The organism is Mycobacterium ahvazicum (genome assembly GCF_900176255.2).
Classification (GTDB): Bacteria; Actinomycetota; Actinomycetes; order Mycobacteriales; family Mycobacteriaceae; genus Mycobacterium; species Mycobacterium ahvazicum.
In genome coordinates, this window is sequence record NZ_FXEG02000002.1 from 561,164 (window position 1) to 676,506 (window position 115,343).

Here is a 115,343-nt window from a genome sequence, read left to right on the forward strand (position 1 = left end):
TCTGATCGATCCGGCCGACGGCTGTTGCACGGTGTTGGACCGACGCTCTGGTGGCCGCCTGGTCGACGCCTGGGCCGGAGCGGCACTGATCCGGGTCGGACCGCGCGGCTACCACGAACTGATCATGCTGCACGGACCGACCGAGATCGCCTTATTGCCATCCGATCCCGGCTCCACGACGGCCGACGGCGTCATCCTCGACGACCACCATCCGCGCCGCATCCGCTACGGTCCGGATCGCGATCTGACCAAGCTTTACTACCCGGGCACGGGCGCGAACGGATATGTGCGGGCACTGATCCGCAGCGACAATGGCTGTGAATACGCCCGGCTGCTGGAAGTGACGGCCACCCACGACGGCGTCAGTTATTGCGTGGTGGCCGAGCGCCCCAACTGTGAACTGGACGCATTCGCCGTCAGCGACGACCTGTCCACCGTGGTTCTGCTGTGGAACATGCAGGGCCGCAGCGAATTACAAATCCTCCAATATGCCGACAACACCCTGACTGATCCGATCCCACTGCCCGGGCTGGTCGCCGGCGAGCTGTCCATCAGTGCCGGCGGCTCGATGATCGCGATGACCGTCGAAGGTCCGGCGGCGCCGCGCACCGTCGAGCTGGTCGATCCCCGGTCGCGCCGATGGGAACTCATCGATCGCGAACCGAGCCAGGGCCCGGTCGTACCGGGATTTTCCGCCGCGACGAGGCCGGAGACGATCACCGCGCGCGACGGGCTGAGCCTGAATGCCTGGCTCTACCGGCCGCCGGCCGCAGAAGCCGTCAAAGGAGCGGTGGTATACCTGCACGGCGGACCGGAAGGTCAGGCTCGTCCCGGTTACAGCGAGATCTTTGCGCGGCTGGTCAACGACGGGATTCTGGTGCTGGCGCCGAACGTGCGTGGCTCCGGAGGCCTCGGCCGGACCTTCATGCATGCCGACGACAAGGAGAAGCGGTTCGCCGCCATCGACGATGTCGCCGACTGCGTGCGATTCCTGGTGGACAACGGCCTAGCCGACCCGCGGCGAATTGCCTGCGCGGGCTGGTCGTACGGCGGTTATCTGACCATGGCGGCGCTGACGTTTCATCCCGCGTTGTTCGCGGCGGGCATCAGCATCTGCGGCATGAGCGACCTCGGCACGTTCTACCGCCATACCGAGCCGTGGATTGCCGCCGCGGCCTATCCGAAGTACGGCCATCCCGTCAGCGATCGTGAGTTGCTCGAGCACCTGTCGCCCCTGCACCGGGTGGACGCGTTGACGGCGCCGTTGTTGGTGGTCCATGGAGCCAAGGACACCAATGTGCCGATGAGCCAATCGGAACAGATCGTCGACGCGCTACGAAAGGCCGGTCGTCGGGTTGGCTATCTGGTGTTCAGCGACGACGGACATGGCATCGCCAAGCGTGAGAATCGGGTGACGTTGGCCGCCTCGATGAGTCAGTGGTTGACTGCGGCATTCGATGCCGATGACCTCTCGCCGGTGCTCGGTGACGTCGGCAACGGCTAGTTTCGCGTCGCGGTGACGTACTGCATCGAGGAGAGCGTGTCCTCGTTGTCACCCGCCGGCCGGGACGGCAGCGAAAGACCGTAATCCGCAGCCAGATCCAGCACCGCCCTGGCGGTCGTTTGCCAGCCATGGGACCGCAGGTACTCGACCACGTCGTTGCGTTCACCCGCGTACCAGAGGTCGGTCATCTCGATGTCGAAGCCGTGTTCGCGCCATTGGTCGGTGACCTCACGGATGCGGCCGGCCATCGTCGCTACGACATCGCTGGTGCCCTGCAGGTTTTCGGTGGCCAACTGACTTCCCGGCGCGCTGAGCGCAGTGATGTTGTCCAGCAGCCGATCCTGGGCCTCGGGCGGCAAGAACGGCATCAGACCCTCGGCGCTCCACGCGGTCGGCTTGCTGGGGTCCAGTCCCGCGGCGCGCAGCGCGGCCGGCCAGTCGTGGCGTAAGTCGACGGGCACTGCGCGCAGGTCGGCCGTCGGGTCGGCACCCAGATCGGCCAGGGTTGCGCTCTTGAACTCGATGACCCGCGACTGGTCGATCTCGAACACCGTCGTCCCGTCGGGCCAGGGCAGCCGGTAGGCGCGGGCGTCCAGCCCCGAGGCCAGAATCACCGCCTGCCGGACACCCGCGGCGGCCGCGGTCACGAAGAAGTCGTCGAAGAACCGGGTGCGGATGCCCATCATCAGGCCCATGCCCACCATGCCGAAGTCGCCGTTGTCGTCAACCTCGGCGGGATCCAGTTCGCCGCCGGCGAGCCGGGTGAAAAACTCCACGCCGACGGCGCGCACCAGCGGCTCGGCGAACGGGGCGTTGATCAGTCGCTGAGGCGCCCGGGTGGCCAGTGCGCGGCCCACGGCTACGCCGGTTGCGGTGGCTCCCACGCCATTTGCCAGGTCCCAGGTGTCGTCATCCGTGCGCGCCATCGCCCCTCCAATCGTCGCTACCGCCGAATGTACGGACGGCTCCTGAACGACTGCTGTGCGAAAACACCGACGAGCATGGAATGCTGAATTCGATGCGGCATTACTACTCCGTGGATGCGATCCGCGACGCCGAAGCACCGCTGCTGGCCAGCCTGCCCGACGGCGTCCTGATGAAACGTGCGGCTTTCGGGTTGGCCACCGAGATTGTCAAACAGTTGACCGCCCGCACCGGCGGCGTCGCCGGTCGGCGGGTGTGCGCGGTCGTCGGCTCGGGCGACAACGGCGGTGACGCGCTGTGGGCGTCGACCTTTCTGCTGCGTCGCGGCGCGGCCGCGGACGCGGTGTTGCTCAGCCCGGACCACACCCACCGCAAGGGCCTGGCCGCCTTCCGCAAAGCCGGCGGCCACGTCGTCGAGAGCGTCTCGGCGACAACCGATCTCGTCATCGACGGCGTGGTCGGCATCTCCGGCTCGGGTCCGCTGCGGCCGGCAGCGGCCGAAGTGTTCGCCGCGGTCGATGCTCACGAGATCCCAGTGGTCGCCGTCGACATCCCCAGCGGCGTCGACGTGGCGACCGGCGCGATCACCGGCCCCGCGGTGCACGCCGCGCTGACGGTGACGTTCGGTGGCCTCAAGCCCGTGCACGCGCTGGCCGACTGCGGCGACGTCAAGCTGGTCGACATCGGGCTCGACCTGCCGGACACCTCAACAGCATCAGTGCTCGGTTTCGAGGCCGAAGACGTCGTCGCCCGCTGGCCGGTTCCGGGGCCGCACGACGACAAATACACCCAAGGTGTCACGGGCATTCTGGCCGGCTCGTCGACGTATCCGGGTGCGGCCGTGCTGTGCACCGGCGCCGCGGTCGCGGCCACCTCGGGCATGGTGCGCTATGCGGGCAGCGGGCACCGCCAGGTTCTCGCGGTGTGGCCGGAGGTCATCGCGACGCCCTCTCCCGCGGCGGCCGGGCGGGTGCAGGCGTGGGTGGTCGGACCCGGTTTGGGCACCGACGACGCCGGTGCCGCCGCGTTGTGGTTCGCGCTGGAAACCGACCTGCCGGTGCTGGTCGACGCCGACGGGCTGACGATTCTGGCCGCCCACCCCGAGCTGGTGGCCAGTCGTCGCGCACCGACGGTGCTCACCCCGCACGCGGGGGAGTTCGCCCGATTGGCCGGGGCGCCGCCCGGCGACGACCGGATCTCGGCCACCCGCAAGCTGGCCGACACGTTCGGCGCGACCGTCCTGCTCAAGGGCAACGTCACCGTCATCGCCGACCCCGGCGGCCCGGTCTACCTCAATCCCGCCGGGCAGTCCTGGGCGGCCACCGCCGGCTCCGGCGACGTGCTGTCCGGGATGATCGGCGCACTGCTGGCCGCGGGACTGCCGCCGGCCGAGGCGGCCGCCGCCGGCGCCTACGTCCACGCCCGCGCCGCCGCGCTCTCGGCCGCGGACCCGGGTCCCGGTGCGGCGCCCACCTCGGCGTCGCGCATCGTGCCGCACATCCGCGCCGCGCTGGCCGCTCTGTAATCGTCAACGAGAGGATCCGCCATGACCGGCAGCCATCCGTCCGTCCCCGGGCACTCGATCGCCCCCGCCTACACCGGCCGCCTGTTCACCGCGCCGATACCCGCGCTGAGGCTGCCCGAGGAGTCGATGGACCCCGATGCCGCCTATCGCTTCATCCACGACGAGCTGATGCTCGACGGCAGCTCGCGGCTGAACCTGGCCACCTTCGTGACGACCTGGATGGATCCCCAGGCCGGACGGCTGATGGCCGAAACCTTCGACAAGAACATGATCGACAAGGACGAATACCCCGCGACCGCGGCCATCGAGCAGCGCTGTGTGTCCATGGTGGCCGACCTCTTTCACGCTGACGGGCTGCGCGACGACGATCCGTCCAGCGCGACCGGGGTCTCCACCATCGGTTCCAGCGAAGCGGTGATGCTGGGCGGTCTGGCGATGAAGTGGCGATGGCGCGAAAAGGTCGGCTCCGGGAAAAAGGAAGGCTGGAAGGGGCGCACGCCCAACCTGGTGATGGGCTCCAACGTCCAGGTGGTCTGGGAGAAATTCTGCCGCTACTTCGACGTCGAGCCGCGTTACTTGCCGATGGAGGAGGGGCGGTACGTCATCACCCCCGAGCAGGTCGTCGATGCCGTCGACGAGGACACCATCGGGGTGGTCGCGATCCTGGGCACCACCTACACGGGAGAGCTGGAACCGATCGCCGAGATCTGCGCGGCGCTGGACAAGCTGGCGGCAGGCGGGGGTGTGGATGTCCCGGTGCACGTCGACGCCGCCAGCGGCGGATTCGTGGTGCCGTTTCTGCATCCCGAGCTCAAGTGGGACTTCCGGCTCCCGCGAGTGGTGTCGATCAACGTCAGCGGCCACAAGTACGGGCTGACCTACCCGGGTGTCGGATTCGTGGTGTGGCGCGACAAGGAGTACCTGCCCGAGGATCTGGTGTTCCACGTGAACTATCTGGGCGGCGACATGCCGACCTTCACGTTGAACTTCTCCCGCCCGGGCAACCAGGTCGTCGGCCAGTACTACAACTTCCTGCGGTTGGGCCGCGAGGGTTACACCCAGGTCATGCAGACGCTGTCGTCGACGGCGCGCTGGCTGGGCGAGCAGCTGCGGGACGGCGAACATTGCGAGCTGATCTCCGACGGCTCGGCAATCCCGGTGGTCAGCTTCCGGCTGGCGCGCGGCCTGGGTTACACCGAGTTCGACGTCTCCCACGAGCTGCGCGGCTACGGCTGGCAGGTGCCCGCCTACACGATGCCCGACAACGCCTCCGACGTGTCGGTGCTGCGGGTCGTGGTGCGCGAGGGACTGTCCGCCGACCTGGCCCGGGCCCTGCACGACGATGCCCGCAGCGCGCTGGCCTCCCTGGACAAGCTGAAGCCGGGTGGGCACTACACCAGCGAGCACTTCGCCCACTAGCGGTCGTGCGTCGCGAGAGTGCATCTAGGGACGCAAATCGCGAGTAGCGGTGTCCCTGGTTGCACTTTCGCGGGGCTTTTTGGGTTTCTGGGACAATAGCGGCCGTGGCAGTAACGCCGATATCCCTGACGCCGGGCGTGCTCGCCGAGGCCGTGGTGGACCTGGGTGCGATCGCGCACAACGTGCGGGTACTGCGCGAGCACGCCGGCTCCGCGCAGGTGATGGCCGTCGTCAAGGCCGACGGCTACGGCCACGGCGCCATCCGGGTGGCACACTCCGCCCTGGCCGCCGGGGCCGCCGAGTTGGGCGTCGCGACGGTCGACGAAGCCTTGGCGCTGCGTGCCGACGGAATCACCGCGCCGGTGCTGGCCTGGCTGCACCCGCCCGGCATCGACTTCGGGCCGGCGCTGCAGGGCAATGTGGAGATCGCGGTGTCCTCGGTGCGTCAGCTCGACGAGGTGCTCGACGCGGTGCATCGGACCGACAAGGCGGCGACGGTGAGCCTCAAGGTCGACACCGGGCTGAACCGCAACGGCGTGCCCCCAGGCCACTACGAAGCGATGTTGACCGCGGTGCGCCGGGCCGTCTCGGACGAGACGATTCGGTTACGCGGGCTGATGTCGCACCTGGTGTTCGCCGACCAGCCCAACAACTCGATCAATGATGTTCAGGCGCAACGGTTTCGCGAGATGCTGGCGTACGCAAACGACCAGGGAGTGCGATTCGAGATTGCCCACCTGTCGAATTCGTCGGCCACGATGTCTCGTCCCGACCTGGCCTTCGACATGGTGCGGCCCGGAATCGCGGTCTACGGCCTGAGTCCGGTTCCCGAGCTCGGCGACATGGGATTGTTGCCCGCAATGACAGTGAAATGCGCTGTCGCACTGGTGAAATCGGTCGGCGCAGGCGAGGGCGTGTCGTACGCCCACACCTGGGTCGCGCCGCACGACACGACCGTGGCGCTGATTCCGATCGGCTACGCCGACGGTGTGTTCCGGTCGCTGGGCGGGCGGCTCGACGTGCTGATCAACGGCAGGCGACGCCCGGGCGTCGGGCGGATCTGCATGGACCAATTCCTCGTCGACCTCGGTCCCGGAGCCGTCGACGTGGCAGAAGGTGACGAGGCGATTCTGTTCGGCCCCGGCGCCACTGGTGAACCAACCGCCCAGGATTGGGCCGATCTGCTCGGCACCATCCACTACGAAGTGGTCACCAGTCCGCGGGGGCGCATCGCCAGGACCTATCGCGAGGCCGAAACCGTTGGACGATGAGGAAACTCGCGGGCGCCTGCGGGGAAGGGCTTGGCTTGCGGGAGGGGCAGGGCTGACTGCGGTCGCCACCATCGTCGGCGCTTCGGTGCGCCGGTCGATGACGCAGCGTGTCACGCTCGCCGAGGACCCGTATGCCGACGAGGATTTCGAGCGCCTCCACAGCGACCGCAGCTATGTGGTGACCACGCCCGACGGCGTGTCGTTGGCGGTGCGTGAAGTCGGCCCGCTGGACGCTGGGCTGACGATGGTCTTCGTGCACGGCTTCTGCCTGCGCATGGGTGCGTTCTACTTTCAGCGCAAGCGACTCGCCGAGAAGTGGGGACCGCGGGTGCGGATGGTCTTCTACGACCAGCGCGGGCATGGGCGCTCCGGCTCGGCCTCACCCGAGACCTACACGCTGACCCAGCTTGGGCAGGACCTGCACAGCGTCCTGACCGAGGTCGCGCCGCGTGGGGTGATCGTGTTGGTCGGCCATTCGATGGGCGGCATGACGGTGTTGTCGCATGCCCGTCAGTACCCGGACCAGTACGGTAGCCGCATCGTCGGGGCGGCGCTGATTTCCACTGCCGCCGAAGGGGTTACCCGCTCGCCGCTGGGTGAGATCCTGAAAAACCCCGCGGTGGAGGCACTGCGGTTCACCGCTCGGTCGGCGCCCAAGCTGATGCACCGCGGCCGCAATGTGTCGCGCTCGCTGATCGGCCCGATTCTGCGGGCCGCGTCCTACAGCGATCTGCATGTCAGCCGCAGCCTGGACGCATTCTCCCAGCGGATGATGAACGGCACCCCGATCCCCACGCTGGTGGGATTCCTGAACGCGCTGGAAACCCACGACGAAACCGCCGGCCTGTGGACATTGCTGCGGATCCCGACGCTGATCGCTTGCGGCGACCACGATCTGATCACTCCGGACGAGTACTCGCGGAAGATGGCGGCCTCGCTGCCGCGCTCGGAGCTGGTCATCGTCAGCGGGGCCAGTCACCTGGCCTTGCTGGACAAGCCCGAGGCCATCAACGACGGGCTGGTCCGGCTGGTCAATCGCGCCATTCCGGGCAGAATGACCCTGTGGTATCGGCGAACTCGACAACGGCTGCGGCGCCGTGGCTGAACTGAGACCCGGCACGGCGACCTGCGAGCGCGTCGAGGACACGATCGCGCTCGGGTCGCGGTTGGGACAGCAACTGCGCGCCGGTGACGTCGTGGTGCTGTCCGGCCCGCTCGGAGCGGGAAAGACTGTGCTGGCCAAGGGAATTGCCGCGGCGATGGACGTCGACGGCCCGATCACCTCACCGACGTACGTGCTGGCCCGCGTGCACCCGCCGCGGCGGGCGGGCGCGCCGACGATGATTCACGTCGACGTCTACCGGCTACTGGACCACCCGGGCACGGACCTGATCGCCGAACTCGATTCCCTGGACCTCGACTCCGATCTCGAGGACGCGGTCGTCGTGGTGGAGTGGGGCGAGGGCCTGGCCGAACGCCTCTCCGAACGACATCTCGACATCCGGCTGGAGCGGGTCAGCGGATCCGACGTGCGGATCGTGACGTGGGAGTGGGGCCGGTCGTGAGCCTGATCTTGACTCTGGACACCGCCACCCCCGCGGTGACGGCCGGCATCGTGCGCCGCGACGGCGCCGAGTGCACGGTGCTGGCCCAGCAGGTCACCGTCGACGCCCGCGCCCACGCCGAACGGCTGACCCCGAATGTGCTTGCCGCGCTGGCCGAAGCCGGACTGAGGATGGCCGACCTCGACGGCGTCGTGGTCGGCTGTGGCCCGGGCCCGTTCACCGGGCTGCGCGCCGGGATGGCTTCGGCCGCCGCCTATGGCCATGCGCTGGACATCCCCGTGTGGGGGGTTTGCAGTTTGGACGCCATCGGCGCACTGACCACTGGCGACACCCTGGTGGTCACCGATGCCCGGCGGCGTGAGGTCTACTGGGCCCGATACAGCGACGGGTTGCGCACGGCCGGCCCGTCGGTCAATGCGCCCGGTGACGTCGACCCCGGACCCGCGAAAGCGGTCGCGGGCTCGCCCGCACACGCGGCGCTGTTCGGTCTTGCGGTCCGCGAGCCCGTCCATCCCACGGCGGCCGGGCTGGTCGCCGCGGTGCCCGACTGGTCCAGCGACCCGGCGCCGCTGGTGGCGCTGTACCTGCGCCGGCCCGACGCCAAGCCCCTGGCGGCCCGCGGATGACGGCGTGCAGCGAACCCGTGACGATCGGCGCGCTGACCCGCGCCGATGCGCCACGGTGTGCGCAACTGGAAGCCCAGCTGTTCGACGGCGACGACCCCTGGCCCGCGGCGGCGTTCCATCGCGAATTGGCCAGTGCCCACAACCATTACGTGGGTGCGCGTACCGCCGATCTTCTCGTCGGCTACGCCGGCATCTCCAGGTTGGGCCGCACCCCGCCGTTCGAATACGAAGTGCACACGATCGGCGTCGACCCGCAGTACCAGGGCCACGGCATCGGCCGCCGGCTGCTCGGGGAGTTGCTGGAGTTCGCCGACGGCGGCGTGGTCTACCTGGAGGTCCGCACCGACAACGAGGCCGCCATCGCGCTTTACCGTAGCGTGGGTTTCGAGCAGATCGGCCTGCGCAAGCGCTACTACCGAGTCAGCGGCGCGGACGCCTACACGATGCGGCGGGAAGCACAATGACAACCACCATCCTTGCCATCGAAACCTCTTGTGACGAAACAGGAGTCGGCATCGCGCGGCTTGAGTCCGACGGCACCGTCACACTGCTGGCCGACGAGGTCGCCTCCAGCGTCGACGAGCACGTCCGGTTCGGCGGTGTGGTCCCCGAAATCGCCTCCCGCGCCCACCTGGAGGCGCTCGGACCGGCCATGCGCCGCGCGCTGGACGCCGCCGAACTGGACAAGCCGGACGTCGTCGCCGCGACCATCGGCCCCGGGCTGGCCGGCGCCTTGCTGGTGGGAGTGGCTGCGGCCAAAGCGTATTCGGCCGCCTGGGACGTGCCGTTCTACGCGGTGAACCATCTGGGCGGGCACCTGGCCGCCGACGTCTACCAGCACGGGCCGTTGCCCGAGTGCGTGGCGCTGCTGGTGTCCGGCGGGCACACGCATCTGCTGCATGTGCGCTCGCTCGGCGAGCCGATCCTCGAGCTCGGCAGCACCGTCGACGACGCCGCGGGCGAGGCCTACGACAAGGTGGCCCGGCTGCTGGGCCTGGGCTATCCGGGCGGCCGGGTCCTCGACGAGCTGGCTCGCACCGGTGACCGCGACGCCATCCCGTTCCCGCGCGGCATGACCGGCCCGCGAGACGACCCGCACACGTTCAGCTTCTCCGGCCTCAAGACCGCGGTCGCGCGCTACGTGGAGGGCAACCCGGACGCCGTGACGGCCGACATCGCCGCCGGATTCCAGGAAGCCGTCGCCGACGTGCTGACCATGAAGGCAGTCCGGGCCGCCACCGGCCTCGGCGTGCGGACGCTGCTGATCGCCGGCGGAGTCGCCGCCAACTCGCGGCTGCGCGAGCTGGCCACCGAGCGTTGCGCGCAGGCCGGTCTGACGCTGCGTATCCCCAGGCCACGGCTCTGCACCGACAACGGCGCGATGATCGCGGCGTTCGCCGCGCATCTGGTTGGCGCGGGTGCGGCCCCGTCGCCGCTGGACGTGCCGAGCGACCCGGGGCTGCCGGTGGTAAAAGGCCAGGTCGGCTGAGCTCACAGCGTAATTCCGCGGGAAGCAGCAGGGCGCCCTTGAGTGCTAGCACTCTCGTGTATAGAGTGCTAGGTGGCAATCGGACGATCCCCTGTGTCGGCACCCGCGACGACGGCCCGGGGGCGCGGCCGAATGCCGAATCATCTGATAAACGGACGGTTCGGGCGAAGCCCCGGGCCGGCCGCCAACTCCAGTCCGGGCGAATCCCGGACCCGATCCAAATAGTGGAGGGCTCCAATCGTGGCGAAGGTGAAGATCAAGCCACTCGAGGACAAGATCCTCGTGCAGGCCAACGAGGCCGAGACCACGACCGCGTCCGGTCTGGTCATTCCTGACACCGCCAAGGAGAAGCCGCAAGAAGGCACCGTCGTCGCAGTCGGCCCCGGCCGGTGGGACGAGGACGGCGACAAGCGGATCCCGCTTGACGTTTCCGAGGGTGACACCGTCATCTACAGCAAGTACGGCGGCACCGAGATCAAGTACGGCGGCGAGGAGTACCTGATCCTGTCGGCACGCGACGTGCTGGCTGTCGTATCCAAGTAAGAACCGTGTTCCGCCCCGGCGATCCCTGTGCGCAAGCACGGGTGATTTCCGGGGCGGCATGCGTTGGCGAAGGAGCCTGATGAGCAAGCTTATTGAGTACGACGAGACCGCGCGTCGCGCGATGGAGGCGGGCGTGAACAAGCTCGCCGACGCGGTGCGGGTCACGCTGGGTCCCCGCGGTCGGCATGTGGTGCTGGCCAAGGCGTTCGGCGGGCCGGTGATCACCAACGACGGCGTGACCGTCGCGCGTGAGATCGACCTGGAAGACCCGTTCGAGAACTTGGGTGCCCAGCTGGTGAAGTCGGTGGCCACCAAGACCAACGACGTCGCCGGCGACGGCACCACCACCGCCACCGTGCTGGCACAGGCGCTGGTGAAGGGCGGCCTGCGCTTGGTCGCCGCCGGTGCCAACCCGATCGCGCTGGGCGCGGGCATCAGCAAGGCCGCCGACGCGGTGTCCGAGGCGCTGCTGGCCGCGGCCACTCCGGTTGCCGGGCGAGAGGGTATCGCGCAGATCGCGACGGTCTCCTCGCGCGACGAGCAGATCGGCACGTTGGTCGGCGAGGGCATGAACAAGGTCGGCGCCGATGGCGTCGTCAGCGTCGAGGAATCGTCGACGCTGAACACCGAGCTCGAATTCACCGAGGGCGTCGGCTTCGACAAGGGTTTCCTGTCGGCGTACTTCGTCAACGACTTCGACTCGCAGGAGGCCGTGCTCGAAGATCCGCTGATCCTGCTGCACCAGGAGAAGATCAGCTCGTTGCCGGACCTGCTGCCGATGCTGGAGAAGATCGCCGAATCGGGCAAGCCGCTGCTGATCGTCGCCGAGGACGTCGAGGGCGAGGCATTGGCGACGCTGGTCGTCAACTCGATCCGCAAGACGCTCAAGGCTGTTGCGGTCAAGTCGCCGTTCTTCGGCGACCGCCGCAAGGCCTTCCTCGAGGATCTGGCGATCGTGACGGGCGGTCAGGTGGTCAACCCCGACGCCGGCCTGGTGCTGCGTGAGGTGGGCACCGAGGTGCTGGGCTCCGCCCGGCGCGTGGTGGTCAGCAAGGACGACACCATCATCGTCGACGGCGGTGGCTCCAAGGACGCGGTGGAAAAGCGGGTCAAGCAGCTGCGTGCCGAGATCGAGGCGAGCGATTCGGAATGGGATCGCGAAAAGCTGCAGGAGCGGGTGGCCAAGCTGGCTGGCGGGGTGGCCGTCATCAAGGTCGGGGCCGCTACCGAGACCGCGCTCAAGGAGCGCAAGGAAAGCGTCGAGGACGCCGTCGCGGCCGCCAAGGCAGCCGTCGAGGAGGGCATCGTCGCCGGCGGTGGTTCGGCGCTGATTCAGGCCGGCAAGTCGCTGGACAAGCTGCGCGAGTCTTTGTCCGGCGACGAGGCGGCCGGTGTCGGTGTGTTCGCCGAGGCCCTCACCGCGCCGCTGTACTGGATCGCGGTCAACGCCGGGCTGGACGGCGCGGTCGCGGTGCACAAGGTCCGTGAGCTGCCCGCCGGGCACGGCCTGAACGCCGCGACGCTGGAGTACGGCGACCTGATCAAGCAGGGCGTCATCGACCCCGTCAAGGTCACCCGGTCGGCGGTGCTGAATGCGGCGTCGGTTGCCCGCATGGTGCTGACCACCGAGACGGCGGTCGTCGAGAAGCCGGCTGACGAGGAGGATGACCACGGCCACGGCCACGGTCACCACCACCACTGAGTGAGTTTGTGCGGAGCACCCCCGGTCATGCGGCCGGGGGTGTTTCGTCTTCGACGGTCTTACTGCGACCGCGCCGATTGCTAGGCTGGCCGCACCGATGACGTGGGGGGCACGAGGGTGAACTATCCGCAGCAATGGCCACCGCCGCAATGGCCGCCGCCGCAACCGCCGCACAGCCCACAGCAATGGCCGCACCCGTACCCCCCACCGCCCTACCCGCCGGGGCCCGCGCCGCGTAAGACCAATCGCGCACTGGTCGTGGTGCTTTCGCTCGCCGCGATCGTCCTGCTGGTACCGGCGGCGATCATCGGCTTTTTCGTGGTCCGCGACCTGGCCCGCGACGGGCGCGGCGAAAGCAGGAAGGCCGCCTCCATTACGGACTTCGATGCGGTGTGCGACGGCGGGTCGATCCGCAATGCCGCCGCCTACGAGAAGCCGTACAAGATCGCCGCGTTCGCTCCGGACGACGAGCCGAACCCGATGCGGGAAATGACGAACACCCACTGGCGCGAAGTGATGCTCGAGCCCCGCGCCGATTACGCGGCCAATCCCAACGACTTCCTGTCGACGAATGTTGTTGCCTGCCTTACCCGCAAGCCTGGAACCGAGTTGAAGTCACGTGCCTGCAACCTCAAGACCGACAAGGGTGAACACGTGAGCGTCGACTACTACGCCGTGCAGTACGACATCGAACTCCGCGAGGCGAAGACGGGTAAGCGGATCGAACAACTGGGAACGGTTGACGGTCCCGCCGCCAGCTGCCCGTTCCTGGTATGGGTCAACAAGGGTGATCCAAAGACATACGCCGGACCGGATCATGCGGCAGTCGACGCCAAGCTCGCTGAGTTCGCGCACCGGTGAGCGGCCCGGGGGTGTGCACGGCTTTACGTTTGGTGTCAGAGGCCGGCGATGACGATGCCCACGCCGACCACGATTGCGACCGACAGCGACACCAACAAAAAGTTGACTATCGCTTCCTTCGCCGCTGAGGCCTCGTGGTTGCCCGTCGCAATCGGCGCGAATCTGCGGCCCGCGCCCCAGGCGGCCGCAAGCAGCGACGCGATCCAGTTCGCATAGGCGGCATAGACGATCAGTACGACTGCCGTAACCGCCCACGCGTTAGGCAAGTGGATGTGTGGCCAGAGTAGGCCGATCAGGACGAGGAACATGCCGTTGAGGACGGCCTCGAGGTGACTCGACAGAGCCATGCGCGGGTTCTTTAGATTCGGAACGGCAAATCCAGTGAGTAGGCCGAGTAGAAACAGGACTAACCCAAGCGTGAACAACACTGTCTGCATGTCAAACAGTATGGGCTTGTGACCAGTGGTCTTTGGAACGATCGACGTGTTAGCCCCACGCGTTAGTCGGGCGCGACGGCGCGCACGAAGTTGTGCGCGAATACGTCGCAGACCGCGTCGACCTCAGGCAGCGACCAGCCGGTGATATTCGGCAGCACCGACCGGCGACCATGTGAATCATGATGGGGCTCAGCAGTTGTCACGGTCATCACCATCGCCGAGTGAGTTTGTGCGGAGCGCCCTCCGGTCATTCGGCCGGGGGCGTCTTCGTTTGCCAGGCAGCTCGCGCCGTTTCTTGACTGGAGCACGCTGCGACGCCCCTTGGCCCTAGTCGTCGTGGACAGACTTCAGACCGTCAGTGAAGATGCGGTCCACAACCGTACCTAGGGACTAAAGGCTAGACGCTAGGGACCAATGCCTCATGCTCCGGTTTTTGCGGTTACCTAACGTCAGTGTGAACGCGGCAGCAGCCAACAGGGAGCATCGGATGACGTTCGAGCACAGGCACTCCGGAATCGTGGTCGGCGTCGACGGGTCGCCGGCGTCGACCACGGCGGTCGAATGGGCCGCGCAAGACGCTGAGATGCGGAACGTGCCGCTGAAGTTGGTACACGCCATCGCCCCGATCGTGCCGCCTACCGATGACGGGCCAGCTGTCGCAGCGGTTGCCGAGTATGAGCAGCTGCAGGACGACCAAGCCCGCCAAATCATCGAGCAGGCGCTCAAAGTCGCCGAGGAAGCCGTCTCGCCCGGCTGGGTACCGAACGTGACGAGCGAAACGCTAAAAGCACCGATGGTGCCCGCGCTGGTCCGCCTATCAACGGACGCCGAACTATTGGTGGTGGGAAGCCGCGGCCAGGGGGCAGTAGCTCGCGCCTTGCTCGGGTCGGTCAGCAGCGGGGTGGTCCATCACGCACACTGCCCGGTCGTCGTCATGCACGACGAAGCAGCTGCGACGGCCCGCTCGCCGCAGGCGCCTGTAGTAGTGGGCATAGACGGTTCCCCGACTTCGGAGCTCGCGACAGCGATCGCCTTCGATGAAGCTTCGCGTCGCGGCGTGGAATTGGTGGCGCTTCACGCTTGGAGCGACATGGGGCCCCTCGGTTTCCCGAGTATCGGTTGGGCGCCTATCGAGTGGCGCAACATCCGGGATGAGGAGGAGGAAGTCCTCTCCGAGCGGCTATCCGGATGGCAAGCGCGCTACCCCGATGTTGGCGTCCACAAGATCGTCGTGTGCGACCAGCCCGCCCCGAGGCTGCTCGAACAGGCGCAGCAAGCTCAGCTCGTGGTGGTGGGCAGCCACGGCCGCGGCGGTTTTCCCGGCATGCTATTGGGTTCGGTCAGCACCGCAGTCGTGAACACCGCTCGAATCCCGGTAATCATCGCCCGCGTCTTCCCGGCGGGTTGAGGCCGACCCTATCCGCCGTGAACTCGACGACCTGCGCAAGCCGGAGACCAGGGACAACTGATCATCCAACCAGCCAAGGTGTTGCACCGCCACATCAGTGCCGCATCCCCCGAGAACGGCGACGGTGCAACGTATATGGATGATGACGTACCAGTTCTCAAGGTCTCGGACCTCAAGGTGACGCTCGCGGGTGAGACGGTGCTGGCAAACCTGTCGTTCGTCGTGCGGCGTGGCGAAATTCTGACGATCTTGGGCCCCAACGGTGCGGGCAAGACCGTTCTGCTGCGCGCGCTTCTCGGTGTAATCCCCTACGGGGGCTCGATTATGTGGAGGAAAGGTACCCGCATCGGCTCCGTGCCGCAGCGGCTGCCCTACATCAAGAGCATCCCACTCTCGGTCGCGGACTTCTTCGCGCTAAAGAAAGACGCTGAACCGGACGTCGACCAAATGCTGCGGACCGTCGGACTCTCCGGCGAGCTTGCCAACAAACGGATTGGTGATCTGTCCTCTGGGCAGTTCCAACGGGTCCTTATCGCATGGGCTCTCGCCGGAGATCCGCAAGTCCTCTTATTCGACGAGCCCACGACGGGCGTCGACATGAGCGGTGAGGAGACCGTCTACGCGCTTCTTGCAAGGCTGCATGAGCAGCGCAACCTCACCATGCTCATCGTCACCCACGACTTGGCGGTAGTTCACCGCCTCTCGTCCGACGTGCTGTGTCTGAACAAACAGCCGATTTGCCAGGGGTCCCCCACCTCGATCCTCACGCCCGAGAACCTGCAGCGCCTGTACGGTGCCGAGGTCAAATTCTACGAGCACAAGCACGAGTAGCGGCCCATGCCTTCAACGTCGCTCAGTGTGATTTCGGGAATGTTCATCGGCGGTTCCGCTGGCTACCTCGGCTCCCTGATGCTGAGTCGCAGGATGGCGCTTGTTGCCGGGCCGCTCGGTCACCTGACCTTGCCGGGGATCGCCCTCGCGCTGGTCTGGGGTTTCGATGTTTCGCTCGGGGCGTTCCCCTTCGTCATACTCGGGGTGGTCCTGATCTGGCTGCTGGGGATGAGGACGCAACTGTCGATGGAAGCACTGACCGCCGTCGTGTTCGCGTCCGGCGTGGCAATCGCATTCTTATTTCTGCCTGTCGATCAAGCCGAGGCTGCTTTGGTGGGAGACATCTCGAAGACCGGCTGGGCAGACACCGCGCTAGCTGTCGCCGCGTCGATCGTGGTGATCATCGCGGTCAATCGCGCCTACCCGAAACTGGTCCTGGGGAATATCTCGGAGGAACTCGCCGCCGCCGAGGGAATCGACGTCAGGCGATACAACTTGCTCTACCTTTTTTTGATCGCGGTCGTCGTGGCGCTCGGAGTAAAGATGGTTGGCGGGCTCTTGACCGCTGCGCTCGTCGCCATCCCGCCAGCGGCCGCGCGAAACGTCGGTAAGAACCTCAGGCAGTATACCCTCGGCGCGAGCGCCACAGGCGTCTTGTCAGCGGTGCTCGGCATTGTGTTGTTCCGGTTCACGGGATTGCCGGCCGGGCCGTTAATCGTTCTCGTGAGCGCCGCGGTGTTCGTGCTCACGTTGCCCTTCGCCCGATGATGCGCATCCCGGCACCGTCACGTTGGCTCGAAGCCGGCGACCGAGCGCCTGAGGACTCAAGACCCTCTTCGAAAAGCAACCGCGGTGAAGCTTTTGCCTAAACCCATAATTATTCTTGCGGCTAGTATGAGCTTCTTGACGGCGCGACGGCGCGCACGAAATTGTCCGCGAATACATCGCAGACCGTGTCGACCTCGGGCATCGACCACCCGGTGACATTCGGCAGCACCGGCCGGCTGAGCATATGAATCAAGATGGGCCCCAGCAGTTGTTGGGCCAGCAGCGGCAGCGGCAGGTCGCGGATATGCCCGGCACGGATCTCGCCCGCGAACCAGCCGCCGAGAGCGGTGAGCAGGCGCGGTGGACCGTAGGCCGCCAGGGACTGCACGGCCGGACTGGTCGGCCGCGCGAAGGCTTCGGCGAAAATCGCCGGGGCGACGCGGGGTTGGCGGCTCAACGCGTTCGACACCGTTCGGTAGAAGCCACGCACCGTTTCGAGCAAGTCATCGCCGGGACGCGCCAGGTATTCCTCGATGTCCAGGATCGGGCTGTGTAGTTCGAACACCGCTCGCATCAACTCGTCACGTCCGCCGAAAACCGCGTGCAGGCTGTAAACCGAGCAATCGGCACGGGCGGCGACTGCTTCCAATGTTGCTGCGGCAAGACCGGATTCGCTGATCAATGCCGCGGCCGCTGCCACCGCCCGGGCGCGAACCGGAGGTAAGCCGCCGGGGTCGACTCCGGCCGCGCGGACCGCGTCGTTCAGGGCGGCGCGGGATCCGTCGAAGCGCCGCAACAGGGTGCTGCGGGATATCCCCGCCTCCGCGGCGATCATCGCGACGGGAACGTCGGCCACATCCTTGCCGAGCTTTTCAGCAGCGCGTAGCGCGGCCGAAACCACGTCGGATGTTTCCACCTGTCGCGCCATGCCACCTCCGTGGTTCCCCGTGATACATTACCTGATGTAGTCTGCAATACTATTCCAAACGTCACCAGGAGCACACCATGGCACAGGTTATGCAGACCCAGGTATGTGTCGCCGGGGGCGGGCCCGCCGGCATGGTGCACGCTCTGCTGCTCGCCCGTGCCGGCATCCCGGTGGTGGTTTTGGAAAAGCACAACGATTTTCTGCGGGACTTCCGTGGCGACACCGTGCACCCGAGCACCCTGCGGATCATGGACGAGCTGGGGTTCATCGACGAGTTCTTGAAGCTGCCCCACACCAAGATCGACCGTCTCGCCTTCGACACCGGTGGCTCGATTCGCACGTTGGGCAACTTCAAGGTACTCAAACGGCTCGGCTTCAAACAGCCTTATATCGCCATGATCCCGCAGTGGGACTTTCTCGACTTTCTCGCTGAAAAGGCTTCTGCCTATCCGGAATTCACCTTGGTCCGCAATGCGGAGGTCACCGATCTGGTCTTCGACGGCAATCGCGTGGTCGGTGTGCGCACGCCGGAGCTGGAAGTGCGCGCGCAGTTGGTGGTAGCCGCCGACGGGCGCAAGTCCGCGGTGCGCGCCGCCGCGGGCCTGCAGACCGCGCAGGCGCACTCTCCGATGGACGTGCTGTGGTTCCGGCTGAAGTGGCGTCCCGGCGATCCGCGGGAACTGTTCGGGGTAGTTCGCAAGGGCCTGATGATGGCCATGATCTACCGGGGCGACTACTGGCAGGTCGCCTATCTGATGCCGAAGGGAGCCAGCCCGCGCGGTGGATCGCTGGAGGAGTTCAAGGAAAAGATCGTCACCGCGCAACCGCGGCTACGCGAGCATGTCAACGATCTGACCTCGTGGGACGACACCAGCGAGCTCGACGTGCGGGTAGACCGGCTCGACACCTGGTGGCGCACCGGGCTGCTGTGCATCGGTGATGCCGCGCATGCGATGTCGCCGGCCGGTGGGGTCGGCATCAACCTTGCGGTAGCCGACGCGGTGGCCGCGGCCAACATCCTGTGTGCTCCGCTGCGCGAAGGCCGGCTGACCGACGCCGACCTGGCCAAGGTGCAGCGGCGCCGCGAGCTGCCCACCCGGATCGTCCAGGCGGCCCAGGTGTTCGCCCAGGACCGGGCGGTAGCCCCCAATTTGAGTGGCGACCTGTCGCCGATCCAGATCCCGAAGATCATCGGATGGGGCCCGCTGCAAGCGCTTCCGCCGATTCTTGTCGGCCGCGGTCTCCGCCCCGAGCATGTCCGCACTCCCGACGTGCACACAACTTGACGCTTGCCTGCGTCCGCAGCGGGTATACGGCTGCGGTGACATTGACGGAATCAGCCTGTCCGAAACGCATGGAGTTCGGGCCGTGCGGGGGCGTGCGGCCGGACGGTCAGTGCGAAATGCGTTCTGGCGCGTGCATATTCGCTGAAGTCGTGCCCTGGTCGGGGATCGTGCCGGCAACGCGGCCGGTTCGCGCGCCGTTGGTGCTCACCGACTTCAGCGCTACGCCGTTCGACCGCAACGACATTGCGGCGACGGCCGCTGTCCTGGCGCCCGGATGTGACGCCGTCCTGGTAGGCGAGCACCAGAACAAGCCCGATTTCCCGCCCACGCTGATGGGCTCGCTACTGGTCGATGCCGGCGTCACGCCGTGGATCACGCTGTCGTGCCGGGACCGCAACCGGGTGGTGCTCGAGCAGGAACTCAGGGGGCTGCACAGCATCGGCGTCGAAACCGTGCTGTGCGTGACCGGAGACGGACGGGGCTACGACGTGCGCCCGGACGTCACGCAGACCTTCGACCTCGACGGGCCGCGGTTGGTCTCGCTGGCCGCATCGGTGGGCACGATTGCAGCGGTGCCCGAAACGCCCACCGCGCCGCCCGTTTCCGCCCGGCCCGATCGGTTGGTGGAGAAGCAGCGCGCGGGAGCGAGTCTGGCGGTGCTCAATCACGTCCCGTTCCCTAAGATGATCGCCGACTTCATGGCGGCGGCCGTATCGGCGGGGGTGTCGATCCCGGTGATCGCGGCCGTCGCGGTGTTCACCGACAGCGTTTCCGCGGCGGTGCTGCAGGGGCTGCCCGGACTTGAACTCGACGAAAGCGTCACCGAGCGGGTGCTGGGCGCGGCCGACCCGGTGGCCGCCGGGATCGCGGCCGCCGTCGACGAGGCGCGCGCGCTGCTCTCGATCGACGGTGTGGCGGGCGTCAACGTCTCCGGTTTGGCTTCGGCGTCCGGTGGCCGGTTGGGCGCGGAAATCAAAGCCGAGGTGGGCCGACTGATCCGAGCGGAGGCGTCATGACCGAGGCGATGGAGGCCGAGTTCGGCACGGTGGCGGAATGGACGGCGCAAGTGGCGGTGGACCTCGGCTCGCAGTACCACGTGCCCGCGGGGTGCCGGGGCAGCGGCAGCCCGGCCGCTTTGGACTGGCTGATCGAGCAGATGGAATTGCAGCCCGGCGCGCGGCTGTTGGACTCCGGCGCGGGCGTCGGGGGGCCCGCCGCGTACGCGGCGCAATCGCGGTCGGTACGGCCGGTGCTCGTGGAGCCAGAACTCGGTGCGTGTCGTGCCGCCGCAATGCTGTTTGACCATCCGGTGGTGTGCGCTGATGGGGCCGCGTTGCCGTGGCCGAACGAAACATTCGACGCCGCTTGGTCTTTGGGGGTGTTGTGCACGACGCCGGATCAACTCAGGATGCTCGAGCAACTGCGGCGGATCGTGCGTCCGGGCGGAAGTATTGGATTGCTCGTCTTCGTGGCGCGTGACGAGGGGGCCGCCAATCAGCTTGAGGGCAACCACTTTCCGACATCCGACAGCCTGCTCGGCTTGATAGGAAGGTCCGGTTTGCGGGTTGAGCAGTGGACCGCAACGTCAGGTCTGCCCGCCATACCCGAGGAGTGGAATCAGCGTGTCGACGCCGTCGAGAAGGCGCTCGGCGAGCGGCACGGGCACACCGAGGTCTGGCGGCTGGCCGAACGCCAGAGTTCGGCCATCGGTGACCTGCTGGCCGACGGGAAGCTCACCGGCGAGCTGCTGGTGTTGCGCCGCGCCTAAGAATTCTGCCCAACCCGGAATGCGACGCCGTGCGGGCACGGTTGTAGTAGGGCGTGACTATCAGACTTGGATTGCAGATCCCGAACTTTTCCTATGGCACGTCCGTCGCCGAGTTGTTTCCCGCGGTCAAGGCGCAGGCCGCCGAGGCCGAGGCCGCCGGATTCGACACCGTGCTGCTGATGGACCACTTCTATCAGCTGCCGGGGTTGGGGGAGCCCGACGCCCCGATGCTCGAGGCCTACACCGCACTGGGAGCGCTGGCCACGGCGACCGAGCGCGTGCAGCTCTCGACGCTGGTGACCGGCAACACCTATCGCAACCCGACCCTGCTGGCCAAGGCGATCACGACACTGGACGTCGTCAGTGCCGGGCGCGCGATTCTGGGCATCGGGGCGGGCTGGTTCGAACTGGAACACCAGCAGCTGGGATTCGACTTCGGCACGTTCACCGAGCGCTTCGAAAAGCTCGACGAAGCGCTGCAGATCATCGTGCCGATGCTGCACGGTGAGCGACCCACATTCGACGGAAAGTGGTACCACACCGAGAGCGCGATCAACGAGCCCCGTTACCGCGACCACATCCCGGTCATGCTCGGCGGCAGCGGCGAGAAGAAGACGTTCCGGTTGGCAGCCCGCTACGCCGACCACCTCAACCTGATCGCCGACATCGACGCGCTGCCCGGCAAGCTGGAGGTACTCCGGCAGCGCTGCGCCGAGATCGATCGCGACCCGGCGACGCTGGAGACCAGCACCCTGTTGACGGTCGTACTCGACGATGCGCCCGCCGACATCGGCGAGGCGCTCGGCGGTCGGGCGGTCATCGGCACCGCAGACCAGGTAGCCGATCAAATCAAACGCCGGGTGCTCGACGTGGGCGTCGACGGCGTGATCGTCAACCTTCCGACCCACGGTTACACGCCCGGCGTCATCACCAAGGTGGGCGAGGCGCTGCGACCACTTGTCGATGCGTAATCATGGTGCTCGCTGAATACTCAAGTGGCAGAACATCACTACTGCGATGACGTCGCGGCGTCGTTGCCGTTCAGCGGGGTCGCCGACCCGGCTCCGGTTGTCGATGCGTTGAGATTGGCGGGATTCGCGGAGGTTGACGTCGACATCCACGGTGGACAGCGGCAGTGTGCCGTATTGCTGGCTCGTTGAGAAGTGAAGGGCGGCAACGTGAGTCGGCTCGCAGAATACCGATCCCTGTACCTCGCATACCTGAAGTGCTGTAACGAGCACGATTTCGATGGCATGGCGTCGTTCTACACCCCGACCATCCAGGTCAACGACGTCTCGATGGATCCCGCCGCCGTTGCGGCGCAATTCGCGCCGATAATCTCCGCGTTTCCCGATTGGCATTGGGACCTGCGGCATCTCGTCGTCGACGACGACTACATCTCGACCCACTTCACCGTCACCGGCACCCATCGCGGCGTCTTCGAGGGCGTGCAGCCCACCGGCCGCCGAGTGAGCCTGTCGCAGTTCACTCTTTATCGCGTCGAACACGGCAAGTTCGCGCAGGCGGACCTAGCCGAGATGGGCGCGATCATGCCGCAGATCGGCCAGGGTTAATTACGCCGACCTCAGTGCGCGCCGGGCGGCAGGCCGGGTGGCGTGGTCGGTGTCGTGGTGGGCAGGTAGGTGGTGGTCAGACTCGGAGTGACCGTGACGGTGCTCGTGCTGACCGACGGCGGGGGCAGCACGGCCGTGGTGGTCACCGTCGTCACGCTGCTGGTCGTCGTGCTGGGCGAGGTGGACGACGCCGACGCCGCGGCAATCACACCGCAGGCCACGCGCTTGTTCGCCTCACCGGTGGGAGCACTGCTCAGGTTGTCCGCGCTCTGGTGGACGATCAGCGACGTACCCGAGCTGTTGCGCAGGTCCGCGGCCGTCAGCAAATTGGTGGTCGTCACGAGCTTCGCCGAGCCGTCAGAGCGCACCTGCAGTGCGGTCAGGTCACCACTGGCGGGAAAACCCGTGTGATCCGACGCCTGGTAGACGTTCCCCGCAGATTCGAAGTCCGGCGCATCACATTTGCCGGCCGCGTGGACCATCAGCGCGTGGAAACCCGGCGTCAGCACCTGGTTAGGGCCGGCATCGACGGTCACCGTTGCGTAGCCGTTCGCGAAATCGATGGTTGCGGTTGCGACCTGGGTTCCGTCGGCGCTCTTCAGCTGCGTGGTCAACCTTTCCGCGCCAGGCGGCGCGCTGGACGACGACGTGGCGGCCTGGTTGCCCTGCTGATTCGCGCATGCGGCCAGCGGAGCAATGGTTGCGGTCAGCGCCGCGACAGCGAAGGATACGCGCTTATTCATAGGCCGGATCTACCCGCCTCGGCCGATGCCGAAACGAAGGTGAACGTTGATGAGCAGGCGCACATTTGACGACCGGATCGGGGCATCGGCGCTCGCCTTCGTCGCCTATACCGCGGTGATGCTGGTGCTGGAACGGCGCATGCGCGCGACCGGCGGCCCGGGGATCATCCGATTTGAGTTGGCCGGCAGTGCTTCTCGGGCCGAGGCCATCATGGCCGCTTGGGGCGGCGACGGTCGGCGTGCCGCAGCGATATCCACCTGGCTGGATTTCGGCTACATGGCCAGCTACGGCAACCTGTTGGCCCTGCTGGTGGAACGCACCCGCCGACGGTGTGGCCACCCGGCCGGCCTGCCGGCTCTCGTGGGTGTCGCGGTCGCCGGAGACGCGGTCGAGGGCGTCTCGCTGCTCAACGTGCTGCGCGGCAACCGCGTCGCGGACAACGCGCGGCGCGCACGCACCGCGGCACTGATCAAATTCGCCGTGCTCGTCGTATGGCTCGCGTACATCGCGGTGGGTTCGATGCAGCCGTCAGCGCAAGAACGTGGCGTGGGCGACTTGTGAGGGCAGCCGCGCGCGACCCTTTGTTCAGGCCGAGCGGCGGATGCCGCGGTTGCGGCCGATGTCGCCCTTGAGCAGCATGTCGCGCTCGGATTCGGACAGGCCGCCCCAGACCCCGTACGGCTCACCGACGTCGAGTGCGTGTGAGCGGCACTGCTGGATCACCGGGCACTGCCGGCACATTTCCTTGGCGCGCTGCTCACGCTGCATGCGGGCGCGGCCACGCTCGCCGTCGGGGTGAAAGAACATCGAGGAGTCGACGCCGCGGCACAGTCCTTGCAGCTGCCAGCTCCAAATGTCTGCGTTGGGACCAGGTAGCTGCTCCGGCTGTGGCATGGCTAGTTCCCTCTCTGCACGGCACGCCCAAGTGAGGTTTGGTTCGCAAAGTGAGTGTGCAACTGATTTAAGGGTGGCGTCACCGATGACTACCCGTCATTGCTAGAACTTAGGTGGGGCGGTGAATTTACGTCAATAGGCGCTTAGTGTGACAAAGTATATAGAGGTTGGAGCAGAATTAACTCCGCGTTCATCCGCCACGCATTTGGCGTAGGAGAACGGTGCTACCAGGGACTTGACCAAACCGAGATTTCCCAGCTCAGAGCCCGAGGGCGGTCAGACGCCATTTATTACAGAGATGATCGTGATTAACATTTCAGTAACACCAGCAGCACGAACTGTTTACTACTATCACCGTGATTGAAACTGGTCACACGTCGACGATTGCGCGGACGCTGTCCGCGGCCGCCTTCGGCGACCAGCCGGCCCGCTGGCCGCTGCCGACGGCGCGGACCCCGAGCGAACTCTGGCTGCGGGCCGTGGCGGCCGGCGGGCAGGGCCGTTACGGCAGCGCCTACCGGGATCTGGCGGTACTGCGCCGCGAGGCGCCGGCCGGCCCGCTGGCCTCGTTGGCTCACAGCACGCAGGGATCGTTTCTGCGTCAACTTGGTTGGCACGCACGGGCCCGGGGCTGGGACGGTCGTGCGCTGGCGCTGGCCGGCACCGATGCCGAAGCCCGCGCCGACGCGTTGATCGGATTGGCCGCCGATGCGTTGGGCGTCGGCCGTTTCGCCGCCGCGGCCACACTACTGGAGCGCGCGGACGCGGCGGTGGCGGCGGGCGTGCCGGACCGGCTGCCGGTGCGCCGGCGCTGGGTGGCCGCCGAGCTGGCGATGGCCCTGGGCGACGGCGCCGTCGCGGTCGGTCATGCCGAGCGTGCCGTCGAGCTCGCGCACGCCATGAAGCAACCCTCGGACCGGCACCGGGTCAAAAGCGACGTGGTGCTCGCCGCCGCGCTGTGTAGTGCCGGCGAGATGGACCGCGCCCGTGCCGTGGCCGACGCGGCGCTGGACGCCACCGGCCGTCTGGGCCTGATACCGCTCCGTTGGGCCTCGGCTTGCTTGCTGTTCGATATCCAAAGCGTCACGATTTCCGGGCCGAAATTGGCCGAAATTCGGGATATCTGCGCAGGCCAGGTGCGGCGCGCCGGTGGAACGTGGCCTTCCGCCTGAATCGGCTTCCGGCCGTTATTGTCATTGCGAGAGTTAGCCCGCGATGTGCCTCGTTTGTAACGTTGGAGATACCGCCGTCGATGACAATTCAAGCGGAACGTCTCGACGCTGTGGTTGCCGAAGCCGTAGCGGGAGATGGAAACGCCCTACGGGAGGTGCTGGAGACCATCCGTCCGATTGTGGTGCGATATTGCCGGGCGCGAGTCGGCACCGTCGAGCGGGGTGGCCTGACAGCCGACGATGTGGCTCAGGAGGTGTGCTTGGCGACTCTGACAGCCCTGCCACGCTACCGCGATCGAGGACGTCCCTTTCTGGCCTTTCTGTACGGCATCGCGGCGCACAAGGTGGCCGACGCCCATCGCGCCGCCGGCCGCGATCTCGCCTACCCTTCCGAATCCGTACCCGAGCGCTGGTCGTCGGAGGCAGGCCCCGAGCAGCGGGCCCTGGAAGCCGATTCGGTCAGCCGCATGAATGAATTACTCGAGATCCTGCCCGCCAAGCAGCGCGAAATTCTGATTCTTCGCGTCGTCGTCGGTCTGTCTGCCGAAGAGACCGCTGCCGCCGTGGGCGCAACACCAGGAGCCGTCCGGGTAGCTCAGCACCGAGCTTTGTCGCGGCTCAAATCCGAGATGGTTGCGGCGGGGGATTATGCCTGAATTTTGGCCTGAATCTGGTTTTACGGACCGACCGGGGCTCGACGAGTTGACCCGGAGCGATCTGCTCCTCGACGCTCTCGCCGAACGTGCGCCGATCGATGTCGACGATCCCAACGAGGACGCGCTCACCGCACTGCTGGGGGATTGGCGCGACGACCTGCGGTGGCCCCCGGCCAGCGCCCTGGTGTCGCCGGAGGAGGCCGTCGGAGCGCTGCGCGCCGGAATGATCGAGCAGCGACGTAGCCGGCGCGGCCTGGCGACGATCGGTTCGGTGGCGGCGACGTTGATCGCCCTCAGCGGTTTCGGCGCCATGGTGGTCGAGGCGCGGCCCGGTGGAACGCTCTACGGCCTGCACTCGATGTTCTTCGACGAGCCGCGGAGCAACCAGAACCAGATCATGTTGTCCGCCAAGGCCGATCTGGCGAAGGTGCAGCAACTGATCGACAAGGGGCAGTGGACCCAGGCCGAGAATCAGCTGGCCGAAGTCAGCAGCACCGTTGCGTCGATGAACGACAGTGCCGGCCGCAAGGAATTGTTGGACGAGATCGATCTGCTGAACGCGAAAGTCGATTCCCGCGATCCGAACGCGACGCTGCCGCCGGCCGCGCCGGCCCCGAACTCCGTGGTGCTGCCCGCTCCGCTGTCCCCGAAGGCAATCAACCCGAGCGCAACCCCGTCGGCGCCCCGGAAATAGCCCCGATCGGGTGGCCCAATCCCTTAGTGGCGGCGGTGAAATCCGTCGGCGTCTGACGTCGCCTCGTTGAGTGAGGCGTCGGCGTACCCCCGGCAGTAATCCCACGTGACGTAGGCGTCCGGCTCGGGGTCGTAAGCAGGCTCGTGCGGGCGGACGGTCCCGTCGATCAGCAGCTGCAGCAGGTTGGCGCGCAGCATGTCCCAGTCGTGGTAATGGTCTTGCTGACACTCGTCGCAACACACCACGAGTCCACGAATTCCCCTGTGCGCCAACAGGGCTTCGTACACGGCCAGATCGGCCAGGTCCGCCTCTACCGCCATCCGCTCTTGCTGATCCAGCGGTTGTCCGGGTTCGACGGCGTCCAGCGCCGCCGACGGGTCACATGGGTCGTCCGCGAAAGGGTCGGGTGGCAAACCCGGGGGGAGGTGGTCACGCACGCCCCTAGCCTACGCAGCCAGGCCGTGGTAACGCCAGCAGGCAGGTGCGCGTCGATTGGGCCGGGCGGCGCGCCAACAGGTGCGACTCCCCGGCGTTCGGGACCGATAGGATGGGATTCTCGCTCCTCGCGCGTATGGAGGGTTTCACCGATGTCCCGTGGCACGTCCCACCTCGAAGACAGCTCCGACCTGGTCGCAAGCCCCTACCTGCGGGTCGGCGGGCTGGCCGACGAAGGGGTGCCGACCGGGGGAGACAACCCCAACAAGGTGGCGATGCTGGGCCTGACCTATGACGACGTGTTGCTGCTGCCCGCTGCCTCCGACGTGGTTCCGTCCACCGCCGACACTTCCAGCCAGCTAACGAAAAAGATCCGGTTGCGGGTGCCGCTGGTCAGCTCCGCGATGGACACCGTCACCGAGTCTCGGATGGCCATCGCGATGGCCCGGGCCGGCGGCATGGGCGTGCTGCACCGCAACCTGCCGGTCGCCGAACAGGCCGGCCAGGTCGAAATGGTCAAGCGGTCGGAAGCCGGCATGGTCACCGATCCGGTGACCTGCCGCCCGGACAACACCCTGGCCCAGGTCGACGCGCTGTGTGCCCGGTTCCGGATCTCTGGCCTGCCCGTCGTCGACGACTCCGGCGCGCTGGTCGGCATCATCACCAACCGCGACATGCGCTTCGAGGTCGACCAGACCCGCCCGGTCTCCGAGGTGATGACCAAGGCGCCGCTGATCACCGCCCGCGAGGGCGTCAGCGCGGACGCGGCGCTGGGCCTGTTGCGCCGCAACAAGATCGAGAAGCTGCCCATCGTCGACGGCCATGGCAGGTTGACCGGGCTGATCACCGTCAAGGACTTCGTCAAGACCGAACAGCACCCGCTGGCCACCAAGGACAGCGACGGCCGGCTGCTGGTGGGCGCCGCCGTCGGCGTCGGCGGTGACGCCTGGGTGCGCGCGATGATGCTGGTCGACGCCGGGGCCGACGTGCTGATCGTGGACACCGCGCACGCGCACAACCGCACTGTGCTGGAGATGGTCGGCAAGCTCAAGGCTGAGGTCGGCGAGAAGGTCGAGATCATCGGCGGCAACGTCGCGACCCGCTCGGCTGCCCTGGCGCTGGTCGAGGCCGGCGCCGACGCCGTCAAGGTCGGGGTGGGACCGGGCTCGATCTGCACCACCCGGGTGGTGGCCGGGGTCGGGGCACCTCAAATCACGGCGATCCTGGAAGCCGTCGCGGCCTGCGGACCGCACGGTGTGCCCGTCATCGCCGACGGTGGACTGCAGTACTCCGGCGACATCGCCAAGGCGCTGGCCGCCGGCGCGTCGACGGCGATGCTGGGCTCGCTGCTGGCCGGCACCGCCGAGGCGCCCGGCGAGCTGATCTTCGTCAACGGCAAGCAGTTCAAGAGCTATCGCGGCATGGGCTCACTCGGCGCCATGGCGGGCCGCAGCGGGGCTGGGACCAGTGGCCGGTCCTACTCCAAGGACCGCTACTTCGCCGACGACGCGCTCTCCGAGGACAAGCTGGTCCCCGAGGGCATCGAGGGCCGGGTGCCGTTCCGCGGCCCGCTGTCGTCGGTGATCCACCAGCTGACCGGCGGCCTGCGCGCGGCGATGGGCTACACCGGCTCGCCGACCATCGAGGTGCTGCAACAGGCGCAGTTCGTCCGGATCACCTCGGCCGGACTCAAGGAAAGCCACCCGCACGACGTCACGATGACCGTCGAAGCACCGAACTACTACGCCCGGTGAGCAGCGAACTGAACATGGTCGAGATCGGCATGGGCAGAGTCGCCCGTCGCACCTACGAACTCAGCGAAGTCAGCATCGTCCCGTCGCGACGCACCCGCTCGTCGCAGGACGTGTCGACGGCCTGGCAGCTGGACGCCTACCGGTTCGAGATCCCCGTCGTGGCCCACCCGACCGATGCGCTGGTGTCGCCCGAGTTCGCGATCGAGCTGGGCCGGCTCGGCGGGCTGGGCGTGCTCAACGGCGAGGGCCTGATCGGCCGGCACGCCGACGTGCAGGCCAAGATCGCGCAGCTGGTCGAGGCCGCCGAAAAGGAGCCCGAACCGTCGGCGTCGATCCGGCTGCTGCAGGAGCTGCACGCGGCGCCGCTGAACCCGGACCTGCTGGGCGCCGCGGTGGCCCGCATCCGTGAGGCCGGCGTGACCACCGCGGTCCGGATCAGCCCGCAGAACGCCCAGTCGCTGACCCCGGTCTTGCTGCAGGCCGGCATCGACCTGCTGGTCATCCAGGGCACCATCGTCTCGGCCGAGCGGGTTGCCTCCAATGGAGAGCCGCTCAACCTGAAGAGCTTCATTTCCGAACTCGACGTGCCGGTGGTCGTCGGCGGTGTGCTCGACCATCGCACCGCGCTGCACCTGATGCGCACCGGCGCCGCCGGCGTCATCGTCGGCTACGGCTCCACCCGGGGCGTGACCACCAGCGACGAGGTGCTGGGCATCAGCGTGCCGATGGCCACCGCGATCGCCGATGCCGCGGCCGCGCGCCGCGAATACCTCGACGAGACCGGCGGTCGTTATGTGCACGTGCTGGCCGACGGCGACATCCACACCTCCGGCGAGCTGGCCAAGGCCATCGCCTGCGGCGCCGACGCGGTGATGCTGGGCACTCCGCTGGCCGAAAGCGACGAGGCGCAAGGCGATGGCTGGTTCTGGCCGGCCGCGGCGGCGCACCCGTCGTTGCCGCGTGGCGCGCTGCTGCAGATCGCCGTCGGTGAGCGCCCGCCGCTCGAGCAGGTGCTCAACGGACCGTCCGACGACCCGTTCGGCAGCCTGAACCTGGTCGGTGGGCTGCGCCGGTCGATGGCCAAGGCCGGCTACTGCGACCTGAAGGAATTCCAGAAGGTCGGCCTGAACGTCGGCATTTAGCTCTTTGGCGTCGAGCGTCACACCAGCGTGGCCGTCACCGCCTAGCGTCACGCCAAAGTGACGACTGGGAAAACACTGGCTCGTTACTGGCCGGTAAGTTCATACTGGTGGGGATGAAGCCAGATTTTGACGTCCTGATCATTGGTTCGGGGTTCGGCGGCAGCGTCAGCGCGCTGCGGTTGACCGAAAAGGGTTACCGCGTCGGTGTTTTGGAGGCCGGGCGGCGCTACGCCGACGACGAGTTCGCCAAGACGTCGTGGGACCTGCGCAAGTTCCTGTGGGCCCCGCGGCTCGGTTGCTACGGCATTCAGCGCATTCACCCGCTCAAAAACGTGCTGATCCTGGCCGGCGCCGGGGTGGGCGGCGGGTCGCTGAACTACGCCAACACGCTCTACGTGCCGCCGGATCCGTTCTTCAACGACCAGCAGTGGAAGCACATCACCGACTGGCGCAGCGAGCTGATGCCGCACTACGAGCAGGCGAAGCGCATGCTGGGCGTCGTCACCAACCCGACCTTCACCGACGCCGATCGCATCATGAAGGAGGTCGCCGACGAGATGGGCTGCGGCGGCACCTTCGTGCCCACCCCGGTCGGGGTGTTCTTCGGTCCCGACGGCACCAAGACACCCGGGCAGAAGGTGCCCGACCCGTTCTTCGGCGGGGCGGGCCCGGAGCGCACCGGCTGCCTGGAATGCGGCTGCTGCATGACGGGTTGTCGCTATGGCGCCAAGAACACCTTGTTGAAGAACTACCTTGGTCTCGCGGAATCAGCTGGGGCGCAAGTCATTCCGATGACGACGGTGAAGAGCTTCGAGCAGCGCTCCGATGGGCTGTGGGAGGTTCGCACCGTGCGCACGGGAAGCTGGCTGCGCCGGGACCGGCGCACCTATACCGCCAGCCACCTGATCCTGGCCGCGGGCACCTGGGGCACCCAGCATCTGCTGTTCAAGATGCGTGACACGGGCCGATTGCCGCGTCTCTCAAAGCGTTTGGGAGTGCTGACCCGGACCAACTCGGAGTCGATCGTCGGCGCCGGACGGCTGGAGGTCAGCCCGGATCTGGACCTGACGCACGGGGTGGCGATCACGTCGTCGATCCACCCGACGTCGGACACCCACATCGAACCCTGCCGCTACGGCAAGGGCTCCAATGCGATGGGGCTGCTGCAGACCCTGATGACCGACGGCCCGGGGGCCGACGGCCCCGATGAAAACTATGTGCCACGGTGGCGGCAGCTGCTCGACGCCGGCGGTGAGGACCCGCGAAAGATGTTGCGGCTACTCAATCCCCGGCAGTGGAGCGAGCGCACGATGATCGCGCTGGTGATGCAGCACCTGGACAACTCGATCACCACGTTCACCAAACGCGGCAAGCTGGGCATCCGCTGGTATTCCAGCAAGCAGGGGCACGGCGAGCCGAACCCGTCGTGGATCCCGGTGGGCAACGAGGTGACCCGCCGCATCGCCGAGAAGATCGACGGCGTGGCCGGTGGCACCTGGGGCGAGCTGTTCAACATGCCGTTGACCGCGCACTTCCTGGGCGGCGCGGTGATCGGCGACAGTCCCGAACGCGGCGTCATCGATCCGTATCACCGCGTCTACGGCTACCCGTCGCTGCTGGTGGTGGACGGCGCGGCGATCTCGGCGAATCTCGGTGTGAATCCGTCGCTGTCGATCACCGCGCAAGCCGAACGCGCCGCGTCGTTGTGGCCCAACAAGGGTGAGGTCGACCAGCGACCGCTGCAGGGCGACGACTACCGGCGGCTGGACCCGATTCCGCCGAGCCACCCGGTGGTGCCGGCCGATGCGCCCGGCGCGCTGCGGTGGCTGCCGATCGACCCGGTGAGTTCGGTCGGCTAGCTCGCGATCACCTCGAGCGGCGCGCCCTTGACCACCATGCTGCGCTCGCCGTGCACGTTGACCGGCACGTCGCCCATCAGGGTGACGGTGACCCGGTGCATCAGCCGCTTCTGGTCGTCGTAGTCGTCGATCGCCCGGTGTTGGGTCGCGCGGTTGTCCCAGATGGCGACGTCACCCGTCTCCCAGTGCCAGCGAATGGTGTTCTCGGGCTTGGTGATTCGCTTTTGCAGCAGTTCCAGCAGCGCGCTGGACTCGTGGCTGTCCAGGCCGACGAAGTTGCGCACGAAGTTGCCCGCGATCAGCGCGCGCTCACCGGTCTCCGGATGCACCCGCACCACCGGGTGTTTGGTCTGGAACTCCTGCTTCTCGAACGCCTGCCGGAACGCCCGCTGCGCGTCGCTCATCGACAGAACCGCTTCGGCGGTCACGTAGTCGTAGCGGTTGCTGTGCAGCGCCCACAGATTTTCGACGAGGCACTTCAACGGCTCGGGCAGGTCCTCGTAGGCCGCGACCGTCGAGGCCCATAGTGTCGATCCGCCGTAGCGGGGCAGGGTGATCGCCCGCAGGATCGAGGCCGCCGGGTAATTCGCCGCGAACGTCACGTCGGTGTGCCAGCGGTTGGCCTTGCCGTAGTCGGAGTTGATCGGGGTGACGACCGGCGCGCCTTTGGCCGCGAGCGCACCGGCGGCCGGATGGCCGACGGGCGTGCCCAGCAATCCGCCGAATGCCAGCTGCTGCTGGTCATCGAGGTGGTGCTGACCGCGGAAGAAGATGACCTTGTGGGTCAGCAGCGCCCGGCGGATCTCCTCGACGGCGGCCGGGTCGAGGTCGCCGCCGAGGTGCACCCCGTCGACCCGGGCACCGATCCGGCTGCCCAGCTTGGTGACGGTTATCTGGTTTGTCATGTCTGTCGTCCTTGCCTGAAACTTGGGGTGTAGTCAGTTGACTAACCCAGAGTGTAGTCAAACGTATACAGATTCGGCAAGGGGGAGTGGACATGAAAATTCTCGCCGCAAAGCAGCAGGTCAGCCAGGAAATTCGAGGAAATCGCCGGTTGTCAGGATGCGCTGGCGTCCAGCGCGGCAGCCACTTCGTTCTGCTCCATCTCGGCCACCTCGAGGTAGACCTCGGCCACCTGGGTCAACCGATCGCTGCCCGGTTCGCGACCCTGGAGCAGGGTGGCCAGCGCCGCCACGGTGCGGGCGGCAAAGATGTCGGCGACCATCACGGTGGGGGTGTCGAGCCAGGCGCGCACCCGCGCGACCAGCTGGGTGGCCAGCACCGAATCCCCGCCGAGGCCGAAGAAGTCGTCGTCGGCGCTCAGCGCCTCGACCCGAAGCAGGCCGGCGGTGATGTCGGCCAGCGCCCGTTCCAGGGGCGTCGCCGCCGCCCGCCGGCCCGTGCCCGCGCCGGCGGCCCGTTCCCGGACGGCACGCGCGAGCCGTTCGCCCGCCACCTTCCGGTCGATCTTTCCGCCGACGGTGTAGGGGATCTCGGGGACCAGCACGATGAGGTCCGGAACCATGTGCGGCGGAACCAATCCGGCCACCGCGGCGGTGAGCTGTGCCGGTGTCAGCGCGGGATCGGTGACCCGGGCCAGCGCCGCCAGCTGCTCGCGCCCGGCGCCCCGGATCACCGCGGCGACGGCACCGTCCACCGACTCCAGCCGATTGAGCGCACCCTCGACCTCGCCGAGTTCGACCCGATAGCCGCTGATCTTGACCCGGTAGTCGGCGCGGCCGACGAACTCCAGCGTTCCGTCCGGTAGATAGCGCGCCAAATCGCCGGTGCGATACCAGTTCTCGCCGTCATGCTCGACGAACTTGTCTTCGGTCAGGTCCGGCCGGCCGCGGTAGCCGCGGGCGATGCCGCGCCCGCCGACCCAGAACTCGCCGGGAACCCAATCGGGACAGTCGGATCCGTCGGCGGCAACCACGCGGCAGCGGTTGTTCGGCAACGGGCGGCCGAACGGAACCGCGGCCCAGTGCTTCGGCAATTCCGCGGCCTCGCAGATGGTGTTGTGGATGGCCGTCTCGGTGGCGCCGCCGAGTCCGGCGACGCGGACCCGCGGGGCCTGGGCGCGCAGCGCGCGCACCATCTCGGTGCGCACCCAGTCGCCGCCGGTGGGCACCACGCGCACCGACGAGATCCGTCCCGAGTTGACCGCGACCAGCATCTCGAGCCAGCCCGGCAGCCAGTGCAGCACGGTGACCTGGTGTTGTCCGATCATCCGGGCCCAGGCGTCGGGATCGCGCCGCTGCTCCTCGTCCACCACCACGATCGAACCGCCGGCGCGCAGCATGCCGAAAATGTCCAGCACCGAGATGTCGCATTCCAGGGTGGACAGCGCCAGGCACCGATCGCCGGCGCCGATCTCGAAGTGGGAGTTGATGAACTCGACGGTGTTCATCGCGGCGTCGTGGCTGACTTCCACACCCTTGGGTTCACCGGTGGAGCCCGAGGTGAACAGCACGTAGGCGACGTCGGCCGGGTCGGTGACGGCCGGTTGGGTGCCGGCAGCGACAGGCAGGCCCTGCGCGACGGCCTCCGACACCGTCAGCGCGGGCACCGGCAGGTCGTCGAGCCCGGCGGGCCCGCACACCAGCGCCGAGTGCACACCCGCGCCGCCCAGGATGCGTGCGGCGCGATCGGCCGGCTGGTCGACGCCGATCGGCAGGTACACACCGCCGGCGGCGTGAATGCCCAGCAGCGCCGGGATCTGCTCGGCGGTCTTGGGACCCAGCACGGCGACCGCGTCGCCGCGTCGCACCCCGCGTGCCCGCAACGTCGCACAGACGGCAAGGGCTTGCTCGCGTAACTGCGCGTAGGTCAGGTCGCCGAGGCTGCTGTACACCGCGGGCGCATCGGGGTGCGCCGCCGCGCAGCGAAAGAAGCCGTCGTGCAACGCTTCTGCGCTCGGCACCGTGGTCACACCGTTGAGCTTGGCGCGCACGGCGCGCTGTTCTGCCGGCAGCGCGGGCGGGTCGGGTGCCTCCCAGGCGTCGTCGTCGTTGGCCAGCCGGATGAGCTCGGCGACGTGGTAGGCGAACATCGCCTCGGCGACGCCCGGCCGAAACGCGTCCGCGCGCACGTCCCAGTTGACCAGCAGGCCGCCGTCGAACGGGGTGGCCTGGGAGTCCAGCAGTACCTGCGGCCCCTGCGAGATGTGCCAGACGCACGTGCCGAACTGTTCGGTGACCTCGCCGTCGAACAGGTCGCCTAGTCCGAGCCCGCTGGTGAAGACGAAGGGCGCCAGCGTGGGCATGCCGCGGTGCCGGGTCAGATCGCGCAGGATCGACAGCCCCGAGTAGCTGGAGTGTGCGGCGCTGGCGTGCAGCGACTCCTGCAGGGCGCGCGCCCGGGCCGCCGCGGTCGGCGCGTCGGTGAGGTCGACGTCGAGCATCAGCGACGTGGTGAAGTCGCCGACGAGTTTGTCGACGTCGGCGTGGAACGGCTCACGGCCGAACATCGGCAGGTTCAGCAGGAACCGCGAATTGGTGGACCAGCGCGCCAGCGTCCCGGCGTAGGACGCGGCGATCGCCATCGCCGGGGTGATGCCGCGCTTATGCGCCGCGGCCAACAGCGCCTCGCGAATATCGGCGTCGAAGTAGTGCCAGAGCCGGATGTTGCGGCGCGGATTGGCCTGTTCGGAGGCCGGCACCAGCGGCGGCGACGGCGGTTCGGGCAGGTCGGGCACCCGCTCGGCCCACCACTGGCGGTCCGCCTCGGACACCGGGGCGGCCGCCGTCAGCGCGGCCCGGTACTCCCGGTAGGTGTAGCCAAGCTCGGGCAGCTCGCCGCCGCGATAGAACCCGGCCAGGTCGGCCATGAAGTTGCGGTAGCTGACGGCGTCGGCGGCCGACATGTCCATGTCGACGTGCAGGCGGGTGCGCCCGCCAGACCGGAGCGTCAGCGCGATTTCGAGCACCACGCCGTGCAGGATCTGGTGCGATTTCGCGTCGCGGATCTCCTCGAGCCGCTGCTCGGCCGCGGCGGCGTCGAGGCCACGCAGGTCGATCACCTCGACCGGCAGCCTGCGGTCGGTGATCCGCTGAGTGCCGTCGGGCAGGATGTCCACCCGCAGCATCGGATGACGTCGGGCCAGCGCGGCCGCGGCGTCGCGCAGCCGGTCGGGGTCCACACCGGTGCCGTCGAACTCCACATACAGGTGTGGGGCCACGCCGCCGAGTGCCTGTTCTTCGTTGCGGCCCAACCACAACGCGTGCTGGATGGGAGCCAACGGGAAGGTTTCGCCCCCCTCGTCGTCGGCGGCTTGGGGCTCCTCGTCGTTGGGCGCGCTGTCGCGCAGCGCCGAGACCATCCGCGTCCACGCGGAGACGGTCGGGCTCTCGGCCAGGGCGGCGAAACCGATGTCAATGCCCTGCCGCCGCCACCGGCCGGACAGCGACATCATCCGGATCGAGTCGAGTCCGGAGGCGATGAGGTCGGCGTCGGGGTCCACTTCGTCGGGGGCGACGCCGAGGAGTTCGGCGACCTGCTCTCGGACGGTGAGTGAGCTCGTCGCGGCGCGACCCATTGTGTGAAACCTCTCAGCAATTAGTGAAGGCTGCCCTAACTATGTGGAGGCTACCCTATATTAGGCTTCTCTCAGGTAACTTACCCCCGGAAGGGCTGCCAACCGCGATGAGCACCGGATTTCATCCCGACGCCGAGGTCGGACACCACGAAAGTGTGCACCTCGCAACGGGATTCGTGCCGTTCCCGAGCGACCGGGCGGACTCCTATCGGCAGGCGGGCTACTGGGCCGGGCTACCCCTGGACTCGATTTTGCGCGAGGCCGCGCACCGTTGGCCGGACCGCTGCGGCATCGTGGATGCCCGCGTCAGCTACACCTTCGCCGAATTCGACGCCCTGGCCGACCGCATCGCCGGCGGCCTGATCGAGCTCGGCTTCGTCGCCGGCGACCGGGTGTTGCTGCAACTGCCCAACTCCTGCCAATTCGCGTTGGCGCTGTTCGGGCTGTTGCGGGCCGGTGTGGTGCCGGTGATGTGCCTGCCCGGCCACCGCACCGCCGAACTGAGCCACTTCGCCGACGTCAGCGGCGCGGTCGGGATGATCATCACCGACCAGGCCGGCGGCTTCGACTACCGGGAGATGGCCGCCGCGCTGATGCGCGAGCGGCCGCGGTTGACCAGGGTGCTGGTCGACGGCGACCCCGGCGACTTCCGGGCCTGGTCCGACGTCGCGACCCTCGCCGGCCCGGACGGCCGGGCAAACCCGGCGCCGGATCCGGGGCTGCCCGCGTTGCTGCTGGTCTCGGGAGGCACCACGGGCCTGCCCAAACTGATCGCCCGGACTCATGACGACTACCGCTACAACGCGTCGGCCTGCGCCGCCGCGTACGGGATGACCGGCGCGGACGCCTACCTCGTGGTGTTGCCGGCCGGGCACAACTTCCCGCTGGCCTGTCCGGGTCTGCTGGGTGCGATCACCGTGGGCGCCAAAACCGTGTTCACCGACGACCCCAGCCCCGAGGCGGCCTTCGCGCTGATCGACCGCCACCAGGTCACCGTCACGGGGTTGGTCAACGCGCTCGCCAAGCTGTGGGCACAGGCCTGCGATTGGGAGCCCGTGCTGCCGGCCTCGCTGCGGGTGGTCCAGGTCGGCGGGTCGCGGCTGCTGCCCGACGAGGCCCGGTTCATCCGGGAGAACCTGACGCCGGGTACGCAGCAAATCTTCGGGATGGCCGAAGGGATGCTCAACTTCACCCGCCCGGGCGACCCCGCCGATGTGGTGGACAACGTGCAGGGCCGGCCCATGTCGCCCGCTGACGAGATGAAGGTTGTCGATGAGAACGGCGACGAGGTGGCCCCGGGAGCCGAGGGCGAGCTGCTGGTGCGCGGGCCGTACACGATCAACGGCTATTACCGCGCCGACGAGGCCAACGCCCGCTGTTTCAGCCCCGATGGTTTTTACCGCAGCGGCGACCGGGTACGGATCTTCGCCGACGGCCCGCGGGCGGGATATGTCGAAGTCACCGGGCGGATCAAGGACGTGATCCACCGGGGTGGCGAGACCGTCTCGGCGTCCGACCTCGAGGAACACCTGCATGCCCATCCCGCCGTGGCCGACGCGGCGGCGGTCGCCTTGCCGGATCAGTACCTCGGCGAAAAGATCTGTGCGGCAGTTGTTTTCAAGGGCACACCGGTCACCCTGGCCGAGCTCAACGGATTTCTCGATGGCCGTGGCGTCTCTGTCCACGCCAAGCCCGACGTACTGGAAGCCATGCGTTCGCTGCCCAAAACCGCGGTGGGCAAGGTGGACAAAAAGCAAATCGTCGTAAGCCTGACCCAGGCATGAACGACGCTCCGACTGACATGACATTGAATGGTGGCCCCGATGACCAACTTTCGGCACCGCAGGTGAAGCCGAACGCGATACCGGAACCGATCGCCGTCATCGGCCTCGGTTGCCGGCTGGCCGGTGATGTCAGCACCGCCGAGGCGTTCTGGGATTTCCTGCTCGCCGGCGGCAGTGCGGTGCGCGAGGTGCCCGCCGACCGGTGGGAGCCCTATCTGTGGCGCGACCCGCGCAACGCCGCGGTACTCAAGGACACCACCCCGTGGGGCACGTTCATCGACAACCTCGCCGGTTTCGATGCCGAGTTCTTCGGGGTCTCGCCGCGCGAGGCCGAGCTGATGGACCCGCAGCAGCGGCTGGCCCTCGAGGTCAGTTGGGAGGCGCTCGAACACGCCGGCGTGCCGCCCCGGTCGCTGGCCGGCAGTGACACCGCCGTGTTGATGGGCGTCAACTCCGACGACTACGGCAAGCTCCTGATGGAGGACCTGCCCGGCATCGAGGCGTGGACCGGTATCGGCACCTCGCTGTGCGGGATCGCCAACCGGGTGTCACACCTGCTCGACCTGCGCGGCCCCAGCGTGGCGCTCGACGCCGCGTGCGCGGCCTCGCTGGTGGCGGTGCACCAGGCCTGCCAACTGCTGCGCTCCGGCGAGACGACGCTGGCGTTGGCCGGTGGCGTCAGCGCGCTGATCGGACCGGGATTGACCCGGGTGCTCGACCAGGCCGGCGCGACGGCTCCCGACGGTCGCTGCAAGACCTTCGACGCCGCCGCCGACGGCTACGGTCGCGGCGAGGGTGCGGCCGTGGTGGTGCTCAAGCGGCTCGCGGACGCCATGCGCGACGGCGACCGGGTACTTGCCGTGGTCCGCGGCGGCGCGGTCGCCCAGGACGGCCGCACGGTCGGCATCATGTCGCCCAACGGCGCCGCCCAGGCGGATCTGTTCCGGCTGGCATGCCGGTCCTCGGCCGTCGACCCGGCCACCGTCGATTTCATCGAAGCCCACGGAACCGGCACTCCCACAGGCGATCCCGTCGAAGTGGGCGCGCTGGCGCAGGTGTACGGAGCCGCCCGTCCCGACGACGATCCCGCGCTGGTCGGGTCGGTCAAACCGAACACCGGCCATCTCGAGGGCGGTGCCGGGGCCGTCGGCCTGATCAAGGCCGTGCTGGCCCTGCACCACGGCAGGATTCCGCCGACGGCGGGCGTGCGCAACCTCACCCCGTCCGTCGACTGGGCCGGCAGCGGCCTGCGGGTGCCGACCGTGGCGCAGGACTGGCCGCGGCGGCCGGATCACCCGCGCCGGGCGGCGGTCTGCAGCTACGGCTACGGTGGCACCATCGCGCATGTGCTGCTCGAGGAGGCACCGCCCGCGACCGCTCGGCTAGCCACGAGATTGATTGGGCCGGTGGCGATTCCGCTGTCGGGTCGTTCGGAGAGCCGGCTGAGCGCACAGGCCGCCGCACTGGCCGAGCACCTCGACGGCCGCGACATCGCCCTGACCGAAGTCGCGGCGACACTGTGGGCCCGCCGCAGCCACGAACCGATGCGCGCGGCCGTGGTCGCTGCGGGTTCCGAGGAACTTCTGGGCGGGTTGCGCACGCTGGCCGACGGCGGGCGCGACGCCGCCGTGGTGCGCGGCACCGTGCTGTCCGGTGCGCAAGACGGTGCGGTGTGGGTGTTTTCGGGGCACGGCTCGCACTGGCCGCGGATGGGCCAGGAGTTGCTGGCCGGCGAACCGGCGTTCGCCGCAGTGATCGACGCGATCGATCCGATCTTCGGCGCCGAACTCGGCTTCTCGGCGCGCGTGGCGCTGACCCGCGGCGAACTGGGCGGCACCGATCAGGTGCAGGCGCTGACGTTTGCGATGCAGGTCGGCCTGGCCGCGGTGCTGCGTGAGCGCGGCGTTCGTCCCGCGGCGGTGATCGGACACTCCGTCGGCGAGGTCGCGGCCTGCGTGACCGCGGGAGTGTTCGACCTGGCGCAGGGTGCGGCCGTGGCGTGCTATCGCGCCCGGGGTTTCCGCAAAGTGATGGGTCAGGGCGCGATGGCGCTGGTACCGCTGCCCTTCGCCGATGCCCAGCAGCGGCTCGGCGCGCGCAGCGACGTGGTGGCGGCCATCAGCGCGTCGCTGACCTCGACGGTGATATCGGGCACCGTCGCGGCCGTCGAGGAGGTGGCCGCCCGCTGGGCTGGCGACGGTCTGATGGTGCGCCGCGTCAGAACTGACGTTGCGTTCCACAGCCCGGCGATGGACGCACTCACCGCCGATCTGGCGCGGCTCACCGGTGCGCTGCCGAAGCCATGGCCGGCCCGGATTCCGCTGTACACCACCGCGCTGGCCGATCCGCGGTCCTCGGCGTCGCGTGGACCGGATTACTGGGTCGCCAATCTGCGCGACCAGGTCCGCTTCGCCGAGGCGGTTTCGGCGGCGGCCGAGGACGGCCACCGGCTCTTCCTCGAGGTCTCGGCCCACCCGGTGGTGTCACACTCCATAGCGGAAACGTTGCTGCACTTGGATATCGAGGCGCACGCGGCCGTCGGTGTACTGCGCCGTGACCAACCGGCACGGCGTTCGGTCGCCGCGGCGGTCGCCGCGCTGCACTGCTACGGCGCACCCGTGGCCCACGGCGTCATCGCGGCCACGCCGTGGGCCGGCGACCTGCCGGGCACCCAGTGGCAGCACCGCGACTTCTGGCGCATCCCGAGCGCGCCGCCCGCCGGCCGCGGTGTCCACGACGCCGACAGCCACACCCTGCTCGGGGGCCGACTCGACGTCACGGGCACGGTGCCGGCGCGGGTCTGGGAAACCCGGCTGGACATGTCGACCCGGCCCTACCCCGGCAACCATCCCGTGCAGGGCACCGAGATCGTGCCGGCCGCGGTGCTGCTCAACACCTTCCTGACGGCCACTGAAACGGACGTAACCGACCTGACCGAGGTGCATCTGCGCACACCGGTTGCGCCGGGCCGCACCCGCGACGTGCAGGTGGTGCTGCAGGATCAGACGCTGGCGATCGCCACCCGCCTGGTCGACGACGACGGTTCCGACGTCGGTGGCTGGCTGACGCACTGCACCGCGGTCGCCGTCGCCACCGACGGCCGCGAGGTGCCGCGGCTCGACGAGACCGCGATCCGGGTCCGCTGCACCGAGCAGTTGCCGCCGAACAGCGTGGTGGACAAGCTGGCGAAACTCGGTGTCGCCGAGATGGGTTTCGGCTGGGAGGTGGTCGACCTCTGGGCCGCTGACGGCGAATTCCTGGCGCAGGTGCGGGCCGAACCGGACGGGTCGCATCCCTCGACGTGGGCCGGCCTCATCGATGCGGCCACCTCGGTGGCGTCCACGGTATTCGACGGAGCGCCCCGGCTGCGTATGCCCGCTCGCATCGAGCGGGTGAGAGTCGTTGGCAAACCCTCTGATTCGGTGCTGCTGCACGTTCGCCGCCGCGATCAGGGCACCAGCACCGACGTGACTATCGCGTCGCTGACCGGGCGGCCGCTGGTCGAGGTCACCGGCATGACGTTCGAGGAGCTCGAGAACAGCGGCGGCGACATAGCGCGGGTCGTGCACCGAATCGACTGGAAAACAACCCCTTTCGACGCCACAGCTGTGCCGGCCGAAGTGGTGCTGGTGGGCGGCGATCCGGCCGTCCGCGCTTGGTGCGAACGCGACTTGAAAGCCGCCGGCGTCGCCCACCGGGTGTGTGCCACGCCCGCGGACGTCCCCGCCGATCTGGACCCCGAGTCCGTCGTGCTGGTGTTGCCTCGCGCCTCCGAGAGGCCGATCGAAGCCGTGGAAACGGTGCTCGAAACCCTCAAAGCACTTGTGCACCAAGATATCTCGTCGCGTCTGTGGACCCTGACCCAGGGTGTGCACGAGGGCGCCGACGTGAGCCGTTCCCCACTGTGGGGCTTGTCGCGGGTGGCCGCGACCGAGCATCCCACGCTGTGGGGTGGCGTGCTCGATCTGGCCGAGGACCGGCTGCCGCTGGGTGCGCTGACGCTCAGCGGCCACGCCGTGGTGGTGGTTCGCGGCGGCGTCGCACTGACCGCCCGGATGGCCGGCATCGTCGGCGCCGCCGGACCGGCGATGGAATGCAGCCCGGCCGGCACCTATCTGGTCACCGGTGGGACCGGTGTGCTGGGCCTGCGTATCGCCGAGCGATTGGCGGATCTGGGTGCGCGCCGCGTGCTGTTGTTGTCGCGGTCCGGCCTGCCGGAACGCTCGCAGTGGGCGAGCGCGGACAATCAGGCGCAGATCCGCGCGGTGGCCGCGCTGGAGGAGCGCGGTGTCTGGGTGCACTCGGTCGCCCTGGATATCGCGGCCCCTGGTGCGGCCGACGAACTACGCTCCGTGCTGGCCGGCCTGCCGCCGGTGCGTGGCGTGATTCATGCCGCCGGCGTGGAAGCCGGTGTGTTCCTGGTGAACACGACGATCGACGAGATCGCGATGACCATGCGTCCGAAGGTCGACGGGGCGCTGGTCCTGCACGAGATGTTCCCGCCGGGCGAACTGGACTGGCTGGTGCTGTATTCCTCCTGCGGATACCTGGCCGGTTTCCCCGGACAGGGCGCCTACGCCTGCGGCAATGCCTTCCTGGATGCGCTGGCCCGGCACCGGCGCGGGCTCGGCGATGTCACGACGAGCGTGGCCTGGACCGCTTGGCGCGGCCTCGGTATGGGCTCGGACTCCGCATACATTGCCGCACAACTGGATGCGCTGGGCATGGACACCGTCGGCGCGGACGACGCACTGCGTGCCCTGGATGTCGCGATGCGTTCACAGGAGGCCAACCCGGTGGTGCTGCCGGTGCTCCCGGAGGCCGCGTCGGTGCCGATCCTTGCCGACATCGCCGCCGCGGTCGCCGCGGATTCGGTTGTGTCGCAGCAGGATTTGCCGGTAGTGGGTCCGGGCGACATGGACACCGAGGAGTGGGTGAGTCAGCAGGTACTCACGGCGGTGGCCGCCGAACTCGGCCTGCCCGCCGACAGCGTCGACACCAGGATGCCGCTGGTCGAAATCGGCGTCGACTCGATCATGACGGTCGCGCTGCGGCGTCAGCTCGAGAAGCAGACCGGGCTGGCGTTGCCGCCGACGCTGCTGTGGGAACACCCCACCGCGGCCGCGGTCACGGCGCGCATCGTCGAGCTACTTGATAACGAGATCGCTTCTGCCGCAACCGAAGACGGTGCACCGGTGGTGTAGCTACCGGTCAGTTACCCCCGAGCTGGTGAGCCTGCGTCCGCCGGTGCGTGGGTTCGCAGCCGGGCGGTTGCGGCGGTGTCGGCAGCAGTGCTTTGCGCTGACGCACCGCGATGGGTTTCGGCGAGTCCGTCTTGAGCACGAGTTCCTCGCCGGCGTGCCGGATGGCCAGCTCGCCGCTGTCCCCGTCGCTCAGGGTGTAGGTGACGTCGTTGTGGTTGGCGTCGACGATCAGCCGGAAGGCACGCCAGCGCACCCGGAACCGCAACCGGGTGATGCCGTCGGGCAGCGCGGGATCGATCTCCAGGATGCCATCGTCGTCGCGCAGGCCGCCAAAGCCCGCGACGATCGCCATCCAGGCGCCGGCCAGCGACGCCATGTGCAGCCCGTCGCGGGTGTTGGAGTGCAGGTCGCGCAGATCGATCAGCGCGGCCTCGTAGGCGTAGTCATGCGCCAGCTCCAAATGCCCGACCTCCGCACACATTACGGCCTGGCAGCATGCCGACAGCGACGAGTCGCGCACCGTGCGCCGCTCGTAGTAGTCGACGTTGCGGGCCTTCTGCTCGGGCGTGAACGCATGGCTCTGCCACTGCATCGCCAGCACCAGGTCGGCCTGCTTGATCACCTGCGCCGGGTACAGCCGCACATACGGCTCATGAAGCAGCAGTGGATATTTGTGCCGGTTCTCGAAATCCCACTCCGCGAACTTGGTGAAGCCCTCGCACTGCTGGTGGACACCGAGCTCTTCGTCGTAGGGAATGTGGACCGCGTCGGCCGCGTCCCGCCACGAGGCGGTCTCCTCGTGGGTGACGCCCAGCGCTTCGGCCGACTCGGGGTGACGGTTGCAGGCATCGGCGGCGACCACCAGGTTGTGCGCGGCCATCAGATTCGTAAAGACGTTGTCGCGCACGATCGCGGTGTACTCGTCGGGGCCGGTGACCCCCTCGAGGTGCCAGACGCCGTGGCGGTCATGGTGTCCGAGCGACATCCACAGCCGCGCCGTCTCGACCAGTACCTTCAGCCCGCAATCGGCCTCCAGCGACTGATCGCCGGTGACCACGCGGTAGCGCTCGAAGGCCATCGCGATGTCGGCGTTGATGTGGAAGGCCGCGGTGCCGGCCGGCCAGTAACCGGAACACTCCTGGCCGCGGATGGTCCGCCACGGGAAGCTCACACCCTCGAGGCCGAGTTCTTTCGCGCGGTCCCGGGCCATGTCCATCGTCGACGCCCGCCAGCGCAACGAATCGGCGACCGCGTGCGGCAGCGTGTAGGTGAGCACCGGAAGCACGAAACCCTCGGTGTCCCAGAACGCGTGGCCGTCGTAACCCGTTCCGGTCAGCCCCTTGCTGGGGATGGCGCGCCGCTCGGCGCGGGCGCTGGCCTGCACGAGGTGAAAGAGCCCGAACCGCACCGCTTGCTGGGATTCCGAGTCGCCCTCGACCTCGACGTCGGCGTTTTCCCAGAAGTCGTCGAGGAACTCGCGCTGGGCTTTCAGCAGCCCGTCCCATCCGCTGTAGCGGGCGCTGTGCAGCGCGGCGGCGACCTGGTCACGCAGCGCGGGCCGGGAGCGCTGGCTGGACCAGCCGTAGGCGAGGTATTTGACGATGCGCAGCTTCTGGCCCGGGCGCAGCCCGCAGATCACGGTGGTGCGCGCCAAGTCCGAACTCGCGTCGTTGGTGACCTCGACCCGCCCGGGCACCTCGACGATGTGATCCATTCCCGCGGCCATCATCAATTGGCTGGCCCGGGTCCGGTGCATCAGCAGTGCGCCGCAGTCGGTCTCGTCGTGTTCGACGGCCTCCAGCGGCTTTTCCAGGATGGCCGCCACCCGGGGGTCAGCCGACGTCGTCGGCTGGTCCTCGTTGGTGACGAGCTCCGATTGCACTGTGACACGGACGAACTCGTTGACCGCCTCGACGCAGTACTCGATGGCGGCGACGCTGCGGTGGGCCAGTGAGACCAGCCGGGTGGACGTCACCTTGACTTCCTTGCCCACCGGCGAACGCCAGTGCGCGTTGCGGGTCAACGTTCCGGCCTTCAGGTCGAGAACCCGTTCGTGGGAGACGAGTTCGCCGTAACGGACATCGAACGGCTCGTCCTCGACGAACAGCCGGATGATCTTGCCGTTGGTCACGTCGACGACGGTCTGACCGGCCTCCGGGTAGCCATAACCGGCCTCGGCGTAGGGCAGCGGCCGGATCTCGTAGAACGAGTTCAGATAGGTGCCCGGCAGGCCGTACGGTTCGCCCTCGTCGAGGTTGCCGCGCAGCCCGATGTGCCCGTTGGACAACGCGAAGAGCGATTCGGACTGGGCGATCAGGTTCAGGTCGAGCCGCGTCTCGCGGACTACCCAGGGTTCGACGGGGAAGGCTTCCTGGGTGATCATGCCTTGGCCTCGGTTGAATCCCCGAGCAATTCCGCGAGGTCGGTGACCACGACGTCGGCGCCGCTGCGACGGAGATCTTCGGCCTGGCCGACTCGGTCGACACCGACCACGTAGCCGAAGTTCCCGGCATGACCTGCTGCCACCCCCGACAGTGCGTCCTCGAACACGGCGGCCGCGTCGGGGGCGACGTCGAGTAGCTGCGCCCCCCGCAGATAGGAGTCGGGCGCGGGTTTGCCTTTGATGTGCTCCTCGCGCAGCGTCACCCCGTCCACGCGCTGCTGAACGAACCGCTCCAGCCCGGTGATCTCGAGCACCTCGCGGGTGTTGGCGCTCGACGACACGACGGCGATGCCCAGGCCCGCGGCCGAGACCGCCTCCAGGTAGCGCCGCGACCCGTCGAACACCTCGACGCCGTCGCGCTCGAGCACCTTCTGGAACATATCGTTCTTGCGATTGCCCAGGCCGTAAACGGTTTCGGCGTCGCCGGAGTCGTCGTGATCGCCGTCCGGCAATTCGATTCCCCGGCTCTGCAGAAACGACCGGACCCCGTCTTCGCGCTTCTTGCCGTCGACATATGTCCGGTAGTCCGCGGCGGCATCGAACGGCACGAACTTCTCCCCGGTGCGCTCGGCTCGCTGGGACAGGTAAGCGTCGAACATGGCCTTCCAGGCCTTGGTATGCACGCTTGCGGTGTCGGTCAGCACCCCGTCGAGGTCGAACAGGCAAGCACGCACCTTCTCTGGCAGACCCAGCACAAAGGATCCTCACTGTAGGGAGTAGTTGGGCGATACCACTCCACCATGCTTGACCGCAGGTCGCCAGCGATCTCACATACTTGCCGCCCGCCGGACGATGCGAACCATCTCGGCGGGGTCGGGCGGCCGGGATTTGTCGGTGGTGGTCGCGATGATGTCGTTATGTCGTTGACCGCCTCGCCGAGCGTCGTTGAATCGCGTCCGCCGGATCGTCTGGGGGTGTTGTTCGAGGAGTTGGCGGAGTTGGCCGGTCAACGTAATGCCATTGATGGGCGCATCGTGGAGATCGCTGCCGAGATCGAGCGCGACGAGCTGTGCGGGGCCACCGGTGCGCGCTCAGTGGCGGCGTTGCTGGGCTGGAAGCTGGCCCTGTCCTCGGCGAATGCCCACACGATCACCACGATCGCGGGCCGGCTCGAGGAGTTCCCGCGGTGTGCGGCGGGCATGGCTGAGGGTCGGCTGTCGCTGGATCAGGTCGGCGTCATCGCCGCCGGCGCGGGTCAGGGATCTGATGAGCACTATGCGGGGTTGGCCGAGGTCGCCACGGTCCGCCAGCTGCGTACCGCGGTCAAACTCGAACCACGACCCCAGCCCGACCCGCGGCCCGAACCGGCGCCCTCGATCACCCAGACCTCGGACGAGGAGTTCACGTGTTGGCGGATCAAACTCCCCCACCTAGACGCCGCGAAGTTCGACGCCGCGCTGGCCTCACACCGTGACGCGCTTTTCGCCGAATGGAAACGCGACCACGCCGAAAGCGACCCCGAGCACAGGCCCCCGCTGCCGAACGCCACCGACGCGTTGATGCGGCTGGTGGAGGCCGGCTGGGATAGTGAAGCCACCCGCCGCCCGCACGGGCAGCACACCACCGTGGTCGTGCACCTCGACGTGCAGCAGCGTGCCGCCGCGCTGCATCTGGGTCCGCTGCTGACCGACGCCGAGCGCCGATACCTGACCTGTGATGCCACCTGCGAGGTCTGGTTCGAACGTGACGGCGAGGTTATCGGTGCCGGGCGTGCGACGCGGGTGATCAACCGGCGGCTGCGCCGCGCCCTGGAGCATCGAGACCGCAGCTGCGCGGTGCCCGGGTGCGGGGCCACCCGCGGCCTGCACGCCCACCACCTCCGGCACTGGGAAGACGGCGGCCCCACCGAACTAGCCAACCTGGTGCTGGTCTGCCCGTACCACCACCGCGCCCATCACCGCGGCCTGATCACCCTCACCGGACCCGCCGACGCGCTCACCATCACCGACGAGGACGGCCGACCACTGAGCGCAGCCCCCACCCGACGTCCCACCCTGCCCCGGACCCACCGGCGAACGCGCCCACTGGTGGTGGTACGACCCCTTCCAACCCCAACCACCACCAACCAACTAACCCGGCCCGATGCTGAAGCTCAAACACACAGGGGCATAACGAAATTCATTCACGCCACCCGACACGCAGGCGTTCATGGCAGTTAACCCGCGCCGTCCGCTCGGGCGATGCCCTGGATGACCCGCAGCCGTCCGTCCGACAACGCTGCGGTCAGGTTCTGCGCCTTGTCGGCGAAGTCGGCCACGAAGGCGTGCAGCCCCAGCGGGCCGGCGGGCTGAGCCAGCAGGGATTGCATGACGGCCCCAGCCTGTTCGGTGAGATCGTTCCACTGTTCCACGACGAATCCGCAAGACTGGATGACCGAACGCAATTCGTCTGGGGCGACCAGATGGCTGTGTGCGGGCTGATCGGCCCACGGTAGCGGATAGGACAGTTCGCGACCATCGCCAATGGTGATGTCCCACAAGGCAAGACGGCCGCCGTTGACCAGCACCCGGCGGGCTTCGGCGTACAGGCGCGCCTTGTCGGCCACGTTCATCTGGACATGCTGGCTGATCACGGCGTCGAAGCCGGCATCCGCGAAGGGCAGCGCGGTCACATCGCCCTGGTGAACCGATATCCGGTCGTCCAGCCCGACGAGCTGGTTGAGCCAGCGGTGTGTTTCGCAGTATTCCTCGGTGAGGTCGACGGCCGTGACGGTGCAGCCGAAGCGGTCGGCGACGTAACGCGCGGTGCCGCCGACCCCGCTGCCCGCATCGAGCACCGCACTCGCACTGGTGATCCCGGCGAGGTCCACCAGCGCACCCGTCGCGATGCGGCCCATGGTGTGGAAGTCCTCCAGCAGGCCGAGGTCGGCGGGTGTCAGCTGCTCGAGGTCCTTTCCGGCGGCGAGCAACGCCTGCTCGATGTTGTGCTGCGAGAGGCCGGTCGAATACTGGGTTACCTGGCTGGTGTTCATGCGGAGATCCTTTCGGTGTGCTCACTTCGCCACAGCGGCGATTGCCCGGACAGTTGAGGATGTGCGGGCCGGGGGTGCTGCTGAAGCCGGTCGAACCGATCAAGCCGATGCATCGGCATCAGCGGGATCAACATGAAACTCCATAGCTGGCGTGCGAAATTGGCTGCGGTAAAGCGGGTTTCCGGCACATTGACGTAACGCCGTGCGATCGTCAGGAAGTCTTCGGGTTCGACGCCGGCGACATCGCGCACATGCGTGGTCGGGCCGCCGACCTCCCAGCTCCCCAACGCGTGTTCGGGCAGGTAGTAGCGCAAGCTGGATTCGAAGAACAGGTCGGCGCCGAGCCGCTTCTTGTAGACGCGCACCGCGCGCATGAACATCCACGCCGGAACGTCGACGTGCCGCACGCGTCGGCCCAACGCCTCACCGATCGCGTCGGCGATCTGCGCTCCCGAGAGCAGGTCCGGTCCTGTTGGCCGGTAAGAACGGCCGTCGTGCCGGTGTGGATCGAGCAGCGCACCCACTGCGACCCGGGCGATGTCTTCGTTGGAGGGCGGCGCATTTCGGCCGGCGCCGGTCGGTGTGGGCAACACGCCGAGTTGAGCGGCGACGGGGACCAGCTGCAGATAGTTGTCCGCGAAATAGCCCGGGTCGACGGCCACATGCGCGGTGTCCGGCAGCAGCTCGAATAGCTTCTCGGTCAACCAGGCATGGCGGGTCATCAACGAGGGATGCTGCGGGCTGGCCAACCACTGCCCAAGCGCCACTACGGCTTCGGTACCCGCCTGCCGGGCGGCCACGGCAAAGGTGACCGCACTGTCGAGCGCGTGCGGGTGGTACGGAGCGTTGAAGAACAGCCGGTCGACCCCGTCCATCGCGGCGGTGACCTGTTGAATGTCAAACATATCGGCGATGACGACTTCTGCTCCCAGCCGGCGTAGCCGCGCGCTGCGTGCGTCTTCGGAGTGCACGACCGCCCGGGTGGCGACACCCTTCTCGAGCAGCTGGGCGGCGACCGCACCGCCGACTTTTCCCGTCGCGCCGGTGACCAATACGCGAGTGTTCATGCGTCTTCCCTTTCCATTTGAGGAGCGATTTCCAATTGCCGTGCCGGTAGCAGAGCCGCGACGGCGATCGCCGCGGCCAGTGCGATTGCCGCGCACACCAGCGAGCCGACGTGCAGGCCGTCCAGGAACGCGCGATTGACCGCGTCGCGCACCGGGCCGGCGTGCTCCGCGGGAAGCTGTTCGATCACCTTGTGCGCCACAGCCATTGAGTTACGCATCGCGGCGGTGACGCCGGCCGGAAATGTGGCCAGCGCGGGCGCGGAGCCCAGGTGTGCCGAGTAGACCGACGCGAAGACGCTGCCCACGATGGCAACACCCAGGGTGCCGCCGAGCTCACGCGTGGTGTCGTTGACGGCCGAGCCGATCCCGGCCTTGTCCGCGGACAGCGATCCCATGATCGATTCGGTGGCCGGTGAGAACGTCAGTCCGAGGCCGCCGCCGAGCAGCAACATCTGCGCGGCGATCTCGGTGTAGCTCGTCGCGGCGTCCGCGGTCGATGCCCACGCCAGGCCGGCCGCGAACACCGCCAGACCCCCGGCCACGACGGCGGTGGTGCCGATCCACTCGACCAGCCGCGGCCCCAGGATGCTGGCTACCGCGATCGATATGGCGACCGGCAGTAACCGCACTCCGCTCTGAAAAGCGCTGTACTCCTTGATGAATTGGAAGTACTGCGTGATGACGAAGATAAAGCCGAACAAGGTCAGAAAGCCCGCGGTCACTGCGAGGCTGCCACCGGAGAACCGGCGATTGGCGAACACCGTGACGTCCAGCATGGGATGGGTGCTGCGTCGCTCCCACCATGCGAACCCGGCGAGCAGGACAGCGGCGGTTGTGAATCCGACCGCGGCGCGGGGGCTGGTCCAGCCCCAGGTCGGCGCTTCGATGACGGTATAGACCAGCGCCGTGACGCCGGCCGCCGACAGCGCCAAGCCGGGCACGTCGACGCGTGGTGCCGCGGGGTCGCGCGAAGTCGGCACGAACAATACGGCGCCGGCGATGGCGGCCACCGCGATCGGGATGTTCACCATGAAAATGGCGCCCCACCAGAAATGTTCGAGCAGCCAACCACCGCTGATCGGCCCCACTGCCACGCCGATACCCACCATCGCCGCCCACAGCCCGATGGCCTTGGCGCGGGGCACCGGGTCGGTGAAGATGTTCGTGATCAAGCCCAGTGTGGTCGGGAAGATCAGCGCGGCACCCACGCCCATGGCGGCCCGCGCCGCGATCAGCTGATCCGCGGAGTTCGCCTGTGCCGCAAGGCCCGACGTGATCGCGAATAGCGCGAGGCCGGCATTGAGCCAACCTCGTCTGCCGTAGCGGTCGCTGAAGCTGCCGGCCGACAGCAGCAGCCCGGACATGACCAGGGTGTAGGCGTCGACGATCCATTGCAGCTGCGAGGTGCCGGCATTGAGCTCGCGTGCCAGCGTGGGCAGGGCGACGTTGACGATGGTGGCGTCGACGCTGATGACGAAGACGCCGAGGCAGATGACGGCGAGCGCGAGATTCTTACCCATGGACGAGACAGTAAATCTGATAGACAAATAAATCAACCAACAAATGGAAAAATATGTCCGCCGCTGGTAAACTGCGGTGGTGCGGACACGCAACTACAACCAGAACTGCCCGATCGCGCGCGGCCTCGACGTCTTGGGTGAGCGCTGGACGTTGCTGATCCTGCGTGAGCTGATCGGAGGACCGCGGCGCTACGGCGACCTGCGCGCCGAATTGCCCGGCATCGCAACCAATCTGCTGGCCGAGCGCCTCAAGGAGCTGCAGGACGCCGGGCTCGTCCACCGAACCGACCTCCCGGCGCCCATCGGGCGCACCGTCTACACGCTCAGCGACCTGGGCTGGCAGCGGGTGCTGCCGATCATTCAGAGCATCGCGTGGTTCGGTCTGGACCGGCTGGATCCGATCGACGAAGGCCCGGTCACGCCGCTCAACGGGTTTCTGGCCGGCATCCTGCTGGGCTTCGACTCGGGCAAGGCGGCCGGGCTGGAAGCGACGTGCCGGGCCGAAATCGACGGTCGCCGTTTTGATTTCGTGATTACCCAGGGACGCCTGGCCGGCGCGCGCGGCGAGCCCCCGGTGACGATCACCGCCAGTGCGGCAGATCTCGTGACGGCCCGTCTCGCGCCGGGCGACGCCAAGCGCAAGGCGGCTTTGCGGCGAATCGCCTTCACCGGCGAGCCCGAAGCCGTGGAGACCCTGCGTCGGGTGTTCTCGCTGTAAGCGTCAACCCTCGGGCTTGAGCAGGGCGTCGATCAGCGCTTGGGCGAGGAACTTGCCGTAGCGAGTGGCCGACCAACCGCGTTCCAGGACAAGGAGTTCGTAGAGCTCGGGTGCGTGGTAGGTCCACAGAATATCGCGCGCTTCCTTGGCGCTGACTCGCAGCTGTCGCGTCCCGGCGAGATCTGCCGCGAACATCGTCATGCCGGCCAGCGTTTCCTGCCGCGTCTGCTTCCAGACCTCGCCGGCGTCCGGCGACGACGCGGCGCCATCACGCGCGAGCAGTTGGACCGGAGCGCTGCGCGGCATGGTCGCGGCCAGGTGCTTGGCGTACAGCTGCAGTTTGCGGGCCGCATCGGTTTCATCGGCAACGGCCTGGATCACGTCTCGCTGGACCATCGGGATCGGCTCGTCGTCGCCGGCGACGGACACATCGAAGAGCGCTTTCAGCACGCCGGCCTTCGTCGTAAACGCCTTGTACACCGTTTCGACCGACACGGCCGCGTCCCGTGCGATTTCGGCGATCGTCGTCGCCGCATAGCCCTGGGCCAGGAACCGCTGCCGGGCGGCCGCGAGGACCGCGTCCCGATTGCGCTGGGCCTGCTCGCGGCGACGGGTCGAGTCGTAGCGGCGGGGAGCCTGCTTGTTGACAGATCCCATAATTAAGTACATTCTCCTGTATTGAATACTAATAACTGTATGAAAATAGGGAACGTGACATGACAAGTGCAACATGCCCCGCCGTCAGCCTGTCGAACGGTGCCGACTCCATCGCGGTGGCAGGCGCCCTGACACCCGAGATCAGCCGGCGTGCCGATGAAGCCGAGGCGCTCGGGACATTGCCCCTCGATCTGGTCGAGCAACTGCGCGCGGCCGGCATCTTCCGTGCCATGCAGCCGCGCTCGCTCGGCGGATTCGAAATAGCCCCGGTCGACATCATTCAGATGATCGAGGAACTGGCGCGTGCCGACGGTTCCACCGGCTGGGTTGCCGCCATCGGTGGCGGCGCACCCGCGTTCACCGCCTGGCTTGAACCAGCCGTCGCCACAACGCTGTTCGGTTCGGACGCCGACTTCTCATCGGCGACGATCTTCGCGCCCACCGGGCGGGCCGTGCCGGACGGTCGCGGCCGGTTCGGCATCGACGGGCGATGGCCGTTCGCCAGTGGTTGCCGCCACGCCGAGTGGATACTGGCCGGTGTCTTCGTCTTCGACGGCGACCAGCCGCGAATGATCCCCGAGCAAGGGCCCGACCAGCGGCTGGCGTTCTTCCCGTGCGCCGAGGCCGAGATCGTCGACAACTGGGACGTCCTGGGGTTGCGCGCCACCGGCAGCAACGACGTGGCCGCCCGAGCTCTCAGCGTTCCCGACGAGCACACCATCAGCCCGTTCTTCCATCCGGCCCGCCACGACGGCCCGTTGTGGCGAATTCCGTTCTTCACGCTCGCCGGGATCGGCATGGTCGGTGTCCCGCTCGGCATCGCGCGGCGCGCCCTCGACGAATTCACCGATCTCGCGACGACGAAGCTGCGCGCCATGGCGCCCGAGCCACTGGCGCAGGATGCCGCGGTCCAGGTCGAGTTCGCCAGTGCCGAGGCCGGTTTGAGGTCTGCGCGGGCATTCGTACTCGACGAGGTCAGTGCGCTGTGGGACACCGCCATCGCCGGTGACCCGCCTTCGCTTGAGCAGCGTGCCGGCTTCCGGCTGGCGGCGTTGGCGGCGATGCGCGCGGCACGTCAGGTGGTCGATACGACGTTCGGGTTGACCGGTGCGGGCGCGGTACACGCGAATCACCCCCTGCAACGCTGCTTTCGGGACCTGCACACCCTGGGCCAGCACGCCTACTTCAGCCCGTCGGCCCTGAAGCGCTACGCCAGCACCCGCTTCGGCATTGCCCAGCCGACCTACCTGATGTGACGTGTGGCCAAGTCCCCGGCCTCACCGCCGAACACTAGACTCGTGGCCGTGGCTGAACCTGCTGACCTCGACCCCGATCTTGGTGACGTCGGACCCCCGACCCGACCGGTATTGGTAGTCGACTTCGGCGCGCAGTATGCGCAGTTGATCGCCCGTCGCGTGCGGGAAGCGCGGGTGTTTTCCGAGGTCATCCCGCACACCGCCTCGATCGAGGAGATCAAGGCCAAGGATCCCTTGGCGCTGGTGCTCTCCGGCGGGCCGGCCAGTGTGTATGCCGAAGGCGCCCCGCAACTGGACCCGGCGGTGTTCGACCTCGGCGTGCCGGTGTTCGGCATCTGCTACGGGTTTCAGGCGATGGCGCAAACGCTGGGCGGGACCGTCGTCCATACCGGCACCAGCGAATACGGTCGCACCGAGCTGAAAGTGCTTGGTGGCGAATTACATTCGGGACTGCCGACGGCGCAGCCGGTCTGGATGAGCCACGGTGACGCCGTCACGGCCGCGCCCGAGGGGTTCGATGTGGTGGCCAGCAGCCCCGGCGCGCCGGTCGCCGGCTTCGAGAACCGGGCCCGACGCCTGGCCGGGGTGCAGTACCACCCCGAGGTGATGCACAGCCCGCACGGGCAACAGGTGCTCAGCCGGTTTCTGCACGACTTCGCCGGGCTCGGCGCGGAATGGACGGCCGCCAACATCGCCGAGGCGCTGACCGAACAGGTACGGGCCCAGATCGGCGACGGCCATGCGATCTGCGGGCTGTCCGGCGGGGTGGATTCCGCGGTGGCCGCCGCGCTGGTGCAGCGGGCCATCGGGGACCGGCTGACCTGTGTCTTCGTCGACCATGGACTGTTGCGCGCCGGTGAGCGCGCGCAGGTGCAGCGGGACTTCGTCGCCGCCACCGGCGCCAACCTCGTCACCGTCGACGCGGCCGACACCTTCCTCGAGGCGCTGTCGGGGGTGACCAACCCCGAGGGCAAGCGCAAGATCATCGGCCGCCAGTTCATCCGGGCCTTCGAGGCCGCGGTGCGAGACATCTTGAGCGACACCGGATCTGAAGTCGACTTCCTGGTGCAGGGCACGCTGTATCCGGACGTGGTGGAGTCCGGCGGGGGCAGCGGGACCGCGAACATCAAGAGCCACCACAACGTTGGCGGTCTGCCCGACGACCTGAAGTTCAAACTCGTCGAGCCGCTGCGGTTGCTGTTCAAGGACGAGGTGCGCGCGGTCGGCCGGGAACTGGGTCTGCCGGAGGAAATCGTTGGGCGCCAGCCCTTTCCGGGTCCGGGACTGGGTATCCGGATCATCGGCGAGGTCACCGCGCAGCGGCTGGACACGCTGCGGCGTGCCGACTCGATCGCCCGCGAGGAGCTGACCGCCGCGGGCCTGGACAACTTGATCTGGCAGTGCCCGGTGGTGTTGCTGGGCGAGGTGCGCTCGGTGGGTGTGCAGGGCGACGGCCGCACCTACGGGCACCCGATCGTGCTGCGGCCGGTGTCCAGCGAGGACGCCATGACCGCGGACTGGACCCGGGTGCCCTACGAGGTACTGGAACGCATCTCGACCCGGATCACCAACGAGGTCCGCGAGGTCAACCGGGTGGTGCTGGACATCACCAGCAAGCCGCCCGGCACCATCGAGTGGGAATAGGTTTTCGCGCAGCTACTTCACGAATTCGCTTCTGCCGTAAGCAATATCGGCTGCTTGCCAGTTGCCGCCAGCCGCACTGACGAGCCGGCGGGCCAGGTCGCGGTCGTCGTTGGCGGCGATCAGGACCAGGGTGTGGTCGGTCGCGGTGACGGATCCGCCGCGCAGCCGGTCGCGGGCGGAAAGATCGGCCGTCAGCGCGGTGGCGAGGCGTTCGATGTCGACATCCGGCACGGTGATCATGAGCGCGTTCTCCTGCGGTGCGGTCTGCGGCAGGTAGTCGAAGGACAGCACCGATTCCTGGCCGAACTGACGGCGCAGTGCCTCGGCGGCGGTATGCAGGGCGTCCTCGGTGCCGCACAGCTGGAATTCATGCGAACGCTCCCGGGTGATTCGCTGCTGCGCCTCGGACCAGTACACCCCGTCGAGCGGCTTGGACCCGGTGACCGTCACGCCGTTGAGGGCGAACGTCAGGTCGGCCTCCGGCTCGAAAAAGGGATCACCGTTGTCGGCGGCGAAGAATTCGGCCGGTTGACAGCTCCCGACCTCGCTTCGAGCCGGCGGGGGCACCACGATGGCGCCACAAATGAGCACCAGAAGCCACAACAGCACCGACCGCATAAGCAGCCTCTCCCGTTTCTTGACGGTTGTCGGAGGGTGGGTGTTTACTCGAATCAATCGAACATATATTCGAAAATAATCGAGGATCTGCTGGTAGGAGGCTATATGACGGCGGCTGTCGCCTCCGACCTGGATCGGGCGGAACAACTCGAATCGCTACGCCGGCAGATGGCGGTGTTGTCCGGGAAATCGCCCGGGAGGCCCGCCGCCCGCCCCGATGGCCTGCTGCCCGAATCGGAGTCCGGGCTGCCGGTCCCGCAGTGGCTGGCCGAAGCGCTACCCACGCAACTGCCCAAGGGCACGGTGGCGGTGCTGTCGGGAGCGCGGTCGCTGCTGCTGAGCATGGTCGCCGCGGTGACGGCGGCCGGGGGAAACGCGGCCATCGTCGGCCAGCCGGATATCGGGCTGCTGGCCGCGGTGGAGATGGGGGCGGATCTGAGCCGGCTCGCCGTGATACCGGACCCCGGGACCGATCCGGTGGAAGTGGCCGCGGTGCTCATCGACGGCATGGATCTGGTGGTGCTCGGGCTGGGCGGGCGTCGGGTGCCGCTGACCCGGGCGCGGGCGGTGGTGGCTCGCGCCCGGCTCAAGGGCTGCACCCTGCTGGTCACCGACGGCGACTGGCAGGGGGCGCCGACCCGGCTGCAGGCCCGGGTCAGCGGCTACGAGATCACGGCAGGTCATCGCGACGCCCCGGTTTGCGGATTCGGACGCATCAGCGGAGTGCGGCTGCAGGTCAGTGGGGTGTGCGCGGGGAGACGGGTGACCGGCCGCCGGACGCGAACCGGGTGAGTTCGAATGTCTTCCCGGGTGCTGGCCATTTGGTGCATGGACTGGCCGGCGGTCGCGGCGGCGGCAGCGGCGGAGGTATCCATGACGACCCCGATCGCGGTCGCCCTGGCCAATCGGGTGATCGCCTGCTCGTCGGCTGCGCGTGCGGCCGGAGTGCGGCGAGGGTTGCGACGCCGCGAGGCCGCGGCCCGTTGCCCGCAACTGCACGTCGCCAGCGCCGACGCCGACCGCGACGCCCGCTTTTTCGAGGGGGTGATCGCGGCGGTCGACGACCTGGTGCCTCGCGCCGAGGTGCTGCGGCCCGGCCTGCTGGTGTTGCCGGTGCGCGGAGCGGCCCGCTATTTCGGGTCCGAACAACAGGCCGCCGAACGGCTGATCGACGCGGTGGCCGCAACCGGGGCCGAGTGCCAGGTCGGGATCGCCGACCAGCTGTCCACCGCGGTCTTCGCCGCCCGGGCGGGTCGTGTCGTCGCGCCCGGCGACGATGCGAAGTTCCTGTCGGTGCTGTCGATCCGGCAGCTGGCCACCGAGCCGAGCCTGTCCGGTCCGGGGCGAGAGGAGCTGACGGATCTGTTGTGGCGGTTAGGGATTCGCACCATCGGTCAGTTCGCCGCCCTGTCGGCGACCGACGTGGCTTCCCGGTTCGGCGCCGACGGGTGCAGCGCACACCGGTTCGCTCGCGGCGAGCCCGAGCGAGGCCCGTCCGGGCGGGAGCCCCCGGCCGAACTCGAAGCCGTGCTGGATTGCGATCCGCCGATCGACCGGGTCGACGCCGCGGCATTCGCCGGACGCTCGCTGGCCGGCACGCTGCACCAGATGCTGATGTCCGCCGGGGTGGGATGCACCCGGCTGTCCATTCACGCCGTCACCGCCAACGGCGAAGAACTGAACCGGGTATGGCGGTGCGCCGAGCCGTTGACCGAGGACGCCACCGCCGATCGGGTGCGCTGGCAACTGGACGGGGGGTTGAGCAGCCGGGCCGCCCGCAATCCCCGCCCCACGGCGCCGGTGACATCGCTGCGGCTGCAGGCGGTGGAGGTGGTGTCCGCCGAGGCGCTGCAGCTGCCGTTATGGGGCGGCCTCGGGGAGGAGGACCGGCAGCGGGCCCGCCGCGCCCTGGTGCGGGTGCAGGGCCTGCTCGGGCCGGAAGCGGTGCGGGTGCCGGTGCTGTCCGGAGGTCGCGGACCCGCCGAACGCATCACGCTGACCCCGCTGGGTGACGAGCCGGTTCCGCATGCCGACCCGGCGTTGCCGTGGCCCGGTCAGCTGCCAGACCCGTCGCCGGCGGTACTGCTCGACGATCCGGTGGAATTGCTTGACGCCCAAGGGAATTTGATACGGGTGACCGGCCGGGGGATGTTCTCCGCCGACCCGGTGCGCCTGGTCTCCCGCGGCTGCGACGACCCGCTGCGCTGGTGGGCCGGCCCGTGGCCGGTCGACGAGCGGTGGTGGGATCCGGACCCGAACTCGACTGGTTCGCCGGGCCGCACCGCCCGCGCCCAGGTGTTGCTGGAAAGTGAGCGGGCGTTGCTGCTGTGTTATCGCCAGCGGCGGTGGTACCTCGAAGGAATCTACGAGTAGGAGGGTCAGTACCGGCCGAAGGCCACGGCGACGTTGTGGCCGCCGAAGCCGAACGAGTTGTTGAGCGCGTAGCGGTAATTGCCGGGCCGCGGCTTGCCCGCCACCACATCCAGGTCGATCTCGGGGTCCAGGTTTTCCAGGTTCAGGGTCGGCGGGATCACCTGATCCCGCAGCGCCAGCACGGTCAGGATCGACTCCACCGCGCCGACCGCCCCCACCGAGTGGCCCAGCGCGGCCTTGGGCGCGTACACGGCCGCTTTGTTGCTGCCCAGCGCGTTGTTGATGGCCTTGGACTCGGCCAGGTCGCCGACCAGGGTGCCGGTGGCGTGCGCATTGACGTGGTCGATATCGCCGGGCGTCAGCCCCGCCAGCTGAATCGCCCTGCTCATCGCATGCCCGGCGCGTGCGCCGTTGGGGTCCGGCGCCACCATGTGGAAGCCGTCCGAGGTGATGCTGGCGCCCATGATCCGGGCCAGGATGTTGGCGCCCCGGGCCTTGGCGTGCTCCTCGGTTTCGATGACCATCAGCGCGCCGGCCTCGCCGAACACGATGCCGGTCCGGTCCCGATCGAACGGACGGCACGCCCCGGCCGGGTCGTCGTTCTTCGTCGACAACACGATGCGCATCTGGCCGAACGCCGCGATCGCGACCGCTTCGATCTTGACCTCGACACCGCCGCAGATGGCGATATCGGCCTCGCCGAGGACGATACTGCGCCAGGCCTGCGCGATGCCTTCGGAGCCGGAGGCGCACGCCGAAATCGGGGTGAGCACCCCGGCCCTGGCGTGTCGTTCCAGCCCGATCGCCGCGGCGGGGGCGTTGGGCATGTACTTCGCCACCGCCAGCGGCGAGACCCCCTGCATGCCGCGGGCGCGGATGTCGTCGTAGCTGAATACTATTTGCTCGGCCGAGCCCAGGCCGGTGCCGACGGACACCAGCAATCGGTTGGGGTCGACCTCGGGCGATCCGGCGTTCTCCCACAGCCGGCGGCTCAAAATTGTGGTCATCTTCGGCAGCCAGCCCATTCGGTGGCGCTCGGCACGTGTCAAACCGTGGTCGAAATCCTCCAGCAGGTGCCCGCCGATGCGTACCGGGAGATCGTAGTGCTCGACAAACGAGTCCTCGAGCGTACGGATACCGCTTTGGCTGTCCAGCAACAACTTCCAAGTGTTCTCGGCGTCGGTCGCCACCGAGGTTGTCATGGCAATGCCGGTCACCACTACGTTTGGTAGTGCCTTCCCCGTTACCAGCTCTGTCATCGCGAAGGTCCTTCCAGCCTTCCAGTGTTGACTAACGCAACCCCACCTAGATATCCACCTATTCCAGCGTCGCTGGGCGGGTTCTGTCAACGGAAGCCGGCAGCCGGGCCCCTCAGCAGCCGAGCCGCCGCGCGAAGGGCCCCACACGTTCGATGAACCGTTCGAAGAATGCCGCCGGATCGACGCCAACTCCAATGCGCGCGTTAGGTTCTCGGCGCCAGTCCGTTACCGTCATGCCGCGGGTCAGGGTGCCGGCGAGCTCGATGTCCACCCGCCCGGAGCGGGTCGCGATGAGTTCGGGATCCAGCGCGACCGCCGCGGCCAACGGGTCGTGCAGATGTGCCAGATACCCGTGGCCGTTGTCGTAGTAACCCTCGAGGTAGAACCGCAGGGCGTCTTCGATCACTCGGATCACCGGATTGGACGCCGTCGATCGGGTGCCCCGTCGGTCGTCCACGCTCATGATCGTCGACGTCGATCCCGCGGCGTCGGCCAATCTCGCCAGGACTTCCGGCGTGATCGCGACGTTGCGCGTCAGATCCAGGCCGCACAGGATCGGAAGCTGCTGCGGGCCAAGGTTTTCGCTGGACCAGGCCGCGAGCACCTCGGCGGCCGCCTCGGGGTCCACGCTGATGTTCCATTCCGCCACCGCGGTGGTGTTACCGATGTGGTCGTAGGAGCCGCCCATGATGACCAACCGGCGCAACAGCGTTGGCAGTGCTGGCTCGGCGCGCAGCGCCAGTGCCAGATTGGTCAGCGGGCCGGTCGCCACGCCGATCAGCTCGCCGGGGAACGCCTGCGCCGCGCGCACCCAGGCGGTGGCCGAGTCGTAGTCGGTCAGCGCCGCGTTGCTCGGTGGCACGTCGGCATACCCCAGGCCGCACGGGCCATGGACTTTGGATGGGGTGCGCAGCGGGCCGGCCAGTGCCTCGTCGGCGCCCTTCGACACCGGGACGCCGGTGGCTTGGCACAGCTCGAGGAGGCCGAGATTGTTGGCGCAAACCTGTTGTACGCCAACATTTCCCCCGGTCGAAGCGATGCCGACCAGATCGGCGTCCGGGCTGGCCAGCAGGTAGATCAAGGCCAGCGCGTCATCGACGCCGGTGTCGACGTCGGCGAACACCGGCGAGGACTGCGTCACCAATGAACCCCGGGTACCAGGCGGACCGCCTTGCGGACCGGCCGGGGGACCCCGATGCGGCCGACAGCACGCACCGGGCGTTTGGGCCGCCTTTTCTGCGCAGCGCCGACTGCCGGCGAAACGCCGAGCGCGGCAGCGGAATCGGGGTAACCCAGATAGACCTGGTGCAGAATTCGCCGCGATGTCCGGGGCAACAGGTAGTTGCCGGCCTCGGCCAGGGTGCCCAGTGGCGTGTCGATGCGCGCCGGCTTCTCGACCAGTCCGCGCACCACCATCGCGGCCGCCCGTTCGGGGCTGATCGGCGGCACCGGGTTGAGCCGCTGCGAGGGCACGATCATCGGCGTCTTGACCAGCGGCATATGGATATTGGTGAACGTGATGTGGTCGGACAGCGTCTCCGAGGCGACCACGTCGGAAAACGCGTCCAGTGCGGCCTTGGTCGGCAGATACGAGCTGTACTTAGGGTTTCGGGCCAGCACGCCCGCGCTGGAAACGTTCACGACATGGCCGAATCGGCGCTCCCGCCAATGCGGTAGCAGCGCCAGCACCATACGGACGGCACCGAAGTAGTTGACCGCCATCACCCGCTCGTAGTCGTGCAGCCGATCGGTGGAGTTGACCACCGAACGGCGGATCGAGCGGCCCGCGTTGTTCACCAGGTAATCGACATGACCGAAGCGGCCCAGGATGTCCTTGATGGTGTGCTCCACCGATACCGAATCGGTGACATCGCAGGTGAAGGCGTGGGCCTGACCGCCGTTCGCGCGGATCTCGGCGACCAGCTCGTCGAGCGCGGAGCCGTTGCGGGCCAGCGCGAACACCGTGGCGCCCCGTTCTGCGACCGCGATCGCCGATGCCCGGCCGATGCCACTGGATGCGCCGGTGATGATCACGTGCCGGCCCTGCAGCGGACCGTCCGGAGCGTCGCGGCGGGCGCGGTCGGGATCGAGATGCTCGGCCCAGTACCGCCACAGCTTGGGCGCGTAACTGGCGAACTCGGGCACTTCAATGCCAGTGCCGCGCAGCGCATTTTGCGTCTTATCGCTGACAAACGTGGGAATCAGGTCGACGAGATCCAGCACCTCGGCCGGAATCCCGAGCTGGGTGGCCGCCATGTTGCGTACCCGTTTGACCCGCCCGGTTGCCTTCAGCACCGGCGCAGCTACCGAGCGGGGCAGTGAGCCGCGCAGCGCGGGCAGTCCGGCGGTTTTGGCGACGCCACGGTAAATACCGCGCAGCCCAATGGTTTTCGGCGAGGTCAGGTGGAAAGTCTGCCCATCGGAGCCGTCGACGTGCATCAGTGCGACGAGTGCGTCGACGACATAGTCGACCGGGACGATGTTGGTGCGCCCGGTGTCGGGCAGCATGATCGGGGTCAACGACGGCAAGATGGCCAGCTTGGACAGCACGCCGAAGAAGTAGTACGGGCCGTCGATCTTGTCCATCTCGCCGGTGCGTGAGTCGCCGACCACGACGGCCGGCCGGTAGATGCGGTAGCGCAGCCCGGGTTGCGACCGGACCAGCAGTTCGGCCTCGAACTTCGTCTGGTGGTAGGGCGTGGGCAGCAGCTGGCCGACGTCGAAGTCGTCCTCGGTGTACTCGCCGTCGAAATCTCCCGCCACGGCGATCGACGACACGTGGTGAAGCGTCGCGTCCAGGCGTCGCGCCAGCTCGATGACGGCGCGGGTGCCCTCGACGTTGGCGGCGCGCTGTTCGGCTTCGCCGGCCGTGATGTCGTAGATCGCCGCGCAGTGCACGAGATGGTCGACCCGGCCCAGCTCGGCCAGCCGCTCGTCGGTCAACGTCAGCTCCGGCAGCGCACCGACCAGCGGTTTGGCGCGTTCACCCCACTGTGCGGCGAGGCGTTCGAAGCGCCCCAGCGACTGGGGCCGGACCAAGACCCACACGTCGGCGTCGGGCCGAGTATCCAACAGGCGAGCTACGACGCGGCGACCAATAAACCCGGTACCGCCGGTAACGACATACCGCATGGGGTCATGGTAGCGGGGATCAGCTGAAGCTGCGGATGCCGTCCCACTCGACCAGCGTCCACCCGTCCGTCGGGTTTCCGGTGAGTACCACGCGGCCGACGTTCGGCAGCGGATGGGTGCTCAACAGGCTGCTCTTGCCGTTGCGGGCATTCATCAGCGTCCACGCCATGATCGCGGTGCCCTGGGAGAACACCACCGGTTTGCTGTGGCCGCTGTTATAAACCTTGTTCACCGCGGCGGTGAACTCGTTGTTGAACTGCTTGCCGCTCACCGATCCCGGGATGCTGTCCGCGATGTCGCCGTTGATCCAGTCCGCCGGCGCCAACAGGTACGTGGTGGCCGCCATCGATTGAGGTTTGCCGTTGTACCAGCCGGCATTGAGCGCCTGCACGCCGCTCAGGACCTCCACCTGTTTGCCGAGTTCACCGGCCAACGGCCCGGCGGTCTGCTGCGCCTCGGCCATGGCGGAGGCGTAAACGGCGTCGAAGTCGTTGCGACCGCTCTGGTGGGCCAGCTGCTGGGCCTGGCCCCTGCCCTCGGCGGTGAGGCCGGGGCCGGGGGGATCAGTGTTGATGACGCCGTCGGCATCGGCCTGGGTCTGGGCGTTTCGGATGAACGTCAACGTGATGGCGCGCGCCTGCGTCGACCCCCCGCAGGCACCGACGATGAGCGTTGCGGCGAGTACGGCCCCTGTTTTCCAGAAGGCCTTTCCGATCATGCTGCGCGTGGCCATGTCGATAGCCTGCCCTGCCGACAGCCCCATGGGGAAGGGTTTGCAATGGTTGAGTGCGCAGAAGCGTGAATCTGGTAGTCGAGAGGAGACTCGCATGGCGATTGACCCGAGTGCTGTCGGTGCGGTGACCGAGCCGAAGTTGTTCGACTGGACCGACCGGGACACCCTGCTCTACGCCCTCGGCGTCGGCGCGGGGCTCGATGACCTGTCGTTCACCACCGAGAACAGCCACGAGATCACCCAGCAGGTGCTGCCCACCTACGCGGTGATCTGCTGCCCGGCGTTCGGGGCGGCGGGCAAGATCGGAGATTTCAACTGGGCGATGCTGCTCCACGGGTCGCAAGGGATCCGGCTGCACGCGCCGCTGCCCCCGGCGGGCAAGCTCTCGGTGGTCACCGAGGTCACCGATATTCAGGACAAGGGTGAGGGCAAGAACGCGGTCGTGATGCTGCGCGGCCGCGGCACCGACCCTGATACTCAGGAGCTGATCGCCGAAACGTCGACCACCTTTGTGGTCCGCGGCGCGGGCGGGTTCGGTGGGCAACCGGGTCAGCGCCCCCTCGCGCCGGAATTCCCGGATCGCGAGCCCGACATCACCCGGGCCCTGCCCACCCGCGCGGACCAGGCGCTGATCTACCGGCTCTCCGGTGACCGCAACCCGCTGCACAGCGACCCGTGGTTCGCCCGGGAGTTGGCCGGTTTCCCCAAGCCGATCCTGCACGGGCTGTGCAGCTATGGGGTGGCGGGCCGCGCGCTGGTCGCCGAGCTCGGCGGCGGGCAGGCCGCGAACATCACCTCGATCGACGCACGCTTCAGCTCGCCGGTGTTTCCCGGCGAGACGTTGACCACACTGATCTGGCGTACCGAGCCGGGCAAGGCGGTCTTTCGCACCACGGCTTCGGGTGCCCACGGCGCCGAGGCGGGACGAGTCGTGCTCGACGACGGCGCGGTCGAATACGCGCAGAACTAGCCGGCGGCGGCCAACTGCCGCGCCAGGCGATCGACGAAGTCGGCCGCGGCGGCCGGGCTGTCCAGCGCGAACAGCGCGGCGGTGGCCCGGTCGCCGTCGTCGTTGTGCCGCACCAGGATTGGGATTCCGTCCGGGTGCACCGCGTCGAACGCGTCCTCGTCGGTGATGTCGTCGCCGAAAAAGATCGGTGTCAGGCCCGCCGATACGTCCAGGTGTTCGAGGACCCAGTGCAGCGTCTTGCCCTTGTCCCAGTCGATATCCGGGCGTAGCTCGATGACCTCGCGGCCGGTGGTCACCCGAAGCGCATCGCGCTGACCCGCGGCGCGCACCGCTGCCGTCACCTCGCCGACGCGGTCTCGCGCCGCGTTGCGATAGTGCACGGCAACGCCAAACCGCTTGTGCTCCACCCTGACCCCCGGAATCGACCCGAGCCGCTCGCGCAGCTGGGCGGCCGCGGATTCCAGCACCGGTATGGCCGCCGCGGCGGCGTCGTTTTGGTGATGGGTTCCGTCGGGCGCGGTCAGTTCGAATCCGTGGCTGCCGGCGTACCAGAGACCGGGCAAGCCGACGCGTGCCGTGACGTCGGCGAGGTCGCGGCCGGACAGGATTGCCACCGGGCAGCGCGCGGCCAACCGCTGCAGCGCGTCGGCCGCACCGGCGACCAGCTGCGCCGAGTCCGGGTCGTTGACGATGTCCGAGAGTGTGCCGTCGAAGTCGAAGAACACCGCCGGCCGTCGGGCGGCGAGGTCCTCGCCGAGCAGCTGCGACGCGTCGGGCAGCTGCGACATCCGCAGGTCCCCGGTGCGGACCGCGACGTCACTCAGGTCCTGCGCACCGATCACCAGAGCGAATCCGGCATCGCGCGCGGCCGTGGCCACCGACTCGCTGGCCGCGACGACCACACTACGGCCGGCCCGCACGCCCAGCCGGTCGGCGGTCGCGGCCGGGTCCTCGACGCCCAGGGCGACGTTCACCCCGGCCTCGCGCAGTCGCGCGACCGGCGCGGAGTCGACGTTCAGCTCAAACAGCACCGCGTCGTGGCGGCGCGGGTCGATGGTGACCGATGGCTCCGATACTGACTCCGATGCAGGCACTGACCAACCATCTCACGGTGATCAATGCCGCCCGGGCCGGGTCAGTGGCGTGCTCGCGCGGTCGGGTGGGTGCGGGGCACACCGCCCCGCGGCGTGCCGGCCCGGCGCTTACGGCGATCCTTGGTGAACAGCAGGACGGAGTCTTGGCTCAGTGCCGTCAGTCGCGCCATCTCGCGTTCGATGCCGCTGGCGAGCTGCTGAAGTTCGGGGGCGGCGTCGTAATCGGCGGTGATCCCGAAGATCAGCTCGTCGCCGTAGCTCAGCACCGCGACTCCGCTGGACAGCTGCGCAGCCGTCGGCGGGATCGGCAGCAGGCGTTCCACGGTTGCGCCCATCAGCCCCAGCCGGTGCCGAGGCCCCGGCGCATTGGTGGCCAGCGTCACGATGCCAGGTTGTGGGAGCCGGCTCATGACCAATCGAACTGCCTTGGCGCACAAGGTGAATGGCATGGAACTGGTTGCCAGGTCCACGATGCTCGTGGGCTGCCGGACCGGCGCCGGCTGGTTCAGGCTGTTGTGCACAATTCGCAGCCGCTGCACCGGATCGTCATGCTCGACGGGCAGATATCTCTTCTCCAGAGTGCGCAACGAACCCGCGCGCGGTTGTTCGCCGCGGTGTAGCAGCACGGCCCGGAACCCCTCGGTGATGGCGGCGAGCGCGACGTCGTTGGTGGTCACCCGGAACTTGCCGCAGACCGCGTCGACCGCGGCGAGGGGAACGCGTACCGTGCCGTAGCGGCGCATCGTGACCGCCGGTCCGGTCGACGACGCACGGGCCGCCGACCAGACCGTCTCGGCCAGCGTGCTGGTCACGGTGGTTGCGGCGGTCGAGGCTCGCCAGAGCGTCTCCGCCCAGCCCCGCTTCGGGGCTGGGGTCGAATCATCCTCGGGTATAACGTTATTGGCGAACATCTCGTTGCTGGCGTCGTCGCACAGCCTGGTGAGCAGGTGGGCCGCGGGCGTGGCGCCGGCGAGGTGGTGGTGAACCTTCATCAGGATCGCCCACTTGCCCCGCAGCCCCTCGATGACCCAGCACTCCCACATTGGCCGGTCCAGTTCGACGGGGCGTTCCAGGGCGTGGGCGATCGCTCGAGACAGGTCGGCCTCATCGCCGGGGCGGGGAACCGCGACCCGGCGCAGGTGATGGGCGAGGTCGAAACCCGGATCGTCGGTCCAGTGCTGGGCACCGCTGAACGGATGTGTCCGCAACACCTGGGTGCATCGCGGTATCGACTGAATGCGTTCTGCCAGAAGCGCTTTGAGGCGTCCCAGGTTCGGGACGGCGCCTTCGACGATGGCGACCGCGCCCGTCGCCGTACTTGCCTGCCGGTCGGGGTCCGCCGCAGTGCGAAAGCCCGAATCCAATGCCGTGGTCAGCTGTACCATTTTCAGTTCCCGCCCTAGTTGCCCCGTACCAGTATCGGTCGCCACGCCCCCGTCGCGGTAGATCCCAGTCCGTTAAGACTGTGTTTAGAAGTTGAAGACCCGTTTAACAACCGCTTGAGCAACCCCGCACCAAATCGAACATGCGTTCGATACACTGTGGGGTGTGGGTTTCAGCAATGAGCCGCGGAGTTGGGCGGAACTCGAGCGGCTGCTCGACGGCAAGCCGCGCCATGCCGGCGCGCCCACCCCATCCGGGCCGGCGCAAGAGGCCCCCTTCTCGCACAAGCGTCCGGCCTATCGACCACCGGACGGGGGCCGCACGGCCCGCTCGTCGGTCGCTCATTCCGTTTCGTATGCCGAGCTGCACGCGCATTCGGCATACAGCTTTCTGGACGGCGCCAGCACGCCCGAGGAGTTGGTCGAGGAGGCCGCCCGGCTGGATCTGCGGGCACTGGCGCTGACCGACCACAACGGTCTGTACGGGGCGGTGCGGTTCGCCGAGGCCGCCGCCGAACTCGACATACGAACCGTGTTCGGTGCCGAGCTGTCGCTGGGATCTTCGTCCGTATCGCAGGCTCGTACCGAGAACCCGGATCCACCCGGCCCGCACCTGCTGGTGCTGGCCCGCGGGCCGGAGGGGTACCGGCGGCTGTCGCGGCAGCTGGCCGCGGCGCATCTGGCCGGTGGCGAGAAGGGCAAGCTGCGCTTCGACATCGACACGTTGACCGAAGCCGCGGGCGGGCATTGGCACATCCTGACAGGATGCCGTAAAGGCCATGTCCGCCAAGCGCTTTCCGATGGCGGGCCGGACGCCGCGGCGGCGGCGCTGGCCGACCTGGTGGACCGCTTCGGCGCGGGCCGGGTCAGCATCGAGTTGACCCATCACGGCCAGCCGCTCGACGACGAGCGCAACGCGACACTGGCGGAGCTGGCGCCGCGGTTCGGGGTCGGCGTCGTCGCGACCACCGGAGCACATTTCGCCCACCCCTCGCGGCGGCGGCTGGCCATGGCAATGGGCGCGATCCGGGCCCGGCAGTCACTGGAATCGGCCGCCGGATGGCTGGCCCCGCTGGGTGGTTCACACCTGCGGTCCGGCGAGGAGATGGCCCGGCTGTTCGCGCAGCGGCCCGAGGTGGTGACCGCCGCGGCCGAACTCGGCGAGCAGTGCGCGTTCGGGCTGGCGTTGATCGCGCCTCAGCTGCCGCCGTTCGACGTGCCGAACGGGCACACCGAGGACAGCTGGCTGCGGCAGTTGGTGATGGCGGGTGCACGCGACCGCTACGGGCTCCCCGAGAGTGCGCCGCGCGCGTACGCCCAGATCGAGCATGAGCTGAAAGTCATTGCCCAACTGAGTTTTCCGGGTTATTTCCTGGTGGTGCACGATATAGCCCGGTTCTGCCGGTGCAACAACATCCTGTGCCAGGGCAGGGGATCGGCGGCCAACTCCGCGGTCTGTTACGCCCTGGGTGTGACCGCGGTCGATCCGGTGGTCAACGAATTGTTGTTCGAGCGCTTCCTGTCGCCGGCCCGTGACGGGCCACCCGACATCGACATGGACATCGAGTCGGATCAGCGCGAAAAGGTCATCCAGTACGTCTACGACAAATACGGCCGCGACTATGCCGCCCAAGTCGCCAACGTCATCACTTACCGAAGCAAGATCGCGGTGCGCGACATGGCGCGCGCCCTGGGCTACTCGCAGGGGCAGCAGGACGCCTGGAGCAAGCAGATCAATCACTGGAACGGGCTGGCCGACGCTGCGGACGTCGAGGGCATCCCGGAACAGGTGATCGACCTGGCCACCCAGATCCGGAACCTGCCGCGGCACATGGGCATTCACTCCGGCGGCATGGTGATCTGCGACCGTCCGATCGCCGACGTGTGCCCGGTGGAGTGGGCGCGGATGGAAAATCGCAGCGTCCTGCAATGGGACAAGGACGACTGTGCGGCCATCGGTTTGGTGAAGTTCGACCTACTCGGTCTGGGCATGCTCTCGGCGCTGCACTACGCGAAAGACCTGGTGGCCGAACACAAAGGCATCGAGGTCGACCTGGCCCGCCTCGACCTCTCCGAGCCGGCGGTGTACGAGATGCTGCAGCGCGCCGATTCCGTCGGGGTGTTCCAGGTGGAGTCGCGGGCACAGATGGCCACCCTGCCCAGGCTGCGGCCGCGGATCTTCTACGACCTCGTGGTCGAGGTCGCACTGATCCGGCCCGGGCCCATCCAGGGCGGGTCGGTGCACCCCTACATCCGGCGGCGCAACGGCATCGACCCGGTGGTCTACGATCATCCGTCCATGGAGCCGGCGCTGCGAAAGACGCTGGGAGTGCCGCTTTTCCAGGAACAGCTGATGCAGCTCGCGGTCGATTGCGCCGGCTTCTCGGCCGCCGAGGCCGATCAGTTGCGCCGCGCCATGGGGTCCAAGCGTTCGACCGAGCGGATGCAACGGCTGCGCGGCAGGTTCTACGAGGGCATGCGCGCATTGCATGGCGCCACCGACGAGGTGATCGACCGGACCTACGAAAAGCTGGAAGCGTTCGCCAATTTCGGCTTTCCGGAAAGTCATGCGCTGTCCTTCGCGTCGCTGGTGTTCTACTCGTCGTGGTTCAAGCTGCACCACCCGGCCGCGTTCTGCGCCGCGCTGCTGCGTGCCCAGCCGATGGGGTTCTATTCACCGCAGTCGCTGGTGGCCGATGCGCGCCGGCACGGCGTGCTGGTGCACGGCCCGGACGTCAACGCCAGCCTGGCGCACGCCACTCTCGAGAACGCCGGCACCGAGGTCCGCCTCGGGCTGGGTGCGGTCCGCCATATCGGCGACGACCTCGCCGAGCAATTGGTCGAAGAGCGAAAAGTCAACGGCGCGTTCGTATCTCTGCTTGACCTGACCACCCGGTTGCGGCTCTCGGTGCCGCAGACCGAAGCGCTGGCCACGGCCGGGGCGCTGGGCTGCTTCGGGACATCGCGGCGCGAGGCGTTGTGGGCGGCCGGAGCCGCTGCCACCCAACGGCCGGACCGGTTGCCCGGCGTGGGCTCGTCGTCACACATCCCGGCGCTGCCCGGAATGAGCGAGCTGGAACTGGCCGCCGCCGACGTGTGGGCCACCGGCGTCTCCCCGGACAGCTACCCGACCCAGTTCTTGCGGGCCGACCTGAACGCGATGGGGGTGGTGCCCGCCGAAGAGCTGCTCGAGGTGCCCGACGGCGACCGCGTGCTGATCGCCGGTGCGGTCACCCATCGGCAGCGCCCCGCCACGGCGCAGGGGGTGACGTTCATCAACCTCGAGGACGAGACCGGGATGGTCAACGTGCTCTGCACGCCGGGGGTGTGGGCGCGACACCGCAAGCTCGCGAACACGGCACCAGCGCTGCTGGTCCGCGGTCAGGTCCAAAATGCCAGCGGCGCAGTCACGGTCGTGGCCGAGCGGTTGGGCCGCATCACCCTGGCCGTCGGCTCCAAGTCGCGCGACTTCCGCTAGAAATCCCGCGACCCGCAGAGACCCCGACCATTGCATCGACCGCTTGAACCGCCGCGAAATTTTCGCCGTGGTTGCACATTCGGCGAGGCCCAATCGAGCTCTAGCCGCTTTGCGCGGAAAGGCACCTAGCAAATCCGCCGCGTCGTAAGCTATTCGAAAAGATCGCTTGGAATCGGCTGTGTTGATTCAATGGTCAAGGGAGTCGACAATGAAATTCAAGCTCGTTCGCCGCGGCGCCGCGATATTGGGTTGCGCTGCGGCGCTTGTTCTTTCTCCCGCCGTGGCCAGCGCCGATCCGCCCGACCCGCACCAGCCGGACATGACGAAGGGCTTTTGTCCGGGTGGTCGATGGGGTTACGGCAATTTGGCCGTGTGCGACGGCGAGAAGTATCCCGACGGGTCGTTCTGGCACCAGTGGATGAAAACCTGGATAGTCGGCCCGCAATTTTATTACGACTGCGTCGGCGGCGACGAACCCCTTCCGGGGCCGCCCCCGCCGGGTGGCTGCGGCGGCGCGATTCCGCCCGACGGACCGCCTCCTCCGCCCTAGCGACCCCGGGCTCAGCCCGTCGGCGTCGTCCACACCTTCGTCGGCGTGATCCTCAGTCGCGTGCTGAACGCATCCATCGATATGCCCTCGGTCTCCAACTGCTCCGCGGCCGCGCTGTACTTGGCCCAGTAGGGCTCGTCGTCTCGACAATTCACGTCGACCGCATCGACCCTCGCGCTTCCCCCGATCACGATGATGCCGCCGCCGTTGCCGTCGGAATCCAGGTTCAGGCTCACCTGCGGGTGCGCCTCGATGTGCCGGACCTTGCCGGCCTGCGGCATCGAGTACACCGTCAGCTCCGCGCCGTCGAAGTAGAACCAGATCAGCCGGGGAACCGGCTGACCCGATTTGGCGACGGTCGTCAGCCAGCCAAAGTTGTCGGATGTCAGCCTGCTGGAAACTTCTTGTGTCAGTTCGACGCTCATGAAACCGAATGTAGCCTCCACCTATGACCCTCAACCTGTCCGTCGACGAACTTCTCACCACCACCCGCTCGGTACGCAAGCGCCTCGACTTCGACAAGCCGGTGTCTCGCGAGGTCCTGATGGAATGCCTCGAGCTGGCGTTGCAGGCGCCCACCGGATCCAACTCGCAGGGGTGGCAGTGGGTGTTCGTCGAGGACGCCGAGAAGAAGAAGGCGATCGGCGAGATCTACCTGTCGCACGCCCAGCCCTACCTGTCCGCGCCGAAGCCCGATTACGGCGAGGGTGACACCCGCAACGAGCGGATGCCCAAGGTCGTGGACTCGGCGATGTATCTCGCCGAGCACATCCACGAGGCGCCGGTGCTGATGATCCCGTGCATCGCCGGCCGCGAAGACAAGTCGCCACTGGGCGGCGTCTCGTTCTGGGCGTCGCTGTTCCCGGCGGTATGGAGCTTCTGCCTGGCGCTGCGCTCCCGCGGGCTGGGCTCCTGTTGGACGACGCTGCACCTGCTCGGCGACGGCGAGCGCAAGGCCGCCGAGGTGCTCGGCATCCCGTACGAGAAGTTCAGCCAGGGTGGGCTGTTCCCGATCGCCTACACCAAAGGCACCGACTTTCGCCCGGCCAAGCGGCTGCCGGCCGAGACCTTGACGCACTGGAACACCTGGTAGTCAGGGCTGCAGCGGCCAGACCTCGACGACCCCGTACGCCATTGCGCACGGGGTCTGGCTCACCCGCTCGATCGCCGCGTCGAGATCGTCGGCCTCGATCACCGCGAACCCCGCGATCGGCAATGCCGATCGCAGGAATGCGCCCGGTTCGACCCCCACGCCCGCGCCGTCGTGATTGCGGACCTGGACGGGCTCGCCGGCGCGGCCGATCAGCGCTCCGGACGCACCGAGTTCGTCATCGCGGGTGTGCGCGGCCCGTCGACGGTCGTCACTCAATTGGCGGTATCCGGCCTCGTTGCCGTATCCGATCGTGATGAAGGTAGGCATATCAAGGCTGACTAGCGTCCGGCCCCGGACTCACCGCTACACCGCGCCGGGATAGCCGTGCTGGCGCCAGGCCTCGTAGATCGCTATCGCCGCGGCATTGGCCAGGTTCAGCGACCGCCGGCCGGCCAGCATCGGGATACGTACCTGGCCGGTGACGTGGCTGTCGGCCAGCGTCGCCGCGTCCAGCCCGTCCGGTTCCGGACCGAACATCAGCACGTCGCCGGGCCGGTAGGCGACGTCGGCGTAGGACGTCGACGCGTGCGCGGTGAACGCGAACACTCGCGCCGGCGTCAGCACCTCCCATGCGGCCTGCAGCGTCGCGTGCACGGTGACCGATGCCAGGTCGTGGTAGTCCAATCCGGCCCGGCGCACCTTCGATTCGGACAGGTCGAAGCCCATCGGCTCAACCAGATGCAATTCGGCGCCGGTGGCCGCGGCCGTCCGGATGGCGTTGCCTGTGTTAGGTGCGATGCGCGGCGAGTAGAACAGCAGCCGGAACACACCGCCATCTTCACACGGCGATAATTGCGGCATGGTCGAGCAGAGCATCTGGATGCGCAAGGTTGCGGCCGATCCGGGACACTCGGACTGGTACATCGAGCGGTTCCGTTCCATGGCCCGCGACGGCAAGGATCTGGTCGGCGAGGCCCGCATGATCGACGCCATGGTGCCCCGCGGCGCTCGCATCCTCGACGCCGGCTGCGGCCCCGGACGGGTGGGGGGCTATCTGGCCACGGTCGGTCATCGGGTCGTCGGCGTCGACGTTGACCCGGCGCTGATCGCCGCGGCCGCGCAGGACTATCCCGGCCCGCAGTGGCTGGTCGGCGATCTCGCCGAGCTGGACTTGCCGGCGCGCGGCGTCGCCGAACCTTTCGACGTGATCGTGTCCGCCGGCAACGTGATGGCGTTCCTCGCGCCGAGTACTCGCGGGCAGGTGCTGCAGCGGCTCCGCGCTCACCTCGCCGACGACGGTCGAGCGGTGATCGGATTCGGCGCCGGGCGCGACTACGAGTTCGCCGATTTTCTTCAGCACGCGGCGGCCGCCGGGTTCGCTCCCGACGTGCTGCTGTCCACCTGGGATCTGCGACCGTTCACGGACGACTCCGACTTCCTCGTCGCGATCCTGCGGGCCGCGTAGGCCCTGGCTATCTGCTCAGTAACGATTCTGGTGAGCCGGGCCGCGGGCTGTCATACTCGTCGAATTGCCACGCGTTTACCGCTCGCGCGTCTTGGCGCGGGGGGAGCGGAATAAAAGCAGGAAGTTCATGAGCCTCTCGTTTCTTTCGATGCGCAGTGTCGGCGCAGCGGCCGGTACCACATGACGATGTTCAACCGCCCGGCCAGTTCGGCCGATCCGGCACCCACCGAGTTGGTTCAGGCCAAGGCGCACGCGGCGGCCCCGGCGAAACGTCCGCCGGCCTGGTCGCCGAGCAACTGGCCGGTCGGGTGGAAGGTGCTGGCGATTGTGCTGGTCCCGCTCACTCTGGCGGCGATTTTCGGCGGGCTGCGCGTCAACACAGCCATGTCGAGCTCCAGCGGCCTGCGATTGGCCGCCGCGCGCGCCGACGTGCTGCCGGCACTCACCAAATACATGTCGGCACTGGACGTCGCGCTGTTGGCGAACTCCACCGGGCGCGACGTCGAGGGCGCGAAGAAGAACTATGACGCCCGCAAGGGTGAGCTGCAGACCCGGTTGGCGGACACCGACGTCACTCCCGATGTCCGCACGGGAGTCGGCACGCTGCTGGGCGGCGGTCAGTCGCTGCTGGACAAGGTGACCGACAACAGCATCGGGGTGCGCGACCGGGTGACCACCTATGCGCCGCTGCTGTTGACGGCCGAGGACGTCATCAACGCGTCGGTGCAGGTGGACGACGAGCAGATCCGGGCGCAGGCACAGGGTTTGAGCCGGGCGGTCGGGGCCCGCGGCCAGATGACGATGCAGGAGATTCTGGTGACCCGCGGCGCCGACCTGCCCGAGCCGCAGTTGCGCACCTCGATGATCACCCTGGCCGGCACCGAGCCGTCCACGCTGTTCGGGATGAGCCAGGTGCTCGGTGTCGGCTCGCAGGAAGCCAAGACGCTGCAGCAGCAGATGGTGACCCGGATGGCGATCATGTCCGATCCGGCGGCCGTGCTCGTCGACAACCCGGACCTGTTGCGCTCCATCCAGACCACCGACGCCATCGCCGAGCAGGTCGTCACCGACGCCACCGCGTCGGTGACCAAGTCGGTGCACACCCAGGCCGACGATCGGCGCAACTCCGCGATCGTCGACGGCGTCGTGGTGCTGGCCGCCATCGTGATCGCACTGCTCATCGTGTTGCTGATGGCGCGCGCGCTGGTGGTGCCGCTGCGGGTGTTGCGCGACGGCGCGCTCAAGGTCGCCCACACCGACCTGGAGGAGGAGATCGCCCGGGTCAAAGCCGGTGAGGCCGAACCGATTCCGGCGCCGCTGCCGGTATCCACCACCGAGGAGATCGGCCAGGTCGCGCACGCGGTGGACGAGCTGCACACCCAGGCGCTACTGCTGGCCGGTGACGAGGCGCGGTTGCGACTGCTGGTCAACGACATGTTCGAGACGATGTCGCGGCGCAGCCGCTCGCTGGTCGACCAGCAGCTGTCGCTGATCGACCGACTGGAGCGCAACGAAGAGGATCCCGAGCGCCTGGACAGCCTGTTCCGGCTGGATCACCTGGCCGCGCGGCTGCGCCGCAACAGCGCGAACCTGCTGGTGCTCGCCGGTGCGCAGCTGGCCCGCGACCAGCGCGAGCCGGTTCCGCTGTCGACGGTGATCAATGCGGCCGTCTCCGAGGTGGAGGACTATCGGCGGGTCGAGCTGGGCGAGCTGCCCGACTGCATGCTGGTCGGCGCGGCCGCCGGCGGCGCGATCCATCTGTTCGCCGAGCTGATCGACAACGCCCTGCGCTACTCGCCGCCGTCGACGCACGTCCGGATCTACGGGGCCCGCGGCGGCCTGGATCCTCAAGGCGGCGTGGTGTTGCGGATCGCCGACTCCGGCTTGGGCATGAACGATTCCGATCGCCGGATGGCCAACATGCGCCTGCAGGCCGGCGGCGAGGCCACGCCCGACCCGGTTCCAGAGAATGCCCGCCACATGGGACTTTTCGTGGTGGGGCGGATCGCCGCGCGGCACGGTATCCGGGTCGGGCTGCGGGGTCCGGCGACCGGGGAGGCGGGCACCGGCACGACCGCCGAGGTCTACCTGCCACCGGCGGTGCTGGAGGGCTTCGCCGGCGGCCCGGCCGAAATCTCGGTGGAGCCGCGGGAACGGATCCGGGCGGTCTCGTCGCCGAGCGCCAAGCTGGCCAGCGGATCGCCGGACGCCGGCAACGCCGCGACGCGTCCGCGCCCCGTCGCGGCCACCCCCGCCAGCGGCGAGGCGCCACCGATCTCGTTGCTGCCCCGCCGCAGCCCCGGTTCCAGCGGCATCACCGACGTGCCCGCCGCACCCGCCGCCCAGCCGCCGCTGCCCAAGCGCCGCCGGGAACTGGCCACTGCGTGGTGGGAGAACGAGAACCAGCCACGCCCCACGCCGCCGGCCCCGCAACCGACGCCCAAGCCGACGCCCAAGCCGACCCCGAAGCCGGCCCCGGCGGTATCGGACACCTCGGCGTTCTTCGCCGCGCGGTCGCGCGGGACCGGCACCCCGCCACCTGCCCGGGCCCCTAGGCCGAGCCCTCCCGCGGCCGGCCCGTCCAAGGACGACGTGATCTATCGGCGGATGCTCTCGGAGATGATGGGTGACCCGCACGACCTGGTCAACAGCCCCGACCTGGACTGGCAGTCGGTGTGGGACCGCGGCTGGTCGCTGGCCGCCGAGGCCGACGACAGGCCCGTCGAACAGCGCACCGCCGACCACGGCCTGCCGGTGCGTACGCCCGGAGCCCGACTGGTGCCCGGCGCGGCCGACGCCGACGATTCCCTCGTACCATCGAACGGCGGGCTGCACGCGGCCCGCGACCCCGAGGCGGTTCGCGCCTCGTTCAGCAACCACTTCGGCGGCGTGCGCAGCGGACGGTCACACGCCCGCCACTCGAGTCAAGGACCCGATGAGGAATGACGTCTGCAGGCAGCTCACTGGACTGGCTGGTGACGCAGTTCGCCCGCGAGGTCCCCGGGGTGGCGCATGCGCTGCTGGTGTCCGTCGACGGTCTGCCCATCGCCGCCAGCGAACTGCTGCCCCGCGAACGAGCCGACCAATTGGCCGCGGTGGCCTCCGGGCTGGCCAGTCTCGCGACCGGTGCCGCGCAGCTGTTTGACGGCGGTCAGGTGCTGCAGTCGGTGGTCGAGATGCAGAACGGCTACTTGTTGTTGATGCGCGTCGGGGATGGGTCACACCTGGCGACGCTGGCCGAGACGTCGTGCGATATCGGTCAAATCGGATACGAGATGGCGATCCTTGTCGAACGGGTGGGCGGCGTCGTGCAGTCCACCCGCCGTTCCGCTAGGCATTCGTGAGCCGCGATGGACAAACGCCAAGCCGGGCCGCCCGCGCGTGAGGCGAGCCTGGTCCGCCCGTACACCCTGACGGCCGGGCGGACGAACGCGAGCGTCGACATTCCGCTGGAGGCGCCGGTCGAGACGTTGCGGGCCGGGCAGGCTCACCGCTGGCCGGCCGACGATGCGAGAGGCAAGATCATCGGACTGTGCGTGCAGAGCCCGTCCGTCGCCGAGGTGGCGGCCCGGCTGAACCTGCCGATCGGGGTCACGCGCGTCCTGGTCGGTGATCTGGTCTTGTCCGGTTACCTTCGGGTGCACGCAACATTGACCGAGCAGTCGACCCGTGATGAGCGCCACGAACTGATAGGGAGGACCCTGCGTGGCCTTAAAGCACTCTGACTCCGGCGCCAGCGCCTCGACGAAGATCGTCATCGCCGGCGGGTTCGGCGCCGGTAAGACCACGTTCGTCGGGTCGGTCTCGGAGATCATGCCGCTGCGCACCGAGGAGATCGTCACCGACGCCTCGGCCGGCGTCGACATGCTCGAAGCCACCCCCGACAAGCGCACCACCACGGTGGCGATGGACTTCGGCCGGATCACCCTGGACCGCGACCTGGTGCTCTACCTGTTCGGCACGCCCGGCCAGCGGCGGTTCTGGTTCATGTGGGACGACCTGGTGCGCGGTGCCATCGGTGCGATCGTGCTGGTCGACTGCCGCCGGCTGCAGGACAGCTTCGCCGCGGTCGACTTCTTCGAGCACCGCAACCTCCCGTTCCTGATCGCGGTCAACCAATTCGACGGTGCGCCAAGGTATCCCGCCGCGGCTATCCGCGAAGCGCTGGCCCTGTCCCCGCACATTCCGGTGATCCGCGTCGACGCCAGGGATCGCCGGTCGGCCACCGATGCGCTGATCGCGATCAGCGAGTACGCGCTGCAGAGCCTGACGGCTTGACCGCGGTGCAGCAGTGGGCCGATTGCGAGTTCACCGGCCGCGACTTCCGCGACGAGGACCTGGGCCGGTTGCGCACCGAACGGGCGGTATTCAGCGAGTGCGATTTCAGCGGCGTCAACCTGGCCGAGTCGGAGCACCGCGGCTCCGCCTTCCGTAACTGCAAGTTCGAGCGAACAACGCTGTGGCACAGCACATTTGCGCAGTGCAGCATGCTGGGATCGGTCTTCGTGCAGTGTCGGCTGCGTCCGATCACCTTTGACGAAGTGGACTTCACGCTCGCGGTGCTGGGCGGCAACGACCTGCGCGGCGTCGACCTGAGCGGCTGCCGGCTGCGCGAAACCAGCCTGGTGGAGACCGACCTGCGCAAGGCCGTGCTGCGCGGCGCCGACCTGTCCGGAGCGCGGACCACCGGCACCCGCCTCGACGACGCCGACCTGCGCGGCGCGACAGCCGATCCGGCGTTGTGGCGCACCGCCACCCTGACCGGTGTGCGGGTGGACGTGCCCCAGGCGATGGCGTTCGCGTTGGCGCACGGGCTGCGCTTAGACGGGGGCCCGGACGCCAGGTCGGACTAGCGCCTGATCAACGCCGGAGCCGGATGCGCCACCACACAATGACGGAGTAGATCACCGACAGCGCGCCGAGCATTCCCATGTCGAGCAGCCATGCGCTCTCGGTGTGCGCCCAGTGGCTGTCCTTCGGCCCGATCGGTACCAGCAGCCGTAGATTGACCGTGGCCGCCGACGCCGCGTAGCCCCAGCGCGACGGCATCAGCCAGGACAGCTGGTCGAGGAAGAGCCGGCCGGTCACCGGAATCAGGCCGCCGGCGAGCACCAGCTGCAGCATCAGCGACACCACCAGCAGCGGCATGATCTGTTCGTTGGAGCGCGCGATCGACGACAACACCAGCCCGAGGATCGCCGAGGCCACGCACGTCGCGGCGACCGTGACGAACAGCTCCAAGCTGGCATTACCGAGCAGCACCGCCGGCTGTTTGGGAGCGCCCTTGCCGATCAGCACGATGCCGGTCGCGATCGCCGCCTGGATGATCGCGAACGCGCAGAACACGGTGATCTTGGCGCACAGGTAGGCACCGGTGGATAGGCCGACGGCCTGCTCGCGCTGGAAGATCGGGCGCTCGCCGATCAGATCGCGGATCGTCAGCGCCGTACCCATGAAGACGGCGGCGATCGACATCAGCGTCAGGATCTGGGCGGCTTCGTCGGGCGTCTCGCTGTTCGGGTCGCCGATCCCGAAGCCGCTATGGCCGGGAACGGTGAGCGACAGCGCACCCAGAATGAACGGCAACACCGCCAGGAAGGCGAAGTAGGCGCGATCGGAGATGATCAACCGAATCTGGCGCCGCGCGATCGTGGAGAACTGGTGCAGCATGCTGGTGCGCGACGGGGTGCCCAGGTCGGCCGGCGTCTCGGCCCGGGTAGGAGGCGTGTGGTCCTGGCGTTCCAGGAACCGGCGGTTGGCCTCGTCGGGATCGGCGCCGACCTTCGCGAAGATCTGGGCCCAGTTGGTGGTGCCCATCGCGTCCCCGATATCGCTGGGTGGGCCGAGGAACGCGATCTTGCCGCCGGGCGCCATCAGCAGCACCTGGTCGCAGACGTCGAGATAGGTCAGCGAGTGCGTGACGACCAGCACGACGCGCCCGGCGTCGGCGAGCTGGCGCAGCATCGTCATGACCTGCAGGTCCAGCGCCGGGTCCAGCCCCGAGGTCGGCTCGTCGAGGATCAGCAGCGACGGGCCGGTGAGCAGCTCGAGGGCGACCGAGGCGCGTTTGCGCTGGCCGCCGGAGAGCTTGTCGACCCGGGTCTCGGCGTGCGCCGTCAGCCCCAGCTCCTCGAGCACCTGAGCCACCACCTGGTCGCGGTCGGCCTTGCTGGTGTCCGGCGGCAGCCGCAGCTCGGCCGCATAGCCCAGCGCCTGGTTGACGGTCAGCTGGCGGTGCACGACGTCGTCCTGGGGGACCATCCCGATCCTGCTGCGCAGCGAGGCGTAGGCGGTGTGGATGTTGTGGCCCTCGAAGGTGACCGCGCCCGCGGTCGGGGTGGTGTAGCCGGCGATCAGCCGGGACAGCGTCGACTTGCCGGCGCCCGACCCACCGATGATGGCCGTCAGCGTGCCGGGCCTGGCCGTCATCGTGATCTGCTGCAGCAGATCCTTTCCGTTGATCGCGAAGCCGACGTCGTGCACCTCCAGGCCGCCGGTGCGGGTCGCCGCGTCTTGGCGACGGGCCAGCAGGCCGGCGCTGAACACCAGGTCGACATTGCCGATCGTGATCACGTCGCCCTCGGAAAGCAGGGCCTGCCCGACCCGCACCCCGTTGACGAACGTTCCGTTGATGCTGTTCGCGTCGCGGATCTCGATGCCGGCGGGGGTCGGCTCCAGGAACGCGTGGTGGCGCGAGGCCAGCACGTCGTGGATGACGATGTCGTTGTCGAGTTCGCGCCCGATCCAGGCGGTGCCCCCGGTCGGCGCCTGCACGCCCGATTCGGGTCCGACGATCTTCATCACCCTGGTCGGGAACTGCGACATGTCCGTGCCGGTGGGCTGGGCCACGCGGGTCGCGTCGTTCGGGACGGCCTGGGTGGTCACGGTGGGCCGCACGATCGGCACCGCCCGGGTGTGCACCGCGTCGGTGGGCGGGTCCACGTAGGGCGTGTGCTGAGGCGGCACCGGCCGCGCGCCGGGGTCGGCCGGCGGGACCGTCGGAACGGCTTGCGACGTGGGCGGCAGCACGCCGACGTTGCCGCGGTGGTGGCCGATCGCCAGGACGATCCGCGGTCCGTCGGGGGCGCCGAGGTTGATGCCCTGGCCGTCGTGGACGTCGACGGTCGGCACCCGCCGTCCGTCGACGAAGATGCCGCCCCGCGAACTGTTGTCGACCGCAACCCATCTGCCGTGATCGAAGCGCAGCAGCAGGTGTGCACGCGCGACCAGCGGATGCGCTACGCGTAGGTCGGCCCGGACGTCGCTGCCGACGATGACGTCGCCGCCGGGAGCGAAACTGACCTCCGATCGGTTGGATCGAACGGTCAGTATCGATTGCGCAGGCGCATTCATCAGTTCAGCGTCGTTTCAGCCGGATCTTCCACCACACGATCGCGCTATAGCTTATGCACAGGACTCCGAGCATGGCCATATCGAACAGCCATGCGCTCTTGGTGTGATTCCAGTGCTGGTCTTTGGGGTCCGTCGGACCCGGGATCAGCCGGTGGGTGTCGATCGTCGACGCCGACGCCGCGAAGCCCCAGCGGGCGGGCGTGACCCACGACAACTGGTCGAGCACGGCCCGGTTGGTCACCCAGATCATGCCGCCGGAGAACACCAGCTGGCTCATGATCGACACCACCAGCATCGGCATGATCTGGTCTTGGGATTGGGCCAGCGCCGACAGCGCCATGCCGAGCAGTGCCGCACCCACACACGTCGCCGCCACGGTGACGAACAGTTCGAAGTTGACGTCCCCCAGGATCACGGCGTTCGAGATCGGCTTGCCCCACCCGATCACCGAGATGATGGTCGCGATCGCGGCCTGGACGATCGCGAACGTGGAGAACACCACGATTTTCGCGCCCATATAGGCACCCGTGGACAGGCCGACCGCCTGTTCGCGGCGGAAGATGGGTCGCTCGCCGATCAGGTCGCGGATGGTCAGCGCGGTACCCATGAACACCGCCCCGACGTTGAGCATCACCAGAATCTGGTCGGGCTGGGCGGGATTGTTGCCCAGCGGATCGGACATGCCGTATCCGCTGTTGCCGCGAACCGTGAGGGTCAGAATGCCGATCAGGAAAGGCAACAGCGCGAGGAACACCGTGTAGCCGCGGTCCGAGATGACCAGCCGTATCTGGCGCCGCGCGATCGTGGAGAACTGGCGAAACGCGTTGGCGTGCGGCGCTTCACCGAGATCGGCCGCCGGGCTGTGTTCGGACGGCACCTGCGGCAGCTTTTGCTGGTTTTCCTCCCGGAAGCGGCGGTTGGCCTCATCCGGGTCGGCGCCCACCTTGGCGAAGATGTCGGCCCAGTTGGTGGTGCCCATCGCCGCGCCGATCTGGCTGGGTGGACCGAGAAACGCCGTCTTGCCGCCTGGAGCCACCAGCAGCAGCTGATCGCAGACGTCGAGGTAGGACACCGAGTGGGTGACCACCAGCACCACGCGGCCGGCGTCGGCCAGCTGACGCAGCATCATCATCACCTGGCGGTCCAGCGCCGGATCCAGACCGGTGGTGGGTTCGTCGAGCAGCAGCAGCGACGGCCCGGTGAGCAATTCCAGGGCCACCGAGGCGCGCTTGCGCTGGCCGCCGGAGAGCTTGTCGACGCGGGTGTCGGCGTGCTTGGTCAGCTCGAGTTCCTCGAGCACCTGGGACACCACCTGTTCGCGGTCGGCCTTGCTGGTGTCCGGCGGCAGCCGCAGCTCGGCCGCGTAACCCAGCGCCTGGTTGACGGTGAGCTGGCGGTGCACGACGTCATCCTGCGGGACCATCCCGATCCTGCTGCGCAGCGACGCGTACTCGGTGTGGATGTTGTGGCCCTCGAAGGTCACCGTGCCGGAAGTCGGGCTGGTGTAGCCGGCGATCAGCCGCGACAGCGTCGTCTTGCCGGCGCCGGACCCGCCGATGATCGCCGTCAGGGTTCCGGGGCGGGCGGTCAGCGAGATGTGGTCCAGCAGTTGCTTTTTGCCCTGCTCGACGGTGTAGCAGACCGAGTTCACCTCGAGGCCGCCGGTGCGTGTCGCCGCTTCCGTGCGGCGCACCAGGGTGTCGCGGCTGAAGACGAGGTCGACGTTTCCGATCGTGACGACGTCGCCCTCGGTCAGCACCGCCGAGCCGACGCGGACGCCGTTGACGAAGGTTCCGTTGACGCTGTGCGCGTCGCGGATCTCGGTGCCGAGCGGCGTCTGGAGCAAGAACGCGTGATGGCGCGAGGCCAGGACGTCCTGGATGACGATGTCGTTGTCGGTGGCGCGCCCGATCGTCTGCGCGCCGGTGGGCTTTTGCATCGCACCGGACCGGGACGGCAGCAGCGCCTGGAACATCTTGGTCGCCAGATTCCCCACCTCCGGCGCCGCTTTGGCCTCGGCGACAACGGGCGCCATCTGTGTTCGCGGTGCGGCCGGCATCGGCGGGGGGGGGGGGGCTTGCTTTTTTATACATCTCCCCGGATACACCGGTTGCCCCGGCGGTCCCGGCCGCTGGGCCGCCGCGCCGGGATGCGGACGCGGCGCGGGACTGCCGCTCCAGGCGGTCTGGCGCCCGGGCGGCGGTCCGGGCGGGGCGGCCGGCGGATGCCCCGGTTGCCCTGAGGCCTGTGACGAAGGCCACGCCGTCGCGGCGGATCCGGCCGCGACCGGAATGCCCATCGACTCGGTGCGCGGCGGGCGCCCGGCCATCCCTTGGTGGCGCCCGACCTCGAACGTCAGCAGCGGGCCGTCCGGGTTTCCGATGTTGACGCTCTGCCCGTCGTGGATGTCGACGACCGGCACCCGCCTGCCGTTGGCGAAAGTGCCGTTGAGCGAACCGTTGTCGATGGCCAGCCACCGGCCCTGGTCGAAGCGCAGCAACAGGTGGGCGCGCGAAATCAGGGGGTGCGTGATGCGCATGTCGGCCCGGAGATCGCGCCCCACCACCACGTCGTGACCGGCTGCAAAGGTGCGTTCCGACCCGTCGTACCGGACAGTCAGCGCCGGCGGGGCTGGTGAATTCATCGCCCCAACTCTAGCTCGTGGACCTATTTCCCCTTTTGCACCAACGCGGCACGTCGGGTCGGCTGTGGCCGCGCACTCAGCTGTTGTCGGGCGCTCCGGTGACGACGCAGCGGGTGCGCGTGTAGATCGTCGGCATGCACCGATTGCAGTGCGTACACGCCGAATGGACGCTGTGCCGGGCGCCGTCGGCCGCGAGTCGATTAATCAGGTCCGGCTCGGCCAGCAGCGCGCGCGCCATCGCGACGAATTCGAATCCCTCGGCCATCGCGAGGTCCATCGTCTCGCGGTTGGTGATGCCGCCGAGCAGGATCAGCGGCATCTTGAGTTCGGCCCGGAACAGCTTGGCGTCGCGCAGCAGATACGCCTCGCGGTAAGGGTATTCGCGCAGGAACTTCGTGCCCGTCATCCGCATGCCCCAGCGCAGCGGCGGCTTGAAGGCGCCGGCGAACTCCTTGATCGGCGCGTCGCCGCGGAACAGATACATCGGGTTGACCAGCGAGCTGCCCGCGGTCAGTTCGATCGCGTCCAGACCGCCGTCTTCTTCCAGCCATTTGGCGGTGATCAGCGACTCTTCGGTGGTGATGGCGCCGCGCACGCCGTCGGCCATGTTGAGCTTGGCCGTGACCGCGATCGGCGTTCCTTCCTTGTCCACCGCGCGGCGAACGGCCATCACGATGCCGCGCGCGACCTTGGCCCGGTTCTCCAAGGAGCCACCGAATTCGTCGTTGCGACGGTTGATCAACGGCGACAGGAACGAGCTCGCCAAATAGTTGTGGCCCAAATGAATTTCGACCGCATCGAAGCCGGCTTCCATGGCGAGCCGGACCGCGTTGGCGTGCGCGGTGATCACGTCTTGGATGTCGTCGCGGGTTGCCTTCTTGGCGAAGCGCATTCCGATCGGGTTGAAGAACCGCACCGGCGCCAGCGCCTTGGCCTTGTTGGACTTGGCGTTGGCGACCGGACCCGCGTGGCCGATCTGCGCGCTGATCGCCGCACCCTCGGCGTGGATCGCGTCGGTGAGCTTGCGCAATCCCGGCACGGCCTCGGGGCGCATCCAGAGCCCGTTGCCCTCGGTGCGTCCGCCCTGGGAGACGGCGAGATAGGCGACGGTCGTCATGCCGACCCCGCCGGCCGCCGGCGCGCGGTGGTACTCGATCAGGTCGTCGCTCACCAGAGCGCCGGGCGTGCGCGCTTCGAACGTGGCGGACTTGATGGTCCGGTTGCGCAGCGTGATCGGACCCAGCTTGGCCGGGCTGAATACGTCGGGAATCTGGGGCTGTGCAGATGCCATGCGAGGAGCGTAACGGCGATCGCAAGGGTTGCGAAGCAGGCCGCTGGGGGTCGCCGTCATGAGGCACCGCCCAGGACATGGAACACTGGCAGGCGTGGGCGCAATCACACTGGACGGCAAGGCCACCCGCGACGAGATCTTCGTCGACCTCAAGGAACGAGTCGCGGCACTCACCGCGGCGGGGCGCACGCCCGGGCTGGCCACGATCCTGGTCGGCGACGACCCGGGGTCCCAGGCCTACGTGCGCGGTAAGCATGCCGACTGCGCGAAGGTGGGCATCACCTCAATCCGTCGCGACCTTCCCGCCGACATCTCCATGGCCAAGCTGAACGAGACGATCGACGAGCTCAACGCCAACCCCGACTGCACCGGCTACATCGTGCAGTTGCCATTGCCGCGGGGTCGGTTGGACGAGAACGCCGCGCTGGAGCGCATCGATCCCGCCAAGGACGCCGACGGCCTGCACCCGACGAACCTGGGCCGACTGGTGCTCAACAACCCGGCTCCGCTTCCGTGCACCCCGCGCGGCATCGTGCACCTGCTGCGCCGCTACGACGTCGAGATCGCCGGTGCGCACGTGGTCGTCATCGGCCGCGGCGTCACGGTCGGCCGCCCGCTGGGCCTGCTGCTGACACGGCGCTCGGAGAACGCGACAGTGACGTTGTGCCACACCGGAACTCGCGACCTACCGTCGTTGACCAAACAGGCCGACATCATCGTCGCCGCCGTCGGCGTGCCGCACATGGTGACCGCCGACATGGTTCGCCCGGGCGCCGCGGTGCTCGACGTCGGCGTTAGCCGAGTGGACGACAAGCTCACCGGCGACGTGCATCCCGACGTGTGGGAGGTCGCCGGTCACGTGTCGCCGAACCCGGGCGGCATCGGCCCGCTGACCCGGGCATTCCTGCTGACGAATGTGGTCGAGCTGGCCGAGCGGCAATGAGTTCGGCGAAGACCGCGGCCAAGGCACAGTGGCCGATCCTGCTGGTCGGGCTGATCTTCGTGACGGCATTCGCGTTGGTGGGCGCCAACTTCTGGCGGCGCGGTTCGCTGCTGATCGGCATCGCCGTCGGTGTCGCCGCGATATTGCGTCTGGTGCTATCCGACGATCGCGCCGGGCTCTTGGTGGTGCGCAGCAAGGGCATTGACTTCGTGACGACCGCGACGGTCGGGGCCGCGATGGTCTATATCGCCTGGACCATCGATCCGCTCGGTACGGGTTAGATCCCGGGGCCCGTTATCTGGGGCAGGTTGGGCATCGCGCCGCCCGGCATGTTCGGCATCACACCGGGCATGTTCGGCATGCCGCCGGGCATCATGCCGGGCATATTGGGCATGCCGCCTGGCATGTTGGGCATATTGCCGCTGGCCAGGTTCGCCATCACCTGGGGGCAATACGACTGAATCGCGATCGTGGTGAACATCTGAGCCATCGCCGGCGACATGCCCTGGCGTCGGACGCTGGTGACGGCCCCGGCGAAGCTGCCGCCGGGCTGGGCCAGCATCGGGCAGATGGATTCGCCCACGGCCATCGCGTTGCCGGGCTGGCCGAAGTCCACGCCGGCGTGGTTCAGCGCGTCGATGAAGCTGTCGTCGGCGTTGGCGTCCGCCTCGGCCGGCGGCGAACCAAACGCCGCGGCGACGGCGAGCAGCCCGGCCACGGCGGTCAGCACGCGAAGCGGCAGGGGTTGCTGACGAAACATCCATACCCAACCATGCGCAGCTGCAACTGCTTTCATGACAGCTTCCCCATCTGTCGCGGAGTGCTCGGAAGGCACTCAAATCACTCTGGAAAGACTGATCTATGGCTGTCACGTTTACGACACGGGGAGATCAAGGTTTGCACACTATGCGTTTCGTGAGCGCGATGCTTCTGAGACATCGGTTATCGCGCGGAAAGCGTTACCGGCGAAGGCGGATCGCGTTCCGGGCAATCGAAGCCACACTGTGACCCGACACATGCGTCGCCGCCGTGCCCTTCGGTGAGAAATGGTTAAGAATTCGGCATCATGGATCGTCGCATCTCGCGCCAGACGTTTCTGCGTGGCGCCGTCTCAATGTTGGCGTCCGGCGCGGTGCTCGGGACAACACGGGCTGCCGCCGACCCCGGTGCCGCCGTCGCGAGCTGGAACGGTTTGGCCTCCACCATCGGCGGCAGTGTCGTGCTGCCGGCCAGCGGGGCCCAATTCGCCTCGAGTAAACAGGTTTTCAACTCGTTCTACAACAACTCCAGCCCCGCGGCGATCGTGGCGGTGTCCTCGCAAGCCGACGTCCAGAAGGCGGTCGCCTTCGCGACGGCCAACAAGCTCAAGGTGGCACCGCGCGGCGGTGGACATTCCTACATCGGCGCATCGAGCGCCAACGGCACGATGATGCTCGACCTGCGCGGACTGCCGGGTGGCGCGAACCTCGACGGCGGCAACGTCACAGTGACCCCGGCGACGAATCTGTGGGCGGTGCACCAGGTCTGCGCCGGCGCCGGTCGCGGCGTGCCGACCGGCAGTTGTCCCACCGTCGGTGTCGCGGGGCTGACGCTCGGCGGGGGAATCGGTGCAGATTCCCGGCATGCCGGCCTGGCCTGCGACGCGTTGCAGGCGGCCACCGTGGTGCTTCCCAGCGGCGACGTGGTCACCGCGTCCGCCAACGATCATCCGGACCTGTTCTGGGCACTTCGCGGTGGCGGTGGCGGCAACATCGGGGTGACGACGTCGATGACCTTCGCGACCTTCCCGACCGGCGACACCGACGTGATCCGGCTGGAGTTCGCCCCGTCGTCGGCGGTGCAGGTACTGGTCGGTTGGCAGAACTGGCTGAACGGTGCCGACCGAAATGCCTGGGGCATGGTCGATCTCGCGGTCGGCTCGGTCCAGCCCGACTGCCATATCCTGGCGACCTGTCCTGCCGGCGGCGCGCCCGGAGTGATCGACGCGATCAAGGCCGCGGTCGGTTTGCAGCCCAGCGCGGTGACCAACAAGACGATGAACCGAATGGACCTGGTGACGTATCTGGCCGGTGGCAGCTCGACATCGCCGCCGCGGGGTTTCGTGGCCGGATCCGATGTGATCCCCACCGTGAATTCTGCTGCGGCCCATGCCATTGCGACCGCGATCGGGCAGTGGCCCGCCTCGGCCGGGAAGGCGTCGTTGCTGGTGGATCCGCTCGGTGGTGCCATCGCCGACGTCGGCCCGGGGGATTCGGCGTTTCCGTGGCGCCAGCAGTCCGCGGTGTTGCAGTGGTATGTCGAGCCCGCCGCCAGCCAGGTCGCCGCCGCAACGCAGTGGCTGAGTTCGGCACACCAAGCGGTGCAACAGTTTTCGGTCGGCGGTTACGTCAATTATCTGGAGCCCAACAGTCCGGCGTCGCGCTACTTCGGCTCGAATCTGTCGCAACTGATCTCCGTGCGTCAGAAGTACGATCCCAACCAGGTCATGTACTCCGGCCTGAAATTCTGAGGCTGGCCGCCTGCCGCAGCGGGTCGGCTGACCACGCGGTGATTTGCCCGCCTCGTAGCGACAATCGGCGTGGGTGCACACGGGTGAATTCTCTTGTGCCACTTTTGTTTCAGTGGTCTCTGGGTGGGGGGTTTTTGTCGGTGGGTGCCGATAGTTTCAGGGCATGAGTTCAGGTGTGGCCCCCGCGCAGGACGTGGCCTTTGAGGCGTTGGACGCCGCCCTCGATGCCGTGCTCGGGTTGGACTCCTCGATGCTGAACACCCGCGAGCGCCTGGACCGGCTGGCCCGCTACGAAAAGGTGCGGCGCCGCCTGTCCGCCGGCGAGCACCCACTGATCACTCAACTCCAGCAGGAGGCTACGCCGGCGGAGTTGGGCGGCAAACTGTCCCACGCGATCGCCGATGCCACGCTGATCAGCCGCGCCGACGCTGCCCGGCGGGTACGGGAGGCTGCGGATTTAGGCCCCCGGCGGGCGTTGACCGGCGAACCGTTGGCGCCGGTGCTGGCCGCGACCGCCACCGCGCAACGGGCCGGAAAGCTGGGCCGCGAGCATGTGGCGGTGATCCGCGGCTTCTACCACCAGCTACCGGGCTGGATCGACATCGAGACCCGCACCCGCGCCGAAGCCGACCTGGCGCGGCTGGCCACCCAGTACCGGCCCGATCAACTCCTCGGGTTCGCCGAACACCTGACCGATTGCTTAAACCCCGACGGCAACTACACCGACACCGACCGGGCGCGGCGGCGCGGGCTGACCCTGGGCCCCCAACAACTCGACGGCATGTCCGCACTCAGTGGCTGGCTCACCCCGGAGGCGCGGGCGTCGCTGGAAGCGGTGCTGGCCAAGCTCGCCGCCCCCGGCATGTGCAACCCCGACGACGACACCCCCTGCGTGGACGGGGCTCCGACACAGGACGCCATCGACCACGACCCCCGCTCACCCGCGCAACGCCACCACGACGGGCTCAACGCCGCCCTGCGCGCGGTCCTGGCCTCCGGGGAACTGGGCCAGCACAACGGGCTACCCGCCACCATCATCGTGTCCACCACCCTGCAAGAGCTTGAAGCCGCCGCCGGCCACGGCCTCACCGGCGGCGGCAGCCGGCTACCCATCTCCGACGTGATCCGCCTGGCCCGCCACGCCCACCACTACCTCACCCTCTTCGATGAAGGCAAACCCGTCGGCCTATACCACGCCAAACGCCTCGCCTCCCCCGGCCAACGAATCGTGTTGTACGCCAAAGACCGCGGCTGCACCGCTCCCGGCTGCACCATCGGCGGCTACTACTGCGAAGTCCACCACATCACCGACTACACCCAATGCCACGACACCGACATCGACAACCTCACCCTGGCCTGCGGCCCCCACCACCGACTCCTACAACCCCGCGGCTGGACCACCCGCAAACACCCCAACGGCCACACCGAATGGATCCCCCCACCCCATTTGGATCGCGGCCAACCCCGCACCAACACCTACCACCACCCGCAGAAGCTGCTCCGCGACGGAGGTGACGATGACGAGGCGGCGTAATAGCGACGAAAGGCCCTGTGCGCCAGTAATGTTGGATGAAGCAACGGTAGTCGTCTTCACGCCCGGTGCCGCAGCCATCGGGTCAGGGGCGGCCGTGCGGGATGATCATCCTGGCAAACTTCAGTCAGCGGCCCCGCCCGATCCCCATCGGGTTAGGCTGAGCCATGCCTGCAGACGATCCGGTGACCGTACTCAGCGATGAAGAGAGCTGGGACTTGCTATCGAGCACGGCATTAGGCCGTTTTGTCGTCGTCACGAACGGCCGAGCCGAAATCTTTCCGATCAACTACATCACCCAGCGCCGGACCCTGGTCTTTCGAACTGCTCCGGGTACCAAGCTCTACCACGCCGTGATGAGCGACCAGGTAGCTTTCGAGGCCGACGGCTACACCGACGTCGAGGGGTGGAGCGTGATCATCCAGGGCAGGGCACACCTGCTGACGGCCGCTGACGAGATCCTCGACGCCGAGGAAGCGCCGTTGATGGCGTGGCCGGCAACGGTGAAGCCCTACTTCGTCCGGCTGCTCCCGCTGGAGGTCTCCGGGCGCCGGTTCAGGTTCGGCACCGCTCCGGTTCGGTAGTAGCCGTCAGCACCTCGGAGGCCATCGCCGTCGCTACATCGCGCGGGTAGGTACGCCGGGCAACCACGAGCAAGAGCCCCGCGGCGACGATCGGCATGACAAGCATGATCAGAAAGGTGTCGCCCAACGCGCCGGGGGTGTCGCCCAGCGCCGCGGACACCCCGCCGAACACCACCGGCGCCAGCCCGGTAGACACCGACACCAGGGTGCTCCGCACCGCCTCCGCCGTGCCCCACAGCCGGGAATGCACGATGTCCAGCCTTGCCGCATTCAGCGGTGGGTTCACCCCACCCATCGCGGTACCCGCGAAGAACGCGAATATCAGCGCCAACACCAGGCTGTCCGCGAGCAGCGTCGGAAGGATGAATACCGCCGCGGCGAGAAAAGCCGCCCCGCCCACCATGATCCGAGCGCTGATGTGCCCCCGATGGGTCAGCCAGTCGGCCATGCGTCCGGTGGTGAGCACGCCGGTCAGCGCCCCGACCCCGAGGACGGCGATCAGCATGGTGGCCACCGACTGGCCGATCTCGAACCGGCCGCACAGCAAGGCGACACCGAACGTGCTCAACCCGGTCGAGAAGAAGTAGCCGAACGAGGACGCCGCGATCAGAACGACATTGGTGCGCACCGACGCCACCCAGCGCAGTTCCCGCCAGACCGAGCGGTGCGGCGCATCCGTCACCCGGTCGCCGAGTCGGCTGCCACGCGACGGTTCGCGCAGCAGTGTGCCCACCGCGACGCTGAGCAGGAAACCCACCGCGGCCAGCCAGCCGAAACCGAGCCGCCAGCTGAGGGCCCCGAGTTCGCCCGCGACCAGCAGCCCGATCGCCGTACACGTGCCCTCACCCGCGAGGACGAGCCCGTACACGCGACCGCGCTCGGCCGGCTTGAAGTAGTCGCCGACCAGCGAGGCGACCACGGGCCCGGACACCGCGATCCCGGCGCCGAGGGCCACCCGGCATGCCAGCAGCCAGCCGTAGCTGGGGCTGGCCGCGCTGAGCGCCATCGCCGCCGAGCACAGCAGCAGCGCCATCCACAGCAGGCGCACCCGCACGGTGCGGTCGGCCAGCGGCCCGGCCACCAGCGTGGCGACGGCACCGACGCCGGTCGACACCGTGACCAGCAGGCCAACCTGAATGTTGTTGATGTGCAATGACTGCGTGAGTGGGACAACCAGTGCCCCCACGGTCCCGGCATCGGCGCTTTGCAGCCCGACGACCAAAGCGAGCAGCACGATTGGCTTCCATCGCGGGGGACGCTGGGAATCCGCAACTTTCGCGGTTGGATAATCCCGTACCGCGGAGGCGTACTCTGCGGCCCTCGGCACGAGCTCAAGATACCGTGCGCGACAACATGTTTAGCTCCAACTATGACGCGATTCGAGGCCCGCGCTCAACTTTAAGATGCAGTTCCTCTGTTGGACGTCGTCGGTCAGTGGTGAATTCACATCAGCGACCCAGCAGTCGATTCCGCTGCTCGGTGTATTCCTGGTCGGAAATCAGCCCCTCGTCGCGCAGCCTGGCGAATTCGCGTATCTCGGCTGCGATTCCCGTCACCACGGTGCGCGGCTCGTCCCCGGCGGCGGTATCGTCGTCGCCGATTCGCGGGGCCGCGGCACTGACTGCCTGGGGCCCGACCCGATCCTTGGCGCGCGCGCCGAAACCATCGCGGATGGCACGCCCGGCCGTGCCGGCCAGGGCCATCTCGCCGAACGAGCTACCCAAACCGGGGGTCACCGCCTGCGGTGCGAACGCGGCCGGCGTTGCCGGCAAAGCCAGCGCAGTCGGCTGCACGGCCGGCGTCGCGGAAGCCCAGGTGGGCGGCACCGAGAGCCGTCCGACCGCCTCGGCCTCGCCCAGGCCCGCCGACACCGTGTTGGAAACCACATTCGGCCCCGATACGGAGGGCGTCACGCTCTTCACCACAGCCTCCGGTGCGGTTCCCGCGGCGTCCCACCCACTGACGATGTCGTCAGTGTGTATACCGGTCTGGGCACCGACCAGGTCGATCGGAAGGGAAATCGCCCCGAGTGGTGCCAGTGGCGCGTCGACGGCGTAGGCAATGGCGTCGGCACCCAGGTCGATCGCGTCCCTCGGTGTCGACAAGCCGAGCGCAGACGCGGCGGCGGTCGCCACGTCGGATCCCGTCGCACTGGTCACCACGCTCTGCGCCGAGCCGGCGGGCACCTCACCGGCCTGGGCCACCGCATCCGCCTGGCTTGCCGTCCCGCTCGGGTCGGTGTTTTGTCGTGGCGCGGCGAACGGCGTCAGCTGTGTGGCCGCTGCCGTCGAACCGGCGTAGCCATACATCGCCGCCGCATCCTGCGCCCACATCTCGCTGTACTGGGCCTCGGTGGCCGCGATGGCGGGCGTGTTCTGCCCCAACAGGTTTGTGGCGATCAACGACATCAGCAGGCTGCGGTTGGCGGCCACCTCCGTCGGGGGAACCGTTGCGGCGAAAGCGGACTCATACGCGGCCACGGCCGCAATGGCCTGCCCGGCCGTTTGCTCGGCTTGCGCGGCGGTTCGGCCCATCCATGCCGCGTACGACGCGGCGGCCGCCGCCATCGTCACCGACGACGGACCCCGCCATGGTCCCGCGGCAAGCTCAGAGACCACCGACTGATAAGAGTGTGCCGACGAGTATAGTTGTGCCGCAAGCTCTTCCCACGCCTGGGCGGCGGTCAGCATCGGGCCGGACCCGGGACCGCTGTACATCAGGCCGGAGTTGACCTCCGGCGGAAGTGTCGCGAAATCCATTACGCGCCGGCGCCGTTCGAGCGAACGATGGAGTAGGCTTCGCCCGGGCACGGGTGAGCGGCAGCATCGGTAGACGGCTGTCCCTTGCGCAAGGTGGCCAGCAGTTCCCGGTATGGGCCGACGAGGTAGACGGTGTCTCCGGCGCTGAGCCGGGCATCGCGGCGCGGGTGCAACTGAACCGGGGCGTCGTCGCGGGTAATCGCGATCACCCGGATTTGGGTGGACACCTCGAACATCTGCAACCCGTCTAGTTCACTGCCGGCCTGCACATGCATGCCACCAACCAAGAAGGATCGGCTTCCGACTGAAAACGTGCCCAGCACTTGCAGACCCATTGCGGCGCCGATGAACCACGGTGCGGCCAACTCGACCGTGGAACGTACATTCTCGAACCCGAATCGCTGTGCGACCGCGGAACCGAGGTCGTGATCGTAGACCCGCAGCACCACCGGAACCTCACTCCACCGGCTGTTGCCTGCCGTTGTCAGCTGGGAGCCCAGCATCTCCCGAAGCACGATTCCGGTCTCGATATTGACCATGTCGTCACGAGTCAGCACCGCGATCGCGCGGGCGGTTTCGACACGGGCGGCCTCCAGCGTCTGGCGCAGGGTCGCGTCCCCGAAGATCACCGGCACGTCAAGTTCGGTCATCGTCGACAGAAATGGGTTGCCCTGGTCACGCTCGATGACCGCGACGTCATAGCCTTCCGCGATCAGATCGGTGACGACCCGGATGCCCAGCGCGCTAAGGCCGACGACGATGACGTGGTTGCGCAGGTGCCGTGCCCGTGGGCGTCCGGAGGACCAGACGAACCGCCGGGACAACATCACATCAGCGACGAAGGAGACCAGCAGGGCGGTGGTGGTCACGCCGCCCAACATCAGCATGGCGGCGTAGAACCGCAACCAGGTCGGCTGTTTGGCGAAGCTGAAGTCACCGTAGCCCGTGGTGGTGATCGTCTCGTTGGTGAAGTAGAACGCGTCGACCCACGACATCCCCGGGTGGGTGTAGGAGAAGTGCAGCAGCGTCGTCGAGCCGATGACCAAAACGCCCAGCGCCGCGATCACGGGGTAGAAGGCGGGATTGACGTCATTGGAGAGGGTGCGCAAGGCGTAAATCATTCGGCGCAGCCGCGGCTGACGGGTACGCGTTCTGTTTTGACGCGGTGCCTTGATCCCGCAGGCGGCCACCTCCTCGGTGGTGCCGATCATGGCCGTCCAGTCGCCCGCGTTGACGCGCATGTCCCGCCCCGGGCAGACCACGACTTCACCGGGGCTGAGGGTCTTCTCACCGTTGACAATTGCTACGGGAGCCAGGTCGCCGTAGATCTCACGCAAGGCCGCGTCGTAGGGCGCTTCGGCGCCGAAGACAACGAATTGCATTCCGGCGGCTTCGAAAGGGTGGGTAGTGCGTGCCAAGCACGCTTCGACGACTGCCGGCGCCGCGAGGTCCGCAACGCCCAGGATCGCGCTCAGCCCGTCGTCGGCGGCGACGGCCTCGCGCAACACGTCGTTGGCCAGTCGCGCCACGACGCGAATATCGGGATTGGCCTTACGCGCCAGCAGGGCGATCTCGAGATTCGTGGCATCGTCCACGCCGGCGCAGATGACCGCCGACGCGTGCGCGACGCCGGCCTTGGCGAGTTCGGTCTTGACGCGGGCGCCGGCGAGGTCGGAGTCGAGGAGCCTGGCAACGCTTGCGCCCGCCCTTTTCAGCTCCTCGATGATCGTCGTCGCCAGCGCGTCATCACCGCTGACGATGACGCACTGGTGCATGAGATTCCGCCCCTTTCAGAAGATTTGGCCGATCGTAACAGCTGATGAATCGCTGTGAGCCTCAGCAGAATTCACTGGAAAGTAAGCGAATGTCCGCCCTGGCGCCATAATTCCGTTGGAGCACAACATAATTCACCGATTCAGTGAACTCGACAGCCCGGCTGGTGTAGTTGCCGGACCCGCCCACGGCATGAGTGTTTGCTGGGAGTTGCCTGATTTCATGGTGATCTTAGTGAGCCTCAGTTGTTGCCGAATGTGGTTGAAATCGGCTGCTTTTGTGATCCAAGAGACCTTCTTTGTTACACCCAGATGACCAACTTCGAATCTCCTGCCAGTATCGCTGAAAACTTGCTGTGTCTTTGCGGACTTTCCTGCTCCTTGTCGTCTGGCGGGGAAGAGACACGACACCTTCGAGGCGCTACGCTTTCGGCGGGTTTCATCGGATGGGGATTCGGATGGGGATAAGGAATATGGCCTGTGGCAACAACTTTGGATGACAAGCACAAGGCGTGGTCATCGTTCTCCGACGTGTGCAAGCGCGGCCTGCTCGGAAAGCCTTTGATCACCGACGAGCTCCAGCATGAAAGATTGTCGAATCCCGTTGCGCTGGGTGTGCTGTCGCCGGATGCAATTTCGTCGACCGCCTACGGGTCCGAACAGATCATGATCGAGCTGCTGCCGGCAGCGGGAATGGCCGCCTTTGCATTGCTGCTTCCGATTACCGGCGTGATCCTGTTGATCCTGGTGCTGGTGTCCGCGTCCTATCGCCAGGTTGTCATGGTCTACACCCGGTCGGGCGGATCGTATGTGGTCGCGCGCGAGAACTTCGGGCCGCGGGTGGCCCAGGTTGCCGCCGCCGCGCTGCTAATCGACTACGTCGTCACCGTCGCGGTGCAGTGTGCCGCCGGCACGGTCGCGGTGGTGTCGGCGGTTCCGGTGCTGGGGCCCTTCAGCCTGGAGATCACGGTGGGGGTGGTCCTGCTGATGTGCTTCGCGAACCTGCGCGGACTGCGGGAAGCAGGAGTTCGCTTCGCGGTACCGACCTACGCATTCGTCGCCATGGTGTCGCTGATGATCGTGGCCGGGATCGTCCGTGAATTCCTGGGCAATCTGCCAACATACGATCCGCAACACATGGCGGGAGTCGTCCCCGTGCATCAGGGTGGTGGACTGATCATGGGCGCGACGGTACTGATCGTGTTGCGCGCGTTCGCCAATGGCGGCTCGTCGCTCACCGGAGTGGAAGCCATCTCCAATACGGTCAACAGTCTGCGCAAGCCCGAAGGTGTCAATGCCCGGCGGGTGATGACGATCATGGCCTGCATACTCGGCTTTCTGCTGGCGGGTGTGGCGTGGCTGGTGCACGTTACGCACGCCGCGCCCTATGTGGACGGCTATCCGTCGATGTTGTCCGAAATCGCCCGGGCTGTCTTCGGCGACGGTGCGATCGGTCATGTCCTGTACTTCTTGTTGCAGGCATCGACCGCGGCGATCCTGTACACCGGCGGCAATACCAGCTTCAACGGATTCCCCGCGCTGGCCAGTTTCGTCGCCGAAGACCGCTTCATGCCCCGGCCGCTGATGAAGCGCGGACACCGATTGGTGTTCTCCAACGGTATCCTCACCCTCACCGCGCTGGCGGTGGCGTTGCTGGTCATCACCGGCGGCTCCGTCGACGCGCTGGTTCCGTTCTATGCGATCGGTGTGTTCACCGGATTTTCGATGGCCGGCTACGGCATGACCAAGCACTACCTGACTCAACGCGGAGCGGGGTGGCGCTACAAGATCGCCGTGAATCTGTCGGCCGGGATCCTGTCGACAATCGTCGTGTGCATCTTCGCAGTGGCCAAGTTCACCGAGGGTGCGTGGCTCATCGTCGTCGTCTTTCCGCTGTTGGTCTTCGCGCTGATGCGGCTCAACCAGAAGTACCGCGCCGAGGCTTCGGTACTGGAGATGTCGCATTCTGAAAGTCCTGTGCTGCAACGCTACTCGCGACATCGAGTCCTGGTCTTGGTGGATGCCGTCGATCTCGCCGAGATCGAGGCGCTGCGCTACGGCAACGGATTGCATGCCGACGAGCTGACAGCGGTGCACTTCATGCTGGACGCGCTGAGCGCCGAGCGGTTACGGCAGCGGTGGGAGCGCTTCGAGCACCACACCCCGCTGCGGATGGTCGACTGCCCCGACCGCCACTTAGCAAGGGCCGCACATGAATTGGTGCTGCGGGTGCTCGACGACCATCCCGACACCATGGTGACGGTATTGCTACCGCGCCGAACGTATTCGCCGCTGGTAGGCCGACTCCTGCACGACCGCACCGCGGACAAGATCGCCCGCGCGGTCAGCCGCATTTCCGGTGCGACGGCACAGATCGTGCCCTATGACATCGAGTCCCGGATCGCGGAGGTGACCCGGGTATGACGAACCCCGGAATACCGCTGTCATTTTCCGACAGGTGCAAGCGGACCTTCCTCGGAAAGCCACTGACCACCGATCAGCTGGAATCGGAACGACTGTCGAATCCTGTTGCGCTCGGCGCGCTTTCACCGGACGCTATCTCGTCGACCGCGTACGGTCCCGAGCAGATCATGCTCGAGCTGTTGCCGGCGGCCGGAATGGCGGCGTTCGCGTTGTTACTTCCGATCACCGGAGTCATCCTCGTCATTCTGGCGCTGGTCTCGGCGTCCTACCGGCAGGTCGTGATGACCTACGTGCGCTCCGGCGGCTCCTATACCGTTGCCCGGGAGAACTTCGGTCCGCGGGTGGCGCAGGTCGCGGCGGCGGCGTTACTGATCGACTATGTGGTCACCGTGGCGGTGCAACCCGCGGCCGCGACCGTGGCGGTCGTCTCGGCGATTCCGGTCTTGCGTCCGTACCATCTGGAAATCACGCTGGCCGCGGTGGTGCTGATCTGCTTGGTCAACCTGCGTGGGGTGCGACGGTCGGGCCGGGCGTTCGCAATGACCACCTATGCCTTCGTCGCCATGATCGCCGTGACCATTCTGACCGGTTTCGTTCGTGAAATCATCTGGGGTTTACCAAAATACGACCCGCAGCACATCGCCGGTGCCGTGCCGGTGCATCAGGGTGGTGGACTGGTGATGGGTGCGACGGTGCTGATCGTGTTGCGTGCGTTCGCCAATGGCGGCGCCTCGTTGACCGGTATCGAAGCGGTTTCCAACAGTGTCGACGTTTTCCAGAAGCCCGAGGGCGTCAACGCCCGTCGCGTCATCACGGTGATGGCGTGCATCCTCGGCTTCCTGCTGGCCGGGGTGGCCTGGCTCGCGCACGTCACCCACGCCGTGCCGTATCTCGACGAATACCCGTCGATGTTGTCCGAGATCGCCCACGCCGTCTTCGGTAACGGTGTGCTGGGCCATGTCTTGTACTTCCTGGTGCAGGCGTCGACCGCGGCGATCCTGTTCACCGGCTGCAACACCAGCTTCAACGGTTTTCCCGCGTTGGCCAGTTTCGTGGCCGAGGACCGCTTTCTGCCCCGCCCGCTGACCAAGCGCGGTCATCGGCTGGTGTTCTCCAACGGCATCCTGCTGCTCGCCGGTCTGGCGCTGACGCTGCTGGTGATCACCGAGGCGAAGGTGAGCGCGCTGGTGCCGTTCTTCGCGATCGGTGTGTTCACCGGATTTTCGATGGCCGGCTACGGCATGGCCAAACACCATTACAAGCAACGCGGGCCGGGGTGGCGGAGCAAGTTCGTCGTCAATGTGTCGGCGGGGATCTCCTCGACGATTGTGGTGGCGATCTTTGCGGTGGCCAAGTTCACCGAAGGTGCGTGGCTCGTCGTGGTCGTATTCCCGGTGCTGGTGTTCACCCTGATACGGCTGAACAAGAAGTACCGTGCCGAGGCTTCCGTCCTGGAGATGTCGCACGGAGCGGACATCGACCTGGACCGGCATCCGCAACTGCAGGTGCTGGTGTTCGTCGACTCGGTCGACCTCGCCGAGGTGGAAGCACTGCGCCTCGGGTACGGGCTGCACGCCGACGAGCTCACCGCGGTGCATTTCGTGATCGATGTCGATCATGCGATGCGGCTGCGGGAGCGCTGGGATCGCTTCGAACACGACACCCCGCTGTGGTTGATCAACTGCCCGGATCGGCATTTGAGCCGGGCGGCACACGAATTGGTCAGGCGGGTGCTCAGTGATCACCCCGGCAGCAAGGTGACGGTGCTGTTGCCGCGCCGGACCTTCTCGCCGCTGCTGGGCCGGCTGCTGCACGATCGCACCGCGGACAAGATGGCTCGCGCCGTCAGCCGCATCCGTGGGGCGACCGCGATCATCGTGCCCTATGACATCGAGTCCAGGATCACCGCGCAGGACCGTCAGCCGGCCAGCGTCGCCCGGATGCAGACGGTGACGTAGGGCATCGCCAGCCCGGTCGAATTCGCCAGCGCCGGGTGGGTGGCCAGCAGCCGGCGTACCTGGTCGAGCGTTTGAGTGCGGACTTCGGTCGGCGAGGTGATGCAGTAGCTGCGCGAGGCAACCAAGTCGATCAAGGCTTGCGGCGTAAGGTAATTCGTCCACTCAACCTGATGACGCTGACGCTCGGCAAACGGCAGGGGCAGCGTGACGTCGAAGCGGCGTCCGTCGCCGTCGCTTCCGATGATCTGACCGAGCTCCCGCACCCAGCCGAGCCGCTCGTCGCGGGTGTTCCACACCAGGCCCAGTCGTCCGCCGGGACGCAGCACGCGGGCCACTTCGGGAATCGCTCGTTCCGGGTCCACCCAGTGCCACGCCTGGGCGACCAGCACGGCGTCAACGCTGTTGTCCTCCAACGGAATCTCTTCGGCGGTGCCCAGCACCGCACGAGTTTCCGGCAGCGAGGCGCTCAGCACCTCGAGCATGTCCGGAATCGGGTCCACCGCCACCACGTCGAGGCCGCGTTCCACCAGCCTGGTGGTGAGCTTGCCGGTGCCCGCGCCCAGATCCAGCACCTGACGCGCACCCCGCGGCAACAGCCAGTCGATCGCCTCGGGTGGATACGACGGGCGGCCACGCTCGTAGGCGGCGGCCGCTGAACCGAAGGACAGGGAGCGGTCGTGCCTCGACCGGGTCACGGCCGACACGCACCTTCGTTCGCAGCCAAATCCAGTGTCTCGCGGACCAATTCGCCCACCGCCTCGGTCTCCACCAGAAATCCGTCATGCCCGCAGATCGAGTCGACAATCTGGAGCCCGCGACAGCCCGGCAACAGGTCGGCCATCTCCTGCTGCAAGCGCAGCGGATACAGCCGGTCGGAGGTGATGCCGCCGACCACGGCCGGCACCGGGCACCCGCGCAGCGCCTTGCTCACCCCGCCGCGGCCGCGGCCGACGTCGTGGCTGTTGAGCGTCTCGGTCAGGATCACGTAACTGCCGGCGTCGAAACGGGCCAGGATCTTGTCGCCCTGGTGTTCCAGATAGCTCTGCACCGCGTAGCGCCCGCCGTCGGACGGGTCCTCGTCGCTTTGGCTGTCGTTGGCGAACCTGTTGTCGAGTTCGACCTCGCCGCGGTACGTCAGATGGGCGAAGCGCCGGGCGATCGACAGTCCGGCATCCGGAGACCGGCCGGTGTCGTGGTAATCGCCGCCTTGCCAATTCGGGTCGGCCTTGATCGCCGCGATCTGGGTGGTCTGGGTGCCGATCTGGTCGGCGGTGGCACGTGCCCCGACGGCCAGCAGCAATCCGGCCCGGACCCGCTCGGGGCGGCCGACCATCCATTCCAAAGCCCTTGCGCCGCCCATGGATCCGCCAACGACAGCGGCGACCTGGTTTATTCCCAGCGCGTCGAGGGCGGCGATGTCCGCCTCGACCTGGTCGCGTACCGTGATCAGCGGGAACCGGGAACCCCATGGTTTGCCGTCCCGGGCAAGCGAACTCGGCCCGGTGGAGCCACGGCACCCACCCAGCACATTGGTCGCGACCGCGCACCAGCGGTTGGTGTCGATCGGCGCGCCCGGCCCCGCGATTCCGTCCCACCAACCGGGTGTGGGATGTCCCGGCCCGGCCGGGCCGGTGATGTGCGAATCGCCGGTGAGAGCGTGCAAAACCACCACGACGTTGTCGCGGGTCGGGGACAGCTCGCCCCAGCGCTGCACGGCGATACAGACGTTGTCGATGACCGCGCCGCTCTCTGTGGTCAGCGAGCCGATGTCGACCAGGCCGACCTCGCCTTCGGCGGGCAGCGTTTGGGTGGGGACGTCGGAGATCGTCATGTCAGGTCCCTAGAAAGCCGCCACGGACTGTGGGTCAGAACTGTTCGGGACGGCGGCGAATCCGAGCTCCAGGTCGGCCAGGATGTCGTCGATGTTCTCGATGCCGACGGCCAGGCGCACCAGTCCGGGTGTGACGCCGGTGCTCAGCTGCTCGGCGGGACTCAGCTGGGCGTGGGTGGTCGACGCCGGGTGGATCACCAGCGAGCGCACGTCGCCGATGTTGGCGACGTGGCTGTGCAGTTGCAGCGCGTTCACGAACGCCTTGCCCGCCTCGACACCGCCGGCCAGCTCGAACGCCAGCACCGCACCGGTTCCCTTGGGCGCCAGCTTCTTTGCCCGCTCATGCCACGGTGAGCTGGGCAGCCCCGCGTAGTTCACCGACAGCACGCCGTCGTGAGCCTCGAGGAACTCCGCGACCCGTTGCGCGTTGGCGACGTGGCGCTCGATACGCAGGCTCAGCGTCTCCAGACCCTGGGCCACCAGGAACGCGTTGAAAGGCGACGCCGCGGACCCCAGGTCGCGCAGCAATTGCACGCGCGCCTTCAGGGCGAACGCCGGCGGTCCGAGCTCGGCGAACACCACGCCGTGGTAGCTCGGGTCGGGTGTGGTGAACCCGGGGAAGCGGCCCTGCGTCCAGTCGAAGGTGCCGCCGTCGACGATGACCCCGGCGATCGCGGAGCCGTGCCCGCCCAGGTACTTGGTCGCGGAGTGCACCACGATGTCGGCGCCGTGGGCGAATGGCTGGATCAGGTACGGCGTGGCGATCGTGTTGTCGACGATCAGCGGTACGCCGTTGGCGTGGGCCACCCCGGCGACACCGGGGATGTCCAGGATGTCGATCTGCGGGTTGGAGATCGTCTCGGCGAAGAAGGCCTTGGTGTTGGGCCGCACCGCCGCCTGCCATGAATCCAGGTCGTCGGGATCCTCGACGAAGGTCACCTCGATGCCGAGCTTGGGCAGCGAGTAGTGGAACAGGTTGTAGGTGCCGCCGTACAGGCGAGGGCTGGACACGATGTGATCGCCGGCACATGCGAGGTTCAATATGGCGAATGTCTCAGCGGCCTGTCCGGAGGACAGAAACAGTGCGGCGACGCCGCCCTCGAGTGCGGCGATCCGCTGCTCGACGACATCGGTGGTCGGGTTACCGATCCGGGTGTAGATGTTGCCGGGAACCTCGAGCCCGAACAGGGCGGCGGCGTGGTTGGTGTCGTCGAAGACGTACGAGGTGGTCTGGTAGATCGGCAGGGCGCGTGCGTTGGTGGCCGGGTCCGGCTGCTGGCCGGCGTGCACCTGCTTGGTTTCGAACGACCAATGCGCGGTCGGATCGGTGTCGGTGTCGGCGCTCATGAGCGGGGCTTTCTGCTGGAAGGGGACGTGTCGAGGTGCTGGTAGCCGCCCGGGACGCCTGCATCGAAGACGTCAGCCGGGGGCCGGTGGTTCAGCACCGACACGCGATGAGACGCGGATGAGGTGGGTGACTGCACATCACGTTCCCTGTCTACTCAGGGGCCCGTCATGGCGGACCCGCGCTTGCCGGATAGCCGGTGCTGTGGCTACTCAACCTGGTCATCACCCGGGGCACCCCACCGCGGTTGGAGGGTTGCCGGCCAGCAAGCCGGGGCTTGATGCTGGCGCTCATGACCAATACGAAGACTAGCTTACTGAGCCGACTGGATGCCAATGGCAGGTCGACACCTGCTCAAACGCCCTTGATAACGTGGCAAGGACAACGCTGAGCCCCCCAAAATCTGATCGGGAGAGGGACCGTCCGTGAGCGCCGATAAGCCGACCGTCATCTACACGCTGACCGACGAGGCGCCGTTGCTGGCGACCTACGCGTTCCTGCCGATCGTGCGGGCTTTCGCCGAGCCGGCCGGCATCGAGATCAAGACCAGCGACATCTCGGTGGCCGCCCGGATCCTCGCCGAGTTCCCCGAGCACCTGACCGAAGAGCAGCGGGTGCCGGACAACCTGGCCGAACTGGGCCGGCTGACCAAGCTGGCCGACACCAACATCATCAAGTTGCCGAACATCAGCGCCTCGGTGCCCCAGCTGGTTGCCGCGATCAAGGAGCTGCAAGGCAAGGGCTACAAGATCCCCGACTTCCCGCAGAGCCCGAAGACCGACGAAGACAAGGAAATCCGCGAGCGCTATTCGAAATGCCTTGGCAGCGCCGTCAACCCGGTGCTGCGCCAAGGAAACTCGGACCGTCGCGCGCCGAACGCGGTCAAGGAGTACGCGCGCAAGCACCCGCACAGCATGGGTGAGTGGTCCCAGGCATCGCGCACCCACGTTGCGACGATGAAGCACGGCGACTTCTATCACGGCGAGAAGTCGATGACGCTGGACCGCGGGCGCAGCGTGAAGATGGAGCTGGAGACCAAGGGCGGCAAGAAGATCGTGCTCAAGCCGACCGTGTCGCTACGCGACGGCGACATCATCGACAGCATGTTCATGAGCAAGAAAGCGCTCTGCGAGTTCTACGAGGAGCAGATGGAGGACGCGCGCAAGACCGGCGTGATGTTCTCGCTGCACGTGAAGGCGACGATGATGAAGGTATCCCACCCCATCGTCTTCGGACACGCCGTCAAGGTCTTCTACAAGGACGCGTTCGCCAAACATCAGGCGTTGTTCGACGAACTCGGCGTCAACGTCAACAACGGATTGGTCGACCTGTACGACAAGATCGAGTCGCTGCCGGCGTCGCAGCACGACGAGATCATCCGTGACCTGCACGCCTGCCACGAGCACCGTCCCGAACTGGCCATGGTCGATTCGGCCAAGGGCATCAGCAACTTTCACTCGCCCAGCGATGTGATCGTGGATGCGTCGATGCCGGCGATGATCCGCGCCGGCGGCAAGATGTACGGGGCCGACGGCCGGCAGAAGGACACCAAGGCCGTCAACCCGGAATCGACCTTCGCCCGGATCTACCAGGAGATCATCAACTTCTGCAAGACGCACGGCGCCTTCGACCCGACCACGATGGGCACCGTCCCCAACGTCGGACTGATGGCTCAGCAGGCCGAAGAGTACGGCTCGCATGACAAGACGTTCGAGATCCCCGAGGACGGCGTCGCCAACATCGTCGACCTCGACACCGGGGACGTGCTGCTGACGCAAAACGTGGAAGCCGGCGACATCTGGCGCATGCCGATCGTTCGCGACGAGCCGATCCGCGACTGGGTCAAACTGGCCGTCAACCGGGCGCGCAATTCGGGCATGCCGGTGGTGTTCTGGCTGGACCAGGAGCGTCCGCACGAGAACGAACTACGCAAGAAGGTCAACACGTACCTGGCCGAGCTGGACACCGAGGGCCTCGACATCCAGATCATGTCGCAGGAACGCGCCATGCGGCACACCATCGAACGCGCCATGCGCGGACAGGACACCATCGCCGCGACCGGAAACATCCTGCGCGACTACCTGACCGACCTGTTCCCGATCCTGGAGCTGGGCACCAGCGCCAAGATGCTGTCCATCGTGCCGTTGATGGCCGGCGGCGGGATGTACGAAACGGGAGCCGGTGGTTCGGCGCCCAAGCACGTGCACCAGCTTGTCGAGGAGAACCATCTGCGCTGGGACTCCCTCGGCGAATTCCTGGCTCTGGGAGCGTGTTTCGAGGACATCGGGATCAAGACGGACAACGCGCGCGCCAAGATTCTGGCCAAGACGCTGGACGCCGCCATCGGCAAGTTGCTGGACAACAACAAGAGTCCGTCACGCAAGACCGGTGAACTCGACAACCGGGGCAGCCAGTTCTATCTGGCGATGTACTGGGCTTGCGAACTCGCCGAGCAAACCGACGACGAAGAGCTGCGTGAGCACTTCGCCCCGCTGGCCGACTCGCTGCGCGAGAACGAGGAATCCATCGTGGCCGAAATGGCAAAGGTACAAGGCGAACCGGTCGACATCGGTGGTTACTACCAGCCCGACAGCGACAAGACGACCGCCGTGATGCGGCCGAGCAAGACGTTCAATGAAGCGATAGCGGCTTCGCAGGGCTGACCGTGCCCAAGATCAAAGTCAAGGGGCCCGTCGTCGAGCTCGACGGTGACGAGATGACCCGCGTCATCTGGAAGATGATCAAGGACATGCTGATCCTTCCGCACCTTGACATCAACTTGGAGTACTACGACCTGGGCATCGAGCACCGAGACCGCACCGACGACCAGGTGACGATCGACGCGGCGTATGCCATCAAGAAGCACGGTGTGGGTGTCAAGTGCGCCACGATCACCCCCGACGAGGCGCGTGTCCGGGAGTTCAACCTCAAGAAGATGTGGCTTTCGCCGAACGGGACGATTCGCAACATTCTGGGCGGCACCATCTTCCGTGAACCGATCGTGATCTCGAACGTGCCTCGGCTGGTGCCGGGCTGGACCAAGCCGATCGTCATCGGCCGTCATGCATTCGGCGACCAGTACCGGTCGACGAATTTCAAGGTCGACAAGCCCGGCACTGTCGCAATAACTTTCACGCCCGCTGACGGTGGCGAGCCGGTTGTGCACGAGATGGTGGACATCCCCGAGCACGGTGGCGTCGTAATGGGGATGTACAACTTCCGCGACTCCATCCGCGACTTCGCCCGGGCGTCATTCGCCTACGGGCTCAACGCCAAATGGCCCGTGTACCTGTCCACCAAAAACACCATCCTCAAGGCCTACGACGGCATGTTCAAAGACGAGTTCCAGCGCATCTACGACGAGGAGTTCAAGGCACAGTTCGAAGCCGAGGGGCTGACCTACGAGCACCGGCTGATCGACGACATGGTGGCCGCCTGCCTGAAGTGGGACGGCGGTTACGTCTGGGCCTGCAAGAACTATGACGGTGACGTCCAGTCCGACACCGTCGCACAGGGTTACGGCTCGCTGGGGCTGATGACCTCGGTGCTGATGACGGCCGACGGCAAGACCGTCGAGGCCGAGGCAGCGCACGGCACCGTCACCCGGCACTACCGGCAGTATCAGGCCGGCAAGCCGACGTCGACCAACCCGATCGCCTCGATCTTCGCCTGGACGCGGGGACTGCAGCACCGCGGCAAGCTGGACAACACGCCTGCCGTCATCGACTTCGCCCAGAAGCTGGAATCCGTCGTCATCGCCACCGTCGAGAGCGGCAAGATGACCAAGGATCTCGCCATCCTGATCGGACCCGATCAGAAGTGGCAGCAGAGCGAGGAGTTCCTCGCCTCGATCGCCGAGAACCTGGACAAGGCGCTGGCGCGGGCCTGACTAGCCGGTGGATTGCTGCGGGCGCGAGTCCGCCCGGCTGCACTCGTCGAGGAAGCCGGTGATCACCTGGGTGACGCGGTCGGGCGCCTCGAACATCGGGACATGCCCGACTCCGTCGAGCTTGGTGACCCGGTGGCCCTCCGGCAGGTGCCGGGTGAAATGCCGGCTGAACCTGGGTGCCGGGATGACCCGGTCCTTCTCGCAGACCACCAGGTGGGCGGGCACGGCGTTGAGCGCGAGCTCACGCAATCCGTGCAGCAGCAACGCCTTGACCAGCAGCTGTAGGTAGGCCGGGCAGTGCGCGACGTCGTCGATGATGCCGCTGAGTTTGTGCTCGCTGACCCCGTCCGGCGAGGCGCTGAGCGCGTAGGTGGACAGTTGGCGGCTGAACGGCAGCTGCAGCACCCGCGTCCCGAACAGCCAGGCGAGCACCAGCAGCGGGATACCCAGCACGAACTTGCCGATGACCTCGAATTTTGCCGGGCTCCACCGCGTCCAGCCACCGGCCGGCGCGATGCCGGTGACGCTGCGGGCCCGACCGCGCCGCTCGAGCTCGAACGCGACCCAGCCGCCCAGCGAGTTGCCCACGATGTGTGCGGTCTCCCAGCCCAGTTCGTCCATTTGCCGCTCGACGTGGTCGGCGAGCACCCCCGAACTGAGAAACCAGGTCCCGGCCGACGGTCCACCGTTGTGACCTGCCATGGTCGGGGCGAACACCTCGTAGCGGCCGGTGTCCGCCAGCTGCTGCGCGACGTCCTCCCAGACCATCTGGGAAAGCAGGAACGGGTGCAGCAGCAGGACGGGCTCTCCGGAACCCAGGTGGATCGGCTCGCGCGTCGTCATGCAGCCGACATTAAATGCGGTACCGCCGGTACCGCAAGCGAGGGCGCGGCGACCAAAGCGCGCGTGAAAAGATCGGGGCATCATGAGCACCACTACCGGACCCCGCCGGATCCTCTCCGGCGTGCAGCCCACGTCTGATTCGCTTCACCTCGGCAATGCGCTGGGCGCGATTACCCAGTGGGTTGCGCTGCAGGACGACCACCCCGACGAATATGACGCCTTCTTCTGCGTGGTCGACCTGCACGCGATCACCGTCGCGCAAGACCCCGAGGCACTGCGCCGCCGAACCCTGGTCACCGCCGCCCAGTACCTCGCGCTGGGAATCGACCCCGCCCGCAGCACCGTCTTCGTGCAAAGCCACGTCCCGGCCCACACCCAGCTGGCCTGGGTGCTGGGTTGCTTCACCGGCTTCGGTCAGGCATCGCGGATGACGCAGTTCAAGGACAAGTCGCAGCGCCAGGGCACCGATTCCACCACCGTGGGGCTGTTCACCTATCCGGTGCTGCAGGCCGCCGACGTGCTGGCCTACGACACCGATCTGGTCCCCGTGGGTGAGGACCAGCGCCAGCACCTCGAGCTGGCCCGTGACATCGCGGAGCGGTTCAACAGCCGCTTCCCGGACACGTTCGTCGTTCCCGACATGCTCATTCCCAAGGCCACCGCCAAGATCTACGACCTGGCCGACCCGACGTCGAAGATGAGCAAGTCGGCGGCCACCGATGCCGGCCTGATCAATCTGCTCGACGATCCGGCATTGTCCGCGAAGAAGATTCGCTCGGCCGTGACCGACAGCGAACGTGAGATCCGCTTTGACGTCGAGGTCAAGCCGGGTGTATCGAATCTGCTGACCATCCAGTCGGCGGTCACCGGAGTCGACGTCGACAAGCTCGTGGACGGATACGCCGGGCGCGGCTACGGGGATTTGAAGAAGGAGACGGCCGAGGCCGTCGTCGAATTCGTCACCCCGATCAAGGCCCGCGTCGACGAATTGACATCGGATTTGGCCGAATTGGAGGCCGTGCTGGCGGCAGGCGCACAGCGCGCCGATGAAGTGGCCGGAAAAACAGTCCAGCGGGTCTACGATCGGCTGGGGTTTCTTCCGCAACGGAGGTAGTGCGCTCACCATGGACGAGCCGGCCAAGCCCGGAATCCTTGACCGGTTGCGGGCCCGGTTCGGATGGCTCGACCACGTGCTGCGCGCCTACAAGCATTTCGACGCGCGCAACGGCGGCTTCTTGGCGGCCGGGCTCACCTACTACACGATCTTCGCGCTATTCCCTTTGCTGATGGTCAGTTTCGCGGTCGTCGGTTTCATACTGGCCCGAGATCCGCAGTTGCTCGCCAGCATCGACGGCCACATCCGCGACACGATCTCGGGCGCCCTCGGACAGCAGTTGGTGAATTTGATGAATTCGGCGATCAACGCGCGCGCGTCGGTCGGTGTGATCGGTCTGATCACCGCGGCGTGGGCCGGTCTGGGCTGGATGTCGCACACACGCGAGGCGGTGACCGAGATGTGGTGGGACGAACCGATCCAGTCGCCGGGCTTCGTGCGCGGCAAGCTGTCCGATCTGGTCGCGATGGTGGGGACGTTCGTGGTCATCCTCGCGACCGTGGCGCTGACCGCGTTAGGCCACGCGGCTCCGATGCGCGCGGTGTTGAAATGGCTTGGCATACCCGATTTCTCGATATTCGGCGTGATATTCCGGGGCCTATCGATACTGGTGTCGCTGCTGGTGTCGTGGATGCTGTTCACCTGGATGATCGGCCGGCTGCCGCGACACAAGGTCAGCCTGCCAAACTCGGCGCGCGCCGGCCTACTCGCGGCGATCGGCTTCGAGCTGTTCAAACAGGTGGCCTCGATCTACTTGAGCGTCGTGCTGCGCAGCCCGGCGGGTGCGACGTTCGGGCCGGTGCTGGGCTTGATGGTGTTCTCCTACATCACCGGGTATCTCGTGCTCTTCGCCGCGGCCTGGGCGGCGACGCTTTCCAACGACCCGCGCGGCAAGTACGCTCCGCCGCCCGCGCCCGCGATCATCGCTCCACGCGTCCTGCTCGACGAGGGGATCAGCACCCGACAAACGCTGACCGCGATGGCGATGGGAGCCTTTGGCGCGCTTGCTGTTTCCCGGCTGACCCGCTGGCTGCGCTAGCGCCAGTGGCCCCGTTTCATGACGGCGGTGACCCGCAAGTCGCGATTCAGCACAACAAGATTGGCGTCGTAGCCGGCCCGCAGCTCGCCCACCTGCTGTAGGCCCAGGGCCCGCGCCGGGGTCGCCGAGGTCATCCGCACCGCGGCCTCCAGTCCTGCCTGGGCGGCCGCGGTGCGGAAGAGCTGATCCATCGTCGCGGTGCTGCCGGCGATGGTAGTCGTCGCATGCACCCGGGCCACACCGGATTCGACGTCGATCGCTACCCCGCCGAGCTGATAGCTGCCGTCGGCGCATCCGGCGGCGGCGATCGCGTCGGTGATCAGCGCCACCCGGTCGGCCCCGGCGGCACGCATGGCCGCAAGCGCCATCGCGGGGTGCATATGCACGCCATCGGCGATCAGCTCGACGGTGACGTCCGGGTGCTCCAGTAGTGCCAGCGCCGCTCCGGGCTCGCGGTGATTCAGCGGCGGCATCGCGTTGAACAGATGTGTGCCCACCGTGGCGCCCAGCGCGATCGCCTGCCGGGTGAGTTCATACGTCGCATCGGTATGTCCTACGGCGACAACAACTCCCGCTTCCCGAAGGCGCCGGATCGCCTCGCCGCTGCCGGGTCGCTCCGGCGCCAGGGTGACCATCCGGATCGCGCCGTCGGCGGCGGCCAGCAGTTCGTCGATCTCGGCGGGATCGGGGTCACGCATATGGACGGGGTCGTGTGCACCGCAGCGCGCGGTGGACAGCCACGGCCCTTCCAGGTGGATGCCCGCCAGCGTGCCGTCTCGAGTCGCATCGGCCAGTGCTCGCACACCTGCGAGCAGCTTGTCGGGCGACGTGGTGACCAGGCTGGCCATCGTGGTGGTCGTGCCGTGGCTCAGGTGAAAGTCCGCGGCGCCGCCGATGTTTTCGGCGTCCACATACGACGCCCCGCCGCCGCCGTGCACATGCATGTCGATAAACCCGGGCGCCACAATGCAATCCGGGAAATCCTGGTCGGGTGGTCTGGGCGGGTTGCCGGACCCGCAGGTGAAAATCTGCCATCCGGCGATCTGCACCCATCCTGGCCGGCAGAGCTTGCCATCGAGAACGACGGCGCCCGCACGGATCAGGTGCACGGGTCTTCCCAGTGGCCGCCGTTTTCCCAGAAGCGCCGGATCTCCTCGAGCTGTCGACCCTTGGTCTCCGGCGCGAACTTGTAGACGAATCCGAACGCGATCACGGCCAACACCCCGAATGCCGCGAAAGTGCCCGCGCCGCCCAAGGAATGCAACATCGTCAGGAAAACCGCCGCGACGATCGCGTTGGCGATCAAGTTAGAGGTCAACATCGTGCTCGACCCGATCGACCGCAACCGGGTGGGGAAGCTCTCGCTGGCGTACACCCAGCCCAGCGAGCCGAAACCCAGGGTGTAGCCGATGATGAACAGCAGAATGCCGGCAAATCCGAGCGCCGCGCCGCCGAAGCCCCCGGCGAACACGACCGTCAGCACGATGTCCGCGGCGATCATCATGGCGATGCCGCACAACAGGATTGGTCGCCGGCCGACCCGGTCCACGAGCGTCAACGCTGCGCCCACCGCGGCCAAACCGGCGACCTGCACCAGTGCCGGCAGGCCCAGTAGCGCGAAATTTCCGCTGAATCCCATGGCTTCGAATATGCGGGGGCTGTAGTAGATGATCGCGTTGATGCCGGTGATCTGGAGCAGGAAGCCAAGCACGATCACAAACAGGGTGGCCCGTAGATACGGTGGTCGCAACATCTCGCCGATGCCGCCTTTGAAACCGGGGGAGCCTTCGCTCAACGCGCGGCCGACCTCGGCCAGCTCGGCGTCGGCGTTGGCGGCAGGCTCCACGAGCAGCAGCGCGCGCCGGGCGTCGTCGACCCGGCCTTTGAGCAGGTACCACCGGGCCGTGTCGGGCAGCCGAAGCACCAACGGCAGCAACAGGATCACCGGTACCGCAGCCAGCCCCAGCATCCAGCGCCAGCTGTGGCCGCCGGCCAACAAGTAACCGGCGAGATACCCGACGATCAGGCCGCTGACGATCGCCAGTTGATAGGTCGTCAGCAACGCGCCGCGCACCGCCGTCGGAGCCGACTCCGCGATGAACACCGGGACCACCACCACCATCACACCGATCGACGCGCCCAACAGCAGCCGTGCCGCCAGCAGCATCGGCAACGACGTCGAGAACGCACCCAGCAGCGCGAAGGTCGCGTAGGCGATCAGGATCAGCATGATCGATTTCTTGCGGCCGATCGCATTGGCGAGCACACCGGCGCCGAGCGCCCCGGCGATCTGCCCGATCACCACCATCGTCGTCAGCAGTTCTTGCTGGGATGTGGTGAGTGCGAAGTCTTCGGTGATGAACAGCTGCGCGCCGGCGATGATGGACAGGTCGTATCCGTAGATGAGCCCGACACTTGCGCCGGTGAGCCCGATGCGCGGACCTCTCAACTGATCCTCACCCGCACGACGGTGCCACAGCAAACATTGGCGGTCAACGATCACGCGCATCGGGCCTGAGCCGTCCGCCGATTGGGGGATAAACAATTCAACCCGCGGCATCCGATCGGAGGATGTTATTGATTCTTGACCAACCTTAGATTCTGTTGTTATGCCCGTCACCCTGGTTCCCGCCCCCGCGGCTCAGCCGCGCGTGTTCGGGCGCCTGCTTTCCCAGGGCACCTTTTACACCGCAGGCATGCAACTCAGCAACGGCACCGTGATACTGCCGTTGATCTGCGCGCACCAGGGCCTGACCTGGGTGGCGGCGCTGCTCTTTCCGGCCTTCAGCTTCGGCGACATCGTCGGAAACTCGGTGTCGCCACTGGTGCTGCAGCGAGTGGGCCAGATGCGGCACCGGCTGCTGGCCGTGATCGCGGCCAGCGTGGCCGCGCTGACCCTGTGCGACGCCCTGATTCCGTGGCGCGGCGCCACCACCGCGGTGGTGTTTCTGCTGACCTGCGTGCTCGCGGGAGTGCTGCTCGGAATCGCCGGCGTCGCCTACCCCGACATGGTCTCCAGCAAGCTATCCGGCGCGCGGCGCGGTGAGCTGTTCCTGTACCAGAGTGCCATCGGGTCGGTGCTGGCCACCGTCGTCACGCTTTTCGTCGTGCCGCTGCTGGCCCACGGCAACGAAATGGCGTATCGACGCGATCTGTTGTGGCTGGGTGCGGTCGGGCTGGCCGGTTCGGCCGTCGCGGCGCTGTTCGTCGGCCAGTCGCGGTCCACGTCTACCACCACCCGGATGTCGATGCGGGACACCTACCGGGAGGGTTTCGCGGTCGCCCGGTCCCAGCCGTGGTTCGGCCGGTACATGGTCGCCTGCCTGTTGTTCGGCCCGGTCACCCTGGGCACCACCTTCTATGCGCTGCGCACCGCTCACCACAGTCGCAGCCTGCATGTGCTGGTGATCCTGTCCAGCATCGGACTGGTTTTCGGGTCGCCACTGTGGCGCAAGGTGTACCGCCTGTTCGGAGTGCGCGGGATGATGCTGGGCAGCGCGCTGCTCAGCGTCGCCGCCGCCACGCTGACCCTGACGGCCGAAGTCTGCGGCCAATGGACCCACATCTGGGCGTACGGCACGGTGTTCTTGATGGCGACGGTGGCCGCCCAGGCCGTCTTCGCCGCGGCGATTTCGTGGATCAGCGTGGTCGCCGATGAGTCGCACCGCGGGACCCTGATCGCGTTCAGCTCGACGCTGGTTGCCGTCGAAACCATGGCACTGGCGGCGGTGCTCGGGAACCTCGCGCAGAACCACTCCACCATCTGGCCCGACGTCGTGGTGCTGATCCTGGCCATCGGCGCCGCACTGGCTTCGCTGGGCGCTCCGCCGTCGGAAACACGGCGGGCGGTCACTCCCGTTCGCCGGTCCTTTCCGGCCGTCTCACCGGCGGTGAGCCTGCAGGCCGCCTAGCGTTGCGCCCTCAATGCGCTGCATGCATCCGATCAAAGGATGGTTCTGCCAGTTCAGTGCCCGGTACTGTCACCAGCCATGGGCGTACCGTTGGCGCCTGCCTTCTCGGCACAAACGAACCCGTTCTGGAGACTGCTCTCCCAGGGCACGATTCACACCGCCGGGATGCAGCTCAGCAACGGCGCTGTGGTGTTGCCGTTCATTGCCGCGCACCACGGCCTCACCTGGGCGGCGGCGATGCTGTTTCCGGCGTACAGCATCGGCTCTATCGCGGGACATTCGTTGTCACCGGCGGCCCTGCAGCGAGCCGGCCAGATGCGGCACCTGCTGTTGGCGGTATCGGCGGCGATCTCGGCCGCACTGATTGTCTGTGACGCCGTCGTCCCCTGGACCGGTGTTTTCGCCGCGGCGGTGTTTGTGTTGGTGTCCGCGGGTGGGGGAGTCGTCGTCGCGGTTTCTCGCGTCGCCTACCTCGACCTGATTTCCAGCAAGCTGTCCGAGTTTCGGCGGGGCGAGCTGCTGCTGGTCAAGGGGGCCATCGGATCGGTGCTGGCCGTCGTCCTCACGCTGTTCGTCGTGCCGATGCTGGGCCATGGCGACACGATGGCGTATCACCGCGGTCTGCTCTGGCTGGGTGCAGCCGGACTGGCCGCCTCCGGCCTCGCGGCGTTGTTCCTCGGCCCGGTACGGGCCGTATCGGCGAGCACCCGGATGTCATTTCGGGAGACCTACCGGCTGGGCTTCGCGGTAGCCCGTTCCGAGCCGTGGTTTCGCCGGTATGTGATCACGTCTCTGCTGTTCGCTCCTGTCGCCCTGGGCACCACTTTCTATGCGTTGCGCACTGCCCATCAGGGCGGTGGTTTGCACGTACTGGTGATCGTTACCAGCATCGGACTCGTTCTCGGTTCGCCGCTGTGGAGCAGGGTGCACCGGCGTTTCGGAGTGCGCGGCATGCTGGTGGGCAGTGCCCTGGTCAGCGCGTTGGCCGCGGCGCTGTGCATCGTGGCCGAGTCGTGCGGCCTGTGGCAACACATCTGGGCGTACGGCTCGGTGTTCCTGCTGGCAACGGTAGCCACCGGGGCTGTCGTCGCTGCCGGGATCTCGTGGATCAGCGTGCTCGCCGCAGAACAGCACCGCGGCACACTGATCGGCTTTTGCTCGACGCTGGTTGCTGTCGTGTCCACCGTGCTGGGCGGGGCGCTGGGTGGCATCGCCCAGAAGCACACCACCATCTGGCCCGTCGTCGTGGTGCTGATTCTGTCCGTCATCGCCGCCGTGGTGTCCTTGGGCGCACCGCGGCGAGCGCACGCCGCCTAGGGTCGCGCTGTCTCCGGTGCCTTTTCGGCGGGCGGCAGCAACAGGGCACGTACCAAGCGGCGGGGCCCGGATGATCTGAGCATGCGGCTGGCCGGGCGGGGGCGGACTTGTTGGGGCCACCAGAACCAGCGTCCGAGTAGTGCGGCGATCGACGGTGTCATGAACGAGCGCACGATCAGGGTGTCGAACACCAGGCCCAGGCCGATGGTGGTGCCGATTTGGCCGATGACGCGGAGATCGCTGAAGACGAATAGCGACATGGTGACGGCGAATACCATGCCGGCGGCGGTGACGACGCCGCCGGTGCCGGCCATGGCGCGGATGATTCCCGTCTTCAGGCCGGCGCCGATTTCCTCTTTCAGTCGTGAGATCAGCAGCAGGTTGTAGTCCGATCCGACGGCCAGCAGCAGGATCACCGACATCGCCAGCACCAGCCAGTACAAGTCGACGCCGAGGATGTCCTGCCAGAGCAGCACGGACAGGCCGAAGGAGGAGCCCAGGGACACCAGCACGGTGCCGACGATGACAGCGGCAGCGATCACGCTGCGGGTCACGATCA

General features: G+C 67.5%; 92 protein-coding genes, 6 pseudogenes and 1 riboswitch (2 of these 99 running past the window's edge). Of the genes and pseudogenes, 59 read left to right on the forward strand and 39 right to left on the reverse strand.

All coding sequences use genetic code 11. The features are described 5' to 3' along the window. Positions 1 to 1,504: the 3' portion of an alpha/beta hydrolase family protein gene (locus tag MAAFP003_RS04995; protein WP_096284932.1), read on the forward strand. The gene continues 395 nt to the left of window position 1, outside the view; 1,504 of the gene's 1,899 nt are visible here — the last part of the coding sequence; the start codon falls outside the window, past its left edge; its stop codon occupies positions 1,502 to 1,504. Here MAAFP003_RS04995 and MAAFP003_RS05000 read toward each other — a convergent pair. Continuing rightward, the gene (locus tag MAAFP003_RS05000; protein WP_096284934.1) at positions 1,501 to 2,430 is read right to left on the reverse strand and encodes a class I SAM-dependent methyltransferase; all 930 of its coding nucleotides are present in this window, start codon (positions 2,428 to 2,430) and stop codon (positions 1,501 to 1,503) included. The two genes, MAAFP003_RS04995 and MAAFP003_RS05000, sit on opposite strands and share 4 nt — an antisense overlap. Before the next feature lie 92 nt (positions 2,431 to 2,522). Here MAAFP003_RS05000 and MAAFP003_RS05005 point away from each other — a divergent pair, with 92 nt between their 5' ends. The 11 genes from MAAFP003_RS05005 to MAAFP003_RS05060 all read left to right on the forward strand — a co-directional run bounded on the left by MAAFP003_RS05005 (position 2,523) and on the right by MAAFP003_RS05060 (position 13,429). After that, complete coding sequence (locus tag MAAFP003_RS05005; protein WP_096290889.1) at positions 2,523 to 3,953, forward strand: NAD(P)H-hydrate dehydratase; 1,431 nt, start codon at positions 2,523 to 2,525, stop codon at positions 3,951 to 3,953. A gap of 21 nt (positions 3,954 to 3,974) precedes the next feature. Next, positions 3,975 to 5,372, forward strand: coding sequence for a glutamate decarboxylase (gene gad, locus MAAFP003_RS05010; RefSeq protein ID WP_096284936.1), 1,398 nt, complete (start codon positions 3,975 to 3,977; stop codon positions 5,370 to 5,372). 104 nt (positions 5,373 to 5,476) lie between these two features. Continuing rightward, entirely contained in the window at positions 5,477 to 6,643 is a 1,167-nt protein-coding gene (gene alr, locus MAAFP003_RS05015; protein WP_096284938.1) for an alanine racemase, read from the forward strand. 52 nt (positions 6,644 to 6,695) lie between these two features. After that, the gene (locus MAAFP003_RS05020) at positions 6,696 to 7,748 is read left to right on the forward strand and encodes an alpha/beta fold hydrolase (RefSeq protein ID WP_207768515.1); all 1,053 of its coding nucleotides are present in this window, start codon (positions 6,696 to 6,698) and stop codon (positions 7,746 to 7,748) included. Then, the gene (gene tsaE, locus MAAFP003_RS05025) at positions 7,741 to 8,208 is read left to right on the forward strand and encodes a tRNA (adenosine(37)-N6)-threonylcarbamoyltransferase complex ATPase subunit type 1 TsaE (protein ID WP_243393776.1); all 468 of its coding nucleotides are present in this window, start codon (positions 7,741 to 7,743) and stop codon (positions 8,206 to 8,208) included. The genes MAAFP003_RS05020 and tsaE overlap by 8 nt, the downstream gene beginning before the upstream one ends. Then, positions 8,205 to 8,834, forward strand: coding sequence for a tRNA (adenosine(37)-N6)-threonylcarbamoyltransferase complex dimerization subunit type 1 TsaB (gene tsaB, locus MAAFP003_RS05030; RefSeq protein WP_423790858.1), 630 nt, complete (start codon positions 8,205 to 8,207; stop codon positions 8,832 to 8,834). The genes tsaE and tsaB overlap by 4 nt, the downstream gene beginning before the upstream one ends. After that, positions 8,831 to 9,298 carry a ribosomal protein S18-alanine N-acetyltransferase gene (gene rimI / locus MAAFP003_RS05035; RefSeq protein WP_096284946.1) on the forward strand — a complete coding sequence of 156 codons (468 nt, stop codon included), beginning with the start codon at positions 8,831 to 8,833 and terminating at the stop codon, positions 9,296 to 9,298. The genes tsaB and rimI overlap by 4 nt, the downstream gene beginning before the upstream one ends. Continuing rightward, positions 9,295 to 10,323 carry a tRNA (adenosine(37)-N6)-threonylcarbamoyltransferase complex transferase subunit TsaD gene (gene tsaD / locus MAAFP003_RS05040; RefSeq protein WP_096284948.1) on the forward strand — a complete coding sequence of 343 codons (1,029 nt, stop codon included), beginning with the start codon at positions 9,295 to 9,297 and terminating at the stop codon, positions 10,321 to 10,323. Before rimI ends, tsaD begins: the two co-directional genes overlap by 4 nt. Positions 10,324 to 10,563: 240 nt before the next feature. Further along, positions 10,564 to 10,866 (forward strand): co-chaperone GroES, encoded by a 303-nt coding sequence (gene groES, locus MAAFP003_RS05045; RefSeq protein ID WP_090600574.1) that lies wholly within the window; start codon positions 10,564 to 10,566, stop codon positions 10,864 to 10,866. Positions 10,867 to 10,945: 79 nt separating this feature from the next. Then, positions 10,946 to 12,568, forward strand: a complete 1,623-nt coding sequence (groL, locus tag MAAFP003_RS05050) for a chaperonin GroEL (protein ID WP_096284950.1) — start codon at positions 10,946 to 10,948, stop codon at positions 12,566 to 12,568. Between the two features lie 117 nt (positions 12,569 to 12,685). Continuing rightward, the gene (locus tag MAAFP003_RS05060) at positions 12,686 to 13,429 is read left to right on the forward strand and encodes a hypothetical protein (protein ID WP_243393777.1); all 744 of its coding nucleotides are present in this window, start codon (positions 12,686 to 12,688) and stop codon (positions 13,427 to 13,429) included. Positions 13,430 to 13,464: 35 nt separating this feature from the next. Here the strand turns inward: MAAFP003_RS05060 and MAAFP003_RS05065 are convergent, their stop codons facing one another. Continuing rightward, positions 13,465 to 13,866 carry a styrene oxide isomerase gene (locus MAAFP003_RS05065; RefSeq protein ID WP_096284952.1) on the reverse strand — a complete coding sequence of 134 codons (402 nt, stop codon included), beginning with the start codon at positions 13,864 to 13,866 and terminating at the stop codon, positions 13,465 to 13,467. A 62-nt stretch (positions 13,867 to 13,928) separates the two neighbouring features. Then, complete coding sequence (locus tag MAAFP003_RS29045; RefSeq protein ID WP_165796302.1) at positions 13,929 to 14,069, reverse strand: hypothetical protein; 141 nt, start codon at positions 14,067 to 14,069, stop codon at positions 13,929 to 13,931. A gap of 284 nt (positions 14,070 to 14,353) precedes the next feature. On the opposite strand from MAAFP003_RS29045, the gene MAAFP003_RS05070 reads away from it, so the two are divergent. The 3 genes from MAAFP003_RS05070 (at position 14,354) to MAAFP003_RS05080 (ending at position 16,873) form a co-directional block, all read left to right on the forward strand. Next, the gene (locus tag MAAFP003_RS05070; protein ID WP_096284954.1) at positions 14,354 to 15,274 is read left to right on the forward strand and encodes a universal stress protein; all 921 of its coding nucleotides are present in this window, start codon (positions 14,354 to 14,356) and stop codon (positions 15,272 to 15,274) included. Between the two features lie 135 nt (positions 15,275 to 15,409). Beyond that, a complete protein-coding gene (locus tag MAAFP003_RS05075) occupies positions 15,410 to 16,105 on the forward strand; it encodes a metal ABC transporter ATP-binding protein (protein WP_096290891.1) in 696 nt (231 codons plus the stop codon). A 6-nt stretch (positions 16,106 to 16,111) separates the two neighbouring features. Continuing rightward, complete coding sequence (locus tag MAAFP003_RS05080; RefSeq protein WP_096284956.1) at positions 16,112 to 16,873, forward strand: metal ABC transporter permease; 762 nt, start codon at positions 16,112 to 16,114, stop codon at positions 16,871 to 16,873. 121 nt (positions 16,874 to 16,994) lie between these two features. Here MAAFP003_RS05080 and MAAFP003_RS05085 read toward each other — a convergent pair whose 3' ends face one another. Next, a complete protein-coding gene (locus tag MAAFP003_RS05085; RefSeq protein WP_096284958.1) occupies positions 16,995 to 17,801 on the reverse strand; it encodes a TetR family transcriptional regulator in 807 nt (268 codons plus the stop codon). A 77-nt stretch (positions 17,802 to 17,878) separates the two neighbouring features. Between MAAFP003_RS05085 and MAAFP003_RS05090 the strand changes: the two genes are divergently transcribed. Genes MAAFP003_RS05090 through MAAFP003_RS05110 form a run of 6 tightly spaced genes read left to right on the forward strand, consistent with a single transcriptional unit; the run spans position 17,879 to position 22,429 of the window. Next, positions 17,879 to 19,087, forward strand: coding sequence for an FAD-dependent oxidoreductase (locus MAAFP003_RS05090; RefSeq protein WP_096284960.1), 1,209 nt, complete (start codon positions 17,879 to 17,881; stop codon positions 19,085 to 19,087). A gap of 35 nt (positions 19,088 to 19,122) precedes the next feature. Next, the gene (locus tag MAAFP003_RS05095) at positions 19,123 to 20,103 is read left to right on the forward strand and encodes a methylenetetrahydrofolate reductase C-terminal domain-containing protein (protein WP_096284962.1); all 981 of its coding nucleotides are present in this window, start codon (positions 19,123 to 19,125) and stop codon (positions 20,101 to 20,103) included. Further along, positions 20,100 to 20,855, forward strand: coding sequence for a class I SAM-dependent methyltransferase (locus tag MAAFP003_RS05100; protein ID WP_165796303.1), 756 nt, complete (start codon positions 20,100 to 20,102; stop codon positions 20,853 to 20,855). Before MAAFP003_RS05095 ends, MAAFP003_RS05100 begins: the two co-directional genes overlap by 4 nt. A 53-nt stretch (positions 20,856 to 20,908) precedes the next feature. Further along, the gene (locus MAAFP003_RS05105) at positions 20,909 to 21,826 is read left to right on the forward strand and encodes an LLM class F420-dependent oxidoreductase (RefSeq protein ID WP_096284964.1); all 918 of its coding nucleotides are present in this window, start codon (positions 20,909 to 20,911) and stop codon (positions 21,824 to 21,826) included. A 24-nt stretch (positions 21,827 to 21,850) separates the two neighbouring features. Further along, positions 21,851 to 22,015 carry a hypothetical protein gene (locus tag MAAFP003_RS29050; protein ID WP_165796304.1) on the forward strand — a complete coding sequence of 55 codons (165 nt, stop codon included), beginning with the start codon at positions 21,851 to 21,853 and terminating at the stop codon, positions 22,013 to 22,015. Between the two features lie 18 nt (positions 22,016 to 22,033). Then, positions 22,034 to 22,429 (forward strand): ester cyclase, encoded by a 396-nt coding sequence (locus MAAFP003_RS05110; RefSeq protein ID WP_165796305.1) that lies wholly within the window; start codon positions 22,034 to 22,036, stop codon positions 22,427 to 22,429. 11 nt (positions 22,430 to 22,440) lie between these two features. On the opposite strand, the gene MAAFP003_RS05115 is transcribed toward MAAFP003_RS05110, so the two are convergent. Continuing rightward, positions 22,441 to 23,172 (reverse strand): superoxide dismutase family protein, encoded by a 732-nt coding sequence (locus MAAFP003_RS05115; protein WP_096284968.1) that lies wholly within the window; start codon positions 23,170 to 23,172, stop codon positions 22,441 to 22,443. A 49-nt stretch (positions 23,173 to 23,221) separates the two neighbouring features. Here MAAFP003_RS05115 and MAAFP003_RS05120 point away from each other — a divergent pair, with 49 nt between their 5' ends. After that, complete coding sequence (locus MAAFP003_RS05120) at positions 23,222 to 23,734, forward strand: hypothetical protein (protein ID WP_096284970.1); 513 nt, start codon at positions 23,222 to 23,224, stop codon at positions 23,732 to 23,734. Positions 23,735 to 23,758: 24 nt separating this feature from the next. Here MAAFP003_RS05120 and MAAFP003_RS05125 read toward each other — a convergent pair whose 3' ends face one another. Then, positions 23,759 to 24,067 carry a WhiB family transcriptional regulator gene (locus MAAFP003_RS05125; protein WP_036466967.1) on the reverse strand — a complete coding sequence of 103 codons (309 nt, stop codon included), beginning with the start codon at positions 24,065 to 24,067 and terminating at the stop codon, positions 23,759 to 23,761. A gap of 356 nt (positions 24,068 to 24,423) precedes the next feature. Between MAAFP003_RS05125 and MAAFP003_RS05130 the strand changes: the two genes are divergently transcribed. From MAAFP003_RS05130 to MAAFP003_RS05140, 3 genes and pseudogenes are all read left to right on the forward strand, one after another. Further along, complete coding sequence (locus tag MAAFP003_RS05130) at positions 24,424 to 25,239, forward strand: hypothetical protein (RefSeq protein WP_096284972.1); 816 nt, start codon at positions 24,424 to 24,426, stop codon at positions 25,237 to 25,239. An 80-nt stretch (positions 25,240 to 25,319) separates the two neighbouring features. Continuing rightward, the gene (locus MAAFP003_RS05135; RefSeq protein WP_207768468.1) at positions 25,320 to 25,895 is read left to right on the forward strand and encodes a sigma-70 family RNA polymerase sigma factor; all 576 of its coding nucleotides are present in this window, start codon (positions 25,320 to 25,322) and stop codon (positions 25,893 to 25,895) included. After that, positions 25,888 to 26,580, forward strand: a pseudogene (locus MAAFP003_RS05140) (anti-sigma-D factor RsdA); the annotation flags it as partial. The gene MAAFP003_RS05135 and the pseudogene MAAFP003_RS05140, both read left to right, overlap by 8 nt. A 32-nt stretch (positions 26,581 to 26,612) precedes the next feature. Here MAAFP003_RS05140 and MAAFP003_RS05145 read toward each other — a convergent pair. Further along, on the reverse strand, positions 26,613 to 27,026 hold the full coding sequence (locus MAAFP003_RS05145; RefSeq protein ID WP_096284976.1) for a DUF5319 domain-containing protein: 414 nt from the start codon (positions 27,024 to 27,026) through the stop codon (positions 26,613 to 26,615). A 150-nt stretch (positions 27,027 to 27,176) separates the two neighbouring features. Here MAAFP003_RS05145 and guaB point away from each other — a divergent pair, with 150 nt between their 5' ends. From guaB to MAAFP003_RS05160, 3 genes are all read left to right on the forward strand, one after another. After that, positions 27,177 to 28,778, forward strand: a complete 1,602-nt coding sequence (guaB, locus tag MAAFP003_RS05150; protein WP_096284978.1) for an IMP dehydrogenase — start codon at positions 27,177 to 27,179, stop codon at positions 28,776 to 28,778. Positions 28,779 to 28,792: 14 nt separating this feature from the next. Next, positions 28,793 to 29,920, forward strand: a complete 1,128-nt coding sequence (locus tag MAAFP003_RS05155) for a GuaB3 family IMP dehydrogenase-related protein (protein WP_096290894.1) — start codon at positions 28,793 to 28,795, stop codon at positions 29,918 to 29,920. Between the two features lie 113 nt (positions 29,921 to 30,033). Beyond that, positions 30,034 to 31,779: a GMC oxidoreductase gene (locus MAAFP003_RS05160; protein WP_096284980.1), complete on the forward strand. Its 1,746-nt coding sequence runs from the start codon at positions 30,034 to 30,036 to the stop codon at positions 31,777 to 31,779. Here the strand turns inward: MAAFP003_RS05160 and MAAFP003_RS05165 are convergent. Both MAAFP003_RS05165 and MAAFP003_RS05170 read right to left on the reverse strand, forming a co-directional pair. Further along, positions 31,776 to 32,684, reverse strand: a complete 909-nt coding sequence (locus MAAFP003_RS05165; RefSeq protein WP_096284982.1) for a TauD/TfdA dioxygenase family protein — start codon at positions 32,682 to 32,684, stop codon at positions 31,776 to 31,778. The two genes, MAAFP003_RS05160 and MAAFP003_RS05165, sit on opposite strands and share 4 nt — an antisense overlap. A gap of 152 nt (positions 32,685 to 32,836) precedes the next feature. Further along, complete coding sequence (locus tag MAAFP003_RS05170) at positions 32,837 to 36,316, reverse strand: non-ribosomal peptide synthetase (RefSeq protein ID WP_096284984.1); 3,480 nt, start codon at positions 36,314 to 36,316, stop codon at positions 32,837 to 32,839. Between the two features lie 107 nt (positions 36,317 to 36,423). Between MAAFP003_RS05170 and MAAFP003_RS05175 the strand changes: the two genes are divergently transcribed. Then, on the forward strand, positions 36,424 to 38,100 hold the full coding sequence (locus MAAFP003_RS05175) for a (2,3-dihydroxybenzoyl)adenylate synthase (RefSeq protein ID WP_096284986.1): 1,677 nt from the start codon (positions 36,424 to 36,426) through the stop codon (positions 38,098 to 38,100). 17 nt (positions 38,101 to 38,117) lie between these two features. Further along, positions 38,118 to 43,304: a type I polyketide synthase gene (locus tag MAAFP003_RS05180; protein WP_096290895.1), complete on the forward strand. Its 5,187-nt coding sequence runs from the start codon at positions 38,118 to 38,120 to the stop codon at positions 43,302 to 43,304. 7 nt (positions 43,305 to 43,311) lie between these two features. Here the strand turns inward: MAAFP003_RS05180 and MAAFP003_RS05185 are convergent, their stop codons facing one another. Both MAAFP003_RS05185 and MAAFP003_RS05190 read right to left on the reverse strand, forming a co-directional pair. Then, positions 43,312 to 45,687 (reverse strand): glycoside hydrolase family 65 protein, encoded by a 2,376-nt coding sequence (locus tag MAAFP003_RS05185; protein WP_096284988.1) that lies wholly within the window; start codon positions 45,685 to 45,687, stop codon positions 43,312 to 43,314. Continuing rightward, a pseudogene (locus MAAFP003_RS05190) lies at positions 45,684 to 46,489 on the reverse strand (beta-phosphoglucomutase family hydrolase). Before MAAFP003_RS05190 ends, MAAFP003_RS05185 begins: the two are co-directional and overlap by 4 nt. A 115-nt stretch (positions 46,490 to 46,604) precedes the next feature. Between MAAFP003_RS05190 and MAAFP003_RS05195 the strand changes: the two are divergent. Beyond that, a pseudogene (locus MAAFP003_RS05195) lies at positions 46,605 to 47,820 on the forward strand (HNH endonuclease signature motif containing protein). An 82-nt stretch (positions 47,821 to 47,902) separates the two neighbouring features. Here MAAFP003_RS05195 and MAAFP003_RS05200 read toward each other — a convergent pair. From MAAFP003_RS05200 to MAAFP003_RS05210, 3 genes are read right to left on the reverse strand one after another with little or no spacing between them, the layout of a single operon-like run. Then, positions 47,903 to 48,718 carry a class I SAM-dependent methyltransferase gene (locus MAAFP003_RS05200; protein ID WP_096284992.1) on the reverse strand — a complete coding sequence of 272 codons (816 nt, stop codon included), beginning with the start codon at positions 48,716 to 48,718 and terminating at the stop codon, positions 47,903 to 47,905. Further along, the gene (locus MAAFP003_RS05205; protein WP_096284994.1) at positions 48,715 to 49,785 is read right to left on the reverse strand and encodes an NmrA family NAD(P)-binding protein; all 1,071 of its coding nucleotides are present in this window, start codon (positions 49,783 to 49,785) and stop codon (positions 48,715 to 48,717) included. The genes MAAFP003_RS05200 and MAAFP003_RS05205 overlap by 4 nt, the downstream gene beginning before the upstream one ends. Beyond that, complete coding sequence (locus MAAFP003_RS05210) at positions 49,782 to 51,305, reverse strand: MFS transporter (protein WP_096284996.1); 1,524 nt, start codon at positions 51,303 to 51,305, stop codon at positions 49,782 to 49,784. The genes MAAFP003_RS05205 and MAAFP003_RS05210 overlap by 4 nt, the downstream gene beginning before the upstream one ends. 79 nt (positions 51,306 to 51,384) lie before the next feature. Here MAAFP003_RS05210 and MAAFP003_RS05215 point away from each other — a divergent pair, with 79 nt between their 5' ends. Next, positions 51,385 to 52,023 (forward strand): winged helix-turn-helix transcriptional regulator, encoded by a 639-nt coding sequence (locus MAAFP003_RS05215; RefSeq protein ID WP_096290896.1) that lies wholly within the window; start codon positions 51,385 to 51,387, stop codon positions 52,021 to 52,023. Between the two features lie 3 nt (positions 52,024 to 52,026). Here MAAFP003_RS05215 and MAAFP003_RS05220 read toward each other — a convergent pair whose 3' ends face one another. After that, positions 52,027 to 52,680 (reverse strand): TetR/AcrR family transcriptional regulator, encoded by a 654-nt coding sequence (locus MAAFP003_RS05220; RefSeq protein ID WP_096284997.1) that lies wholly within the window; start codon positions 52,678 to 52,680, stop codon positions 52,027 to 52,029. A 59-nt stretch (positions 52,681 to 52,739) separates the two neighbouring features. Between MAAFP003_RS05220 and MAAFP003_RS05225 the strand changes: the two genes are divergently transcribed. Both MAAFP003_RS05225 and guaA read left to right on the forward strand, forming a co-directional pair. After that, positions 52,740 to 53,936 carry an acyl-CoA dehydrogenase family protein gene (locus tag MAAFP003_RS05225; protein ID WP_096284999.1) on the forward strand — a complete coding sequence of 399 codons (1,197 nt, stop codon included), beginning with the start codon at positions 52,740 to 52,742 and terminating at the stop codon, positions 53,934 to 53,936. 48 nt (positions 53,937 to 53,984) lie between these two features. Further along, positions 53,985 to 55,580 carry a glutamine-hydrolyzing GMP synthase gene (guaA, locus tag MAAFP003_RS05230; protein WP_096290897.1) on the forward strand — a complete coding sequence of 532 codons (1,596 nt, stop codon included), beginning with the start codon at positions 53,985 to 53,987 and terminating at the stop codon, positions 55,578 to 55,580. 12 nt (positions 55,581 to 55,592) lie between these two features. Here guaA and MAAFP003_RS05235 read toward each other — a convergent pair whose 3' ends face one another. Further along, positions 55,593 to 56,198, reverse strand: a complete 606-nt coding sequence (locus tag MAAFP003_RS05235) for a hypothetical protein (RefSeq protein ID WP_096285001.1) — start codon at positions 56,196 to 56,198, stop codon at positions 55,593 to 55,595. A 105-nt stretch (positions 56,199 to 56,303) separates the two neighbouring features. Between MAAFP003_RS05235 and MAAFP003_RS05240 the strand changes: the two genes are divergently transcribed. Together MAAFP003_RS05240 and MAAFP003_RS05245 are read left to right on the forward strand one after the other, a co-directional pair. After that, complete coding sequence (locus MAAFP003_RS05240; protein ID WP_096285003.1) at positions 56,304 to 56,990, forward strand: hypothetical protein; 687 nt, start codon at positions 56,304 to 56,306, stop codon at positions 56,988 to 56,990. 6 nt (positions 56,991 to 56,996) lie between these two features. Further along, positions 56,997 to 58,571, forward strand: a complete 1,575-nt coding sequence (locus tag MAAFP003_RS05245) for a Y-family DNA polymerase (protein WP_207768469.1) — start codon at positions 56,997 to 56,999, stop codon at positions 58,569 to 58,571. A 5-nt stretch (positions 58,572 to 58,576) separates the two neighbouring features. Here the strand turns inward: MAAFP003_RS05245 and kasB are convergent, their stop codons facing one another. The 4 genes from kasB to MAAFP003_RS05265 form a co-directional block, all read right to left on the reverse strand. Beyond that, positions 58,577 to 59,830 carry a 3-oxoacyl-ACP synthase KasB gene (kasB, locus tag MAAFP003_RS05250; RefSeq protein WP_096285007.1) on the reverse strand — a complete coding sequence of 418 codons (1,254 nt, stop codon included), beginning with the start codon at positions 59,828 to 59,830 and terminating at the stop codon, positions 58,577 to 58,579. Positions 59,831 to 59,942: 112 nt separating this feature from the next. Continuing rightward, positions 59,943 to 60,971, reverse strand: coding sequence for a nucleoside hydrolase (locus tag MAAFP003_RS05255; protein ID WP_096285009.1), 1,029 nt, complete (start codon positions 60,969 to 60,971; stop codon positions 59,943 to 59,945). Next, positions 60,968 to 62,962, reverse strand: a complete 1,995-nt coding sequence (locus MAAFP003_RS05260; protein WP_096285011.1) for an SDR family oxidoreductase — start codon at positions 62,960 to 62,962, stop codon at positions 60,968 to 60,970. The genes MAAFP003_RS05255 and MAAFP003_RS05260 overlap by 4 nt, the downstream gene beginning before the upstream one ends. 19 nt (positions 62,963 to 62,981) lie before the next feature. Further along, a complete protein-coding gene (locus tag MAAFP003_RS05265; protein WP_165796306.1) occupies positions 62,982 to 63,695 on the reverse strand; it encodes a histidine phosphatase family protein in 714 nt (237 codons plus the stop codon). Between the two features lie 94 nt (positions 63,696 to 63,789). Here MAAFP003_RS05265 and MAAFP003_RS05270 point away from each other — a divergent pair, with 94 nt between their 5' ends. Then, entirely contained in the window at positions 63,790 to 64,665 is an 876-nt protein-coding gene (locus MAAFP003_RS05270) for a MaoC family dehydratase (protein ID WP_096285015.1), read from the forward strand. On the opposite strand, the gene otsB is transcribed toward MAAFP003_RS05270, so the two are convergent. After that, positions 64,662 to 65,759, reverse strand: a complete 1,098-nt coding sequence (gene otsB / locus MAAFP003_RS05275; protein ID WP_096285017.1) for a trehalose-phosphatase — start codon at positions 65,757 to 65,759, stop codon at positions 64,662 to 64,664. The two genes, MAAFP003_RS05270 and otsB, sit on opposite strands and share 4 nt — an antisense overlap. 41 nt (positions 65,760 to 65,800) lie before the next feature. Next, a complete protein-coding gene (locus MAAFP003_RS05280; protein ID WP_096285019.1) occupies positions 65,801 to 67,144 on the reverse strand; it encodes a wax ester/triacylglycerol synthase domain-containing protein in 1,344 nt (447 codons plus the stop codon). Positions 67,145 to 67,307: 163 nt separating this feature from the next. On the opposite strand from MAAFP003_RS05280, the gene MAAFP003_RS05285 reads away from it, so the two are divergent. After that, complete coding sequence (locus MAAFP003_RS05285) at positions 67,308 to 70,619, forward strand: error-prone DNA polymerase (RefSeq protein WP_096285021.1); 3,312 nt, start codon at positions 67,308 to 67,310, stop codon at positions 70,617 to 70,619. Positions 70,620 to 70,827: 208 nt separating this feature from the next. Further along, positions 70,828 to 71,169, forward strand: coding sequence for a hypothetical protein (locus MAAFP003_RS05290; RefSeq protein WP_096285023.1), 342 nt, complete (start codon positions 70,828 to 70,830; stop codon positions 71,167 to 71,169). Between the two features lie 11 nt (positions 71,170 to 71,180). On the opposite strand, the gene MAAFP003_RS05295 is transcribed toward MAAFP003_RS05290, so the two are convergent. Next, positions 71,181 to 71,594 (reverse strand): TIGR03667 family PPOX class F420-dependent oxidoreductase, encoded by a 414-nt coding sequence (locus MAAFP003_RS05295; RefSeq protein ID WP_096290898.1) that lies wholly within the window; start codon positions 71,592 to 71,594, stop codon positions 71,181 to 71,183. A gap of 23 nt (positions 71,595 to 71,617) precedes the next feature. Between MAAFP003_RS05295 and MAAFP003_RS05300 the strand changes: the two genes are divergently transcribed. Beyond that, a complete protein-coding gene (locus MAAFP003_RS05300; protein WP_096285025.1) occupies positions 71,618 to 72,262 on the forward strand; it encodes a nitroreductase family protein in 645 nt (214 codons plus the stop codon). Here MAAFP003_RS05300 and MAAFP003_RS05305 read toward each other — a convergent pair whose 3' ends face one another. Next, positions 72,263 to 72,589: a YciI family protein gene (locus MAAFP003_RS05305; protein WP_096285027.1), complete on the reverse strand. Its 327-nt coding sequence runs from the start codon at positions 72,587 to 72,589 to the stop codon at positions 72,263 to 72,265. A 36-nt stretch (positions 72,590 to 72,625) separates the two neighbouring features. Next, complete coding sequence (locus MAAFP003_RS05310; RefSeq protein ID WP_096290899.1) at positions 72,626 to 73,090, reverse strand: tRNA (cytidine(34)-2'-O)-methyltransferase; 465 nt, start codon at positions 73,088 to 73,090, stop codon at positions 72,626 to 72,628. A 31-nt stretch (positions 73,091 to 73,121) separates the two neighbouring features. Here MAAFP003_RS05310 and MAAFP003_RS05315 point away from each other — a divergent pair, with 31 nt between their 5' ends. From MAAFP003_RS05315 to MAAFP003_RS05340, 6 genes are all read left to right on the forward strand, one after another. Continuing rightward, positions 73,122 to 73,727: a class I SAM-dependent methyltransferase gene (locus MAAFP003_RS05315; RefSeq protein ID WP_096285029.1), complete on the forward strand. Its 606-nt coding sequence runs from the start codon at positions 73,122 to 73,124 to the stop codon at positions 73,725 to 73,727. A 180-nt stretch (positions 73,728 to 73,907) separates the two neighbouring features. Next, entirely contained in the window at positions 73,908 to 76,673 is a 2,766-nt protein-coding gene (locus MAAFP003_RS05320; RefSeq protein ID WP_096285031.1) for a sensor histidine kinase, read from the forward strand. After that, the gene (locus MAAFP003_RS05325) at positions 76,670 to 77,071 is read left to right on the forward strand and encodes a serine protease inhibitor (RefSeq protein WP_096285033.1); all 402 of its coding nucleotides are present in this window, start codon (positions 76,670 to 76,672) and stop codon (positions 77,069 to 77,071) included. The genes MAAFP003_RS05320 and MAAFP003_RS05325 overlap by 4 nt, the downstream gene beginning before the upstream one ends. Before the next feature lie 6 nt (positions 77,072 to 77,077). Then, positions 77,078 to 77,452: a DUF742 domain-containing protein gene (locus MAAFP003_RS05330; protein WP_096285035.1), complete on the forward strand. Its 375-nt coding sequence runs from the start codon at positions 77,078 to 77,080 to the stop codon at positions 77,450 to 77,452. After that, complete coding sequence (locus MAAFP003_RS05335; RefSeq protein ID WP_096285037.1) at positions 77,433 to 78,005, forward strand: GTP-binding protein; 573 nt, start codon at positions 77,433 to 77,435, stop codon at positions 78,003 to 78,005. The genes MAAFP003_RS05330 and MAAFP003_RS05335 overlap by 20 nt, the downstream gene beginning before the upstream one ends. A 5-nt stretch (positions 78,006 to 78,010) precedes the next feature. Then, complete coding sequence (locus tag MAAFP003_RS05340; protein WP_096290900.1) at positions 78,011 to 78,580, forward strand: pentapeptide repeat-containing protein; 570 nt, start codon at positions 78,011 to 78,013, stop codon at positions 78,578 to 78,580. A 7-nt stretch (positions 78,581 to 78,587) separates the two neighbouring features. On the opposite strand, the gene MAAFP003_RS05345 is transcribed toward MAAFP003_RS05340, so the two are convergent. From MAAFP003_RS05345 to MAAFP003_RS05355, 3 genes are all read right to left on the reverse strand, one after another. Further along, complete coding sequence (locus tag MAAFP003_RS05345) at positions 78,588 to 81,080, reverse strand: ATP-binding cassette domain-containing protein (protein ID WP_096285039.1); 2,493 nt, start codon at positions 81,078 to 81,080, stop codon at positions 78,588 to 78,590. A 4-nt stretch (positions 81,081 to 81,084) separates the two neighbouring features. Further along, on the reverse strand, positions 81,085 to 83,724 hold the full coding sequence (locus tag MAAFP003_RS05350) for an ATP-binding cassette domain-containing protein (protein WP_096285041.1): 2,640 nt from the start codon (positions 83,722 to 83,724) through the stop codon (positions 81,085 to 81,087). Positions 83,725 to 83,800: 76 nt separating this feature from the next. Next, positions 83,801 to 85,015, reverse strand: coding sequence for an NADH:flavin oxidoreductase (locus tag MAAFP003_RS05355; protein WP_096285043.1), 1,215 nt, complete (start codon positions 85,013 to 85,015; stop codon positions 83,801 to 83,803). Positions 85,016 to 85,109: 94 nt separating this feature from the next. On the opposite strand from MAAFP003_RS05355, the gene MAAFP003_RS05360 reads away from it, so the two are divergent. Together MAAFP003_RS05360 and MAAFP003_RS05365 are read left to right on the forward strand one after the other, a co-directional pair. After that, positions 85,110 to 85,958, forward strand: a complete 849-nt coding sequence (locus MAAFP003_RS05360; protein WP_096285045.1) for a bifunctional methylenetetrahydrofolate dehydrogenase/methenyltetrahydrofolate cyclohydrolase — start codon at positions 85,110 to 85,112, stop codon at positions 85,956 to 85,958. Then, a complete protein-coding gene (locus MAAFP003_RS05365; RefSeq protein WP_096285047.1) occupies positions 85,955 to 86,239 on the forward strand; it encodes a DUF3017 domain-containing protein in 285 nt (94 codons plus the stop codon). Before MAAFP003_RS05360 ends, MAAFP003_RS05365 begins: the two co-directional genes overlap by 4 nt. On the opposite strand, the gene MAAFP003_RS05370 is transcribed toward MAAFP003_RS05365, so the two are convergent. Then, positions 86,236 to 86,754, reverse strand: coding sequence for a DUF732 domain-containing protein (locus MAAFP003_RS05370; protein WP_096285049.1), 519 nt, complete (start codon positions 86,752 to 86,754; stop codon positions 86,236 to 86,238). The genes MAAFP003_RS05365 and MAAFP003_RS05370 overlap by 4 nt on opposite strands. Positions 86,755 to 87,024: 270 nt before the next feature. On the opposite strand from MAAFP003_RS05370, the gene MAAFP003_RS05375 reads away from it, so the two are divergent. From MAAFP003_RS05375 to MAAFP003_RS05385, 3 genes are all read left to right on the forward strand, one after another. Next, positions 87,025 to 88,467 carry an FAD-dependent oxidoreductase gene (locus MAAFP003_RS05375; protein ID WP_096285051.1) on the forward strand — a complete coding sequence of 481 codons (1,443 nt, stop codon included), beginning with the start codon at positions 87,025 to 87,027 and terminating at the stop codon, positions 88,465 to 88,467. A 163-nt stretch (positions 88,468 to 88,630) separates the two neighbouring features. After that, positions 88,631 to 90,001, forward strand: coding sequence for an HNH endonuclease signature motif containing protein (locus tag MAAFP003_RS29370; protein WP_096285053.1), 1,371 nt, complete (start codon positions 88,631 to 88,633; stop codon positions 89,999 to 90,001). Between the two features lie 164 nt (positions 90,002 to 90,165). After that, a complete protein-coding gene (locus MAAFP003_RS05385) occupies positions 90,166 to 90,582 on the forward strand; it encodes a pyridoxamine 5'-phosphate oxidase family protein (RefSeq protein WP_096285055.1) in 417 nt (138 codons plus the stop codon). On the opposite strand, the gene MAAFP003_RS05390 is transcribed toward MAAFP003_RS05385, so the two are convergent. The 3 genes from MAAFP003_RS05390 to MAAFP003_RS05400 all read right to left on the reverse strand — a co-directional run bounded on the left by MAAFP003_RS05390 (position 90,554) and on the right by MAAFP003_RS05400 (position 95,116). Then, complete coding sequence (locus MAAFP003_RS05390) at positions 90,554 to 91,816, reverse strand: MFS transporter (protein ID WP_243393780.1); 1,263 nt, start codon at positions 91,814 to 91,816, stop codon at positions 90,554 to 90,556. The two genes, MAAFP003_RS05385 and MAAFP003_RS05390, sit on opposite strands and share 29 nt — an antisense overlap. 214 nt (positions 91,817 to 92,030) lie before the next feature. Next, complete coding sequence (locus MAAFP003_RS05395; RefSeq protein ID WP_096285059.1) at positions 92,031 to 93,341, reverse strand: PPE family protein, SVP subgroup; 1,311 nt, start codon at positions 93,339 to 93,341, stop codon at positions 92,031 to 92,033. Then, entirely contained in the window at positions 93,341 to 95,116 is a 1,776-nt protein-coding gene (locus MAAFP003_RS05400; RefSeq protein ID WP_096285061.1) for an NAD-binding protein, read from the reverse strand. Before MAAFP003_RS05400 ends, MAAFP003_RS05395 begins: the two co-directional genes overlap by 1 nt. Positions 95,117 to 95,605: 489 nt before the next feature. On the opposite strand from MAAFP003_RS05400, the pseudogene MAAFP003_RS05405 reads away from it, so the two are divergent. Together MAAFP003_RS05405 and MAAFP003_RS05410 are read left to right on the forward strand one after the other, a co-directional pair. After that, positions 95,606 to 97,522, forward strand: a pseudogene (locus MAAFP003_RS05405) (APC family permease); the annotation flags it as partial. Between the two features lie 11 nt (positions 97,523 to 97,533). After that, positions 97,534 to 99,441 (forward strand): annotated as a pseudogene (locus MAAFP003_RS05410) (APC family permease); the annotation flags it as partial. Between the two features lie 14 nt (positions 99,442 to 99,455). Here MAAFP003_RS05410 and MAAFP003_RS05415 read toward each other — a convergent pair. From MAAFP003_RS05415 to MAAFP003_RS05425, 3 genes are read right to left on the reverse strand one after another with little or no spacing between them, the layout of a single operon-like run. Continuing rightward, complete coding sequence (locus tag MAAFP003_RS05415) at positions 99,456 to 100,190, reverse strand: class I SAM-dependent methyltransferase (protein WP_096290901.1); 735 nt, start codon at positions 100,188 to 100,190, stop codon at positions 99,456 to 99,458. Beyond that, positions 100,187 to 101,326, reverse strand: coding sequence for a homoserine O-acetyltransferase MetX (gene metX, locus MAAFP003_RS05420; RefSeq protein ID WP_096285067.1), 1,140 nt, complete (start codon positions 101,324 to 101,326; stop codon positions 100,187 to 100,189). Before metX ends, MAAFP003_RS05415 begins: the two co-directional genes overlap by 4 nt. A gap of 9 nt (positions 101,327 to 101,335) precedes the next feature. After that, the gene (locus MAAFP003_RS05425) at positions 101,336 to 102,673 is read right to left on the reverse strand and encodes a bifunctional o-acetylhomoserine/o-acetylserine sulfhydrylase (RefSeq protein ID WP_096285069.1); all 1,338 of its coding nucleotides are present in this window, start codon (positions 102,671 to 102,673) and stop codon (positions 101,336 to 101,338) included. A 174-nt stretch (positions 102,674 to 102,847) separates the two neighbouring features. After that, a riboswitch (SAM riboswitch) is annotated at positions 102,848 to 102,969 on the reverse strand. A 127-nt stretch (positions 102,970 to 103,096) separates the two neighbouring features. Between MAAFP003_RS05425 and MAAFP003_RS05430 the strand changes: the two genes are divergently transcribed. After that, complete coding sequence (locus tag MAAFP003_RS05430) at positions 103,097 to 105,334, forward strand: NADP-dependent isocitrate dehydrogenase (RefSeq protein WP_096285071.1); 2,238 nt, start codon at positions 103,097 to 103,099, stop codon at positions 105,332 to 105,334. After that, positions 105,331 to 106,560 carry an NADP-dependent isocitrate dehydrogenase gene (locus MAAFP003_RS05435; protein WP_096285073.1) on the forward strand — a complete coding sequence of 410 codons (1,230 nt, stop codon included), beginning with the start codon at positions 105,331 to 105,333 and terminating at the stop codon, positions 106,558 to 106,560. The genes MAAFP003_RS05430 and MAAFP003_RS05435 overlap by 4 nt, the downstream gene beginning before the upstream one ends. On the opposite strand, the gene MAAFP003_RS05440 is transcribed toward MAAFP003_RS05435, so the two are convergent. Then, a complete protein-coding gene (locus MAAFP003_RS05440; protein WP_165796307.1) occupies positions 106,561 to 107,403 on the reverse strand; it encodes an alpha/beta fold hydrolase in 843 nt (280 codons plus the stop codon). 82 nt (positions 107,404 to 107,485) lie between these two features. On the opposite strand from MAAFP003_RS05440, the gene trpS reads away from it, so the two are divergent. Further along, positions 107,486 to 108,517, forward strand: a complete 1,032-nt coding sequence (gene trpS / locus MAAFP003_RS05445) for a tryptophan--tRNA ligase (RefSeq protein ID WP_096285077.1) — start codon at positions 107,486 to 107,488, stop codon at positions 108,515 to 108,517. A gap of 10 nt (positions 108,518 to 108,527) precedes the next feature. Further along, positions 108,528 to 109,556, forward strand: coding sequence for an inner membrane protein YhjD (yhjD, locus tag MAAFP003_RS05450; protein ID WP_096285079.1), 1,029 nt, complete (start codon positions 108,528 to 108,530; stop codon positions 109,554 to 109,556). On the opposite strand, the gene nagA is transcribed toward yhjD, so the two are convergent. Continuing rightward, entirely contained in the window at positions 109,553 to 110,665 is a 1,113-nt protein-coding gene (nagA, locus tag MAAFP003_RS05455; RefSeq protein ID WP_096285081.1) for an N-acetylglucosamine-6-phosphate deacetylase, read from the reverse strand. The two genes, yhjD and nagA, sit on opposite strands and share 4 nt — an antisense overlap. After that, positions 110,656 to 112,065: a sugar porter family MFS transporter gene (locus MAAFP003_RS05460; protein ID WP_096285083.1), complete on the reverse strand. Its 1,410-nt coding sequence runs from the start codon at positions 112,063 to 112,065 to the stop codon at positions 110,656 to 110,658. The genes nagA and MAAFP003_RS05460 overlap by 10 nt, the downstream gene beginning before the upstream one ends. 100 nt (positions 112,066 to 112,165) lie before the next feature. Here MAAFP003_RS05460 and MAAFP003_RS05465 point away from each other — a divergent pair, with 100 nt between their 5' ends. Then, positions 112,166 to 113,467 carry an MFS transporter gene (locus tag MAAFP003_RS05465; RefSeq protein ID WP_096285085.1) on the forward strand — a complete coding sequence of 434 codons (1,302 nt, stop codon included), beginning with the start codon at positions 112,166 to 112,168 and terminating at the stop codon, positions 113,465 to 113,467. A 78-nt stretch (positions 113,468 to 113,545) separates the two neighbouring features. Next, a pseudogene (locus tag MAAFP003_RS05470) lies at positions 113,546 to 114,769 on the forward strand (MFS transporter); the annotation flags it as partial. 11 nt (positions 114,770 to 114,780) lie between these two features. Here MAAFP003_RS05470 and MAAFP003_RS05475 read toward each other — a convergent pair. Further along, positions 114,781 to 115,343 carry the final stretch of an MMPL/RND family transporter gene (locus tag MAAFP003_RS05475; protein WP_096285089.1) on the reverse strand. 2,341 nt of this gene lie beyond the right edge of the window, so 563 of the gene's 2,904 nt are visible here — the last part of the coding sequence; its start codon lies beyond the right edge, outside the window — the gene reads right to left on this strand; the stop codon is at positions 114,781 to 114,783.

Excerpts from the sequence above, each read along its gene's own strand:
- MAAFP003_RS05000 (WP_096284934.1), bottom strand. The coding sequence starts at position 2,430 with ATGGCGCGCACGGATGACGACACCTGGGACCTGGCAAATGGCGTGGGA.
- MAAFP003_RS05005 (WP_096290889.1), top strand. The coding sequence starts at position 2,523 with ATGCGGCATTACTACTCCGTGGATGCGATCCGCGACGCCGAAGCACCG.
- gad (WP_096284936.1), top strand. The coding sequence starts at position 3,975 with ATGACCGGCAGCCATCCGTCCGTCCCCGGGCACTCGATCGCCCCCGCC.
- rimI (WP_096284946.1), top strand. The coding sequence starts at position 8,831 with ATGACGGCGTGCAGCGAACCCGTGACGATCGGCGCGCTGACCCGCGCC.
- tsaD (WP_096284948.1), top strand. The coding sequence starts at position 9,295 with ATGACAACCACCATCCTTGCCATCGAAACCTCTTGTGACGAAACAGGA.
- groL (WP_096284950.1), top strand. The coding sequence starts at position 10,946 with ATGAGCAAGCTTATTGAGTACGACGAGACCGCGCGTCGCGCGATGGAG.
- MAAFP003_RS05065 (WP_096284952.1), bottom strand. The coding sequence starts at position 13,866 with ATGCAGACAGTGTTGTTCACGCTTGGGTTAGTCCTGTTTCTACTCGGC.
- MAAFP003_RS05070 (WP_096284954.1), top strand. The coding sequence starts at position 14,354 with ATGACGTTCGAGCACAGGCACTCCGGAATCGTGGTCGGCGTCGACGGG.
- MAAFP003_RS05075 (WP_096290891.1), top strand. The coding sequence starts at position 15,410 with ATGGATGATGACGTACCAGTTCTCAAGGTCTCGGACCTCAAGGTGACG.
- MAAFP003_RS05080 (WP_096284956.1), top strand. The coding sequence starts at position 16,112 with ATGCCTTCAACGTCGCTCAGTGTGATTTCGGGAATGTTCATCGGCGGT.
- MAAFP003_RS05085 (WP_096284958.1), bottom strand. The coding sequence starts at position 17,801 with ATGGCGCGACAGGTGGAAACATCCGACGTGGTTTCGGCCGCGCTACGC.
- MAAFP003_RS05090 (WP_096284960.1), top strand. The coding sequence starts at position 17,879 with ATGGCACAGGTTATGCAGACCCAGGTATGTGTCGCCGGGGGCGGGCCC.
- MAAFP003_RS05100 (WP_165796303.1), top strand. The coding sequence starts at position 20,100 with ATGACCGAGGCGATGGAGGCCGAGTTCGGCACGGTGGCGGAATGGACG.
- MAAFP003_RS05115 (WP_096284968.1), bottom strand. The coding sequence starts at position 23,172 with ATGAATAAGCGCGTATCCTTCGCTGTCGCGGCGCTGACCGCAACCATT.
- MAAFP003_RS05120 (WP_096284970.1), top strand. The coding sequence starts at position 23,222 with ATGAGCAGGCGCACATTTGACGACCGGATCGGGGCATCGGCGCTCGCC.
- MAAFP003_RS05125 (WP_036466967.1), bottom strand. The coding sequence starts at position 24,067 with ATGCCACAGCCGGAGCAGCTACCTGGTCCCAACGCAGACATTTGGAGC.
- MAAFP003_RS05135 (WP_207768468.1), top strand. The coding sequence starts at position 25,320 with ATGACAATTCAAGCGGAACGTCTCGACGCTGTGGTTGCCGAAGCCGTA.
- guaB (WP_096284978.1), top strand. The coding sequence starts at position 27,177 with ATGTCCCGTGGCACGTCCCACCTCGAAGACAGCTCCGACCTGGTCGCA.
- MAAFP003_RS05155 (WP_096290894.1), top strand. The coding sequence starts at position 28,793 with ATGGTCGAGATCGGCATGGGCAGAGTCGCCCGTCGCACCTACGAACTC.
- MAAFP003_RS05160 (WP_096284980.1), top strand. The coding sequence starts at position 30,034 with ATGAAGCCAGATTTTGACGTCCTGATCATTGGTTCGGGGTTCGGCGGC.
- MAAFP003_RS05165 (WP_096284982.1), bottom strand. The coding sequence starts at position 32,684 with ATGACAAACCAGATAACCGTCACCAAGCTGGGCAGCCGGATCGGTGCC.
- MAAFP003_RS05170 (WP_096284984.1), bottom strand. The coding sequence starts at position 36,316 with ATGGGTCGCGCCGCGACGAGCTCACTCACCGTCCGAGAGCAGGTCGCC.
- MAAFP003_RS05175 (WP_096284986.1), top strand. The coding sequence starts at position 36,424 with ATGAGCACCGGATTTCATCCCGACGCCGAGGTCGGACACCACGAAAGT.
- MAAFP003_RS05180 (WP_096290895.1), top strand. The coding sequence starts at position 38,118 with ATGACATTGAATGGTGGCCCCGATGACCAACTTTCGGCACCGCAGGTG.
- MAAFP003_RS05185 (WP_096284988.1), bottom strand. The coding sequence starts at position 45,687 with ATGATCACCCAGGAAGCCTTCCCCGTCGAACCCTGGGTAGTCCGCGAG.
- MAAFP003_RS05200 (WP_096284992.1), bottom strand. The coding sequence starts at position 48,718 with ATGAACACCAGCCAGGTAACCCAGTATTCGACCGGCCTCTCGCAGCAC.
- MAAFP003_RS05205 (WP_096284994.1), bottom strand. The coding sequence starts at position 49,785 with ATGAACACTCGCGTATTGGTCACCGGCGCGACGGGAAAAGTCGGCGGT.
- MAAFP003_RS05210 (WP_096284996.1), bottom strand. The coding sequence starts at position 51,305 with ATGGGTAAGAATCTCGCGCTCGCCGTCATCTGCCTCGGCGTCTTCGTC.
- MAAFP003_RS05220 (WP_096284997.1), bottom strand. The coding sequence starts at position 52,680 with ATGGGATCTGTCAACAAGCAGGCTCCCCGCCGCTACGACTCGACCCGT.
- MAAFP003_RS05225 (WP_096284999.1), top strand. The coding sequence starts at position 52,740 with ATGACAAGTGCAACATGCCCCGCCGTCAGCCTGTCGAACGGTGCCGAC.
- MAAFP003_RS05235 (WP_096285001.1), bottom strand. The coding sequence starts at position 56,198 with ATGCGGTCGGTGCTGTTGTGGCTTCTGGTGCTCATTTGTGGCGCCATC.
- MAAFP003_RS05240 (WP_096285003.1), top strand. The coding sequence starts at position 56,304 with ATGACGGCGGCTGTCGCCTCCGACCTGGATCGGGCGGAACAACTCGAA.
- MAAFP003_RS05245 (WP_207768469.1), top strand. The coding sequence starts at position 56,997 with ATGTCTTCCCGGGTGCTGGCCATTTGGTGCATGGACTGGCCGGCGGTC.
- kasB (WP_096285007.1), bottom strand. The coding sequence starts at position 59,830 with ATGACAGAGCTGGTAACGGGGAAGGCACTACCAAACGTAGTGGTGACC.
- MAAFP003_RS05260 (WP_096285011.1), bottom strand. The coding sequence starts at position 62,962 with ATGCGGTATGTCGTTACCGGCGGTACCGGGTTTATTGGTCGCCGCGTC.
- MAAFP003_RS05265 (WP_165796306.1), bottom strand. The coding sequence starts at position 63,695 with ATGGCCACGCGCAGCATGATCGGAAAGGCCTTCTGGAAAACAGGGGCC.
- MAAFP003_RS05270 (WP_096285015.1), top strand. The coding sequence starts at position 63,790 with ATGGCGATTGACCCGAGTGCTGTCGGTGCGGTGACCGAGCCGAAGTTG.
- MAAFP003_RS05280 (WP_096285019.1), bottom strand. The coding sequence starts at position 67,144 with ATGGTACAGCTGACCACGGCATTGGATTCGGGCTTTCGCACTGCGGCG.
- MAAFP003_RS05290 (WP_096285023.1), top strand. The coding sequence starts at position 70,828 with ATGAAATTCAAGCTCGTTCGCCGCGGCGCCGCGATATTGGGTTGCGCT.
- MAAFP003_RS05295 (WP_096290898.1), bottom strand. The coding sequence starts at position 71,594 with ATGAGCGTCGAACTGACACAAGAAGTTTCCAGCAGGCTGACATCCGAC.
- MAAFP003_RS05300 (WP_096285025.1), top strand. The coding sequence starts at position 71,618 with ATGACCCTCAACCTGTCCGTCGACGAACTTCTCACCACCACCCGCTCG.
- MAAFP003_RS05305 (WP_096285027.1), bottom strand. The coding sequence starts at position 72,589 with ATGCCTACCTTCATCACGATCGGATACGGCAACGAGGCCGGATACCGC.
- MAAFP003_RS05315 (WP_096285029.1), top strand. The coding sequence starts at position 73,122 with ATGGTCGAGCAGAGCATCTGGATGCGCAAGGTTGCGGCCGATCCGGGA.
- MAAFP003_RS05320 (WP_096285031.1), top strand. The coding sequence starts at position 73,908 with ATGACGATGTTCAACCGCCCGGCCAGTTCGGCCGATCCGGCACCCACC.
- MAAFP003_RS05325 (WP_096285033.1), top strand. The coding sequence starts at position 76,670 with ATGACGTCTGCAGGCAGCTCACTGGACTGGCTGGTGACGCAGTTCGCC.
- MAAFP003_RS05330 (WP_096285035.1), top strand. The coding sequence starts at position 77,078 with ATGGACAAACGCCAAGCCGGGCCGCCCGCGCGTGAGGCGAGCCTGGTC.
- MAAFP003_RS05345 (WP_096285039.1), bottom strand. The coding sequence starts at position 81,080 with ATGAATGCGCCTGCGCAATCGATACTGACCGTTCGATCCAACCGATCG.
- MAAFP003_RS05350 (WP_096285041.1), bottom strand. The coding sequence starts at position 83,724 with ATGAATTCACCAGCCCCGCCGGCGCTGACTGTCCGGTACGACGGGTCG.
- MAAFP003_RS05355 (WP_096285043.1), bottom strand. The coding sequence starts at position 85,015 with ATGGCATCTGCACAGCCCCAGATTCCCGACGTATTCAGCCCGGCCAAG.
- MAAFP003_RS05365 (WP_096285047.1), top strand. The coding sequence starts at position 85,955 with ATGAGTTCGGCGAAGACCGCGGCCAAGGCACAGTGGCCGATCCTGCTG.
- MAAFP003_RS05370 (WP_096285049.1), bottom strand. The coding sequence starts at position 86,754 with ATGAAAGCAGTTGCAGCTGCGCATGGTTGGGTATGGATGTTTCGTCAG.
- MAAFP003_RS05375 (WP_096285051.1), top strand. The coding sequence starts at position 87,025 with ATGGATCGTCGCATCTCGCGCCAGACGTTTCTGCGTGGCGCCGTCTCA.
- MAAFP003_RS29370 (WP_096285053.1), top strand. The coding sequence starts at position 88,631 with ATGAGTTCAGGTGTGGCCCCCGCGCAGGACGTGGCCTTTGAGGCGTTG.
- MAAFP003_RS05385 (WP_096285055.1), top strand. The coding sequence starts at position 90,166 with ATGCCTGCAGACGATCCGGTGACCGTACTCAGCGATGAAGAGAGCTGG.
- MAAFP003_RS05395 (WP_096285059.1), bottom strand. The coding sequence starts at position 93,341 with ATGGATTTCGCGACACTTCCGCCGGAGGTCAACTCCGGCCTGATGTAC.
- MAAFP003_RS05400 (WP_096285061.1), bottom strand. The coding sequence starts at position 95,116 with ATGCACCAGTGCGTCATCGTCAGCGGTGATGACGCGCTGGCGACGACG.
- metX (WP_096285067.1), bottom strand. The coding sequence starts at position 101,326 with ATGACGATCTCCGACGTCCCCACCCAAACGCTGCCCGCCGAAGGCGAG.
- MAAFP003_RS05425 (WP_096285069.1), bottom strand. The coding sequence starts at position 102,673 with ATGAGCGCCGACACCGACACCGATCCGACCGCGCATTGGTCGTTCGAA.
- MAAFP003_RS05440 (WP_165796307.1), bottom strand. The coding sequence starts at position 107,403 with ATGACGACGCGCGAGCCGATCCACCTGGGTTCCGGAGAGCCCGTCCTG.
- trpS (WP_096285077.1), top strand. The coding sequence starts at position 107,486 with ATGAGCACCACTACCGGACCCCGCCGGATCCTCTCCGGCGTGCAGCCC.
- yhjD (WP_096285079.1), top strand. The coding sequence starts at position 108,528 with ATGGACGAGCCGGCCAAGCCCGGAATCCTTGACCGGTTGCGGGCCCGG.
- MAAFP003_RS05460 (WP_096285083.1), bottom strand. The coding sequence starts at position 112,065 with ATGCGCGTGATCGTTGACCGCCAATGTTTGCTGTGGCACCGTCGTGCG.
- MAAFP003_RS05465 (WP_096285085.1), top strand. The coding sequence starts at position 112,166 with ATGCCCGTCACCCTGGTTCCCGCCCCCGCGGCTCAGCCGCGCGTGTTC.